122 protein-coding genes, 3 pseudogenes and 3 riboswitches (2 of these 128 only partly in view) are annotated in these 115343 nt (G+C 45.6%); of the genes and pseudogenes, 86 read left to right on the forward strand and 39 right to left on the reverse strand.

The features are described from left to right. From LWH95_RS01120 to LWH95_RS01130, 3 genes are all read left to right on the forward strand, one after another. On the forward strand, positions 1–1712 hold the 3' portion of the coding sequence (locus LWH95_RS01120; RefSeq protein WP_232918789.1) for an assimilatory sulfite reductase (NADPH) flavoprotein subunit. Its footprint begins 94 nt before the window's first position; the window shows 1712 of its 1806 coding nt (coding positions 95–1806); its start codon lies off the left edge, out of view; it ends in the stop codon at positions 1710–1712. 25 nt (positions 1713–1737) lie between these two features. After that, a complete protein-coding gene (gene cysI, locus LWH95_RS01125) occupies positions 1738–3450 on the forward strand; it encodes an assimilatory sulfite reductase (NADPH) hemoprotein subunit (RefSeq protein WP_232918790.1) in 1713 nt (570 codons plus the stop codon). A 257-nt stretch (positions 3451–3707) separates the two neighbouring features. Next, positions 3708–5720: a Na+/H+ antiporter gene (locus LWH95_RS01130; RefSeq protein WP_232918791.1), complete on the forward strand. Its 2013-nt coding sequence runs from the start codon at positions 3708–3710 to the stop codon at positions 5718–5720. Between the two features lie 44 nt (positions 5721–5764). Here LWH95_RS01130 and yvgO read toward each other — a convergent pair whose 3' ends face one another. After that, complete coding sequence (gene yvgO, locus LWH95_RS01135; RefSeq protein WP_232918792.1) at positions 5765–6250, reverse strand: stress response protein YvgO; 486 nt, start codon at positions 6248–6250, stop codon at positions 5765–5767. A 221-nt stretch (positions 6251–6471) separates the two neighbouring features. Here yvgO and pgoN point away from each other — a divergent pair, with 221 nt between their 5' ends. Next, complete coding sequence (gene pgoN, locus LWH95_RS01140) at positions 6472–7302, forward strand: glyoxal/methylglyoxal reductase (RefSeq protein ID WP_133486026.1); 831 nt, start codon at positions 6472–6474, stop codon at positions 7300–7302. A gap of 33 nt (positions 7303–7335) precedes the next feature. On the opposite strand, the gene modB is transcribed toward pgoN, so the two are convergent. Together modB and modA are read right to left on the reverse strand one after the other, a co-directional pair. Beyond that, the gene (gene modB, locus LWH95_RS01145) at positions 7336–8028 is read right to left on the reverse strand and encodes a molybdate ABC transporter permease subunit (protein ID WP_141564874.1); all 693 of its coding nucleotides are present in this window, start codon (positions 8026–8028) and stop codon (positions 7336–7338) included. Next, a complete protein-coding gene (gene modA, locus LWH95_RS01150) occupies positions 8000–8782 on the reverse strand; it encodes a molybdate ABC transporter substrate-binding protein (protein ID WP_003240689.1) in 783 nt (260 codons plus the stop codon). The genes modB and modA overlap by 29 nt, the downstream gene beginning before the upstream one ends. A gap of 110 nt (positions 8783–8892) precedes the next feature. On the opposite strand from modA, the gene LWH95_RS01155 reads away from it, so the two are divergent. After that, a complete protein-coding gene (locus tag LWH95_RS01155; RefSeq protein ID WP_003240691.1) occupies positions 8893–9819 on the forward strand; it encodes a substrate-binding domain-containing protein in 927 nt (308 codons plus the stop codon). 26 nt (positions 9820–9845) lie between these two features. Here the strand turns inward: LWH95_RS01155 and LWH95_RS01160 are convergent, their stop codons facing one another. Together LWH95_RS01160 and LWH95_RS01165 are read right to left on the reverse strand one after the other, a co-directional pair. Next, positions 9846–11699 (reverse strand): LTA synthase family protein, encoded by a 1854-nt coding sequence (locus LWH95_RS01160; protein WP_232918793.1) that lies wholly within the window; start codon positions 11697–11699, stop codon positions 9846–9848. 98 nt (positions 11700–11797) lie between these two features. Then, positions 11798–12280, reverse strand: coding sequence for a metal-dependent hydrolase (locus LWH95_RS01165; RefSeq protein WP_232918794.1), 483 nt, complete (start codon positions 12278–12280; stop codon positions 11798–11800). A 166-nt stretch (positions 12281–12446) separates the two neighbouring features. Here LWH95_RS01165 and sspJ point away from each other — a divergent pair, with 166 nt between their 5' ends. Together sspJ and LWH95_RS01175 are read left to right on the forward strand one after the other, a co-directional pair. Next, positions 12447–12587, forward strand: a complete 141-nt coding sequence (gene sspJ / locus LWH95_RS01170) for a small acid-soluble spore protein SspJ (RefSeq protein WP_003240697.1) — start codon at positions 12447–12449, stop codon at positions 12585–12587. A 118-nt stretch (positions 12588–12705) separates the two neighbouring features. Next, a riboswitch (Lysine riboswitch) is annotated at positions 12706–12885 on the forward strand. 103 nt (positions 12886–12988) lie between these two features. Beyond that, the gene (locus tag LWH95_RS01175; protein ID WP_133486035.1) at positions 12989–14392 is read left to right on the forward strand and encodes an amino acid permease; all 1404 of its coding nucleotides are present in this window, start codon (positions 12989–12991) and stop codon (positions 14390–14392) included. A gap of 330 nt (positions 14393–14722) precedes the next feature. On the opposite strand, the gene LWH95_RS01180 is transcribed toward LWH95_RS01175, so the two are convergent. Continuing rightward, complete coding sequence (locus tag LWH95_RS01180) at positions 14723–15670, reverse strand: iron-hydroxamate ABC transporter substrate-binding protein (RefSeq protein WP_003240717.1); 948 nt, start codon at positions 15668–15670, stop codon at positions 14723–14725. Between the two features lie 203 nt (positions 15671–15873). On the opposite strand from LWH95_RS01180, the gene LWH95_RS01185 reads away from it, so the two are divergent. The 6 genes from LWH95_RS01185 (at position 15874) to LWH95_RS01210 (ending at position 22022) form a co-directional block, all read left to right on the forward strand. After that, on the forward strand, positions 15874–16920 hold the full coding sequence (locus LWH95_RS01185; RefSeq protein WP_060399473.1) for a FecCD family ABC transporter permease: 1047 nt from the start codon (positions 15874–15876) through the stop codon (positions 16918–16920). After that, complete coding sequence (locus LWH95_RS01190) at positions 16920–17936, forward strand: FecCD family ABC transporter permease (protein ID WP_232918795.1); 1017 nt, start codon at positions 16920–16922, stop codon at positions 17934–17936. Before LWH95_RS01185 ends, LWH95_RS01190 begins: the two co-directional genes overlap by 1 nt. A gap of 15 nt (positions 17937–17951) precedes the next feature. Next, positions 17952–18761: an ABC transporter ATP-binding protein gene (locus tag LWH95_RS01195; RefSeq protein WP_003240726.1), complete on the forward strand. Its 810-nt coding sequence runs from the start codon at positions 17952–17954 to the stop codon at positions 18759–18761. 172 nt (positions 18762–18933) lie between these two features. Then, entirely contained in the window at positions 18934–20127 is a 1194-nt protein-coding gene (locus LWH95_RS01200) for an efflux RND transporter periplasmic adaptor subunit (protein ID WP_232918796.1), read from the forward strand. Beyond that, positions 20111–20800 carry an ABC transporter ATP-binding protein gene (locus tag LWH95_RS01205; protein ID WP_133486047.1) on the forward strand — a complete coding sequence of 230 codons (690 nt, stop codon included), beginning with the start codon at positions 20111–20113 and terminating at the stop codon, positions 20798–20800. Before LWH95_RS01200 ends, LWH95_RS01205 begins: the two co-directional genes overlap by 17 nt. Further along, positions 20793–22022 (forward strand): ABC transporter permease, encoded by a 1230-nt coding sequence (locus tag LWH95_RS01210; RefSeq protein WP_060399470.1) that lies wholly within the window; start codon positions 20793–20795, stop codon positions 22020–22022. The genes LWH95_RS01205 and LWH95_RS01210 overlap by 8 nt, the downstream gene beginning before the upstream one ends. A gap of 33 nt (positions 22023–22055) precedes the next feature. Here the strand turns inward: LWH95_RS01210 and LWH95_RS01215 are convergent, their stop codons facing one another. The 3 genes from LWH95_RS01215 to LWH95_RS01225 form a co-directional block, all read right to left on the reverse strand. Further along, complete coding sequence (locus tag LWH95_RS01215; protein ID WP_133486049.1) at positions 22056–22466, reverse strand: regulatory YrvL family protein; 411 nt, start codon at positions 22464–22466, stop codon at positions 22056–22058. 60 nt (positions 22467–22526) lie between these two features. Next, positions 22527–23684, reverse strand: a complete 1158-nt coding sequence (gene oxdC, locus LWH95_RS01220) for an oxalate decarboxylase (protein WP_060399469.1) — start codon at positions 23682–23684, stop codon at positions 22527–22529. Between the two features lie 119 nt (positions 23685–23803). Continuing rightward, entirely contained in the window at positions 23804–23959 is a 156-nt protein-coding gene (locus tag LWH95_RS01225; RefSeq protein WP_003221632.1) for a YvrJ family protein, read from the reverse strand. Between the two features lie 201 nt (positions 23960–24160). Here LWH95_RS01225 and sigO point away from each other — a divergent pair, with 201 nt between their 5' ends. The 5 genes from sigO (at position 24161) to LWH95_RS01250 (ending at position 28482) form a co-directional block, all read left to right on the forward strand. After that, the gene (sigO, locus tag LWH95_RS01230; RefSeq protein ID WP_080030891.1) at positions 24161–24697 is read left to right on the forward strand and encodes an RNA polymerase sigma factor SigO; all 537 of its coding nucleotides are present in this window, start codon (positions 24161–24163) and stop codon (positions 24695–24697) included. Further along, the gene (gene rsoA, locus LWH95_RS01235) at positions 24694–24930 is read left to right on the forward strand and encodes a sigma-O factor regulator RsoA (RefSeq protein WP_019259445.1); all 237 of its coding nucleotides are present in this window, start codon (positions 24694–24696) and stop codon (positions 24928–24930) included. The genes sigO and rsoA overlap by 4 nt, the downstream gene beginning before the upstream one ends. A 152-nt stretch (positions 24931–25082) precedes the next feature. Continuing rightward, positions 25083–25796, forward strand: coding sequence for a two-component system response regulator YvrH (gene yvrH, locus LWH95_RS01240; protein WP_003243545.1), 714 nt, complete (start codon positions 25083–25085; stop codon positions 25794–25796). Then, on the forward strand, positions 25793–27535 hold the full coding sequence (gene yvrG / locus LWH95_RS01245; protein WP_032732256.1) for a two-component system sensor histidine kinase YvrG: 1743 nt from the start codon (positions 25793–25795) through the stop codon (positions 27533–27535). The genes yvrH and yvrG overlap by 4 nt, the downstream gene beginning before the upstream one ends. Positions 27536–27603: 68 nt before the next feature. Further along, entirely contained in the window at positions 27604–28482 is an 879-nt protein-coding gene (locus tag LWH95_RS01250; RefSeq protein WP_133486055.1) for an SMP-30/gluconolactonase/LRE family protein, read from the forward strand. A 37-nt stretch (positions 28483–28519) separates the two neighbouring features. On the opposite strand, the gene LWH95_RS01255 is transcribed toward LWH95_RS01250, so the two are convergent. Further along, positions 28520–29311, reverse strand: a complete 792-nt coding sequence (locus tag LWH95_RS01255) for an SDR family NAD(P)-dependent oxidoreductase (protein WP_232918797.1) — start codon at positions 29309–29311, stop codon at positions 28520–28522. 153 nt (positions 29312–29464) lie between these two features. Then, positions 29465–29604: riboswitch (cobalamin riboswitch) on the forward strand. Positions 29605–29709: 105 nt separating this feature from the next. Between LWH95_RS01255 and LWH95_RS01260 the strand changes: the two genes are divergently transcribed. The 11 genes from LWH95_RS01260 (at position 29710) to liaR (ending at position 39726) form a co-directional block, all read left to right on the forward strand. Next, complete coding sequence (locus tag LWH95_RS01260) at positions 29710–30654, forward strand: ABC transporter substrate-binding protein (protein ID WP_232918798.1); 945 nt, start codon at positions 29710–29712, stop codon at positions 30652–30654. After that, the gene (locus LWH95_RS01265; RefSeq protein ID WP_232918799.1) at positions 30617–31678 is read left to right on the forward strand and encodes a FecCD family ABC transporter permease; all 1062 of its coding nucleotides are present in this window, start codon (positions 30617–30619) and stop codon (positions 31676–31678) included. The genes LWH95_RS01260 and LWH95_RS01265 overlap by 38 nt, the downstream gene beginning before the upstream one ends. After that, entirely contained in the window at positions 31678–33006 is a 1329-nt protein-coding gene (locus LWH95_RS01270) for an ABC transporter ATP-binding protein (RefSeq protein ID WP_232918857.1), read from the forward strand. The genes LWH95_RS01265 and LWH95_RS01270 overlap by 1 nt, the downstream gene beginning before the upstream one ends. A gap of 21 nt (positions 33007–33027) precedes the next feature. After that, positions 33028–33609 (forward strand): cob(I)yrinic acid a,c-diamide adenosyltransferase, encoded by a 582-nt coding sequence (locus LWH95_RS01275; protein ID WP_232918800.1) that lies wholly within the window; start codon positions 33028–33030, stop codon positions 33607–33609. Between the two features lie 175 nt (positions 33610–33784). After that, entirely contained in the window at positions 33785–35053 is a 1269-nt protein-coding gene (locus LWH95_RS01280; RefSeq protein ID WP_060399460.1) for an MFS transporter, read from the forward strand. Positions 35054–35214: 161 nt separating this feature from the next. Beyond that, positions 35215–35595 carry a cell envelope stress-induced membrane anchor protein LiaI gene (gene liaI / locus LWH95_RS01285; protein WP_232918801.1) on the forward strand — a complete coding sequence of 127 codons (381 nt, stop codon included), beginning with the start codon at positions 35215–35217 and terminating at the stop codon, positions 35593–35595. Between the two features lie 26 nt (positions 35596–35621). Continuing rightward, complete coding sequence (gene liaH / locus LWH95_RS01290) at positions 35622–36302, forward strand: stress responsive protein LiaH (RefSeq protein WP_232918802.1); 681 nt, start codon at positions 35622–35624, stop codon at positions 36300–36302. 100 nt (positions 36303–36402) lie between these two features. Beyond that, positions 36403–37275, forward strand: coding sequence for a LiaG family protein (gene liaG, locus LWH95_RS01295; RefSeq protein WP_232918803.1), 873 nt, complete (start codon positions 36403–36405; stop codon positions 37273–37275). Positions 37276–37308: 33 nt separating this feature from the next. After that, positions 37309–38034, forward strand: coding sequence for a LiaRS two-component regulatory system accessory protein LiaF (gene liaF / locus LWH95_RS01300; RefSeq protein WP_003240762.1), 726 nt, complete (start codon positions 37309–37311; stop codon positions 38032–38034). Continuing rightward, positions 38031–39113 (forward strand): two-component system sensor histidine kinase LiaS, encoded by a 1083-nt coding sequence (liaS, locus tag LWH95_RS01305; protein WP_133486071.1) that lies wholly within the window; start codon positions 38031–38033, stop codon positions 39111–39113. The genes liaF and liaS overlap by 4 nt, the downstream gene beginning before the upstream one ends. Continuing rightward, a complete protein-coding gene (liaR, locus tag LWH95_RS01310) occupies positions 39091–39726 on the forward strand; it encodes a two-component system response regulator LiaR (RefSeq protein ID WP_003240766.1) in 636 nt (211 codons plus the stop codon). Before liaS ends, liaR begins: the two co-directional genes overlap by 23 nt. Before the next feature lie 7 nt (positions 39727–39733). Here liaR and LWH95_RS01315 read toward each other — a convergent pair whose 3' ends face one another. From LWH95_RS01315 to gerAA, 3 genes are read right to left on the reverse strand one after another with little or no spacing between them, the layout of a single operon-like run. Beyond that, positions 39734–40855, reverse strand: coding sequence for a Ger(x)C family spore germination protein (locus LWH95_RS01315; RefSeq protein ID WP_133486073.1), 1122 nt, complete (start codon positions 40853–40855; stop codon positions 39734–39736). Next, positions 40852–41949 (reverse strand): spore germination protein, encoded by a 1098-nt coding sequence (locus LWH95_RS01320; protein WP_133486075.1) that lies wholly within the window; start codon positions 41947–41949, stop codon positions 40852–40854. Before LWH95_RS01320 ends, LWH95_RS01315 begins: the two co-directional genes overlap by 4 nt. Then, positions 41918–43366 (reverse strand): spore germination receptor protein GerAA, encoded by a 1449-nt coding sequence (gene gerAA / locus LWH95_RS01325; RefSeq protein WP_003240771.1) that lies wholly within the window; start codon positions 43364–43366, stop codon positions 41918–41920. Before gerAA ends, LWH95_RS01320 begins: the two co-directional genes overlap by 32 nt. A gap of 117 nt (positions 43367–43483) precedes the next feature. Here gerAA and LWH95_RS01330 point away from each other — a divergent pair, with 117 nt between their 5' ends. Beyond that, entirely contained in the window at positions 43484–43669 is a 186-nt protein-coding gene (locus LWH95_RS01330; RefSeq protein WP_003221676.1) for a YvzF family protein, read from the forward strand. A 66-nt stretch (positions 43670–43735) separates the two neighbouring features. After that, positions 43736–45124, forward strand: a complete 1389-nt coding sequence (fumC, locus tag LWH95_RS01335; protein ID WP_003240775.1) for a class II fumarate hydratase — start codon at positions 43736–43738, stop codon at positions 45122–45124. Between the two features lie 39 nt (positions 45125–45163). Here the strand turns inward: fumC and LWH95_RS01340 are convergent, their stop codons facing one another. Then, positions 45164–46039, reverse strand: a complete 876-nt coding sequence (locus tag LWH95_RS01340) for a TetR/AcrR family transcriptional regulator (protein WP_232918804.1) — start codon at positions 46037–46039, stop codon at positions 45164–45166. Between the two features lie 166 nt (positions 46040–46205). On the opposite strand from LWH95_RS01340, the gene spxO reads away from it, so the two are divergent. Then, a complete protein-coding gene (gene spxO, locus LWH95_RS01345; RefSeq protein WP_003221681.1) occupies positions 46206–46370 on the forward strand; it encodes an anti-adapter protein SpxO in 165 nt (54 codons plus the stop codon). A gap of 28 nt (positions 46371–46398) precedes the next feature. On the opposite strand, the gene cssS is transcribed toward spxO, so the two are convergent. Beyond that, positions 46399–47754, reverse strand: coding sequence for a secretion stress-responsive two-component system sensor histidine kinase CssS (gene cssS, locus LWH95_RS01350; protein WP_060399453.1), 1356 nt, complete (start codon positions 47752–47754; stop codon positions 46399–46401). Then, positions 47751–48428 carry a secretion stress-responsive two-component system response regulator CssR gene (gene cssR, locus LWH95_RS01355; RefSeq protein ID WP_232918805.1) on the reverse strand — a complete coding sequence of 226 codons (678 nt, stop codon included), beginning with the start codon at positions 48426–48428 and terminating at the stop codon, positions 47751–47753. Before cssR ends, cssS begins: the two co-directional genes overlap by 4 nt. Positions 48429–48705: 277 nt before the next feature. Between cssR and htrB the strand changes: the two genes are divergently transcribed. Beyond that, positions 48706–50082 (forward strand): serine protease Do-like protein HtrB, encoded by a 1377-nt coding sequence (gene htrB, locus LWH95_RS01360; RefSeq protein ID WP_148982824.1) that lies wholly within the window; start codon positions 48706–48708, stop codon positions 50080–50082. A gap of 43 nt (positions 50083–50125) precedes the next feature. Here htrB and mrgA read toward each other — a convergent pair whose 3' ends face one another. Continuing rightward, on the reverse strand, positions 50126–50587 hold the full coding sequence (mrgA, locus tag LWH95_RS01365; RefSeq protein ID WP_010330029.1) for a metalloregulation DNA-binding stress protein MgrA: 462 nt from the start codon (positions 50585–50587) through the stop codon (positions 50126–50128). A gap of 89 nt (positions 50588–50676) precedes the next feature. Then, positions 50677–51519, reverse strand: coding sequence for an oxidoreductase (locus LWH95_RS01370; RefSeq protein WP_232918858.1), 843 nt, complete (start codon positions 51517–51519; stop codon positions 50677–50679). 133 nt (positions 51520–51652) lie between these two features. Between LWH95_RS01370 and LWH95_RS01375 the strand changes: the two genes are divergently transcribed. The 4 genes and pseudogenes from LWH95_RS01375 to LWH95_RS01390 all read left to right on the forward strand — a co-directional run bounded on the left by LWH95_RS01375 (position 51653) and on the right by LWH95_RS01390 (position 55356). After that, complete coding sequence (locus LWH95_RS01375; RefSeq protein ID WP_232918806.1) at positions 51653–53449, forward strand: M3 family oligoendopeptidase; 1797 nt, start codon at positions 51653–51655, stop codon at positions 53447–53449. A gap of 108 nt (positions 53450–53557) precedes the next feature. Continuing rightward, positions 53558–53995 carry a YusW family protein gene (locus tag LWH95_RS01380; RefSeq protein WP_148982820.1) on the forward strand — a complete coding sequence of 146 codons (438 nt, stop codon included), beginning with the start codon at positions 53558–53560 and terminating at the stop codon, positions 53993–53995. A gap of 217 nt (positions 53996–54212) precedes the next feature. Beyond that, on the forward strand, positions 54213–55040 hold the full coding sequence (locus LWH95_RS01385) for an ABC transporter ATP-binding protein (protein ID WP_075749192.1): 828 nt from the start codon (positions 54213–54215) through the stop codon (positions 55038–55040). A 27-nt stretch (positions 55041–55067) separates the two neighbouring features. Continuing rightward, positions 55068–55356, forward strand: a pseudogene (locus LWH95_RS01390) (YusU family protein). Between the two features lie 20 nt (positions 55357–55376). Here LWH95_RS01390 and LWH95_RS01395 read toward each other — a convergent pair. Further along, positions 55377–56264 carry a LysR family transcriptional regulator gene (locus tag LWH95_RS01395; protein ID WP_232918807.1) on the reverse strand — a complete coding sequence of 296 codons (888 nt, stop codon included), beginning with the start codon at positions 56262–56264 and terminating at the stop codon, positions 55377–55379. Between the two features lie 133 nt (positions 56265–56397). On the opposite strand from LWH95_RS01395, the gene LWH95_RS01400 reads away from it, so the two are divergent. Then, the gene (locus LWH95_RS01400; RefSeq protein ID WP_232918808.1) at positions 56398–57138 is read left to right on the forward strand and encodes an SDR family NAD(P)-dependent oxidoreductase; all 741 of its coding nucleotides are present in this window, start codon (positions 56398–56400) and stop codon (positions 57136–57138) included. A gap of 17 nt (positions 57139–57155) precedes the next feature. Beyond that, positions 57156–57539: a tautomerase family protein gene (locus tag LWH95_RS01405; protein ID WP_003240800.1), complete on the forward strand. Its 384-nt coding sequence runs from the start codon at positions 57156–57158 to the stop codon at positions 57537–57539. A gap of 35 nt (positions 57540–57574) precedes the next feature. On the opposite strand, the gene mdtP is transcribed toward LWH95_RS01405, so the two are convergent. The 4 genes from mdtP to LWH95_RS01425 form a co-directional block, all read right to left on the reverse strand. Continuing rightward, complete coding sequence (gene mdtP / locus LWH95_RS01410; RefSeq protein WP_003240811.1) at positions 57575–59191, reverse strand: multidrug efflux MFS transporter MdtP; 1617 nt, start codon at positions 59189–59191, stop codon at positions 57575–57577. A 1-nt stretch (position 59192) separates the two neighbouring features. Next, complete coding sequence (gene mdtR, locus LWH95_RS01415) at positions 59193–59663, reverse strand: MarR family transcriptional regulator MdtR (RefSeq protein WP_060399445.1); 471 nt, start codon at positions 59661–59663, stop codon at positions 59193–59195. A 158-nt stretch (positions 59664–59821) separates the two neighbouring features. After that, positions 59822–60154 (reverse strand): spore coat protein, encoded by a 333-nt coding sequence (locus LWH95_RS01420; RefSeq protein ID WP_003222766.1) that lies wholly within the window; start codon positions 60152–60154, stop codon positions 59822–59824. A gap of 12 nt (positions 60155–60166) precedes the next feature. Further along, the gene (locus LWH95_RS01425; protein WP_003222768.1) at positions 60167–60412 is read right to left on the reverse strand and encodes a hypothetical protein; all 246 of its coding nucleotides are present in this window, start codon (positions 60410–60412) and stop codon (positions 60167–60169) included. A 92-nt stretch (positions 60413–60504) separates the two neighbouring features. Here LWH95_RS01425 and LWH95_RS01430 point away from each other — a divergent pair, with 92 nt between their 5' ends. After that, complete coding sequence (locus tag LWH95_RS01430; RefSeq protein ID WP_232918809.1) at positions 60505–61413, forward strand: proline dehydrogenase family protein; 909 nt, start codon at positions 60505–60507, stop codon at positions 61411–61413. Between the two features lie 24 nt (positions 61414–61437). Here the strand turns inward: LWH95_RS01430 and LWH95_RS01435 are convergent, their stop codons facing one another. After that, entirely contained in the window at positions 61438–61584 is a 147-nt protein-coding gene (locus LWH95_RS01435; protein WP_003240817.1) for a YuzL family protein, read from the reverse strand. A 173-nt stretch (positions 61585–61757) separates the two neighbouring features. Between LWH95_RS01435 and LWH95_RS01440 the strand changes: the two genes are divergently transcribed. The 19 genes from LWH95_RS01440 (at position 61758) to sufB (ending at position 78556) form a co-directional block, all read left to right on the forward strand. Further along, positions 61758–64127, forward strand: a complete 2370-nt coding sequence (locus LWH95_RS01440) for a 3-hydroxyacyl-CoA dehydrogenase/enoyl-CoA hydratase family protein (RefSeq protein WP_232918810.1) — start codon at positions 61758–61760, stop codon at positions 64125–64127. A gap of 10 nt (positions 64128–64137) precedes the next feature. Further along, a complete protein-coding gene (locus LWH95_RS01445; protein WP_003240821.1) occupies positions 64138–65313 on the forward strand; it encodes an acetyl-CoA C-acetyltransferase in 1176 nt (391 codons plus the stop codon). 14 nt (positions 65314–65327) lie between these two features. After that, positions 65328–67112, forward strand: a complete 1785-nt coding sequence (gene fadE, locus LWH95_RS01450; RefSeq protein WP_232918811.1) for an acyl-CoA dehydrogenase FadE — start codon at positions 65328–65330, stop codon at positions 67110–67112. Positions 67113–67221: 109 nt separating this feature from the next. Next, positions 67222–67578 carry an arsenate reductase family protein gene (locus tag LWH95_RS01455; RefSeq protein WP_003240824.1) on the forward strand — a complete coding sequence of 119 codons (357 nt, stop codon included), beginning with the start codon at positions 67222–67224 and terminating at the stop codon, positions 67576–67578. A gap of 66 nt (positions 67579–67644) precedes the next feature. Continuing rightward, positions 67645–68028: a glycine cleavage system protein GcvH gene (gene gcvH / locus LWH95_RS01460; protein ID WP_003222781.1), complete on the forward strand. Its 384-nt coding sequence runs from the start codon at positions 67645–67647 to the stop codon at positions 68026–68028. A 55-nt stretch (positions 68029–68083) separates the two neighbouring features. Then, positions 68084–68320 (forward strand): YusG family protein, encoded by a 237-nt coding sequence (locus LWH95_RS01465; RefSeq protein WP_003240826.1) that lies wholly within the window; start codon positions 68084–68086, stop codon positions 68318–68320. A 76-nt stretch (positions 68321–68396) separates the two neighbouring features. Further along, the gene (locus LWH95_RS01470) at positions 68397–68759 is read left to right on the forward strand and encodes a toprim domain-containing protein (RefSeq protein WP_029316901.1); all 363 of its coding nucleotides are present in this window, start codon (positions 68397–68399) and stop codon (positions 68757–68759) included. 1 nt (position 68760) lies between these two features. Continuing rightward, positions 68761–69081, forward strand: a complete 321-nt coding sequence (locus LWH95_RS01475; RefSeq protein WP_003222787.1) for a thioredoxin family protein — start codon at positions 68761–68763, stop codon at positions 69079–69081. A gap of 107 nt (positions 69082–69188) precedes the next feature. Next, complete coding sequence (locus LWH95_RS01480) at positions 69189–69533, forward strand: SCP2 sterol-binding domain-containing protein (protein ID WP_003240831.1); 345 nt, start codon at positions 69189–69191, stop codon at positions 69531–69533. Between the two features lie 114 nt (positions 69534–69647). After that, a riboswitch (SAM riboswitch) is annotated at positions 69648–69754 on the forward strand. Between the two features lie 105 nt (positions 69755–69859). After that, positions 69860–70885 carry a methionine ABC transporter ATP-binding protein MetN gene (metN, locus tag LWH95_RS01485; protein ID WP_003240833.1) on the forward strand — a complete coding sequence of 342 codons (1026 nt, stop codon included), beginning with the start codon at positions 69860–69862 and terminating at the stop codon, positions 70883–70885. Beyond that, positions 70878–71546 (forward strand): methionine ABC transporter permease MetP, encoded by a 669-nt coding sequence (gene metP, locus LWH95_RS01490; protein ID WP_003240837.1) that lies wholly within the window; start codon positions 70878–70880, stop codon positions 71544–71546. The genes metN and metP overlap by 8 nt, the downstream gene beginning before the upstream one ends. A 13-nt stretch (positions 71547–71559) precedes the next feature. Further along, on the forward strand, positions 71560–72384 hold the full coding sequence (metQ, locus tag LWH95_RS01495; protein WP_003240839.1) for a methionine ABC transporter substrate-binding lipoprotein MetQ: 825 nt from the start codon (positions 71560–71562) through the stop codon (positions 72382–72384). Between the two features lie 84 nt (positions 72385–72468). Then, positions 72469–72846 (forward strand): carboxymuconolactone decarboxylase family protein, encoded by a 378-nt coding sequence (locus LWH95_RS01500; protein ID WP_003222796.1) that lies wholly within the window; start codon positions 72469–72471, stop codon positions 72844–72846. A 192-nt stretch (positions 72847–73038) separates the two neighbouring features. Next, on the forward strand, positions 73039–73176 hold the full coding sequence (locus tag LWH95_RS01505; protein ID WP_003228600.1) for a hypothetical protein: 138 nt from the start codon (positions 73039–73041) through the stop codon (positions 73174–73176). Positions 73177–73368: 192 nt separating this feature from the next. Next, the gene (gene sufC, locus LWH95_RS01510; RefSeq protein WP_003151872.1) at positions 73369–74154 is read left to right on the forward strand and encodes a Fe-S cluster assembly ATPase SufC; all 786 of its coding nucleotides are present in this window, start codon (positions 73369–73371) and stop codon (positions 74152–74154) included. Positions 74155–74171: 17 nt separating this feature from the next. After that, positions 74172–75485 (forward strand): Fe-S cluster assembly protein SufD, encoded by a 1314-nt coding sequence (gene sufD, locus LWH95_RS01515; protein ID WP_232918812.1) that lies wholly within the window; start codon positions 74172–74174, stop codon positions 75483–75485. Further along, on the forward strand, positions 75485–76705 hold the full coding sequence (gene sufS, locus LWH95_RS01520; protein ID WP_003240852.1) for a cysteine desulfurase SufS: 1221 nt from the start codon (positions 75485–75487) through the stop codon (positions 76703–76705). The genes sufD and sufS overlap by 1 nt, the downstream gene beginning before the upstream one ends. Next, positions 76695–77138, forward strand: a complete 444-nt coding sequence (sufU, locus tag LWH95_RS01525; protein WP_003222809.1) for a Fe-S cluster assembly sulfur transfer protein SufU — start codon at positions 76695–76697, stop codon at positions 77136–77138. The genes sufS and sufU overlap by 11 nt, the downstream gene beginning before the upstream one ends. Positions 77139–77158: 20 nt before the next feature. Next, the gene (gene sufB / locus LWH95_RS01530) at positions 77159–78556 is read left to right on the forward strand and encodes a Fe-S cluster assembly protein SufB (protein WP_003240854.1); all 1398 of its coding nucleotides are present in this window, start codon (positions 77159–77161) and stop codon (positions 78554–78556) included. A gap of 21 nt (positions 78557–78577) precedes the next feature. Here the strand turns inward: sufB and LWH95_RS01535 are convergent, their stop codons facing one another. Beyond that, on the reverse strand, positions 78578–78883 hold the full coding sequence (locus LWH95_RS01535) for a hypothetical protein (protein WP_232918813.1): 306 nt from the start codon (positions 78881–78883) through the stop codon (positions 78578–78580). Positions 78884–79015: 132 nt separating this feature from the next. On the opposite strand from LWH95_RS01535, the gene LWH95_RS01540 reads away from it, so the two are divergent. Next, positions 79016–79294 carry an ArsR/SmtB family transcription factor gene (locus LWH95_RS01540; RefSeq protein WP_060400058.1) on the forward strand — a complete coding sequence of 93 codons (279 nt, stop codon included), beginning with the start codon at positions 79016–79018 and terminating at the stop codon, positions 79292–79294. Positions 79295–79405: 111 nt separating this feature from the next. Beyond that, positions 79406–79789: a VOC family protein gene (locus LWH95_RS01545; protein WP_019259411.1), complete on the forward strand. Its 384-nt coding sequence runs from the start codon at positions 79406–79408 to the stop codon at positions 79787–79789. A gap of 183 nt (positions 79790–79972) precedes the next feature. Here LWH95_RS01545 and LWH95_RS01550 read toward each other — a convergent pair whose 3' ends face one another. Together LWH95_RS01550 and LWH95_RS01555 are read right to left on the reverse strand one after the other, a co-directional pair. Next, the gene (locus LWH95_RS01550; RefSeq protein WP_003222817.1) at positions 79973–80245 is read right to left on the reverse strand and encodes a hypothetical protein; all 273 of its coding nucleotides are present in this window, start codon (positions 80243–80245) and stop codon (positions 79973–79975) included. Beyond that, positions 80245–80394: a hypothetical protein gene (locus LWH95_RS01555; protein WP_003240873.1), complete on the reverse strand. Its 150-nt coding sequence runs from the start codon at positions 80392–80394 to the stop codon at positions 80245–80247. Before LWH95_RS01555 ends, LWH95_RS01550 begins: the two co-directional genes overlap by 1 nt. A gap of 158 nt (positions 80395–80552) precedes the next feature. Between LWH95_RS01555 and LWH95_RS01560 the strand changes: the two genes are divergently transcribed. The 7 genes from LWH95_RS01560 (at position 80553) to frlD (ending at position 87404) form a co-directional block, all read left to right on the forward strand. After that, complete coding sequence (locus LWH95_RS01560) at positions 80553–81677, forward strand: NAD(P)/FAD-dependent oxidoreductase (protein WP_232918814.1); 1125 nt, start codon at positions 80553–80555, stop codon at positions 81675–81677. A gap of 95 nt (positions 81678–81772) precedes the next feature. Then, positions 81773–82147, forward strand: coding sequence for a nucleotide excision repair endonuclease (locus LWH95_RS01565; protein WP_119914248.1), 375 nt, complete (start codon positions 81773–81775; stop codon positions 82145–82147). Positions 82148–82360: 213 nt separating this feature from the next. Further along, positions 82361–83347 carry a fructosamine deglycase FrlB gene (frlB, locus tag LWH95_RS01570; protein ID WP_232918815.1) on the forward strand — a complete coding sequence of 329 codons (987 nt, stop codon included), beginning with the start codon at positions 82361–82363 and terminating at the stop codon, positions 83345–83347. 80 nt (positions 83348–83427) lie between these two features. Continuing rightward, positions 83428–84696 carry an ABC transporter substrate-binding protein gene (locus tag LWH95_RS01575; RefSeq protein WP_232918816.1) on the forward strand — a complete coding sequence of 423 codons (1269 nt, stop codon included), beginning with the start codon at positions 83428–83430 and terminating at the stop codon, positions 84694–84696. 56 nt (positions 84697–84752) lie between these two features. Then, positions 84753–85631 carry a carbohydrate ABC transporter permease gene (locus LWH95_RS01580; RefSeq protein ID WP_003240882.1) on the forward strand — a complete coding sequence of 293 codons (879 nt, stop codon included), beginning with the start codon at positions 84753–84755 and terminating at the stop codon, positions 85629–85631. A gap of 3 nt (positions 85632–85634) precedes the next feature. Beyond that, a complete protein-coding gene (locus LWH95_RS01585; RefSeq protein WP_003240884.1) occupies positions 85635–86537 on the forward strand; it encodes a carbohydrate ABC transporter permease in 903 nt (300 codons plus the stop codon). Between the two features lie 12 nt (positions 86538–86549). Next, positions 86550–87404: a fructosamine kinase FrlD gene (frlD, locus tag LWH95_RS01590; protein WP_225514714.1), complete on the forward strand. Its 855-nt coding sequence runs from the start codon at positions 86550–86552 to the stop codon at positions 87402–87404. Positions 87405–87428: 24 nt separating this feature from the next. Here frlD and frlR read toward each other — a convergent pair whose 3' ends face one another. Next, positions 87429–88157, reverse strand: coding sequence for a transcriptional regulator FrlR (gene frlR / locus LWH95_RS01595; protein ID WP_119914243.1), 729 nt, complete (start codon positions 88155–88157; stop codon positions 87429–87431). Between the two features lie 181 nt (positions 88158–88338). On the opposite strand from frlR, the gene LWH95_RS01600 reads away from it, so the two are divergent. Beyond that, on the forward strand, positions 88339–89442 hold the full coding sequence (locus LWH95_RS01600; RefSeq protein WP_148982805.1) for an ABC transporter ATP-binding protein: 1104 nt from the start codon (positions 88339–88341) through the stop codon (positions 89440–89442). Between the two features lie 31 nt (positions 89443–89473). Here the strand turns inward: LWH95_RS01600 and LWH95_RS01605 are convergent, their stop codons facing one another. Both LWH95_RS01605 and LWH95_RS01610 read right to left on the reverse strand, forming a co-directional pair. Then, positions 89474–90340: an endonuclease I family protein gene (locus tag LWH95_RS01605; RefSeq protein ID WP_232918817.1), complete on the reverse strand. Its 867-nt coding sequence runs from the start codon at positions 90338–90340 to the stop codon at positions 89474–89476. Between the two features lie 137 nt (positions 90341–90477). Continuing rightward, entirely contained in the window at positions 90478–90789 is a 312-nt protein-coding gene (locus LWH95_RS01610) for a glycosyl transferase (RefSeq protein WP_232918818.1), read from the reverse strand. A gap of 282 nt (positions 90790–91071) precedes the next feature. On the opposite strand from LWH95_RS01610, the gene allC reads away from it, so the two are divergent. From allC to pucE, 7 genes are all read left to right on the forward strand, one after another. Continuing rightward, positions 91072–92310, forward strand: coding sequence for an allantoate deiminase (gene allC / locus LWH95_RS01615; protein WP_232918819.1), 1239 nt, complete (start codon positions 91072–91074; stop codon positions 92308–92310). A 16-nt stretch (positions 92311–92326) separates the two neighbouring features. Continuing rightward, complete coding sequence (gene pucG, locus LWH95_RS01620) at positions 92327–93577, forward strand: (S)-ureidoglycine--glyoxylate transaminase (protein ID WP_232918820.1); 1251 nt, start codon at positions 92327–92329, stop codon at positions 93575–93577. A gap of 231 nt (positions 93578–93808) precedes the next feature. Beyond that, positions 93809–94801: an XdhC family protein gene (locus tag LWH95_RS01625; RefSeq protein WP_232918821.1), complete on the forward strand. Its 993-nt coding sequence runs from the start codon at positions 93809–93811 to the stop codon at positions 94799–94801. After that, entirely contained in the window at positions 94798–95415 is a 618-nt protein-coding gene (pucB, locus tag LWH95_RS01630) for a xanthine dehydrogenase accessory protein PucB (RefSeq protein ID WP_232918822.1), read from the forward strand. Before LWH95_RS01625 ends, pucB begins: the two co-directional genes overlap by 4 nt. After that, a complete protein-coding gene (pucC, locus tag LWH95_RS01635; RefSeq protein ID WP_232918823.1) occupies positions 95412–96245 on the forward strand; it encodes a xanthine dehydrogenase subunit C in 834 nt (277 codons plus the stop codon). The genes pucB and pucC overlap by 4 nt, the downstream gene beginning before the upstream one ends. Further along, positions 96246–98483 carry a xanthine dehydrogenase subunit D gene (pucD, locus tag LWH95_RS01640; protein WP_232918824.1) on the forward strand — a complete coding sequence of 746 codons (2238 nt, stop codon included), beginning with the start codon at positions 96246–96248 and terminating at the stop codon, positions 98481–98483. Continuing rightward, positions 98474–98995 carry a xanthine dehydrogenase subunit E gene (pucE, locus tag LWH95_RS01645; RefSeq protein WP_232918825.1) on the forward strand — a complete coding sequence of 174 codons (522 nt, stop codon included), beginning with the start codon at positions 98474–98476 and terminating at the stop codon, positions 98993–98995. Before pucD ends, pucE begins: the two co-directional genes overlap by 10 nt. A gap of 686 nt (positions 98996–99681) precedes the next feature. Here the strand turns inward: pucE and LWH95_RS01650 are convergent. Next, entirely contained in the window at positions 99682–99798 is a 117-nt protein-coding gene (locus LWH95_RS01650; protein WP_003240909.1) for a YjcZ family sporulation protein, read from the reverse strand. Between the two features lie 161 nt (positions 99799–99959). Between LWH95_RS01650 and LWH95_RS21770 the strand changes: the two are divergent. Both LWH95_RS21770 and LWH95_RS01660 read left to right on the forward strand, forming a co-directional pair. Further along, positions 99960–100101: pseudogene (locus tag LWH95_RS21770) on the forward strand (phage terminase small subunit-related protein); the annotation flags it as partial. A 165-nt stretch (positions 100102–100266) separates the two neighbouring features. Then, a complete protein-coding gene (locus LWH95_RS01660) occupies positions 100267–100674 on the forward strand; it encodes a hypothetical protein (RefSeq protein WP_232918826.1) in 408 nt (135 codons plus the stop codon). A gap of 433 nt (positions 100675–101107) precedes the next feature. Here the strand turns inward: LWH95_RS01660 and LWH95_RS01665 are convergent, their stop codons facing one another. Together LWH95_RS01665 and LWH95_RS21775 are read right to left on the reverse strand one after the other, a co-directional pair. Continuing rightward, positions 101108–101206, reverse strand: a complete 99-nt coding sequence (locus LWH95_RS01665; protein ID WP_032732263.1) for a YjcZ family sporulation protein — start codon at positions 101204–101206, stop codon at positions 101108–101110. 349 nt (positions 101207–101555) lie between these two features. Then, a pseudogene (locus LWH95_RS21775) lies at positions 101556–101642 on the reverse strand (hypothetical protein); the annotation flags it as partial. A 211-nt stretch (positions 101643–101853) separates the two neighbouring features. Here LWH95_RS21775 and LWH95_RS01670 point away from each other — a divergent pair. Then, the gene (locus LWH95_RS01670; protein ID WP_032732264.1) at positions 101854–102141 is read left to right on the forward strand and encodes a hypothetical protein; all 288 of its coding nucleotides are present in this window, start codon (positions 101854–101856) and stop codon (positions 102139–102141) included. A 164-nt stretch (positions 102142–102305) separates the two neighbouring features. Here LWH95_RS01670 and uraH read toward each other — a convergent pair whose 3' ends face one another. From uraH to pucR, 5 genes are all read right to left on the reverse strand, one after another. Further along, positions 102306–102659: a hydroxyisourate hydrolase gene (gene uraH, locus LWH95_RS01675; protein WP_232918827.1), complete on the reverse strand. Its 354-nt coding sequence runs from the start codon at positions 102657–102659 to the stop codon at positions 102306–102308. Further along, positions 102659–104143: a factor-independent urate hydroxylase gene (gene pucL / locus LWH95_RS01680; RefSeq protein ID WP_232918828.1), complete on the reverse strand. Its 1485-nt coding sequence runs from the start codon at positions 104141–104143 to the stop codon at positions 102659–102661. The genes uraH and pucL overlap by 1 nt, the downstream gene beginning before the upstream one ends. Before the next feature lie 12 nt (positions 104144–104155). After that, complete coding sequence (gene pucK, locus LWH95_RS01685; protein WP_232918829.1) at positions 104156–105448, reverse strand: uric acid permease PucK; 1293 nt, start codon at positions 105446–105448, stop codon at positions 104156–104158. 6 nt (positions 105449–105454) lie between these two features. Then, on the reverse strand, positions 105455–106789 hold the full coding sequence (pucJ, locus tag LWH95_RS01690; RefSeq protein WP_232918830.1) for a uric acid permease PucJ: 1335 nt from the start codon (positions 106787–106789) through the stop codon (positions 105455–105457). Positions 106790–106935: 146 nt separating this feature from the next. Beyond that, the gene (gene pucR, locus LWH95_RS01695) at positions 106936–108531 is read right to left on the reverse strand and encodes a purine catabolism transcriptional regulator PucR (protein WP_232918831.1); all 1596 of its coding nucleotides are present in this window, start codon (positions 108529–108531) and stop codon (positions 106936–106938) included. Between the two features lie 175 nt (positions 108532–108706). Between pucR and LWH95_RS01700 the strand changes: the two genes are divergently transcribed. From LWH95_RS01700 to yunB, 7 genes are all read left to right on the forward strand, one after another. Continuing rightward, a complete protein-coding gene (locus LWH95_RS01700) occupies positions 108707–110047 on the forward strand; it encodes an allantoinase (protein ID WP_232918832.1) in 1341 nt (446 codons plus the stop codon). A 97-nt stretch (positions 110048–110144) separates the two neighbouring features. Continuing rightward, a complete protein-coding gene (locus LWH95_RS01705; RefSeq protein ID WP_133486142.1) occupies positions 110145–110492 on the forward strand; it encodes a YunG family protein in 348 nt (115 codons plus the stop codon). Between the two features lie 37 nt (positions 110493–110529). Further along, positions 110530–111378, forward strand: a complete 849-nt coding sequence (locus tag LWH95_RS01710; protein WP_029316899.1) for a DUF72 domain-containing protein — start codon at positions 110530–110532, stop codon at positions 111376–111378. 17 nt (positions 111379–111395) lie between these two features. Next, a complete protein-coding gene (locus tag LWH95_RS01715) occupies positions 111396–112217 on the forward strand; it encodes a sulfite exporter TauE/SafE family protein (protein WP_133486144.1) in 822 nt (273 codons plus the stop codon). A gap of 19 nt (positions 112218–112236) precedes the next feature. Continuing rightward, positions 112237–113625, forward strand: a complete 1389-nt coding sequence (locus LWH95_RS01720) for a bifunctional metallophosphatase/5'-nucleotidase (RefSeq protein WP_060399416.1) — start codon at positions 112237–112239, stop codon at positions 113623–113625. Positions 113626–113689: 64 nt separating this feature from the next. Next, the gene (locus LWH95_RS01725) at positions 113690–113995 is read left to right on the forward strand and encodes a YunC family protein (RefSeq protein WP_019259378.1); all 306 of its coding nucleotides are present in this window, start codon (positions 113690–113692) and stop codon (positions 113993–113995) included. A gap of 69 nt (positions 113996–114064) precedes the next feature. Continuing rightward, positions 114065–114832, forward strand: a complete 768-nt coding sequence (gene yunB, locus LWH95_RS01730; protein WP_019259377.1) for a sporulation protein YunB — start codon at positions 114065–114067, stop codon at positions 114830–114832. A gap of 26 nt (positions 114833–114858) precedes the next feature. Here yunB and lytH read toward each other — a convergent pair whose 3' ends face one another. Beyond that, a protein-coding gene (gene lytH, locus LWH95_RS01735) for an L-Ala--D-Glu endopeptidase (protein ID WP_019259376.1) crosses the window boundary here: on the reverse strand, positions 114859–115343 show its 3' portion. The gene runs 496 nt beyond the window's last position; only the last 485 of its 981 coding nucleotides appear in the window; its start codon lies beyond the right edge, outside the window; it ends in the stop codon at positions 114859–114861.

Below are 115343 nucleotides of genomic sequence, written 5' to 3' on the forward strand. Positions count from 1 at the left end.
GGCTAAGCGGATATTTATCCGCGCAATCTGTTTCCGCCCAAGAAACTGCGGGGGCGCCGGCGGCAGCGTCTGTAGCACCGGCCGTTTCAAAGGAAGTAACCGTTCTTTACGGTTCACAGACGGGCAACGCACAGGGGCTTGCAGAAAATGCCGGCAAGCAGCTTGAGCAGCGCGGTTTTCAAGTAACTGTCTCGTCCATGAGCGATTTTAAGCCGAATCAGTTGAAGAAAGTAAATAATCTTTTGATCGTCGTCAGTACGCACGGTGAAGGCGAGCCGCCTGATAACGCGCTGTCGTTTCATGAATTTCTGCATGGAAGACGGGCGCCTAAGCTTGAAGCTCTTCGTTTTTCCGTTTTGGCGCTTGGTGACAGTTCGTACGAATTTTTCTGCCAGACAGGGAAAGAATTTGATCAGCGCTTAGAAGAACTCGGCGGAAAACGGATTTCTCCGCGCGTTGATTGCGATCTTGACTATGATGAGCCGGCAGCGGAATGGCTTGAAAGCGTATTTGGGGGTTTAAGTGAAGCCGGGGGCGGAAGTGCCGCACCTGCGCCAGCAGCATCGCCTCAAACCAGTGAGTCTTCATATTCCAGAACAAACCCGTTTCGGGCTGAAGTGTTAGAAAATTTAAATTTGAACGGTAGAGGATCAAATAAAGAAACACGCCATGTGGAGCTGTCTCTTGAAGGCTCTGGCCTGACTTACGAGCCTGGTGACAGCCTCGGCGTTTATCCGGAAAACGATCCGGAGCTTGTCGAGCTGCTGCTTAAGGAAATGAATTGGGACCCGGAAGAAATTGTGACGCTTAATAAGCAAGGCGATGTCCGCCCGCTGAAAGAAGCGCTGATTTCTTACTATGAGATTACCGTTCTCACAAAACCGCTTCTTGAACAGGCAGCCCAGCTGACAGGCAGCAATGAGCTTAGAGAGCTTTTAGCCCCGGGGAATGAGGGGAATGTAAAAGCGTATATTGAAGGTCGCGATTTGCTTGATCTTATTCGTGATTATGGCCCGTTCAGTGTATCTGCGCAGGAGTTTGTCTCGATTCTGCGAAAAATGCCGGCCCGCCTCTATTCGATCGCGAGCAGTTTATCCGCAAATCCGGATGAAGTGCATTTAACAATCGGTGCAGTCCGCTACGATGCGCACGGCCGTGAACGTAAAGGCGTCTGCTCGATTTTATGCGCGGAGCGTCTGCAGCCGGGAGACACACTGCCGGTATATGTCCAGCACAATCAAAACTTTAAGCTTCCGAAAGATCCTGAAACGCCGATCATCATGGTTGGCCCTGGGACAGGCGTCGCGCCGTTCCGTTCCTTTATGCAGGAGCGCGAGGAGACGGGAGCGGAAGGAAAAGCATGGATGTTCTTTGGCGATCAGCATTTTGTCACGGATTTCCTTTATCAGACAGAGTGGCAGAATTGGCTCAAAGACGGCGTGCTGACAAAAATGGATGTGGCGTTTTCACGTGATACGGAAGAAAAAGTATATGTGCAGCACCGCATGCTTGAACAGAGCGCGGAATTGTTCGAATGGCTTCAAGAAGGCGCGGCTGTTTACATTTGCGGTGATGAAAAGCACATGGCACACGATGTCCATAACACACTCTTAGAAATTATAGAAAAAGAAGGCAATATGACCCGTGAAGAAGCAGAAGTTTATCTTGCCGATATGCAGCAGCAAAAACGTTATCAGCGTGATGTATACTGATTTGACCTGAAAGGAGTTTTTCAACATGGTGACCAAAATCTTAAAAGCACCGGACGGCTCTCCAAGTGACGTCGAGCGCATTAAAGAAGAAAGCGATTATTTGCGTGGCACACTAAAAGAAGTGATGCTCGATCGGATCAGTGCCGGAATTCCGGATGATGACAACCGCCTGATGAAACACCACGGCAGTTATTTGCAGGATGACCGCGACCTCCGCAATGAACGCCAAAAGCAAAAGCTTGAACCGGCATATCAGTTCATGCTGCGCGTGCGTATGCCAGGAGGCGTTTCAACGCCTGAGCAATGGCTTGTCATGGATGACCTTTCTCAGAAATACGGGAACGGCACATTAAAACTGACGACACGTGAAACGTTCCAAATGCACGGGATTCTGAAATGGAACATGAAGAAAACCATTCACACGATCCACTCAGCTCTTTTGGATACGATCGCAGCCTGCGGAGACGTAAACCGCAATGTCATGTGTGCATCGAATCCTTATCAGTCTGAAATCCACTCAGAGGTATACGAGTGGTCTAAAAAATTAAGTGATGATCTGCTGCCGCGGACGAGGGCTTATCATGAAATTTGGCTTGATGAGGAAAGAGTGGCCGGCACGCCGGAAGAAATCGAGCCAATGTACGGACCGCTCTATCTGCCGCGGAAATTTAAAATCGGTATTGCTGTTCCGCCGTCTAATGATATTGACGTCTTTTCACAAGACCTTGGATTCATTGCGATTGTTGAAGATGGCAAACTGATCGGTTTTAACGTGGCCATCGGCGGCGGTATGGGAATGACGCATGGCGACACAGCGACATATCCGCAATTAGCCAAGGTGATCGGGTTCTGCCGTCCTGAGCAACTGTATGACATTGCTGAAAAAACGATTACAATTCAGCGTGATTACGGAAACCGTTCTGTCCGCAAAAATGCGCGATTCAAATACACGGTTGACCGCCTCGGTTTAGAAACCGTAAAAGAAGAATTGGAAAACCGTCTCGGCTGGAGTCTGGAAGAAGCGAAGCCGTATCATTTCGATCATAACGGCGACCGCTACGGCTGGGTAGAAGGCATTAAGGATAAATGGCATTTTACGCTGTTTGTTGAAGGCGGCCGTGTGACGGATTACGATGATTATAAGCTGATGACAGGCTTGCGGGAAATTGCCAAAGTTCATACAGGCGAGTTCCGTCTGACAGCCAATCAGAACTTGATTATCGCGAACGTTTCAAGCGATAAAAAAGATGAAATCAGTGCGTTAATCGAGCAATACGGACTCACTGACGGCAAGCATCATTCAGCGCTCCGCCGCAGCTCTATGGCGTGCGTCGCTCTTCCGACCTGCGGATTGGCAATGGCTGAAGCAGAACGTTACTTGCCGACCCTTTTAGATAAGGTTGAAGAGATCATTGACGAAAACGGCCTTCGTGATCAGGAAATTACCATTCGCATGACAGGGTGTCCGAACGGTTGTGCACGCCATGCGCTCGGTGAGATCGGATTTATCGGAAAGGCGCCGGGCAAATATAATATGTATCTTGGCGCTGCATTTGACGGAAGCCGTTTAAGCAAAATGTACCGTGAAAACATCGGTGAAGAAGACATTTTAAGCGAGCTGCGCGTCCTTCTGTCCTGCTATGCGAAAGAACGCGACGAAGGCGAGCACTTCGGTGACTTTGTCATTCGCGCCGGTATCATTAAAGCAACGACTGACGGCACGAATTTTCATGATTGATAAAGAAAGACGAGAGACAGGGAATAGCTCCCTGTCTCTTTTTATCTGAAATTTGCTCTTCGGCAAAAAAGTTCACTGTGAGCATATCATGAGAAATAATACCCTAAAAAGGGTACTATAAAAGAAGACAAGTGTGGAGGGAACTCCTGCGGAATCACATATCGGATGCAAGGCCATCCTAGCCTAAAGCCTCTTTTAAACAAGCAGCTTCATCGACTCATCATGCACGAACACAACAGACGAAGGAGGTCATGCATTTGGACATATTTTTAGTTGTTCTCGTTTTATTAACGATTATTGCGATATCCAATATCGTGAACCGGTTTATTCCGTTTATTCCAGTGCCTCTGATTCAGGTGGCGCTTGGGATTCTTGCCGCCTCATTTCCACAGGGGCTTCATTTTGAATTAAGTACTGAATTGTTTTTTGTTTTGTTTATCGCGCCTCTTCTATTTAATGATGGGAAGAGAACGCCGCGGGCAGAGCTTTGGAATTTAAGAGCCCCGATTTTATTGCTTGCACTCGGTCTTGTATTTGCGACTGTGATTGTAGGAGGCTACACGATTCACTGGATGATTCCTGCTATTCCGCTGGCAGCGGCTTTCGGACTTGCGGCCATTCTTTCACCGACTGATGTCGTCGCTGTCAGCGCATTATCAGGAAGAGTGAAAATGCCAAAAGGGATTCTTCGCCTGCTTGAAGGGGAAGGGCTGATGAATGATGCATCAGGTCTGGTAGCCTTTAAGTTTGCGATTGCGGCAGCAGTGACTGGTGCATTTTCATTAGCACAAGCGGCTGTCAGCTTTGTCTTTATTTCTCTCGGAGGCTTGCTGTGCGGGGTTGTCATTTCGTTCTTCATTATTCGTTTTCGCCTCTTCCTGCGCCGCCTTGGTATGCAGGATGTCACGATGCATATGCTGATTCAAATTCTGACGCCGTTTGTCATTTATTTGGCAGCGGAAGAAATCGGCGTTTCCGGCATTTTGGCCGTTGTGGCGGGAGGCATTACCCATGCAGTTGAACAGGATCGTCTGGAATCAACGATGATCAAGCTGCAAATCGTCTCCTCAAGTACGTGGAACATTATTTTATTTATTTTGAATGGCCTGGTCTTCGTTATTCTTGGGACGCAGATTCCGGACGTCATTTCTGTCATTTTTAACGACACCGCCATCAGCAACATGAAGGTGATTGGCTATATCCTTGTGATCACATTTACGCTAATGCTCCTCAGATTTCTGTGGGTGCTGTTCTTCTGGAACGGCAAGTGGTTCTTTAATAAGGATCAGAACATCTATAAACCTGGTCTTCGTTCGACGCTGTTAATTTCGATTTCCGGCGTGCGCGGAGCTGTAACACTTGCAGGTTCTTTCTCCATACCGTATTTTCTGGAGGACGGCACGCCGTTTCCGGAAAGAAATCTGATTCTCTTTTTAGCAGCCGGCGTCATTTTATGCACACTTGTCATTGCCACCGTTGTGCTGCCGCTTCTGACTGAAAAAGAAGAAGAGGACGAGGAACGAAATAAGAAGCTGCTGACGGCGAGACGCAAATTGATCAAAACAGCTCTCCAAACGATTAAAGAGGACATGAATGATACAAACAAAACGGCCTCTCTTGCGGTGATAGCTGAATACAATGAGAAAATGAAAAATCTGCGTTTTCAGCAGTATACATCATCTAATCGTATCAAAAAGCATGAGCGAAAAGTCCGTGCGCAAGGGGTTAACGCTGAGCAAGAGGCGCTGGTGAAAATGCTGGAGCGAGGGGACATCCCGGAAGAAACGGCAAACGTGCTGCAAGAACGGTTTAATGAATTAGAAATTTTGTATGCCAACCCATTTAAGGTCGGATTATCAAAAACAAGGCTCAAGCGGCTGATGTATTGGATTTTCTTCGGTGAACATAAAAAGCCGGAGATGTCGATTTTAAATGAAGCGGGATTGATACAGGCAACGAGAGTGAAAACGGCAAAAGCAGCGATAGACTATCTGGAAAAACATAAAACGGAAGAACATAAAGAAGTGTTTTTGTCTGTCATTTCGTTTTATAAACAGTTAATTTTCAGGCTGGAGCACAGCCATCATGAGCTGAAATCAAGCGCTCATTTTGAAAATCAGAAGCTGGAAGTGAAGCTGAAGGCTGTGCAGGCGATCAGAAATGAAATTCAGACGCTCTTTGAGGAGCGGGAAATTTCCCGGGACATCTCCCATGAGCTTCGCCAATACATTAATGATGTGGAAGCCGCCATGCTTGAAGGCGGCGAATAGATGCAGTAAAAAAGCTGGCGCTGAAACGCCAGCTTTTTTCTGTATTAAGGGCGATGGAAATTGACAGTGCTGCCATCCCGGTCGAACCAGCCTCTGAAGGCCCAGTTGATCCAGCCGCCATCACCTTTGTTTGTAAAGGTTCCGTCTTCAAATACCCAAATGCCGTACGTAATGCCGTCGTAAACGGCTGAGCCGTAAAATTGCACACCGTTTAAGTGATCTTCATATTCCTGGCTTAAATTAAATACCATGACGTTATATTTTTGGCCGGAAGCGTAGAAGGAAGACTCCATGAGGTTTTTCACAAATCCATCCCGGTTCTGTGCGGACTTAATGGCATCGGCGATCTGGTTGGCAATTCCAAGCACATCTAGGTTTACATTTAAACCTACCTCAGCGGCAGTTGTTCCGGCTGTTGTTGTCTGCGAGATCTTTGGAGCGGGGTTTTCTTCAGCGGAAGCTAAGGACAAAGGGGCAATTGTCAAAGCGGTACCAAGCGCAAGTGTCATTGGAATACGAATACGTTTCAATGTGGTTCCTCCTTTGTATATTGTGGTTACACTATTCGCATACCCTGCTCACTTTTTTTGTAATCTCAATATTGTTAAAATAGGAAAAAAATAGTGTATCAGTTTGACCGTGCTGTGAAAAAAGAAGCAATAAGAGGCTCTTAAGCGTATTATTGGTATCGGCTGAGAGGAATGTGAGATAATATAGACACTTATATTTCATTGAAAGGGTGGATGTTCAAGTGGCAACAAGTTTAAAAGATACTGTAAAGCTACATAACGGAGTTGAAATGCCGTGGTTCGGTCTTGGTGTTTTTAAAGTAGAAAATGGAAGTGAAGCGACTGAATCTGTGAAAGCGGCAATTAAAAACGGCTACCGCAGCATTGATACAGCAGCTGTCTACAAAAATGAGGAAGGCGTTGGCATCGGAATCAAGGAATCCGGTGTGGCAAGAGAAGAGCTCTTCATTACATCAAAAGTATGGAATGAAGATCAAGGCTACGAAACAACGCTTGCTGCCTTTGAAAAAAGCCTGGAAAGACTTCAGCTTGATTACTTAGATCTATATTTAATCCACTGGCCTGGCAAGGATAAATATAAAGATACTTGGCGCGCGCTTGAAAAGCTGTACAAAGACGGCAAAATCCGCGCGATCGGCGTCAGCAACTTCCAAGTTCATCATTTAGAAGAGCTATTGAAAGATGCTGAAATCAAACCGATGATCAACCAAGTGGAATTTCACCCGCGTTTGACGCAAAAAGAATTAAGAGATTACTGTAAAGCGCAAGGCATCCAGCTTGAAGCATGGTCTCCGCTCATGCAGGGACAGCTTCTGGATAACGAAGTGCTCGCACAGATTGCAGAAAAACACAATAAATCTGTGGCTCAAGTGATTTTGCGTTGGGACCTTCAGCATGAAGTTGTAACAATTCCAAAATCCATCAAAGAACACCGTATTATCGAAAATGCTGATATTTTTGATTTCGAATTGTCTCAAGAAGACATGGACAAAATTGACGCATTAAACAAAGATGAGCGTGTCGGCCCAAATCCCGACGAGCTTCTGTTTTAATGAAAAACTCCCCGTCACGGCACGGGGAGTTTTTTAGTGTGTGTTTTTCTGTTGAATGAAAAACAGCATCAAAAAGGAAATGAAAACGATACAGACGACCCACGCCCAGGCAAGGGCATTGTTGCCGGAATCTAATGCGACATAAATGGCCGTCGGCAGTGTTTGCGTGACACCGGGGATGTTCCCTGCAAACATAAGTGTGGCGCCAAATTCTCCGAGCGCCCGCGCAAGGCTGAGGATGCTTCCGGTCAGCAATGAAGGATAGGCGAGCGGGACGGAAATATGGATAAATACCTGCCAGCTGCTTGCGCCGTCTACCATTGCCGCGCCCTGTATATCGGGATCAATGTCGGCAAATCCGGTTTTGGCGGATTGATACATAAGCGGAAAGGCCACAACAGCCGAGGCAATCACAGCGGCCCACCAGGTGAAAATGACAGGCTGCTGAAAGACCCATTCGATGGCTTGTCCAATGAAACTGTGCTTTCCGAAAATGACGATCAAAATAAAACCGACAACAGTAGGCGGAAGAACGAGCGGAAGCATAAAAAAAGTTTCGAGAGCCGTTTTTCCGAAAAATGATGCCCGCGACATCCACGCTCCAGCCAGTGTTCCGAGAATAATGACAACAATTCCGGCAACTGCCGCCACTTGGAAGGAAAGCACAACAGGTGTGAAAAACTCTGAAGCGCTTATGCTATTCGGCAGTAAAACCATATTTCTCAAATACTTTCATTGCTTCATCAGATTGCAGGTAATCGTAAAATTCCTTCGCTTCCTTACGATGTTTTGTATCTTTTACAATTCCTAACGGATAGACAATCGGGCTGTGTGTATCTGCTTTTGCCTCATCAATGATGTTGACCTTTTTAGAGATCAGTGCATCTGTTTTATAAACAACACCTGCATCCACATTGCCGGTTTCAACATAAGAAAGAACTTGGCGAACGTCTTTTCCGTAAACGATCTTATCCTTCACTTTGTCCCATAGAGACAGCTTTGTCAGTGATTCTTTCCCGTAAGCTCCTGCCGGTACGGATTCCGGCGTTCCGAGGGCGATTTTTTCTGAGTCAGCCAGATTGCTGAAGCTTGTCACAGGTGACTCTCCGTTTTTCGGCACGACCAGTACAATTTCATTGCCGACTAAATCAGTGCTGTCTTTTTTGGCGATATCCCCATCATCCACCAGCTTTTGAAATTTATCCTCAGCAGCTGAGAAGAACAGATCTGCCCCTGCTCCTTGAGAAATTTGTTTTTGCAAGGCGCCGGAAGAGCCAAAGTTATCTTGGATTGTAATGTTTTGATGTTCTTTTTCGTAGTTCTTTTGGATTTCCTCAAGCGCATCCTGTGCACTGGCGGCAGCTGAGATCGTTAACGTTACTTCTTTCTCGCTGTCCGTTGAAGACTGGTTTGCAGAGCAGCCTGCTGCAAGCAGAAAAGCGGTTAAGGCTGCTGTTAGAATGGAATACTTTTTAAACATAATTGCACCCCTTATGATTAGTTATATCTAATTATAACTGATTATGTTTGGTTTATGTGGGTTTTTTTACATTCGATGAAAAGGTATAATGAAGTAGGAGAGTGATGAATATGAATGAAACCTCTTCCTATACGATAGAAGAAGTTGCAGGTCTTCTGAAGGTATCAAAGCTGACCGTTTATGATTTGATTAAAAAAGGCATGATCCCTGCTTACCGTGTCGGCAGGCAGATGCGTGTGGATGAAGAAGATTTAAAGCAATATAAGATGAATATGAGAATGTCTCAGCCCATTGCTATAGCTGAAGAGCCGAAAAAGATGCATGAGGCAGAGCCGGACGGCAGACCGAATGTCATGATCAGCGGACAGGACATTTCGATGGATCTGCTCAGCAAGCATTTGGAGAATATCATTCAGGAGACGCCGCTCCGCAAATACAAAGGAAGCTTAAACAGCCTGATTGATATGTATCAAGGCAAGTGTGACATTGTCAGCCTGCATTTGTACGATGCGGAAACGAGGCAGTATAATGCGCCTTATGTAAAACGGATTTTGTCAGGTGAACCGTTTTGTCTGATCAATGTCGTTCTCCGCAAAGCCGGACTGTATGTTCAAAAAGGGAATCCGAAAAACATTCAAGGCTGGGAAGACTTGAAAAGAACCGATATCCGAGTCATCAACAGGGAAAAGGGTTCGGGCGCAAGAGTGCTCCTTGATGAACAGCTTGGCTTGCTCGGTGTGAATTCGGCTGATGTAAAGGGATACAGCGATATCGTGACCGATCATTACGCTGTCGCTTCACAAGTCTCAAGCGGACAGGCTGACGCGGGAATCGGAGCGCAGCATGCTGCACATATGGGCAGTGTTGATTTTATCCCGCTCATTGATGAACAATATGATATCGTCATTTTGAAAAAACATGAGCAGCTGCTGAAGGCCGTGAAGGAGATCTTGAATTCTGAGGAATACAAGGCGAATCTGTCTCATTTAAACGGCTATCAAACGAAGCTAACCGGCAAAGTGATGTTTGAAACGTAAAAAATCCCTCTGTAAAGAGGGATTTTTTATTCATAAAAACGGAGCAGGTCACCGTTTAAGATTTTATCAGAGAGAGACAGTTCTTCGTTTGCTTTCTCTTTATAAGAAAGGCACGCATCCTGATCTTCCAGCATTTCCCCTGTTTTTTGGCTGTAGCACGTGTTTTTCGTGTATACATAGTCGTTCGTAATAAAACTGCCGTTTCTCAGCACGGCGAATGGGGTGCGGTCGTTGGACAGCAAATCATTGCCAAATTGAATATTGCCTTTTGTATCAACGCCGAGCAGATGCATCAGTGTCGGCCTGACATCGACCTGCCCTCCGGCATCAGAGATGGTTTCTGGCTTTTGATCTGTGATTCCCGGGATATGTATGATAAACGGCACCCGCTGGAGCTGAACATTGTCATACGGCGTGATTTCATTTTTTCCTAAAAACTCAGCCATCGCATCGTTATGGGCTTCTGAAATGCCGTAATGATCTCCCATAAATACAATCATCGAATTTTCGTATAAGCCTTCGTCCTTCAGCTTTTTGATAAAATGCTTCAATGCCTCATCTTCATAGCGCACCGTGGTCACATAGCGGTTTAACAGGTCGCTGCTTGAATCGTATTCATCAATCAGCTGATCCTTCTCATCGATCTCAAACGGAAAATGATTCGTTAACGTGATGAAACTGCTGTAAAACGGCTGCGGCAGGCTTTTCAGCTTGCCGGCGGACTGCTCTAAAAATTCCTTATCCTTTAAGCCCCAGCTTGTCGATGTCCCGGGAGTGACATGGAAATCATCAACATCAAAAAAGCGGTCAATCCCAAATGATTCGTACATCACATCTCGGTTCCAAAATGTTTTATGGTTGGCGTGAAAGACGGCTGAATAATAATCATGTTGCTTCAGCGATTTGTACATTGTATGAAATTGATGGTCGCTTTTCGTGAAAAAGACGGCGCCGCTAAGGGAAGGATACAGTGAGTTAGCGACGATGAATTCTGAATCAGATGTTTTGCCTTGTTCGGTTTGCTGATAGAAATGATCAAAGTAATAGCTTTTTTTGATGAGATCATTCATAAACGGAGTGATTTCTTTTCCATTTACCTTTTCATTCAGAACAAAGCTTTGGGTCGATTCAAGTGTGACAAAAATGACATTGCGCCCCTTTGCCAGCCCGAATTTGTTTGGGTCAGGCTTGCTGTAGTCTGCTTCTGTGTAGTTTTTAATGGTGGTCATGCTGTCTTCATCTGCAAATGCTTTCGCGCTTATATTCACAGTCTGAGAAATCGTATCGTAAATATGGAACTGAAACAGACCGATGCTTTTGACGAGCATTTCCCGGTCAAAGGAATGTGCCAAAAGCTTCGGCTGCTGTACTTCTGCAAGTGCCAGGGTGCATAGAATCATGCCGCAGGAAGCTGCATAGTACCGTTTGACTGTGCGGGGGGCGGCTTTTGTCTGCGGGTGCTTCTCTTTTCTGGCCAGCAGCAGAAGAAAAATCAAATCCGCAAACAGGGCGATAAACAGAGGATTGAACAGTTCTTTTACACTGCTGCCCATATCGCTCATGTTACTGGCCTGAAACAAAACCGGGATGGTAATAAAATCGATATAAAAGCCGTAAAAAATCGTATTGGAGATCAAGATAACAGTCAGAACCAAATTGGCAATCAGCAAAAAGACCCGCTGTTTGTTTTCTTTCAGAAGCAGGCCGATCCCGAATAAAGGAAGGATAAAGCTGAGCGGATTGATCAGCAAAATCAGCTCCTCCAACAGAGTATCGATCTGCAAATCAAAGCCCAGTTTATAAATCACATACGTTTTGATCCACATGAATACGATCGAAAAACATAAAAACCGCTGATTGGGAAAAAAGGTTCCTTTCATCAATATGACTCCTCACGTTTCCTTGATCTCTGCATGAAATGCTTCTTATGTAAAACCTACTAAAAACAGTCCGTTCAGACAAGTGTCAGCACTCACGTTTAAAACATGCGCCCATAAAACAGCATATAAAAATAATAACATGAAGCAATTGTCAGGCCGGCTAACACAAGCTGCTCAGAAAAACTGCCTGTCTTCATATATAATGGGAGCCGTACGCGAATCGTTGAAGGGAATAATAATTTGATTCCATTCACCGTCCAAGCGTCAAGAATCAAGTGGCTCGCCATTCCGATCATCAGCCCGGTTGATATGTTTTTATTTGGAATATATGTGGCTGTGATAAAAAACATGATGAGCAGAAACAGCAGGCTGTGCGTAAAGGTTCTGTGTCCAAAAACAGAGCTGACCGCTTTCGATAAGATAGGAAATCTTCTCCCGATTTTACTTTGTGTGTGGCAGATATCGGGTATTAATGCCCCAACCGCGCCGGACGCAGCCATAAGCACTGGATCAAATCCATAATAATAAGCCGCTGCCGTACAAGAAGCGATGCCTCCCATGATGTGTGTTTTTCCTGTCATTTCTCGCTTCTCCTTTTATCTTTTGCAAAAATCTCTGAATTACAAATATATCAAGAGAATGTATGTTTGATCAACAGGACTTTGGACGATAAAAAATTTCCCGCATAATTTTTTAAGGAAAAAGGCATCTTAAAAATGTACCTATTTTCTAAAAGAGGTGATTCGAATGGGTTTCTTTAATAAAGATAAAGGAAAACGTTCTGATAAAGAAAAAAACGTAATCCAGGGAGCTCTTGAAGATGCCGGTTCAGCTCTAAAAGATGATCCGCTTCAAGAAGCTGTGCAAAAAAAGAAAAATAATCGATAAACCACAATGCGGATAGGGCTTGGCTCTATCCGTATTTTCCATCTGTTCCCTTTGACAGATCACTCTTTCTTTGATAACCTTCTGGAAGTAACTGAATATTTAAATCCTCACTCTTTCTCAGTGAGGTAGAGGTTGCGCGGATGATGAGTCACACATGCCAGGCTGACAGGAGCTGTTAAACATGTGTAAAAGGCATCAGCGCCGAAGTGTGGAGAAAGCCGATCCTTCTCTATGCTGGGACTGTATCTGAATAAGTGCAGGACTGCCGCGTGCTTTTTCGCGGAGGGCTATCCGGAGATCAAGGGTGTGTGTTTCTTTAAGCATGGACTTTTGTTCAGGCTTTTTTTGCGTTTACATGATCTCGGGGTCTGGTCCGTACAAAGAATCATGGAGGTACTGGAATGGAACAGACGAAAAAATGGGGTTTTTGGTTATTAACGGCGTTTGTCGTTGGAAATATGGTTGGATCAGGAATTTTCTCCTTGCCGAGCTCGCTTGCTTCAATCGCGAGTCCGTTTGGCGCCACGTCCGCCTGGCTTTTGACAGGTGCAGGCGTGCTGATGATTGCACTTGTCTTCGGGCACTTGTCCATTCGCAAGCCTGAACTGACAGCGGGGCCGCAAAGTTATGCAAGAGCGCTGTTCTCTGATCCGAAGAAAGGGAACGCTGCCGGTTTCACAATGGTGTGGGGCTACTGGGTGGCGAGCTGGATCAGTAACGTGGCGATCATCACTAGTCTCGCCGGTTACTTGACTTCGTTCTTCCCGATCTTGGTTGATAAACGTGAAATGTTTTCGATCGGCGGGCAAGAGGTGACACTCGGCCAATTGATGACGTTTGCTGTATGTACGATCTTGTTATGGGGAACGCACACGATTCTTGTTGCAAGCATTAACGGTGCAAGTAAATTGAACTTTGTCACAACGCTTTCTAAAGTATTAGGTTTTGTCTTCTTTATCGTTGCCGGATTGTTTGTGTTTCAAACGACATTATTCGATCATTTTTATTTCCCGATTCAAGGAGAAAACGGCACAAGCATTGGAATTGGCGGCCAGGTGCATAACGCCGCGATTTCTACACTGTGGGCGTTTGTCGGAATTGAATCAGCGGTTATCCTGTCCGGCCGTGCGAGCTCTCAGCGTGATGTGAAACGTGCGACAATTACCGGCTTGCTGATTGCCTTGAGCATTTATATTATTGTGACTTTAATTACGATGGGTGTTCTGCCGCATGATAAGCTTGTCGGCTCTGAAAAACCGTTCGTTGATGTGCTTTATGCGATTGTCGGAAACGCGGGAAGCGTCATTATGGCACTCTTGGCGATCCTTTGTTTATTCGGAACGATGCTCGGCTGGATTTTGCTTGGCTCTGAGGTCCCATACCAAGCCGCTAAAGCAGGAGATTTCCCGGCATTATTTGCGAAAACGAATAAAAAAGGAAGTCCGGTTATCGCACTAATTATTACAAACGTTATGTCACAGGTCTTCATTTTCTCGGTTATTTCCCGGACAATAAGTGACGCATTTACATTTTTAACGACAGCGGCAACGCTTGCGTATTTAATTCCGTATTTGGTATCAGCGATCTACAGCTTGAAGCTTGTCATCAAAGGCGAAACGTATGACCAGCTGAAAGGCTCCCGTGTAAAAGACGGATTGATTGCAATATTAGCATGCGCGTACTCAGTGTTTGTTATCGTAACAGGCACAGCGGATTTAACGACATTTATTCTCGGCATCGGTTTATTCTTTGTCGGTTTGATCGTTTATCCATTTGTTTCTAAAAAGTTCCAGAAAGTAAAATAAGCATAACAAAAGACACCTGATTTGCTTTGTCAGGTGTCTTTTTTATAAAAACGCAATCTCTCCTGTTAGTAATCCGATCGTTAAAATAGCTGGCAGGAGAGCTGAAAGCAAAAAACGTTTTTTCAGCCCCTCCAGAAACAGAACAATCACTAAGATAAATGCAAGAAGCACATCAGAAAAAGGGTTTCCGATATAAAGCCCGTTAAAAAAACTGATCGCGATGATGATACAGCTTCATATGAATTGAGTAAGAAAATATCCCATGTGGATCAAAATGAGCCGCTCCTTTTATTGAATGGAAAAAGAGCCGCAGGCAGGCAGCTCTTTTGTTTATTTTGTTAAGCTTTCCGTAATAAACTTCAGCTGGCCCTCCAATGAAATCGGATCTGTGAAATAGAAGCCAATCGGGTCAATCTTATAGACATGGTCATTTTTAACGGCGCTTAGGTTCTTCCAAATGGAGCTGTCAAATACGCCGCCATCGTCACCGCCTGATTGCCATGGGCCTGCGAAAATATAATCCCCGGCGAAGTCAGGGAGCTTCTCTAATGAAATACTTGTATATCCAGGGCCCTGGTCAATGGCTTTTTCCTTTGTCAGCTTTGTAGCCTGCAGGCCGAGATCTTTGTAAATGATGCTTCCGCCTCTTCCGAAATCTTTACCGAATACGTAAATGTCTTTTCCGTTCGTTTGCATAATGGAAATGGTTTTGTCACCGACGGCTTTTTTGATTTTTGTTTTAGCTGCCGCAACTTTTTTATCCCACTCAGCTAGCCATTTTTCGGCTTTATCTTCAGTTCCCGTCATTTTTGCAAATTCTTTCAGCTGTTCGATGTTGTCGAGCTTATCGTATTTTACCGCGACAGTCGGCGCAATTTTTTCAAGCTTTTTCATATCAGCGCCTTGCGTTGTCCAGACGATAATCAGGTCAGGGTTCAAATCAATGACTTTTTCAACGGAAGTGCCGTCTCCGATGTTTGTGACACCGTCGGTTTTTCCTTTGTAGTAAGGGTTTTTAAATACATTCTCAGGCGCACCGACGACGTTGATGCCCAGTGTTTTGAAGTATCCGTAGTAGCCGTCTGCCATGACAACCACTCGTTTAGGGTGCTTAGGAATTTTTACATTTCCGTTTTCAGCCTTGTATGTAAAGGTTTCTTCGTCTTTTGAATCAGAGGAAGAGCCTTTGCTTTCTGAGTTATTCCCGCAGGCTGCCAGCGCTGCGATCAATAGGAGGGCAAAAAACGCTGCTCCGATTTTCTTGTATGTATGGGTCATATCTCATACCTTCTTTCTGAAAGATAGATGATAAAGAGAATCATTATCAATGTGATTATACCATCGCAAGTGCCAGTTGGCACGATATTTTTGCAAATATATTCTCATTTTTATTTAAAACGCTCTATTAAATCAGAGGAAAAAAGTGATATACTGGAACAGCAATTGATAATCATTATCATTGATGAAAGGAAGTACGGCTGTTGAGTCAAAAGAAAAATATACAGACCACATCAGAAGAAATCCAATGGACGTCAAGGTCATTTGGCGCAGTCATGGTCCTTATTGCAGGGATATGCTTGCTATGCCTTGGCGCACTTTTATCCATATCCCTCGGTGCTGCGGATATTCATTTGCGCACTGTGTGGGACGCCATTTTTCATTTTCAGCCGACAGAGACGTCCCACCAAATCATACATGATCTCCGGCTGCCGAGAACGGCTGCGGCCGCGCTTGTCGGGGCTTTATTAGCGGTATCAGGGGCGATTATGCAGGGGATGACGAGAAACCCTTTGGCAGAGCCTTCGATTATGGGCGTTACATCGGGCTCTGCGTTTGCCATTTCGATTGCGTTTGCCTTTTTTCCCGGACTTTCGGCTATGGGGCTTGTGCTATGGTCCTTTGTCGGAGCGGGGCTGGGGGCATCAACGGTAATGGGCATCGGCATGTTTTCAAAAGGCGGACTTACGCCTGTAAAGCTTGCTCTGGCGGGAACAGCAGTTACTTATTTCTTTACGGGCATTTCAACTGCTATCGCAATTCGCTTTGATGTTGCTCAGGATATCAGCTTTTGGTATGCAGGCGGAGTAGCGGGTGTGAAATGGTCAGGTGTCCAGCTTTTGCTTATCGCAGGGGCTGTCGGTTTAACGCTTGCGTTTATCATCGCCCGGTCCGTGACAGTACTAAGTCTTGGTGACGATCTGGCGAAAGGGCTTGGACAATATACATCAGCGGTGAAACTGGTTGGCATGCTTGTCGTTGTGATTTTGACGGGAGCTGCAGTTTCTATTGCCGGCACCATCGCATTCATCGGGCTGATCATTCCGCATATTACCCGGTTTTTGGTCGGTGTGGATTATCGGTGGATCATTCCTTGCTCGGCGGTTCTTGGTGCTGTTTTGCTTGTGTTTGCTGATATTGCAGCAAGACTCGTAAACGCGCCCTTTGAAACGCCTGTCGGCGCGCTGACCTCTCTCATCGGCGTTCCCTTTTTCTTTTATTTGGCACGTCGTGAAAGGAGAGGGCTGTAATGAAAACAAAAACAAAAACAAAAAAACCGCTCTTTGTGATGGCTGTGACCTTTATGCTCATCGTGCTGGTCTTTTTTATCAGTCTGAATTTGGGCGTCATCAAAATTGCACCGCTTAAAACGCTTCAGGTCTTTTTCGGCCAAGGAACGGCGCGTGACGAGCTTGTCTTATTTGAATTCAGGCTGCCCCGGATCATCCTTTCCTTGCTCGTTGGGGCTGGGATCGCTGTTGCCGGAGCCATTTTGCAAAGCGTGTCTCAAAATGATCTGGCAGAGCCCGGTATTCTCGGAATTAACGCCGGCGGCTCACTTGCTGTTGTGCTTTTTATTTACTTTTTTCAAGGATCAGCTTCAGATCTCAGCTTTTTCGGAACATTTATGCTGCCGTTCAGTGCTTTGGCAGGCGCGATCCTCGCCGCGTTTCTCATTTATCTTCTGGCTTGGAAAAAAGGTGTGACTCCGATTCGGCTGATTTTAGTCGGCATTGGCGTGAATGCCGGATTTAACGCCCTGTTGCTGATTTTTCAGCTCAAGATGGACCCTCATGATTTTATGCAAGCAGCGGTTTGGATCTCCGGCTCGATATGGGGGGCGAACTGGAATATGATCTGGGCAATCCTCCCTTGGATTGTGATCTTACTTCCGTTTGCTTTATATAAGGCGCGCTATTTGAACATTTTGCAGCTCGGAGACCAATTAGCGACCGGGCTGGGCACTGCAGTTGAAAGGGAAAGACGGATTCTTCTTCTGGCAGCGGTCACTCTTGCCGCTTCATGCGTGGCAGCTGCAGGGGGCATCGCGTTTCTCGGATTGATCGCGCCCCATGTGGCAAGAAGGCTTACCGGTCCCCGTCATCAGACGCTGATACCGGTCTCCGCCTTCATCGGCGCATTTCTGTTTTTACTCGCTGATACGCTGGCGAGAAATGTATTGGCACCGTCAGAAATTCCGGTCGGACTTGTCATTTCCGTGTTAGGTGCGCCTTACTTTATTTATTTATTGATGAAAGCGAATTAGAGGAGGGGGCCGAATATGAATTCATTATCAACAGATCAGCTTGGAATCGGTTATGGAGACAGGGTAATAGTAGAGGATTTAAATATCTCGATTCCTAAAGGGAAAATTACCACCTTAATTGGCCCGAACGGCTGCGGGAAATCCACGATATTAAAAACAATGTCCAGAATTATGCGTTCACATGCAGGTGCCGTCTATTTAAACGGCAAAGCGATTCATAAAATGTCTACAAAGGACATTGCGAAAGATATGGCGATTCTGCCGCAGACACCTGAAGCGCCGAGCGGTTTAACGGTGTATGAATTGGTGTCGTACGGCAGATTTCCGCATCAATCAGGATTTGGCAGATTAAATGATGAAGATCGCCAAATTATCAAATGGGCGCTTGAAGAAACAGGCATGGCTGAATTCGCTGAACGGCCGATTGAGGCATTGTCAGGCGGACAGCGTCAGCGCGTGTGGATTGCCATGGCGCTTGCGCAAGGGACGGAACTGCTGCTGCTGGATGAACCTACAACGTATCTTGATCTCGCACACCAGCTTGAGATTCTGCAGCTGCTAGACAGACTCAACAAAGAGCAGGGGCGGACGATTTTAATGGTCATTCATGATCTTAACCATGCAGCCCGTTTTTCTCATTATATGATCGCACTCAAAAAAGGCACGGTCATCAAAGAAGGCACTGCACTGGAGGTCATGACTCCGGACATTTTGAAGCGGGTATTTCAGATTGATGCTGAAATCGTGACTGATCCCCGTACAAATAAACCTGTATGTTTGACCTATGACCTGATTAAAAATGAAAAAACGCTTCTTTCAGTGTGAGAAAAATCCCGGTTCTGAGCCGGGATTTTTTATTTTCGGCCGTGAAAAATACCATTTTTTTATTTGGTTTCATCCTTTCAATAAAAAGATTGCAAGTCTTTTTGAATTAATAGATAATATTGGTTAGAATGTTTCGAAAATATTACATTGTTTACAGAAAGAGGAGATCGTTGTGTCCAAAAAGAAAAAATGGCTTATTGGCGGTGCGATATGTGCCGGTGTGCTTGTATTGGCGGGGATCGGCGCCGGCGGTTTTTACTTTTTTACTCACATGAACCAAGTTGCCGTATCAACGGAGCCCTATGCTGAATCAGTAGCGGTATACATGGGAGGAGAATCAGAATCAGGCCAAACGTTTTCTGGAAAGGTTGAACCTGAGAAACAGCAGAAAGTATACATAGATTCAGAAAAAGGCAGCATTAAAAAAACATACGTCAAAGAAGGCGATCAGGTCAAAAAGGGCGATAAGCTTTTTGAGTATGAGGGCGAGGATCATTCTGACGAAGTTGAGCAAGCCAATTTGCAAATTGAAATGACAAACCTTCAAATCAGCCGTTTGCAAAAATCAATAACGGAAACGGAAAAACAGCTGAAAAAGGCCGGAAAAGAAGAGAAATCACAGCTTCAAGATGAGCTTGATCAGGCCAATTTCGATTTGAAAACAAGCCAGCTTGAGCTGAAGCAGCATCAAAAAGAGCTGGCTGCCCTGACAAAAAACAAAGGTTCCAATGTCATGACAAGCAAGCATGACGGGATCGTTCAAAGCGTCAATCAGGATATCGCTGACGGAGCAACAGGTGACCAGGCAGCAGGTCCGTATATCCAGATTGTTTCGACGGGCAAATATCTAGTCAAAAGCCAAATCAACGAGCTGTTAATGGACACAATCAAAAAAGGCAGCAAAGTCAGAGTCACGCTGAAAACAGGCGGTGAAGGCGAGTGGAAAGGAAAGGTCACCTCGATCGGCAAGCTTCCGGCGGGAGCAGGCGAGGGGGAGGAGTCAGAAAGTTTTGCTGAAGAAGAAATGAATCCTCAATCCTCTAACTATCCGTTCACAATTTTATTAGACAGCCATAAGGGCCTTGAAGTCGGCTATCATGTCAACATCGAAGTGATGAGTGATGATGCTGATGCGGACAAGATCAAGCTGCCGACCGACATGGTGATTCAGGATGACGGCGAACCGTATGTGTGGAAAGCCGATGAGAAGCAGAAAGCGGTCAAACAGCCTGTTGAAATCGGTGAGACTGATGAAAATGACATGATAGAAATTAAGAGCGGCCTGACGCCGGAAGATTATGTGATCTATCCTGATCCCGCGGTCAAGGAAGGAAAGCAGGTTACAGTCAATGCTGACACTGAATAATATTTCGAAATCGTACAAGCTGGGAAAAGAAGAAGTTCCAATCTTGAAACATATCAATCTGACTGTCCAGGCGGGTGAGTTTCTGGCTATTATGGGGCCTTCCGGTTCTGGAAAGTCAACGTTAATGAATATCATCGGCTGTTTGGACAGGCCAACCTCCGGAACCTATACGCTTGACCAGATAGATATATTGAAAGGAAAAGACGGTGCCTTAGCCGAAATTCGCAACGAATCAATCGGGTTTGTGTTTCAAACCTTTCATCTGCTGCCGCGTCTTACCGCGCTGCAAAATGTTGAGCTGCCGATGATCTACAATAAAGTGAAGAAAAAAGAGAGAAGGCAAAGAGCTTATGAAGCCCTGGAAAAAGTCGGTTTAATAGACAGGGTCTCTTACAAGCCGCCGAAGCTGTCCGGCGGGCAAAAGCAGCGGGTGGCGATAGCGAGGGCCCTTGTCAATCAGCCGAGGTTTATTTTAGCTGATGAACCGACCGGGGCGCTTGATACCAAATCAAGCGAACAAATTTTATCGCTGTTTTCCGAACTGCATCAGGAAGGCAAGACCATTATTATGATTACCCACGACCCGGACGTCGCCAGAAAAGCTGACAGAACGGTTTTTATCCGGGATGGAGAATTGGTATTAGATGAGAGAGGGGATATCAGCCATGCTTGAACATATTCGAATCTCCTTTCAATCAATTTTCTCTCACAAATTAAGATCGATTCTGACAATGCTCGGTGTCATTATCGGCATAGCGGCAATCATCGCGATTGTTTCGATGCTGAAGGGCCAAAGCGAACAATTAAAGCAAAGCATGATCGGCATGGGAAATAACGCGATCAATGTTGTCTACCAGCCGTCGGGCGGAGAAGAGGAGGGCGGCGGCCCTCAGGTTTCGTATACGTCCGCGCCGCCTGTAGCTGAAGAAACAGTAAAGGCGATCAAATCTGATCCTATGGTCAAAGGATTATCTTTATATTACTTGTCTGAAGGCGCGAGCGTTTTTCATTTAACAAATGTTTCGTACCCTCAAGTGTACGGTGTTGACGGTGATTACTTTGATATGTTCCCAATCCGTATAACCGAGGGGAGAAAGCTGACGGAAAACGATTTAAACAGCACCCGCCAAGTGGTGATGATCAATGAAGCTGCCAGAGATGAACTGTTTCCAGACGGAGACGCTCTGCATAAAAACATTGAGATGAATGGTGTGCCGTTTAAGGTTGCCGGTGTTTTTAAAGAAAAAAATCAGCAGGAAAGCATGTTTGAAGGCGACTACGCAAACCCGGTTTTGTACGTGCCGAAAAAAGTGTGGCCGCTCATTGAAGGCTTTGACGCGCCAACGCAGATTGCCGTGCAGGCCGATTCTTCTGAGCATATCCAAGAAGCCGGCGTAATGGCTGCGGATCTTTTAAACCAAGGACTGTCTGAAGCTGAGCTGGAAAAAGCAGAGTACAGTGTGATGGATCTTCAGGAGATCGCGCAGGAAGTGGAGTCCTTTAATCAGTCATTTGCATTGCTGCTTGGCGGGATCGCCAGTATTTCACTTTTGGTCGGCGGTATCGGCGTCATGAACATCATGCTCGTTTCCGTCACGGAGCGCACGAGGGAAATCGGGATTAAGAAAGCGCTCGGTGCTAAGCGGCGTGTGATTTTATTTCAATTTTTAACCGAGGCTGTCGTGCTGACAAGTATTGGCGGAATACTCGGTGTGCTGGCAGGCTTCGGCATCGCTAAGCTGCTGACAGTCATTTTTCCAATGCCTTTTATTGTCTCCGTTCCGGCTGTTGTCGGAGCACTCATCTTTTCAATGGCAGTCGGCATTATTTTCGGCTTGCTTCCGTCTATTAAGGCATCGAAGCTTCAGCCTGTAGACGCGCTTCGCTATGAATAAAAAGAACGCATTCAGTTGGAATGCGTTCTTTTTTTAGCTGGGAAGAGCCGAGTTGCATTTGTCTAAAATCAGAAAAACAGATGCGACAATCATTTCTTCTGTGGTGGACAGCCAGATGTCGCTGATCAATTGGTCTGTTGTATGAGCAGTCATCCACAAAAACAGCAGCTGTACGATGCCGGTAAGGAGAATGAATAGGCGTTTTCCTGTCTTAAAAAATGTAAAACTATGTATCATCAGGCGTTCAAATGGTTCAAAGCATAACCCGAGAACAAGGAATAACACGGCAAAAAGCAGGACATGAGCTGCTGAGCGGTAGCTCGTTCCCGCTAAAGAAAACAAAGTAAAAATGATTCCAAAATAAGTAAACACCACTGCTGCTGCGGCCAGTATGTACTGTATGGAGAGCCGCAATAAACGTTTTGAAGAAGTTTGTTGTTTCACTGGTTCAGCTCCTTTTTAGTGCTTGCAGAGAACGAGTGCTCTCTGCAAGCTGCAAGTCTATTATTTACTGCATTTCTTTTTCACAACCGGATGTTTCTCCTTCGAAAGGACATCGGTAAAGTCTTTGCCTAAGTCAAGGTGTGCTTGAACAAATTTTTCAGGAAGCATGGCAAGCCATTGGTTTAAAGAGACATCGGCATAATGGTCGTCTTTGAAGATTTCTAAAAAGACAAGCGGTTCATCCCCGATGTTTTCAACGTAATGACCCATTGCAAATGGGACATATCCGACATCACCGGCCTGGTAGTTAAACGTTCTGGCATGGCCGTCAGATGCAAAAACGGTCATTCTTGCTTTGCCGGAGATGTAATATTGCCATTCGTGAGTATTCGGATGCCAATGCAGCTCTCTCATGGCGCCTGGTTCTACCGTCACGAGGGCAGATGCGATTGTTTTAGACACCGTAAAGTTTGTCGAATCCGCAATGTATACTTTTCCTCCCTCTGATTCAATCGGCTCCTGTTCAAGAAGGCGGTAAGTAAACGGGTAAGGCACTTCGCCGTTCGGCCCTTCCACAATGTCATCTTTTAAACTGCCTGGGATTTGGTTTTCAAATATATATTTTTCTTTGCCCGGCAGATTGGCGATTTCTTCTTTTGTCACGCCAAAGTTCGCAGCAATGACTTCTTTAGGGGTGTGCGCAAGCCAGTCTGTCAGCTGGAACGTGCTGTTTTCAGAGAATGATCCATCGTCAAACACGAGCAGGAACTCGGCTCCTTCATCCAGCGCTTGAATGGAGTGCGGCAGACCTGACGGGAAGTACCAAAGATCTCCTTCACCTACATCATCAATAAAGCTGCGCCCTTTTTCATCCACAATTGTGACTCTAGCACTTCCGTAAATCATATAAGCCCATTCTGCTTCTTTATGCCAATGCAGCTCGCGAATGGCACCTGGCTTCAGCCGCATATTTACAGATGCAAGGTTCTCTGAGATCGGCAGCTCCCGTACGGTGACTTCACGGGCATATCCACCTTTTTCTAATCGATTATGAGTATCAGAGAACGAAAATTTCATATTGCTGACGGTTCCATGATCGGTTTCCGGCGGAACGAGCATATCAGGATTTTGCCGGTCTCTTTCAATATTGCGCGGGATTTTCACCGTGGCTCCTTTGTCTCCTCTGATTGGCTGCGGAATGTCGTTTTGTTTTTTCATGTAACTGTCTCCTCCTTAAAAATAAATGTTAAGCAGAAAGAGAAGGTGAAAGGCCTTTCGTTTTCCCTTCTGTCTTGTTAAGTGAAAAAAAACAGTAAAAAGTCAACTTCGATTGAAAATTAATTTTTTGCTTTCTGGTCTTTCAGCTCTGTCATCAGTTCTATCAGCTGATCAAACTTTTTCTCAAATCGGGTCAGCAGGTACATTGCAATCAGCGCAGGAAACCCCAGATTGCCGATCTGTTTTACGACTTCCTCTATAAAAACCTGATCCATTGAAAATACCTCCCTTCTTTTTTTGCAGTCATGTATGTAAGTGAAGGAAATCCAAGAAAACGTAAACTGCAGCCGGAGCATTTGCACAAGCGCTAGTCAGAAAGTAGTAGTTTACTTTTTTTTGCTTTCCTTCATTTAATTTAGTAGGGAGGCGGTTTGATGGACTATCAAGGTCTTTTGCGGTCAAAATGTAAGGAGATAATGAAGCATCCCATCGTGAAGCATTTTTTGAGCAATCCTCAGCATTACCGTTTGTTCAAAAACATAATGGAAAGCCCGAACGAAAAAGATGCAAAATCATTGGACGAGCAATTCAGGCAATTTTATAAGGAGATCCGCATCGTCAAGTATATGAATTCAATGATTCGCATCTTTTCTATTGATTTTGATAAGCGGGTTCGCAAAAACCAAAAACGGTATCCGCTGACGGTTGATCACCCGGAAGCAGGAGAACGCCTTCCTTCCGAAACCGGAAGTGATGCGTTTGAAGCATTTTTAGACCGGCAGGATGATTTGAGCCAGCATGTCCAGGATTATCAGCTTTATCAAGCGATCCAGAAGCTGACTGACAAACAAAAAAGCGTGCTGACAAAAGTCTATCTTCACGGTGCCACGATGCAGGAGATTGCGGATTCATTAGGAGAGTCACGGCAAAACATCTCCAACATTCATAAAAAGGGGCTTGAGAATATCAGAAAGCAGCTAGCGGCGCAAAAAAAGGGGGAAAGTAAGCTGTGAACGGCCAGTTTGAACAAAAGAAACAAAAAGACGACATGTATGACATTGAACATCTGATTGCATGCTTTTCGCCGATGATCAGAAAAAAACTCAGCAATACGTCCTACCAAGAAAGAGAAGATTTGGAGCAGGAGCTGAAGATCAAAATGTTTGAAAAGGCTGATATGCTTTTGTGCCAGGACGTTCCGGGGTTTTGGGAGTTTATTTTGTATATGGTAGACGAGAACTCATAACTTTTATCATCTGAAAATACGAAAAAACGGGAACTTCCATGTTCCCGTTTTCTGTTTGTCATGCCCGGCAGACTTTCCCTATTCAAAAATGTACCAAAAATAAACGATATAATGATAAGATGAAAAAAACAGTGACAGAAAGGAACATAAAAGTGGAAAATGCGTCAATTTTAATCGTAGACGATGAGAAAGCGATTGTGGACATGATCAAACGCGTTCTCGAAAAAGAAGGTTATCGAAATATACTGGATGCGGCAAGCGCAGAAGAAGCAATTCCGGTTGTGAAGGCCAATAAGGTTGATTTGATCGTGCTGGATGTCATGATGGGCGGAATGTCCGGTTTTGAAGCCTGCACGCTGATCCGAGAGTATTCAGACGCTCCGATTTTTTTCCTGACGGCAAGATCATCCGACGCGGACAAATTGTCGGGCTTTGCAGTTGGGGCTGATGACTATATCACAAAACCATTTAATCCGCTGGAATTAGCAGCGCGGATCAGAGCGCACCTCAAGCGCACATATCAGTCGAAAGAAACGAGCTCAAATCAAACCTATACATATGATTATTTTACATTTTCTCCGCAAAATGCCGAGCTGATCGTAGGCGGGGAAGCTGTCGCTTGTTCAGCTCAGCTTTTGCAGTTATTGCAGTATTTTTGTGAACACCCCAATGTGGTGCTTTCCAAAGATCAAATTTATGAAAAAGTTTGGGGCTATCCTTCCTATGGCGACAACAACACCGTTATGGTTCATATCCGCAAGCTTCGGGAAAAAATTGAGCGCGATCCGAGCAATCCGGAGTATATCGTAACCGTTCGCGGTCTCGGCTATCGTTTTATCCCAAATCCTGAAGGCAAGCGGTCATGAGGTTAAGATGGAAGTTTCTGTTTCACTTTTTCGGGCAGATGCTGATTGTGATCCTGCTGCTTACGGTTATGCTTGTTGCTTCGTTTTTCTATTTAGACGCTCGGTTTAGCGATGCGGAATCCAATTCAGGGCTGACAAAGGCAACAACTGACACACTTGAAGCATATCTCGATGTAAACGAAGACGGGTCATGGGAAGTGGATAATTTTCTGAAGAAATCTGTCGATAAACAGCATGGCTGGATGCAAATCATTGATTCGAAAGGGAAAACCGCTTATTCGTACAGCGTGCCGAAAGACGTGCCCGGCACCTATACCAAGAAAGAGCTTTTGTCTATTTATAAAACCAAAAAGCTTCATAACTATAAGCTGAATTACTGGGCCATCAATATTGAAGATAAGTCGTATCTTCTATTGTCCGGCTGGAAATCAAAGAGCGAACAGCTGCTGACTTCCGTTGAAAAGCGCGAACAAAAGATAGATTCTCTAGCACATTATAAGTCCAGTACCATCGACTATATTAAGCGGGAAAAAGGTGCCATTTACCTATTAGACAGCAATGGAAACATTATCCACAGCATCAACAGCACAAAAAGTGAAAGAAAAACGATGAACCAGCTGGAGCTGCTCAAATACAGCTCTAAACCTTGGAACTATAAACGGGAAATTTCCGTTAAGATCCTCAATAAAGACAGATGGATGGTCGCTACGGTGCCGAACCCTGTCTATGTAACCGATCAGGAGTTTAACAAATCATTTCTGAAGGTTGTGCTAAAGGCGATGTTCCTGATTATGGGTGTTCTGTTCCTGTATATCATTTGGATGACTGTTTGGTATATGTTCCGATTCGGGCTGCCGATTTTTCACACGATTAAATGGCTGGTTAATCTATCTAAAGGGAAGCTCGAGGAACCGAAAAACCGGAAAGGCCGTCCTATCAGCAAAAACAAAAAGGGGAAAATCAAACAGCCGTACCGCTTTTTCGGTGAGATTTTTGAATCAATGGATCAGCTGACTGAAACGCTGAGGCGGGATAAAAGAAACAGAGAAAAAATCCAGGCGACAAGGGAAGAATGGATTGCCGGTTTGTCGCATGACTTAAAAACACCGCTTAGCAGCATTTACGGCTACAGCATGATGCTCGAGTCGAAGCAGTATGACTGGTCGCCGGAAGAAGTGAAAGAAATGGGACAGGTTGTCAGAGAAAAATCTGAATACATGTCCAAGCTGATTGAAGACTTAAATTTAACGTATCGGCTGAAAAATGATGCTCTTCCAATTGAGAGAAAGCTCACAAGCCTTATCCCGTTTTTTAAAAATGTCATTGAGGATTTTAAGAAAAATCCATTTTCTGAAGGGTATGATATCTCCTTTGTATCCAAAGAAGAGCATATTGAATTTGCGCTTGATGAAGCGTGGTTCAGGCGCATATTAGAAAACCTGCTGGGGAATGCCGTGAAGCACAACGACAAAGGAACGGAGATTCAGGTCATTCTGGAACAAGCAAAAAATCATATTTCTTTGAAGGTAAAGGATAATGGGAAGGGAATGGATGAAGAAACGATCACCAATTTGTTTAACCGTTACTACAGAGGGACGAACACAAAAGATCCTGCTGCCGGAACGGGCCTCGGGCTTGCGATTGCCAAGGAGCTTGTCCATCTGCATAACGGGACGATTCATGTGAACAGCAGAATAAACATTGGATCGGTCATCACCATCCTTTTCAAAAAACAATAAACATGTGGTTTGGACACCTTTTTGCCGGGAATAACAATATGTAGACTGAAGCTAAAGAGGTGTAGCACATGGATGCAGTATTGGAAGCAGACACTAGGGCAGTCATTGGTGAAGGCCCGTTATGGGATGAAGAAAACGGCCGCTTATATTGGGTTGATATCTTAGGGAGCGAGCTCCACATCTTCGACCCTGAAGAAAAAGTCAACCGGTCGATCAAATTTAAATCCTTTGTGACGGCGCTTGCGAAATACGCAAAGGATGAACTGATTATGACGATGAAGGACGGATTTTACCTGTATCATCTTCAGGATGACAGCCTGGAAAAAATCAAACAGCCGAAGGACATGCATGAGAGCCTGCGTTTTAATGACGCTAAATGTGACCCGTACGGACGGCTTTGGGCGGGGACGACGAGCATGGAAGGCGAACAAAAACAGGCCTCGCTGTACCGTTTGGACCTAGATGGCAGTCTTGCCAAAATCAAAGATCAAGTCTCTACCTCAAACGGTTTGGATTGGGATCGCGAGCGGAATTTGATGTATTACATCGACACGCCGACGCAGGAGATTGTGCGTTACAGCTATGATCCCGAAAGCGGAGATGTCTCAAATCCAGAACCCGTCTATCGTTTTGATCAATCAGACGGATTGCCGGACGGCATGACAATCGACCAAAATGGCATGCTGTGGGTGGCGCTGTTTGGCGGCAGCCGCGTTGTTCACATTGATCCGTTTCAGAAAAAAGAAATCGATTCAATCAGCGTGCCGGCCAAATATGTCACGTGCTGCGCGTTCGGCGGCAGGGACTTAAAAACCCTTTACATTACAACGGCAACGGAACAAATGACAGAAACAGAAAGATACGAGCAGCCTCATGCGGGAGGATTGTTTTCAGCAAAATTGGAAACAGGCGGATACCAGCCGGTTCCATTCGCTGGAGACGTATAAAAAAACGCATCCGAAATACGGATGCGTTTTTTACATATTACAGAGAACGGATAATGCCGCCTTCCACACGCTGTGCCGTGCCGTTGATGGCAGATGCGGCGTCAGACGCGAGGAATACGATCGTGTTAGCAACTTCTTCTGCTGTCGCGTATCGCTGAATAAGAGAAGTCGGCTCATTGACTTTAAAATAGTCCTTAATGAATGTATCTGTATCCTGGCCGGCAGCTTGTGCGGCGCCTTCCATGTAGGATGCCACGCCCTCTGTCCATGTAGGTCCCGGAAGCACTGAGTTTACTGTGACATTCGTACCTTTCGTCATTTCAGCCATCCCTCTTGAAAGGCTGATCAGCGCCGTTTTTGTCATGGAGTATGGAATCATCGTTGGAAGCGGTTTGATGCCTGCTTCACTTGCGATATTTAAAATGCGTCCGCTGTTTTTGGCAAGCATTTTTGGAAGGAAGTGACGGCTTGTCCGAACCGCGCTCATCACGTTCACTTCGAAATATTGATTCCACTCTTCATCTGTTACATCGGCAAAGTCTTTTACTTCGAAGAAACCAAGGTTGTTGACAAGGATATCGATATCACCGATTTCATTTACTTTTTCAATAAAAGCCGTTGCTTCATCTGTTTTTGACAAATCGGCAGCCGCACCGTGCACGGTTCCATATGCAGAAAGCTCTTCAACTGTGCGATCGACAGTCTCTTGTTTGCGTCCGTTGACAATGACAGCCGCACCCTCTTGCAGAAAGCTTTTTGCTGCAGCTTTCCCGATACCTGAAGTTGAGCCGGTGATTAAGACGAGTTTGTCTCTGAGCTGTAAATCCATAAGAATCATTCCTTTTTATTGATGATGGTATTAAGTATACAAGATCAAATTTAGTGTTTACGAGGATTTTGCTCCCATACATATACCGGGGAAAAGTCATTCAGGACGCATATACAAGCCTGTCAGTCATATAGTATAATTACTCCGAAAAAAGGATACGAATGTCAAATAGGTGCCGGTCCGTGAACAACAGCCGGCTTAATAGGGAAACCGGTAAAAGCCGGTGCGGTCCCGCCACTGTAATTGGCTATAGCGCCAAGAGCCAGGATACCTGCCTGTTTGATCAGCACGAAGTCTGCGAGGACAGATGATGTGTAAACAATAGGCTTTTTTGTGTTGTTTACAGCATCTTTACCATCGTAGAGATGCTTTTTTTAGTTCACTTAGGAGGAAAGGTTATGAAGAAACTAGCTGGAATATGGACTGCGCTTCTGCTGGCTGCTGTTGTGATGACAGGCTGCGGAAATGCTGCAAATCAGGAGGATTCCAAGGCAAAACAAAAGACAGAAGCGTTTCCTGTCACCATTGATGATGCGTCAAATCAAGATGTGACAATCAAAAAGGAGCCGAAAAAGATTGTTTCATTAATGCCTAGCAACACAGAAATTACATACGCTCTCGGCCTCGGTGACAAAGTGGTTGGCGTCACCACAAACGATACATATCCAAAGGAAGTCAAAAAGGTTGATAAGGTCGGAGATATGAATGTAAACGTTGAGAAAGTCATTTCTCTCAAGCCGGATCTCGTTCTTGCCCATGAGTCTTCCATGTCAGCGTCAGCGGATGCCATCAAACAGCTGAAGGACGCGGGCATTACCGTGCTGACTGTCAATGATGCACAATCATTTTCCGAGGTGTACAAATCAATCGAAATGATCGGAGAAGCTGCCGGGGCAGAGAAAAAAGCCGATCAGCTCGTGAAAAGCATGAAATCCGATTTGCAGGATATTCAAGAAAAAGCGAAAACCATTTCAAAAGACGAGGAGAAAAGCGTTTTTATCGAGGTTTCTCCTGATCCTGACATTTACACAACCGGAAAAGACACGTTTATGAATGAAATGCTGAATGTCATCCATGCTAAAAACGCAGCAGCGGACCAAACAGGCTGGGTGCAAATGACAGACGAGGCGATCGTAAAACTCAATCCTGATGCTATCGTTACAACGGACGGAGTGAAAGCGAAAGCAGTGGAAAAACGCGATGGCTGGAGCGAAATCGATGCTGTGAAACATCATCGCGTGTATGATGTGGATCCTGATCTTGTGACACGCTCCGGCCCCCGTCTGATCGAAGGGGTCGAAGAACTTGCGGAAAGCATTTACCCGGATACGTTTAAGGAATAATTGTTACGCCGCATATATCATCAGTTTTTCATTTTTAGCCGTGAGCATCATATTAGGAATTTCTTGCGGCAGCCTGCAAATTCCTATACCTGCTATCTTTCGTGTCTTTTGGCATGAAGGCTTTGGCGGCTCTATCGGCTCTGATGACCCGATGTACACCAATATTATGATGAATATCAGACTGCCGAGAGTTGTGCTGGCCGCCCTTGTGGGGGCGGCTCTTTCTATCGCAGGGGCTGCTTTTCAGGGACTGTTGAAAAATCCGCTTGCTGATCCCTACACACTTGGTGTTTCATCCGGTGCTTCAGTCGGAGCGGTTGTGACCCTATTCTTTAGCCTGCAGCTTCCTGTCATCGGAGGGTTTACACTCCCGGTTGTGAGTGTAGCCGCGGCACTTGCCACGATGGCGGCGGTCCTTTCCTTCAGCCGCCTCGTTCATGCTTCAATGTCTGTTTCTACCCTGATTTTGACCGGTGTCATCATTAACTCTTTTTTGGGCGCATTTATTTCTCTTATCATTGCCTTGACAGGCGACAACCTGCTGCCGATTGTGCATTGGCTGCTCGGCAGTGTCTCCATGAGGGGCTGGAGTTATGTTGTTCTGTTTCTCCCGTTTTTTCTTTTGGGAACCGTTTTACTGATCGTCAATGGAAGAGAGCTGAACGTAATGACATATGGAGAAGACAAAGCAAAGCTTCTCGGAGTCAGCGTTCAGCAGAGAAAAATGCTGATTTTGATAGCTGGCTCTCTTTTGACGGGAAGCGCTGTGGCTGTATCCGGCACGATCGGCTTTGTCGGTCTTGTGATTCCGCATATCACAAGGCTTTTGTGGGGAACGGACCATCGGCATTTACTGCCGCTGTCCGCCTTGCTCGGAGCAGGTTTTCTTGTTTTAGCTGATCTGCTTTCCAGAACGATCATTGAGCCGATTGAACTGCCGATTGGGATTATTACGTCCTTGGCGGGGGCACCTGTTTTTGCCCTTATTTTAATTCGGCAGCACCGCGGGGGGAGAAGCTTATGATGAAGGCAGAAGGGCTGTCGGGAGGATACGGAGACAGCCGGCTGATCAACAATGTCAGCTTAACAGTGGAGAAGGGTGAATTTCTCGGTATTCTCGGCCCTAATGGAAGCGGAAAAACCACGCTTTTACACTTGCTGACTGGTACGCTGCCGGCCAAGGAAGGCAGTGTTTATTTGGCTGGCAAACCGCTGGCAGACTATAAACCGAAGGAACTGGCGCAAATCATGGCCGTCCTGCCGCAAAAAACGGATCAAGCCTTTACCTTTACCGTCAAAGAAACTGTAGCCTTCGGCAGATATCCATTCCAAACAGGGCTGTTCAGACAGCAGACTGAAAAGGATGAAGCCATTGTACAGGAAGCAATGGAGCAAACCGGAGTGGCCGCTTTTGCAGGAAAATCGATCCGCGATCTAAGCGGAGGGGAACAGCAGCGGGTGTATTTGGCCCAAGCTTTGGCGCAGCAGCCGCGTATTTTATTTTTGGACGAGCCGACAAATTTTCTCGATTTGGCTTATCAAAAAGAACTGCTTGATCTCATCAAACGCCTGACAAGAGAAAACGGTTTGGCAGCTGTCAGCGTTTTTCATGATTTGAACACCGCGAGCCTGTACTGTGATGAGCTCTTGTTTATGAAAAATGGTACAGCCGGGCCTAAGCAAAAGCCGGAATATGCGGTCACAGAACATCACATAAAGGCCGTGTACGATACAGATGTCACCACCTTGGTCCATCACAGCTCCCCAAAACCGATGATTGCGATACAGCCTGAAAAAGACAGTGTGAAGCAGCAGCCTATCCCGTTTGAATCTTTGCTTCAAACGGGGCATGATGACATTCTTCTGCAAACGGAAATCCCACTTCGTACACTGTCCTCAGCGCCTGTCGGTGCAGGGTTTTCGTGGAGCAGAACGCTGATACATAAACGGCTGCCAGTTCAGTCAGATCCTATAGAAAGGCTTACGGCCTATCTGTCAGAAAACGGTTTTCATCTGCCGGAAACTTGTGCGATGGCTTCGCCGGGAAGGCTTGACCGTTTCATGTATCGAACGTATGAAGATGGAGAGCTATCCATTTTGATATGTGTCATGACCGGCTTTTCGATATGGATTTTGATCAACGGCTATGCGGCAGATCAATGCTTTGTCAGAGCTCTCATGACTGCCGAAGCAGAACGGATGAAAGTGCTGGGAGACGGACGGGCAGAGGGTGATATTCTCATCGCTGCGACACAAACTCAGCAATCTGAAAACACAGAAAAGCGGCTGAATCAATTGATACAGATAGGAACAGCTGAATGTGTAAAAGAGGCTGCAGAGCTGTTTGAATAAGTCTGTAAAGGAGACACATGTATGAAACTATATACAAAAACAGGCGATAAGGGACAAACGAGCTTAGTCGGAGGCAGAACGGACAAGGACAGCCTCCGCGTCGAAAGCTACGGCACGATTGACGAGCTGAACAGCTTTGTTGGGCTTGCTTTGTCAGAGCTTTCCGGGCAGCCCGGCTTTGAAGATTTGACAGCCGAGCTGCTGATCATCCAGCATGAGCTGTTTGACTGCGGAGGCGATCTGGCAATTGTCACAGATAGAAAAGACTACAAACTAAAGGAAGAATCCGTTTCCTTTTTAGAAACGCGCATTGATGCCTATACATCAGAAGCGCCAGAACTGAAGAAATTTATTCTTCCGGGCGGATCGAAGGGCGCTTCGCTTCTCCATGCGGCGCGCACCATTGCTAGGCGGGCGGAACGCCGAGTGGTGGCGCTGATGAAAACGGAGGAGATCCATGAAACAGTGCTTCGTTATTTGAATCGTCTGTCCGACTATTTCTTTGCTGCCGCACGGGTTGTAAACGTGAGAAGCGGCATTGACGATGTAGAATATGAAAGAAGTGCTATTGTGTTTCGGGACCGAAACAGCAGCGAATCATAAAAAGAGAAAATAAAAGCCGGCGTATTCCCTACATGCCGGCTTTTTTGTTTTTCATTCTGTCAATCTCCCATTTTACGACAAAAAATGAACCTTATGAATTATTGACTGAAAAATGGAAAAATGAGATATTGGAACAAATAGATGTAAAAAATAGGCAGTGGGGGGGCTCTGATAGATGGTGAATTTAATTGAAAGTGATAGCATCTGGAAGAGAAATTTCAATTATCTTTTTTTCTCAAGAATAGTCAAGATATCCGGCGATATGTTCGCATTTAATTCAATATTATGGTTTTTAATTTATGACGGCAAAGGTGCGATCGGCACTGCTTTATTGATTGCTGTTACCTTTCTGCCGGAAGCTGTACTGGCACCTGTGACGGGTCCTTTCATGAAACAGAACACGCTGAAATTTTGGATGTACTTTTCAGATCTGACAAGGGCTGCGATTGTCTTGATTATTCCTCTGTGTCATTTTGCGGGCTTTTCTCCGCTGTGGTTTGTCATGACGCTTATGATTGTGCATTCTGCTACGGGCGCCGCCTACAATCCCGCCTCCATAGCTTTGATTCCCCAAATCGTAAATGAAGAGGGCATTCAAAAAGCAAACGCTGTGCTACAATCCTCCGCTCAAATTGTCCGGCTCGGAGCTGTCACGTTATGCGGCGCTTTTCTTACATTTATCAGCCCTTCTTATACAATGCTTATCGCACTTGTTCTCTATTTGGTTTCTGGTTTTCTCGTCCTTTTTATTAAGTACACTGCGGTTGAATCTCAATCAGAGTCTGCTGCCGTTACGCAGAGAGGCACATATATCGGAAGACTGAAACGCGGTTTTACGCTCGTCAGAAGACATCAGATTTTATATCCGCTCGCCATTTATTGTATTTTTATGAATTTCGCGGCTGCCCCTTGGGAAGCGCTCTCAGCCGTTTACGTTGCAGAAGATTTAAACGGCCAGCCGATCGTTTACTCGCTTTTAAAGGCCACCACCGCCGCAGGCGCATTTTTATTGGGATTTGTGCTGGCGAAAGTCAAAGTAAACAGATACGGCCTATTATTTGTAACTGCCGGCATTATTGAAGGATTGGCTTTCTTTATTACCGGTATGAATACCTTTTTGCCGCTCGTCTTTCTCGCTGCGTTTACCTTTGGCGCCGCAGTCAGTGCTGTTAATGTTCCAGAGTACACGATTATCCAGACATCTGTGGATAGTGAGGATCAGCCGCAGGTCTACGCCGTTATACATATGATCTCAAATATTTCCATACCTGCCGGAGCTGTCATTTGCGGGTATGCCGCAAACGCCTTTGGTTCAGGACCTGTGATCGCTGTTGGAGGGGTTGTCGAAATTATTGCGGGTATCGGCATTTTGCTGTTCACAAAGCTGGCTAAAGCAGAACGGTCCGACCTGATCAAAGAAAGGGAAGCAAGTGTTCATCTGTAAAGGGTTTTGAAACGCCATGCCGCGTGCATGGCGTTTTTTTGTGCTTATGGGTCCGGCACAAGATACGACTCCGGTCTTATATAAAAATCAATCTCTGATTCGTTTTGCGCAGATGCTAATTTGTTTAAGATGAAGACAAGGAAAACGAAAGGAGGATCTGCATGAAGATAAACACGAAAACAATAGGCGGATTCTTATTAATTGTATTTGGGATCTCCGTCTTTTTTGGAGGAGGAAGCTTCGGCTTTATAATCCCGCTCGCCATCGGGGGCTTGATGACATACGCAGGAATCAAAAGGTTTGCTGCAGGAAAAACCATCACAGGAATCATCTTGGGCGGTATCGGAGCGATCATGCTCATTTGTTCACTACCGTTTGTCGTCGGAATTGCGCTGGCGGCCGCTATGGTGTATTACGGCTGGAAGCTGATGAAAAACGGATCGGCTGATAACGGTGTGTCATCTTTTGATCCTGAACCGGCTTCAGCTGGCTACCAATCTCACTTTGATGACGAATGGGAAGAATTTTTGAAGAAAAAATAATATCAGCATATTAGGAGGAATCAGGTATGGTATTAAAAAGAATCAGAGATATGTTTGTTGCGTCAGTTCATGAAGGTCTTGATAAAATAGAAAACCCAAAGGTGATGCTGAATCAATATGTACGTGATATGGAAAGTGACATTGCCAAAGCAAAACAAACGATTATAAAACAGCACACGATTGCCTATCAATTCAAGAAAAAATTTGAAGAAGCAGCTGAAGTGGCTGGAAAACGCAAAAATCAGGCACAGCTCGCATTTGACTCAGGCGAAGAAGAACTGGCGAAAAAGGCGCTAACTGAAATGAAGTACTTAGAAGGGAAGGCGGCTGAGCATAAAGCGTCCTATGAACAAGCGAACAGCCAGCTGGCTGAGCTAAAAGAACAGCTGGCTGCACTTGAAACAAAGCTTCAGGACGTAAAGGATAAAAAACAGGCGCTGATTGCCCGCGCAAATGCCGCGAAAGCAAAAGAGCATATGAATATGACATTTGACAAAATTGACAGCGAAAGCGCGTATCGTGAATTTTTGCGTATTGAAAACCGTATTGAGGAAATGGAAATCCGCGCGAATTATTCAAAGTCAGCTGAAGCCGGCACAGAACTCACACGCAAAGAATACGCAGATGATGTGGAAGCGGAGATTGAAAAAATGCGATCGCTCTCACTGCAAAAATCAGACCAGACGTCAAAAGCAGCAAATGAATAAGCGGAACGGGGAAGGATTTGCGGTCAAGTCCTTCCCTTCCGCACGTATCAATTCATAGGCTTTTCCTTTATAATAGAATGAATGAGAAGGATGAAATCGAATGAAAAAAATGCTGGGCAAACTGCTGATCATTGCCGGTATTCTAATGTTTTTCGCCGTCGTGGTAAAAGACGTGTATGCTGCAGGCTTGGGTTTCGTAAGCGGCACAGAAGCTGATTCAGCCAGCGCATCGCCGCGGGACATCGGCAGCGTGGTCATTGATTCGGATAACAAGAATGTCCGGATCATAGCGGAAGAACGAAATGACATATCGGCAGGCATATCAGGAGACTCCGGGAAGTTATTTGTTACTGAAAACAGAAGAAAACTGGAGCTGACCGCAAAGGAAAAAGAATTTCAATTTTTGAATGGGTTTAACCGTTCTTCCCTTGTCGTCCGGCTTCCGTATGATTATAAAGGTGATCTGACGGTGCGAACCTCAAGCGGTGACGTGTCTGTGGCCGGGAATCATCGTCTTGCGCTTTCGGGGCTGAACGCAGTATCTGCGAGCGGAAATATGAGAGTGACGGACGTCCGCCTTCAAGACCTGAAAGTGAAGGGATCATCCGGAGATGTCACCATTTCAAATGCCGTCTCCAAAACAGCTGGCATTGAGTTAGCTTCAGGAGACGCAAAGCTGGCTGATGTATCAGGATCTCTTGATGTGAAGATGACTTCAGGAAACCTTGATGCTGCACTGAAAAAGGTAACGGGCCCTGTATCTGTCACGCTGACAAGCGGCGATGCTGATTTGAGCCTTCCCAAAAACGGCAGCTTTACAGTCAATGCAAAATCAGCGAGCGGGAGCATCAGTTCGCCGTATTCATTTGCTGATACAGCACATAAAGATCATCATCAAATCACAGGCTCGCAAGGAAGCGGCCGGAATCCAATCGATATCAAAACGGACAGCGGGGATCTAGCGATACGGTAGCACTAGGCAGAAGAAAGGAGGCGGACACCAGGAATGACAAAAAAACAGCTTCTTGGATTTATTATTGCTTTATTCGGCATCAGTATGTTTTTGCAAATTATCGGAATAGGCGATCTGCTGTTTTGGCCGCTCTTTTTTCTGATTGCCGGCTATTTCTTAAAAAAATATTCCCGTGATTGGCTCGGTTCCGTCATGTACATCTTTGCCGCATTTCTATTTTTGAAAAACCTATTCAGCATCACCTTTAATTTATTCGGCTATGCGTTTGCCGCATTTCTGATTTACGCCGGCTACAGGCTTGTCAAAGGAAAGCCGATATTTGAACCAAATGAAAAACGGGTCGATCTCAATAAAAAAGAACAGCATGAGCCGCCAAAAGATGTGAAACATCCCGATATGCGCAGCTTTTTTATCGGAGAGCTGCAAATGATGAAGCAGCCGTTTGACCTGAATGATTTAAATATCTCTGGTTTTATCGGTGATATCAAAATCGACTTGTCTAAAGCGATGATTCCCGAGGGAGAAAGTACAATCGTCATTAGCGGAGTCATTGGAAACGTTGATATTTATGTACCATCAGACCTTGAAGTGGCCGTCAGCTCAGCTGTTTTTATCGGTGATATCAATCTGATCGGCTCGAAGAAAAGCGGATTAAGCACGAAGGTATATGCTGCGTCATCCGATTTCAGTGAGTCAAAGCGCCGGGTCAAAGTGTCCGTTTCCTTATTTATCGGTGATGTGGATGTGAAGTACGTATGAGAAAAAAAATGCTTGCGAGCCTCCAGTGGCGCGCCATCCGCATGACAACGGGAATCAGCCTGCTCCTTTTTGCCTGCTTGATTTCCTTTATGATGTTTTACTATCGGCTCGATCCGCTTGTTTTGCTGTCGTCAAGCTGGTTTGGAATTCCATTTATCCTGATATTGCTGCTGATCAGCGTGACGGTCGGTTTTGCCTCAGGGTATATGTACGGCAACCGGCTGAAGACAAGGGTTGATACATTAGTCGAATCGATTTTAACCTTTGAAAACGGCAATTTCGCTTATCGAATACCGCCGCTTGGAGATGATGAAATCGGACTGGCCGCCGATCAGCTGAATGAAATGGCGAAGCGCGTGGAGCTTCAAGTCGCTTCCTTGCAGAAACTTTCCAACGAACGTGCGGAATGGCAGGCGCAAATGAAGAAGTCGGTCATCACAGAAGAACGCCAGCGATTGGCAAGAGATCTTCATGATGCAGTCAGCCAGCAGCTCTTTGCAATATCGATGATGACATCAGCTGTGTTGGAACACGTCAAGGAAGCTGATGATAAAACGGTCAAGCGGATCAAGCTGGTCGAGCATATGGCAGGTGAAGCCCAAAATGAAATGAGGGCGCTGCTGCTCCATTTAAGGCCTGTTACCCTTGAAGGAAAAGGACTGAAAGAGGGGCTTACAGAGCTTTTGGACGAGTTCCGGAAGAAACAGCCGCTTGATATTGAGTGGGATATTCAGGACACGCCCATATCCAAGGGTATGGAAGATCATTTGTTCAGAATCGTTCAGGAGGCCCTTTCAAACGTATTCAGACATTCAAAAGCCTCAAAAGTATCCGTGATTCTGGGTGTAAAGAACAATCAGCTCCGGCTGAAGGTGATTGATAACGGACAAGGCTTTAAAATGGATCAGGTGAAAGCATCTTCATACGGCTTGAACTCTATGAAAGAACGTGCAAGCGAAATCGGCGGGGTCGCCGAAGTGATTTCAGTAGAAGGGAAAGGCACACAAATCGAAGTGAAGGTTCCGATTTTCCCGGAAGAAAAAGGAGAGAACGAACGTGATTCGAGTATTATTGATTGATGATCATGAAATGGTCAGAATGGGGCTCGCGGCTTTTTTGGAGGCGCAGCCCGATATTGAAGTCATCGGCGAAGCGTCTGACGGCAGCGAAGGCGTGCGGCTTGCTGCTGAACTGTCGCCTGATGTCATTTTAATGGATCTTGTTATGGAGGGCATGGATGGCATTGAAGCCACAAAACAAATTTGCCGGGAGCTTCCAGATCCTAAAATTATTGTGCTCACAAGCTTCATTGATGATGACAAAGTATACCCGGTCATTGAAGCGGGCGCGCTCAGCTATCTATTGAAAACCTCAAAAGCTGCAGAAATCGCCGATGCCATCCGCGCCGCAAGCAAGGGAGAGCCAAAGCTGGAATCAAAAGTGGCGGGAAAAGTATTATCCCGGCTGCGCCACTCAGGTGAACACGCGCTCCCGCATGAATCACTTACGAAACGGGAGCTCGAAATTCTCTGCCTGATCGCAGAAGGAAAAACAAACAAAGAAATAGGCGAGGAACTGTTTATCACCATTAAAACAGTCAAAACCCATATCACCAATATTTTATCAAAACTGGATGTCAGTGACCGGACGCAGGCGGCGGTGTATGCACACCGAAATCACCTCGTAAAATAGGCGTCTGCTATTTGTTTGCGCCTTTCGTCCCGAAGTCTCTGACAACCACATTGACCCGGTAGTCTATTTCCGCATTGCTGAAATAATCATCATCCCATTTTCTTGCAATCTTTTTCCACTTTTGAGGATAATGAATTCTGACCTCGTTTCCCAGCCCGGTGACATCTGCTTTGATATCTTTCTGCAGTGTGCCTGTAATAAATGCTGTTACTGTTTTTTGTAATCGTTTTTCGACTGTCTTTTCAATATCTTTGATATATGAATCCTTAAATGAATCTTCATTCGGATTCCAGTCCTCTGATAAACGACCTTCAATATTGCGTGTGACGGTGAATTTGAACTTCCCGTCTTTGTAGTCTGTCTTGATCTTGCGATTGCTGGAGTACACTTCATAAGAAAAAAGATTGCCATTATGCCTCATATCAATGACGCCTCCTTCGACAGTGCCTGTAAATAAGTTGATATTTTGAACCTCAACCGGTGTTAAATTGCGGTTCCATAATTTATTTTTGATGATGGCAGCCCCGTTTATCGCGAGTTTGCCGTTTTCCTTACCGACATGAGGGATGAGGAACGAATCGTCAGAGGTCAAGTGTTCTGAGATCTCCCCCAATGTAACAGGCTCCATCATTCTGATCGTTACCGCATTATTCTCTGTCAGATCGTAAATCACATTAGATGCGGGTTCGCCTTGATCATTCATTTTAAATATATCCTTAGTCCGTCCATCGGTGACAAAGACGTACGAACTCCTCCTTGTCCCGTTGTCTCTGACAAACTGGTTAATGATTGCGTCCATTCCAATCTGATCCGCAATCACGCTCTTGGAAAACAGAATGAGACGCAGATGCTGAGAAAACGTAGGGTTATGCTTTAATGCAGATGTTCTCATCATTTGATGGACAGTTTCACCCTTTGTGATTGCAAGCTGTGTCGGATCAGATGAAGAGCCTTCCTTGGCGCTGATTTTTTTCGGCACGAGAATCTGCTGTGTCAGTTCTAAATTTTTATCATCCGGCTTGTCTAAGCCAACACCGATGATCAGGCTTAATTCCTCAATATTCCGGCTGTCCCAGCATCCGGACAGCAATAGGGTGCATATGAACATACTTAAAATCCGGAATTTCATTTTGCTGAAATCCTCCTTTTGAGAGCTACAATGAAAAAGAGAATGAAGGGAAGCAGAAACAGGCAGATGAAAATGTATCCGAGATAATTGCTGTACATCATGACCTGATTGGAGTCATCCGGCCATAGGGAAAAATAATAGACAGCCGCGCCGATGAGAACCATGCTTTTTTTAGTCGATAATCCAAACGTCTTCTTCAGCCCGTTAGCGGCGAAATATCCATAGATGACGAACGTTGTGAAAAATTGGATGATCCAGACGATCAGTAAAAACGATTCAAATCGTTCAATGAATATGCCTTTGAGTTCAAAGGACTGAAAGAGAGAAATGGTAGGCCAGATCAGTGTTTTTACCTCGGGAGCCGTTAAAGCCCCGACAACGATGATATACGTAAGGATATATAATACAATCGGAATCAAAAATCCTATAGATGCATATCGGAATGTGTATTTCTTTTTCTTCATATGTTCAGGAAGAAACAGCATCACTTCCATTCCTAAAAAAGAGATGGAAACAACAGTTAGCGAGTTCGCAATGGGGCCAAGGCCTTCACCTAATACAGGTCGCAAATTATTGATGTCAAAAATTTTAAAACTGATCCCAAACACAATCAGTAAAATAATAATCGTTACCATTAAATAAAAGGGAAACAGCCGCGAAACATCACTGAGCCCCCCAACGATTAAATAGATGCCACAGCAGATAAACGTTAAAATAATAATCTGAATCGGTGTTCTCTCAAGCAGGAAAAACTTCACCATTTCAGCCATCGCCCTGGTTTCAAAACTGGCCACTCCGATAAAATAGCAGGAGATCAAAAGCCCTATGATGCTGCCAATCCATTTCCCAAGGCCTTCCCGCAAATACTCAAACAGTGAGGGATATTGATGTTTTTTCTGAATGAGCGTGTTTAAATAAATGAAAAAAATGAAAATGACACCTTCTAATATCAGCACAATCCAGCCGTCAGGAGTATTACCCTTGGTGGTCAGCGCTCGGGGCAATGTTAAAAGACCGGCCCCGAGCATTGTATTTGCAACAACAGAAATACCTTGAAAGGTATTAAGTTTCAGTGGAGTCTGTTTTTGGCTCATTTGGATTATTCGCCTCTTTTGGTTTGTTTTTAATTGGTAGACGGATAATGGAATCATCTGTATTTTTCAGGCTGAAGAATCCATTAGGCGAAAAATACGGAGATCCAAAGCTCGTTTGTCTCGTTAGGTGCGTATAAACGACCAGCATAAATAAAATAATCCCGTACAGCCCGAGTATTGCGGCTGAAAACATCGAAATAAAACGCAGCACGCGGAAAGACAGACCCATTCCGTATTGGGGAACGGTAAAGGATGCTAGGGCAATGACACTGACAACGATAACCATAATCGAACTGACAAGGTTGGCTTCTACAGCTGCCTGTCCGATGACAACGCCCCCGACGAGACCAATCGTCTGGCCGAGCGGATTGGGGAGGCGCAGCCCGGCTTCTCTTAGCAGCTCGATTGTCACTTCCATCAGCAAGGCTTCAAATATCGGCGGAAACGGCACGTTTTCCCTGTTTGCCGAAATCGTAACGGCGAGCGCGGTCGGCAGCAGCCCTTGATGGAATGACACAAGTGCAATATAAATCGATGACAAAAACAAGGTGATAAAGATAGAAGCGAAACGCAGCGACCGGATAAGAGATGCTGAAATCCAGCGTTCATAGTAGTCATCCGGGGACTGCATCAGTATGCCGAGAGAAACCGGGACCAGCAGCACAAATGGTGAACTGTCGACCAAAATGGCCACACGGCCGTTAAACAGGGCCGACGATACCTTGTCAGGCCTTTCCGTATTTTGAATCTGCGGAAACGGCGAGTATTTATTATCTTCAATGAGCTCCTCAAGCGTTCCGCTGTCCTGGATATCCTCCAGCTGGACATTTTTAAGCCGCGCCTTCACTTCTTTTATGACGGAATTTTTTGCTTTCCCTTCAATATACATAATGGCCGCCGGCTTCAGCTTGTTTTGGCCGATCATGATTTTTTTTGTGATTAATTTCGGATGAGAGGTTCTTTGTCTGATCAGAGCGAGATTTGTATTGAGATCTTCTACAAACGCGACTTTTGGGCCGCGAACCACTTTTTCAGTTGTCGGCTCTGCCAGGCTTCTTGTTTTTTTCTTTCCTGTAGACAGAATATAGACTTTGTCCAATCCGTTGATAAACACAGCACAATTGCCGCTGAGAATGGACTCGATCGTTTTTTTTACGGTTTCAACGGGTCTTGCGTCAAGCTGGTCAAGGCGTTTTTTGACTTGGTCAAGCGTCAGGGTCTCCTCATCTTTGATTAAGGTTTTAATCGAATCTGAAACCTTCTTCTGATCATTCAGCTCACTAAAATAGAGATAGTAAAAAACAAGCCCGTTGGCGAGCATTTTTTTGTTTTTTACGAGATCATCGTTTTCTTTTAATTTTGGAAGCACCAATGCTAAATTATCGTGTATATATTCCTTAAATTCTGTTTGTTCCAACGAGGTCACCTCTTATTCAAAACCTTAGTAGAGGTTATCTTTTCCTGTTAAAAAAATGATATACTGTGTTACAGTATTTCATGGCAGCAGTTTTTTTATGAAAGCGGAGGAAATGAAGTGGCACAGGTAAGGCTTGCAGGAAAACAAGAAGAAATCGAACAGCTCATCAGATCATTTGAAAAGCATTATGATGTCTCTTATACATCAAAGGAGTACGGCAGGACGAATCCGAAGTACAAATATTCTAAGGATTCCCGCGTATATCTTGAATTAAAATTAAAATCTGCCAAGATCGAAAAATAAAAAGGATTTTTTATATCACTGGCGAATTATGATCTATTGAAGCAACCGTTATGGAGGGATACATAAATGGAATACAGAATTGAACGAGACACCATGGGAGAAGTAAAAGTTCCTGCTGATAAATTTTGGGGCGCCCAAACACAGCGAAGCAAGGAGAACTTTAAGATCGGTTCTGAAAAAATGCCGATGCGAGTTGTGAAGGCGTTTGCAATATTAAAACGAAGCACAGCGCTCGCTAATAAACGCCTCGGCAATCTGGATGCGGAAAAAGCGGAAGCGATTGCAGCGGTTTGTGATGATGTGCTCAAAGGCAAATACGATGACAACTTCCCGCTTGTCGTATGGCAGACCGGAAGCGGCACACAGAGTAACATGAACATGAACGAAGTGGTGGCCAACCGCGCGACTGCTTTATTAAAAGAAAAGAACTCTGATCAAACGATTCATCCAAATGATGACGTGAACCGCAGCCAAAGCTCAAACGACACATTCCCGACTGCGATGCACGTTGCTGCCGTTTTGGCTGTTTACGAGCAGCTTGTGCCGGCGCTTGACCAGCTTCGCAGCACATTGGATGAAAAAGCGAAAGCATACAATGATATTGTCAAAATCGGACGCACCCACCTTCAGGATGCTACGCCTCTGACGCTTGGACAGGAAATCAGCGGATGGGTGTACATGCTGGATCGTTCGAAGGAAATGATTCTAGAAGCGACAGACAAAATGCGCGCGCTTGCAATCGGCGGAACGGCTGTCGGTACGGGAATCAACGCTCACCCAGAGTTTGGAGAGCTTGTCTCAGAAGAGATCACAAAACTGACCGGCCAAACGTTCAGCAGCTCGCCGAATAAATTCCACGCGCTGACAAGCCATGACGAAATTACTTATGCGCATGGCGCATTAAAAGCGCTTGCGGCTGACTTAATGAAAATCGCCAACGATGTCAGATGGCTTGCAAGCGGACCTCGCTGCGGCATCGGGGAGATTGTCATCCCAGAAAATGAGCCGGGCAGCTCCATTATGCCTGGTAAAGTCAATCCGACACAAAGTGAAGCATTGACAATGATCGCAGCGCAAATCATGGGGAACGATGCGACAATCGGCTTTGCAGCGAGTCAGGGTAACTTTGAACTGAACGTGTTTAAGCCTGTGATTATTTACAACTTCCTGCAGTCTGTGCAGCTGCTGAGTGACGGCATGAATTCATTCCATGATAAATGTGCTGTAGGTATTGAGCCAGATAAAGAAACCATCCAGGAAAACCTGTCAAATTCATTAATGCTTGTTACGGCGCTGAATCCGCATATCGGATATGAAAACGCGGCGAAAATCGCCAAGCTTGCCCATAAAGAGGGATTGACGCTGAAAGAAGCGGCATTGAAGCTTGAATTGCTGACAGAGGAGCAATTTAACGAAATGGTTAAACCGGAAGATATGGTAAAACCAAAGGCGTAATAGAAAGAAAAAACGGCTGCTTTTAAAGCAGCCGTTCTTCTAAATATGTTGCTGTTTTAATAGATATTTAAGCTGCTCTGCATCTTTGGCGAGAGCTTCAGACTCCGTCAGGTTATGGATCATTCCTTTTATGATCGCCAGCTTCGGTGTTTTTTTCTTCATTTCTGCTTCAAGTATGTCCAAGCTCTCCGATAATTCAAGAGAGGAGTTTGTGTTTAAGCTGTTAATTTTGTCACGAAGGCTTTTCACAATCGATTCAGTCAGCGGGTCAGGCCGTCCGTGCGTAAGAGGCCCAAATAAAGAGCTTGCCTCTTCCAATGTGATGAAAGGCTTATCGTTTCGTTCAGACATGCCTTTTACCATATCATCAATTCTATTAATAATGATATCAGCTAATTGATCCGGCTTCACAGTGTACCCGAGCAAAATCATGCATTCCAGGTAAATCTGGCTGATGCCCTCTATTAAGAAACAAAGCTCTGCAGTATACGGTTCCGCCTTTTTTCCGTAAATGTTCAGCAGGCTGTCGATATGAAATTGAAGTGAGGACTGGCGGATTTTTTTTGCGCATTGCTCCACTTCCTCTGTGTAAGGCAGAGAGCCTTCCTTCATCTGCATGCTGATAAAATCCTTGTGTTCAAGGATGTTTTCATAGAGCACGGTCAGCTGTTTGCGGTAAGCCGTTCTGGGGCTGTCGCCCTTCGTTTTAAGATTTAAAATTCGGGTAAACGTTTTATCATAATAGTAGTTCAGCATAGAGAGAAGAAGCGCTTCTTTCGAAGGAAAATAAATATAAAAAGCGCCTTTAGATATTTTGCATTCTTTTGCGATTTCCTGTACTGATGTTGAGTTGTATCCTTTTTGGGCAAACAGTTTTAAGGCTGTTTCAATAATCAGCTTTTCTTTTTCCTTCAATGGTTCCACCCTTTCGGAGCCCGGAGGCCTGCAGGATATGACCATATAGTCACACCTTCTGTTATAAAATTAACCTTATTGTAACTTGTTTTTTTATCATGTATTATTTATATTATAAATTGAGATGACCGAACGGTCAAAGCTCAAGCGAAAGGGTGAATCTAGAATGAGAGAATTGGACGAAATGATCAGCCGCTTGCGAAACAGAGGAATCAAAGTGGAGAAAGTCAAATATCCGAAGCAGACCTTGTCAGAGAAAAAATGGGTTCATCAATGCAAACAGCCGCTCAAAACAAATTACAGAGACTTTAACGGCTATTCTTTCACATAAAAAAATAGACTGCAACAACATCTACAGTCTATTTTGGCACTGCTATGCGGTATGTTACACCCGTTTTGTCATTTTCAATTGAGATAGAGGCCTTATGAAGAGTTAAAATTCGTTTTACGATGCTGAGACCAATGCCGAATTCGCCTTTCTTCCCTTTATTAAAAGGCTCATAGAGGCTGGAGAGCATCTCATCTTCAATATGCGGACCGTCATTTTTGATGGTGATCACGATATTCCGATCATCTTGTTTCATGCTGATTTCTATTTTTGTCGCAGCATAGCGGATTTGATTTTCCAGAATATTCTCGAGGAGTTTGTTCCATTGCTCCGGATCGCCAGGCATCAGAATGTCTTCTTCTACATCAATATCCCACGATAATTCTTTCCGCGCCCACTTCAGTCTTTCGATGACTTCTTCTGTCACTTCCACGATACTGAACATGTCGTGCTGCACTTTTTGCTTTGCTAAATAATCCAGCTTTGTTAAATATAATAAATCCTTTATTTTTTTCTCCAGCTTAAGGGCTTCGCCTTCAATGACATCTACTGTATTTTCAAGATCTCCTTTAGGAAAAATCCCGTCTTTAATAGATTGTGTATAACCTCTGATAACCATAACCGGTGTTTTTAAATCGTGAGAGATATTTTGCAATAGGGTTCTTTCTGTTTCGTCCTTTTGCACAAGCTTTTGACGCATCTCCTCGATGGTATGGCCCAATTTGCCGATTTCATCTTTCCGATCCACTTTCACTGGGTCATCCCAGTCCTGTTCGGAAATCCGTTTGACGTGCTTTTCAAATGACACGAGAGGCCTTGATAAATACTTCGCAAGCCAAATGGCTGGAATCCAGCTTAATAAAATGACAACAGCTAAAATAAACAGAAGCTGTCTGAATAGGGTATAGGCCAGATCGTCCCGATAGGAATCAAGCGCGTAGGAGAGCATCATGGCTGATTGTCCATTGACGGAAAGCCCCTTTTTAATGACAAAAAACACTTTCTCTCCATCGACGTCGGCGCTGTACCGTTTCTTTTTGGCCTCCTGCTTATCAGCCAGCTTGTACACCTTATGGATAAACGAAGATGACAGGATTCTCAAATCCTTGTCTGAAGAAGCAGCTTCATTTTCGGGCAGGAGCACGTGCTGCACAGAGCGCACAGTCGTAGGCGCCGTGGCTTCTTCACTGTAATAGCGCCTTTCAATTGAACCCGGCAGGCGGTACTCCGTCAGAACATGCTGCTCATTTTCAATTGTCGTATACGTTTCATTGGTAAAGAAATCGCGCAGCGTGTTTGAAAATAACACTAGCAGTAAAATAGATATCGCTAACAGGATGCCGGATATGACAACCCATATTTGAAACGCGAGCGGCTTGTTTTTCATGATGACATCATCCTGTAGCCGAACCCGTAAATCGTCTCCACCTTCAATTCAGGCATCTTTCTGCGCAGTCTCCGGACGAGGTCATCAACAACCCGGTCTGTGCCGAAGTAGTCATGCCCCCATACTTTTACGAGAATATCCTCTCGAGAGTATGGATGTCCTTTATGATGGATAAATAAAAGCAGCAGATCAAATTCCTTCGACGTCAAATTGATGATATTTCCGTTTTCATCATAGACCTCGCGGGCGTCTTCGGCGACCCGATACGAAGAGACGGCGATTTCATTTTTTTGTACAGGAGGAGCTTCCTTATAAATGAGCTGCAGCAGCTTTTGTACACGTATTATCAGCTCCCGCGGCAGAAACGGCTTTGAAATGTAGTCATTGCTGCCAAGCTCTAAGCCAAGCACTCTGTCAATATCTGCATCTCGGGCGGAAATAAAAATGACCGGCACGTCAGGATCTTTCGCTTTGATTTCTTTTATTAATGTATAGCCGTCGGTATCCGGCAGCATGATATCGAGAATCCAAAGGTGGGGAGACGGCGTCATTTTCTTCCTGGCGTCTTCACCTTTCGTAAAAGATGTAATGTTCCAGCCCTCATTCTCTAAATACTTCGTCAGCAGTTCATTCAGGTTATCCTCATCTTCAACTAGATAAATGGTGTATGACAAGGCTCTTCACATCCTTTCAACGTCATTATAAACTAGTTTTAACATACGGCAGGCAATTTTCATAATTTCACATATTCTTTTCATTTTTATCCCACAATGTTTGTTTATGATATGTATAAGGGAAGAAAGGAAGAGAAAAAGAGCGAGGAAGATGTAGGATGATCAAATATATTCTATTTTGGTGCTTTGCTTTTCTCCTCATCATTGGGACAATTGAACTTGTACATGCGATTAATTTGTAACGATAAATGAAAAACCGTTAAGGGAGTGTAAGAACATGGATTATCGACGTGATGACCAAAACGATCAACATCAAGCAGAATCTTCACATACAGAACATCAGAATACAGAAAACCGGCAGCTGATTGAACATTCTGAACAGAAATTGCTTGACGCGCCTGTTTCGTATGAAGCGGGAAAGCAGGAAACGGCTTCTGCTTTAGAAAGGGAGAAGACAGAAACGGCTGTGAAAAAAGAAAAGAAACGGAGAGCCGCTTGGCTGAGCCCGATTTTAGGCGGAATTATCGGCGGGGGCCTGATGCTCGGCATCGCGCCTTATCTGCCGTCAGACCAAAATCAGGCGACTGAGGCCGTTTCCGCCAATAAACAGGTGCAGTCAGATAATTTTACAACGACACCGATCACTAACGCTTCAAACGTCGCTGATATGGTAGAGGATTTAGAGCCGACGATTGTCGGTATCTCCAACATCCAAACCTCCCAAAATAACACATTCGGCACGGGAGGCGGCTCCAGCTCTGAAAGTGAAAGCGGAACGGGGTCAGGTGTCATTTTCAAGAAAGACAGCAATAAAGCGTATATCATTACAAACAACCATGTTGTTCAAGGCGCGAATAAGCTGACTGTCACGTTATACAACGGAGAAACGGAGACTGCCAAACTTGTCGGCAGCGATACCATAACTGATTTGGCCGTTCTGGAAATCAGCAGCAAGAACGTCAAAAAAGTGGCGAGCTTCGGTGACTCTTCAAAGCTGCGCACGGGCGAAAAGGTAATCGCCATCGGAAACCCGCTCGGACAGCAGTTTTCCGGTACGGTGACACAAGGCATCATCAGCGGATTGAACCGGACAATTGATGTAGATACAACACAAGGAACGGTGGAAATGAACGTGCTGCAAACTGACGCAGCGATCAATCCGGGGAACAGCGGAGGCCCGTTAATTAATGCAAGCGGCCAAGTCATCGGCATCAACAGTTTGAAGGTGAGCGAAAGCGGCGTGGAGTCACTTGGATTTGCGATCCCAAGCAATGATGTAGAGCCGATTGTTGATCAGCTGCTGGAAAACGGGAAGGTAGATCGTCCGTTTTTAGGCGTACAAATGATTGACATGTCACAAGTGCCAGAAACCTATCAGGAAAATACACTCGGCCTATTTGGAGATCAATTGGGCAAAGGTGTTTATGTAAAAGAAGTTCAAGGGAATTCACCAGCAGCAAAAGCCGGTATCAAATCTGAGGATGTCATTGTCAAACTAAACGGTAAAGACGTGGAAAGCAGCGCGGATATCCGCCAGATCCTTTACAAAGACTTGAAAGTCGGAGATAAAACGACAATTCAAGTACTGCGAAACGGAAAAACGAAAACCTTGAACGTGACACTGACCAAGCAGACAGAAAGCAGCACAAGCTAAGCGGTAATCAAAAAGCTGAACCCGAAAAGGGTTCAGCTTTTTTTTATCCTAAGTAAGCGGAAAGCATCCACACTTGTTTTTCAACTTCATCAATTAATCCGACAAACAAGTCCGCTGTCGCATTGTCTTGATTTTCTTCAGCCAGGCCGATCACGAATTTAGATTCGCTGCTGATTTGTTTGTAGTCATTTACCAATGCTTGTACCATTTCTGACGCTGATGTTTCGTTTCCGCTGTCTGTGATAGACGCATGCTCAGTGTATTCTTTCAATGTGGCAACAGGCTGTCCGCCAATCGCGAGCAGGCGCTCAGCGATGGTATCAACCGTTTCAGCCGCATGGTCATACAGTTCTTCAAATTTTTCATGCAATGTAAAGAAATGAGGCCCTTTCACATACCAATGGAAGCGGTGGAGCTTAGAGTATAACAGAAACCAGTTTGATAATTGTGTGTTCATTGAATTCTCAACTAATGTTTGGTTTGTTTTTGCATTTTCAGTTTTCATAAGATAACGTCCTCCTTGTGATCTGTTAATTTAATTATACCACGTATTAATTAAAAATCAATACTAAATTATAATTATTATAATTTAGATCAACTGAAAAGTTTTTTCTTGAGGATAGATTCCCACGCAGACCAAGGAAAAAGCGATCGGAATAACAAGGTGAGCTTGATGCCTTTTCCGATCGGATATCGCAATTTCTTTAAGCGCTGTTTTGTTGCCAATTGATAAATGAGGTCGGCAACCTCTTGGGGATCTCCGCTTTCATCTGCGTTTTTTTCAACGTAGGAAAGGATCTTTTTATAGTATCGATGATAAGCTGAATCGTCAGCGGGCACCGACATATAATTTGATAATGATGTTGACCAGATTGATGTCTTGTATGAGCCCGGCTCGATCAAAGCGGTTTCGATTCCGAACGGAAGCAGTTCCATACGCAGGCTTTCAGAAAAACCCTCCAGTGCATGCTTGGAAGCTGCATAAGGCGACAGCGCAGGGAATCCGGTCAGACCGCTGATGCTGCTCACATTTATAATCTTTGCGCCGCTATGCTTTCTTATGTAAGGCAAAACGGTTTTTGTCACATGAATTAATCCGAAGACATTTGTTTCAAATTGTTGTCTGAAATGTTCCATCGGCACATCCTCGACAAATCCTCCATAAGCCGTTCCGGCGTTGTTCACGAGAATATCGATGGGAGCGTAAGTGCTAACAGCTTTTCCGAATGAAGCGATTGATTGCTCATCGGTGACATCGAGAGCGGTAATGTGAATAGAATCAGACACATTGTGTGCTGCGGCCAATTCCCGAAGCTGTTCAGCTTTCTCAGGCTGTCTTGTTGTGGCAATCACGAAAAATGACTTGGCGAGCTTCACGGCTGCCAGCCGACCAAAGCCTTTTGATGCTCCTGTTACGATGGCAATTTTTTTATTCATCATATACCTCCTATTAAACTGCTACAGCTATTGTACAATCATGAACGGAAAATTACGGCTATCAAAGAATTTTTTATACAATAATTCAGAATTGTTCTATAATAAAATGAAAGAAGGAAAGGGGTTTTGTGTTATGGCGCTGCAAGGGGTAGACCAAAGATGGGATCTTGATTCATTTTTTAAGGGCGGGAGCCAATCAGAAGAATTCAAGGGATATACCGAGAAGCTGTCACAAAGTCTGCGTGCATTTCAAGACATGACTGATGCGTTTCAGGTGCCTGAATCGCCTGAAGATACTGAAGAACTGACGTCTTTGCTTGATTTATTCGAACAGACATCCGTCAAGCTTCAGCAGGCCGGCGCTTATGTCGCTTGCCTTATGGCCCAGAATATCAGTGATCAAAAGGCTAATGAGCATAAATCGCTGATGAATCAGCTTTCTGCTAATTTTCAGTCCTCTCTCGTCACATTGGATCATAAGCTTGTGGACATTGACCAAGACGTGTGGAATACACTGCTTACAAAACCGGGATTACGTGATGTATCGTACATATTAAACGAAAGAAGACAGCGGGTTGCCGAAAAGCTCAGCCCGGGTAAAGAAAAACTGATTGGAAACCTTGCGGTGGACGGGTATCATGCTTGGAGTGACTTATACAATATGGTTGTCGGGAAAATGACGATACAGTATGAGGAAAACGGTGAGAACAAGCAATTGTCTGTTGGCCAGGCTGAAAATGTGATGGCCCATCAAGACCGCGCTGTCAGAAAAACAATATATGAACGCTTGCATCAAGCCTGGGAGAGCAAGCAGGATGTGTTCAGCAGCACACTGAATCATTTAGCAGGATTCCGGCTTGAAACCTATAAAGCGCGCGGCTGGGAGAACGTCCTGAAGGAGCCGCTGCAGATCAACCGGATGAAAAAAGAAACACTGGATACGATGTGGCAGGTCATCGCTGAAAACAAGCAGCCGTTCGTTCAGTATCTGAACCGGAAAGCATCGATGCTCGGCCTTGAAAAGCTCAGCTGGTACGATGTTGAGGCACCGATCGGTTCTGATGGAAAAGCCTATTCATATGATGAAGCCGCAAATGTCATCGTCAGCCAGTTTTCAACGTTTGGCAAAAAACTGTCCTCTTTTACTGAAAAAGCGTTTCGGGACCGCTGGATTGAAGCGGAAGACAGGAGCGGAAAAAGAGTCGGCGGCTTTTGCACGAGCTTTCCGGACAGCGGTGAATCACGGATTTTTATGACGTTTTCGGGAAGTGCCTCAAATGTCTCAACGCTTGCACATGAGCTCGGACACGCGTTCCATCAGGAAGCGATGCTCAACGTCAGGCCGTTAAACCGTTCCTACGCTATGAACGTCGCGGAAACGGCCTCGACGTTTGCAGAAATGATTGTGGCGGACGCGACTGTCCAGCAGGCGCAGACGAAGGAGGAAAAGCTTGTCCTTCTTGAAGATAAAGTGCAAAGAAGCGTTGCGTTCTTCATGAATATCCATGCCAGATTCCTATTCGAAACGAGATTTTACGAAGAACGAAAGCGGGGAGCTGTCCCGGCCGACCGCTTGAATGAGCTAATGGAAGAGGCGCAAAAAGAGGCATATTGCGATGCGTTAGGAGAGTATCATCCACTTTTTTGGGCGTCAAAGCTTCACTTTCATATCACGAGGGTGCCATTTTACAATTTCCCTTATACGTTCGGCTATCTGTTTTCTCTTGGTATTTATGCATTGGCGCTTGAAGAAAAAAATGCGTTCGAAGAGAAGTATATCGCGTTATTGCGCGATACGGCTTCTATGACCGTTGAAGATTTGGCGATGAAGCATTTGGGTGCTGACATCACGAAGCGCGATTTCTGGGAGAATGCCATTAAGCTGGCCGTTCGGGATGCGGAAGCCTTTTTGCAAATGACTGAATCTTAAAGAAAAGCCGTGGCAGTTGCCTCGGCTTCTTTTTCAATTCTCCTCTGAATGAGGATTTCATTCTCTGGATATACCTAAAACAAATGGAATCCTACAGGGGGGAAACATATGCATTTGATCAGAGCAGCCGGGGCTGTTTGTCTCGCAGTGGTTCTGATTGCGGGCTGCCGTCTCAATGAAGATCAGCAGCAGGCAGAAGGAGAAAATACAGCCGTCACCCAGCAGAAGTCCGTTCCTTACAGCAATTTCTCGCTTCGCGTGAGCTATGGGGATGGTGAGCATAATCGTTATGAAAGCATATATACAAAGAACGGGACTCAGGAAACAGCGGAAATACAGGATAAGCTCTCCGGCGTCAAACAGGAGGGAGAAGAAGCATTAGATGAGATGAAAATAATCCTGAGCGAGCTTTCCCTGACAGACCAAATGGCAGAAACAGAAGTGATCCACAGTGTGCTGGCAGCATTTAATCTGGACAGCCATTATGATCATATCGACTTAAAGCTGAAGCTGAAGGACGGCTCAGTCAGAGAAATTAAGAAATAACCTTGTGATAAAAAACCCATAAACGCCAATTATGTCCAAAAAACTAATTGAAAATGATTTTCAAAGTCATTGTTTTCTGCTACAATGAGGGATATATGACCATATCAAATGGCTGAATATCGAATCACTTGCATTGATGACAATTGACTTAAAACGCATGTATATAGAAAACGTGCAATACATAGTGCTGCTAAAAAGCCAGCAAAAAGGAGCGGTTATGGGTATGAGTGCAATTTCTACAGAAACGCTGAGCTTAGGATACGGGGATGCCGTTATTATCGATGAGTTGAATTTAACAATTCCAAAAGGTGAAATCACCGTATTTATTGGCAGCAATGGCTGCGGAAAATCGACACTTTTACGTTCATTAGCGCGTCTGATGAAGCCAAGAGGCGGTTCAGTGCTGCTGGAAGGAAGAGCGATTGCCAAGCTTCCGACGAAGGAAGTCGCAAAAGAGCTCGCCATCCTGCCGCAAGGTCCTTCGGCTCCAGAGGGGCTGACAGTGCATCAGCTGGTCAAGCAAGGGAGATATCCTTACCAAAACTGGCTGAAACAGTGGTCAAAAGAGGATGAGGCAGCAGTTGAGAGAGCGCTTAAAGCAACAAAGCTTGAGGACATGGCTGACCGCGCCGTCGATTCTTTGTCAGGAGGACAGCGCCAGCGGGCTTGGATCGCGATGACGCTTGCGCAGGAAACGGATATCATCCTTTTAGACGAGCCGACGACGTATTTAGACATGACGCACCAAATAGAAATTCTTGATTTGCTGTTTGAGCTGAATGAAAAGGAAGAGCGGACGATTGTTATGGTTCTCCATGACTTAAACTTGGCGTGCCGCTATGCGCATCATCTCGTGGCTATAAAAGATAAACGTATTTATGCTGAAGGCCGTCCTGAAGAGGTCATTACTTGTGATCTTGTGCAAAATGTATTTTCTATGAACTGTCAGGTCACACAGGACCCGCTGTTCGGAACGCCTCTTTGTATCCCTCATGGCAAGGGCAGATGCATTGTCCAGGAAGCGGCTTTCACATCACATGGATAAATAACGCCAGCGGAAGGAGCTTTCACCCTGAGAAAGCTCCTTGCTGTTTTTTTCGAAAGGAAGATGGAAAATGGAACAAAAACTTCAGGAGCAGTTAGATGGATTGCTGGAGAAATATACTGAGCTTCTGCTTGGTGAATCAAACAATGAGCTAAAAGAAGAAGTGAAGCAATGGATTTTGTACACGCATATAGCCAAAAGCATGCCGCCCCTCGCTAAGCATTGGAATGCGACATATCCTGATGCAAAGCAAGGCATTAAAGATATCATTCAGCATATTAAGGAATTAAATGAAGCGCATCGAAACAAACAATAGCTAAAAAAGCAGTCTGCCAATTACAACAGACTGCTTTTTTGTGATGCTGCCGTTTTATCAGGCGCAAAGGAATCCATAAAGGTCCGCAACGCGCTGCTGATAAACGAATCTTTTCGGACAATAAATTCTGTTTTCATCTGTCTGAGGGCTTCAGGCAGCGGGTACAATCGAATCGACCCTTCAGCCTCGTGTTTCTGCACAACCGTTCTCGGCAGCAAAGAAATGCCAAGACCTGCTGTAACCCCGCCGATAATCGCTTCAAGCGTGCCAAATTCCATAATGACCGGCTGTGTGACGCCGACAGAGCGCAGCCATTTTTCAAGTGTCTCTCGATACGAACAGCCTGTGCTGTAAACGAGAATCGGCTTTGTGATGGCTTCCTCTGCATTGGAAACAGAAGCAGCCGAAACAACCACTGGTTCTTCCTCAAATGCAGGATAGGATTCGAGCTCAGGATGATTGCATTCGCATCCGATAAACGCGCCATCCAATTCATAACGAAGAACTTTATCAATGAGAAATTGTGTATGCCCCGTTGTTAAAGACAGCTGTACGTTTGGATGCTCTTCATAATAAGCAGCCAGAAGCTTCGGAAGCCTTACCGCGGCGGTTGTCTGAGTGGAGCCGATCATAAGCGGCCCGCTTGGTTCGACGGAGGATGAGAGCGCTTTAGACGCTTCATCCAGCAGGCCGATAATTTTATTTGCGTAGTCCAGCAGCAGTTTTCCGCTTGCAGATAGTGTCATGCCGCGATTATGGCGCAAAAACAGAATGGTGCCAAGCTCAGCTTCCAATTGTTGAATTCTTGCTGTGACATTCGATTGCACATAGCCAAGCTGCAGGGCGGCTTTCGTAATTGTGCCTTCACGGGCTACCATTTGAAACACACGTAAATCTCCGCTTTCCATTTTGAATTCCTCCGTTCATTTACTATCAATCTGAGTGATATCAAGTATCTTTAACAATCATTATACGTAACATCCAACCTGGATTACAATGGAAACAGCAAGATAATTTAATCAACAACAAGGAGTGGCGGCAATGAATGTAATCAACAAAATAGCTCTCGTAACAGGGGGCGGCACAGGAATCGGAAGAGCTGCCAGCATGGAATTGGCAAAACGCGGAGCGGTTGTTGCGGTGAATTATTCACGTTCGCAATCCGAAGCGGAGGAAACAGCGGAAATGATTAAAAAAGAAGGCGGGCAAGCCTTCGTCATCCAAGCGGATGTATCCAAAAACAGCGAAGTGCAGGACATGGTTCAATCGATTGTGAATACATACGGCACGATTGATGTTTTAGTCAACAACGCCAGCATTACGCAGCATATTCCAATGGATGATCTAGAAGCTGCGACAGAAGACATCTGGGATGAGCTGTACGCTGTCAATGTGAAAGGGATGTTTTTCTGCGCGCGGGCCGTTGTTCCATTCATGAAAAAAAGCAAGGCTGGAGCGATCGTAAATGTCGGCAGTATCGCAGGTTTAACCGGGGCGGGCTCATCTATGCCTTACGCAGTGTCAAAATCGGCGGTGCACGGTTTAACGAAATCATTGGCCCACGCCTTAGCGCCCGAAATCAGAGTGAGCGGTGTAGCACCGGGAGCTGTCGCAACGAGATGGTGGGCTGGCCGGGAAGAAAAAATGAAAAGCATGATCGGCACTTTGCTGTTACAGCGTATTGCTGAACCGGAAGAGGTCGCCAAATTGATCTGTTCACTTGTTGAACAGGAATCACTCACAGGCCAAATCATCACAATTGACAGCGGACAGACGCTGTAAAGAGAGGAGATGCGGGGATGCCATTTGTACAAATTCATTTGCGGGCGGGGAGAAGCGAAGCGTGGCTTAAAAAACTAAGCAGAACCATCCACCAATCGATGATCGAAGAAATCAATGTGCCGGAAGATGACTATTTTCAAGTGATCAGGCAATATGAAAAAAGCGAATTTTTTTATGATCCGTCTTATCTGCAGGTTGAGCGTACTGATGAACTGATATACATTCATTTTACGTTGAAGCATTCAAGAACAACTGAACAGAAAAAAGCGCTTTACCGCTCAATCGCAAGTGGGATTCATTCCGAGCTTGGTGTAAGAAAAGAAGATGTGTTTATCATGCTGGCCGGAAACCAGGATGAGGATTGGTCTTTCGGAAACGGAAGGGCTCAGATGATACAATAAAAAACCCCGCGGATTGGTACCCGCGGGGTTTTCTATTAATGGGAAGGTGATTCAACGGCTTGTGCCGCTTTCTCCTTTACTTGTTCTCCCGTTTTCTTATTCGATAGCTTGATAGGTTTTAAGAACAAGGTAAATACGGCTCCGACTGCGATAAAGATCAGGCCTGTATAAAACACACTGTGGAGCGAATCCATCAACGATGTTTTTAAAATCGGCATAATATGAGATGAGAAAGCCGCAGGGATTTGTTTGATTGCGTCCGGGCTGAACAGTGATTGCAGCAGCCCTTGCGGATTTGTATCAATCATACCCTTTAGCTGGGCGGCAAATGAGCTTGCCTGTGCCGGAAGTGAGTCTAAATATGGCACCAGTTTATCAGTTAATAAACTTCCGGATCTCGCATTCATAACGGCTCCCAGCATGGTAATACCGAATGTTCCACCGATAGAACGGAAGAATTGGCTGGATGAGGTGACAACCCCAAGCTCTTCCTTCGAAAAGCTTTCCTGTAAAGCCAGTGTCAGAATCGGCATAACCAGACCCATTCCCAGACCAATAATCGCCATATACGATGTAGCGACAAGCTTGCTCGTATCAAGATCCAAAGTTGTTAACAGCAGGAATCCTCCGGCCATAACCAGCATGCCTGTAATGATTTGCGGTTTAATGCCAATTTTGTAAACAAGCTGGCCGCCGATAATACTTGTAATAATCATAGAGATCATCATCGGTGTCATAATCGTGCCTGATTCAGACGCGCTTACACCGACAATTCCCTGCATAAAGAAAGGAACAAACGTAATTGCACCAAACATTCCGATACTCATAAAAAAGCCGATCAGGTTTAAAAATGTAAACGTTCTGTTTTTAAATAGATACATTGGCAGGATTGGCTCTTTTGCTTTTGATTCTACGATAATAAAGCTGACAATGCCGATTAGCGCGAGTGCGAATAAACCAAGAATCTGCCATGAATCCCACGCGTAATCTTTCCCGCCAAAGCTTAGGGCGAGAAGAAGGCTGACAACTCCGACAATCATCGTGAAAATACCAGCGATGTCGAAGTTGATTGGACCAGTCTGCTGGCGGCCCTGCAATCCTCTGGCAATAAAAATAACCGCAATAATTCCGACTGGAAGGTTAATATAGAAAACCCATTTCCAGTTTAGCGAGTCTACAATCCAGCCGCCGATTTGCGGCCCAATCACTGAAGCAAGCCCGTAAATTGCGCCAAAGACCCCTTGGAATTTAGCACGCTGTTTTCCTGTGAACAAGTCACCGATAACAATCATCGCCATCGGCATCATGATGCCTCCGCCGATTCCTTGAAGTCCACGGAAGATAATCAATTCTGTCATATTATTGGCCATTCCGCACAAAGCAGAAGCTGCCATAAAAATAATCAAACCTGATACATAGACAATGCGGCGTCCCAATAAATCGGCCAGTTTACCGGCAATTGGAACGATGGTTGTTGATGTTAACAAATATGCAGTTGTCAGCCAGGTCATCATGCTCAAACCGCCCAGATCACCGACAATTTTCGGCATGGCTGTTCCGACAATGGTACCATCAAGAGCTGAAAAAAACATGGCAATAATTAAGCCTGTTATTAATAACGTCCGTTTTGATTGTTTGCCTTCATTACTCATTTCATCCGTTTCCTTCTTTCATATTTTGCTTTTCATCAGTTTCCGCTGCAGCCTGTGCGAGCTTTTTTGTAATATGCGCCGCCTGAAGCATTTCCTCCTCTGTCAAGAAGGAAAGGTACCGTGCCATAATGGCCTTTCTGCCTGCCAAAACCTCCTCGAACTTTCTGTCTCCTTCATCAGTAAGACTGATATCTATCACTCGTCTGTCTTTTGTGTTGTGTGTTCTGGCGATGAGATTTTTTTGTTCAAGGCGATCTGCCATTAACGTCACCGCGCTTGGCTTGACCTCCATACGCTCGGCAATTTCAGAAATTTTGAGGCTGCCGTGTTTCTTTAAGCTGGCCAGCACAAACAGCTGCGCTGGGGTGACACCTTGTTTCTCCATGCTTTCCAGCATTTCAGGCTGTATCTTTTGAAAGAGCGCCTGAAGCGATAATTGAATATCGGACATTAACTGATCCGCACTCTTCATATTCATTTCCCCTCTGTTACATACACTGTATATATATTTTGATAACAAAATAGTTAATGCTTATTAAATATAAATAAGCGTAAATGAAAAGTCAACTGATTTTACACAAAAAAAGGATAGATGTCCGAAAGAACATCGTATCCCTTTTACTGATAGTGTTATTGCTGGTATGGAGACTGCTGCTGAATGGTCTGCTGGAACTTTTGATAGGACTGCTGCAGCTTCTGGGCATCCTCCGCTTCAACAGAATACCATCCATATTGGAACATGAGGTCATACAGTTTTCTTTGCGCTTTTTGTGACTCATCAAAAATGGATTGAATATCCTGATAAAGAGACTCGTGGCTGAATTCGTGCAAGGCTGTGCAATAAGCTGTTGTCATGTATTTTTCTGTTGTCAGCAGTTCGTTGACGAAATCTCTGTCATTCATCTCCGAAGTTGTCGGTACAGGTGTCTGCGGGTTGCTGATTTTCTGATTTTGCTGATTCATTCTGGCGCCTCCTTATTGGATGTAGCCGGACTGCTGCTGGCCTGGCTGCAGATGCTTTAATATTCTTTGATAGTGATCATGATGCATGTGTCCGACGCGGTCGAGTTCTTGTTTTAACGATTGATCCTGGCACTGCTGCGCCATGAAATGCGCTTTTTTCATAGCGAGCAAATTCCAGTTCAGCATGTCATTCAGATACAAATGATCCTTTGTCGAAATAACGGAAGGCGGCATTTGAGATTGCTGCTGATTATCCATTGTGATCCTCCTTTGGTTTCTGTTCATTTTATAGTTTCCTTCAGACTGGGAGTTATATACAGGTTTTTAAGTTGACGGCGGGAGGGAGTCGGATGTTGAGACATGTGTTTTTATTCTTATCTCAAAATAAAACACTTACCAAGTTCGCAAAAACATACGGAACGCGGCTTGGAGCACGAAGGTTTGTCGCAGGGGATACAATTGAATCGGCGGTTAAGACCGTCAAAAGACTAAACAGATCCGGTTTGTGTGCAACAATTGATTATTTAGGCGAGTATGCCGCTTCGGAAAAAGAAGCGAATCAAGTCGCAGAGGAATGCAAAAAAGCCATTCAAGCTATTGCTGAACACCAATTGGACTCAGAACTTTCATTAAAGCTGACATCAATCGGGCTCGATCTTTCAGAAGAACTTGCCCTTTCTCATTTGCGTGCTATTCTATCTGCTGCGAAGCAATATGGTGTTGCTGTGACCATTGATATGGAAGACTATTCTCATTATGAACAGACACTTGCCATTTACAGGCAATGCAAACAGGAATTTGAGATGCTCGGCACGGTGATTCAGGCATATCTGTACCGGGCGGCAGAAGATATCAGACATATGCGCGATCTAAAGCCAATTCTCAGGCTCGTGAAAGGCGCTTATAAAGAATCTGCGGCTGTAGCGTTTCCTGACAAAAAAGGAACAGACCTTCATTTTCAAAGCTTAATAAAGCTGCAGCTGTTAAGTGGGAACTACACGGCTGTCGCCACACATGACGATGATATCATTGCGTTTACGAAACAGCTCGTTGCTGAACATCATATCCCAGCGTCACAATTTGAGTTTCAAATGCTGTACGGCATCAGGCCGGAGCGGCAGAAGGAACTTGCCAAGGAAGGGTACAGAATGCGTGTGTATGTCCCATATGGAACGGACTGGTTCAGCTACTTTATGAGAAGAATTGCCGAACGGCCCGCCAATGCAGCGTTTGTGTTAAAAGGAATCTTGAAAAAGTGAAAGCAGCCGCGAGAAGCAGCTGCGTCATGATTGTTCCATGTTATGTTTTTTATACTGCTGATTTTGACTTGTCCGTTTTCCGCCGCCGTAATGCTGGGTCGGACCGGCGTCTCCTTTTACGCTAGCCGCGCTGACTGCCGCTGAAGACGGATTTTTTTTCTCTCGCACCATTCCCTTCACCTCCGGGCTTAAGTTGCCCGTCTTTTATACGCTTCATTCAAAAAATAACAAATTAGCTATTGAAGTCGAACCGGAAATCTTTTAAGATGAAAGAAGAAACGGGTTTCATTTTTTTTGGTCAAAAAATGAATGACTATTCATTCAATGTTCAAGGGGGATGTCTCATGCACAAACACATTCGGAAGGCAGCCGTTTTAGGATCGGGGGTAATGGGTTCCGGGATTGCAGCGCATTTGGCTAACATCGGAATTCCTGTCCTGCTGCTAGATATTGTGCCGAACGATTTGACAAAGGAAGAGGAAAAAAGGGGGCTGACGAAGGACAGTCCGGAGGTGCGCAGCAGGCTGAGCCGGCAGGCAGTGAAAAAACTGCTGAAACAAAAGCCGGCTCCCCTTACATCAGCAAAAAATACCTCCTATATCACTCCAGGCAATTTGGAGGATGATGCAACAAAGCTGAAAGAAGCAGATTGGATTATTGAGGTCGTTGTCGAAAACCTAGAGGTCAAAAAGCAAATTTTCGCTCTTGTGGATGAACATCGAAAGCCTGGAAGCATTGTTTCAAGCAACACATCCGGCATATCAGTGCAAGAAATGGCAGAAGGCAGATCGGATGATTTTAAAACCCATTTTCTCGGAACACACTTTTTTAATCCCGCCCGCTATTTAAAGCTGCTGGAGATCATTCCGATTAAGGAAACGGACCCTGATATTTTAAAGTTTATGGCATCCTTCGGTGAAAATGTCCTCGGTAAAGGCGTTGTTACAGCAAAGGACACACCGAACTTTATCGCAAACCGCATCGGAACGTACGGGCTTCTCGTTACAGTCCAAGAAATGCTGAAAGGCGGCTATCAGGTCGGGGAGGTTGATTCAATCACAGGCCCGCTGATCGGAAGACCGAAAAGCGCGACCTTCAGAACGCTTGATGTTGTCGGGCTCGATACATTCGCCCACGTCGCTCGAAATGTGTATGACAAAGCGGATGGTGACGAGAAAGAAGTGTTCCGCCTGCCAGGCTTCATGAACGATATGCTGCAGAAAGGGTGGATCGGAAGCAAGGCCGGCCAAGGCTTTTATAAAAAAGAAGGAAAAACGATTTATGAGCTTGATCCAGTGTCGCTTACTTACGGCGAGCGGACAAAAATGAAAACAGCCTCACTTGAAGCAGCAAAACAGGCAAAAGGGACAAAAGCCAAAATGAAAGCGCTTATTTACTCGGACGACAGGGCAGGCAGGCTGCTGTGGAATATTACATCTCAAACCCTTCTTTACTCAGCCGAACTGCTTGGGGAAATTGCTGATGATATTCATGCGATTGACCAAGCTATGAAGTGGGGTTTTGGCTGGGAGCTGGGCCCATTTGAAATGTGGGATGTCATAGGCCTCAAGCGATCGGCGGAAAAGCTTGAACAGCTTGGAGCAGATATGCCTGGCTGGATCAAAGACATGCTGGACAAAGGAAATGAAACCTTCTACATCAAAGAGAACGGAACGGTATTTTATTATGACCGCGGCGAATACAGAGCCGTGAAAGAAAACAAAAAACGGATTCATTTACAAGCGCTCAAGGAAACAAACGGCGTGATTGCGAAAAACAGCGGAGCAAGCCTGATCGAACTTGGAGATGATGTGGCCCTTCTTGAATTTCATTCGAAAAGCAATGCGATCGGCCTCGATATCATACAAATGATCAACAAAGCGTTAGAGGAAACAGAGCGGAACTACAAAGGGCTTGTCATCGGGAATCAAGGAAAAAATTTCTGCGTCGGTGCGAATCTTGGCATGATCCTAATGGAAGTCCAAGATGACAACTATTTGGAAGTTGATTTCGTGATACGCCGTTTCCAGGAGACGATGATGAAGATCAAATACAGTGCGAAACCGGTTGTCGCCGCTCCATTTGGCATGACGCTCGGCGGAGGAACGGAAGTGTGCCTGCCGGCGGCGCGCATTCAAGCAGCAAGCGAAGCCTATATGGGACTTGTGGAATCCGGTGTCGGCCTCATCCCTGGCGGAGGAGGAAACAAAGAGCTGTACATCAACCATCTTCACCGCGGTCTTGATCCGATGAATGCGGCAATGAAAACATTTGAAACGATTGCGATGGCGAAAGTGTCCGCTTCCGCCCAAGAGGCTCGAGAGATGAACATCTTAAAAGAAACAGATCACATCAGTATAAATCAGGACCACCTGCTGTATGATGCAAAGCAGCTTGCCGCATCTTTATACGACACCGGCTGGCGGCCGCCAGTAAAGAAAAAGGTCAAGGTGGCGGGCGAAACCGGTTATGCGGCACTCTTGCTTGGCGCCGAGCAAATGAAACTGTCCGGCTATATATCTGATCATGATTTCAAGATCGCGAAAAAACTCGCTTATGTCATTGCCGGCGGAAAAGTGCCGTTCGGTACTGAGGTTGATGAAGAGTGTTTATTGGAGATCGAGAGAGAGGCGTTTTTGAGTTTGGCTGGAGAGGCGAAATCTCAAGCGAGAATGCAGCATATGCTTGTGAAAGGTAAACCTTTACGGAATTAGGAGGGAGCTTATGAAAGAGGCAGTCATTGTGTCAGGTGCAAGAACACCGGTTGGGAAAGCAAAAAAAGGATCGCTGGCCACCGTTCGCCCGGATGATTTGGGAGCGATTTGCGTAAAAGAAACACTGAAACGGGCAGGCGGCTACGAAGGCAATATTGACGACTTGATTATCGGCTGTGCGACACCTGAAGCAGAACAGGGGCTTAATATGGCGAGAAATATCGGCGCGCTCGCTGGCCTGCCGTACACGGTCCCGGCGATTACAGTCAATCGCTACTGCTCTTCAGGTCTTCAGTCCATCGCATATGCGGCAGAAAAGATTATGCTCGGCGCCTACGATACAGCGATCGCGGGCGGAGCAGAATCCATGTCGCAGGTTCCGATGATGGGGCATGTGACCCGTCCGAACCTCGCATTGGCAGAAAAGGCGCCGGAATATTACATGAGCATGGGCCACACGGCCGAGCAGGTCGCGAAAAAATACGGCGTCTCCCGCGAGGATCAGGATGCGTTTGCTGTTCGCAGCCACCAGAACGCGGCCAAAGCCCTTGCAGAGGGAAAATTTAAAGATGAGATTGTACCCGTCGAAGTGACGGTGACAGAAATCGGAGACAACCATAAGCCGCAGGAAAAACAGTTTGTGTTTTCACAGGATGAAGGCGTTCGCCCGCAAACGACAGCCGACATCTTAGCGACATTGCGCCCGGCTTTTTCCGTTGACGGAACGGTTACTGCGGGCAACTCCTCGCAGACGAGTGACGGAGCGGCGGCTGTCATGCTGATGGACCGGGAAAAGGCTGATGCGCTAGGCTTAGCCCCGCTTGTGAAATTCCGCTCCTTTGCCGTAGGCGGCGTACCGCCGGAAGTGATGGGCATCGGTCCGGTGGAAGCCATTCCGCGTGCCTTAAAACTTGCCGGGCTTCAGCTGCAGGACATCGGCTTATTTGAACTGAACGAAGCTTTTGCATCACAGGCCATTCAAGTCATCAGGGAGCTGGGAATTGATGAAGAAAAAGTGAATGTCAACGGGGGCGCAATCGCACTTGGACACCCGCTTGGCTGTACGGGTACAAAGCTTACACTCTCATTGATTCATGAAATGAAACGGAGAAACGAGCAATTTGGAGTCGTCACAATGTGTATCGGCGGCGGGATGGGAGCGGCCGGTGTATTTGAATTATGCTAAAGGGGGAAAAACAAATGGCAAAAAAAGCGGCTGAAGTACAAAAAGGCGGCGGTTTCTTAATCGAGGATGTCACATACGACCAAATGTATACACCGGAGGATTTCACTGACGAGCATAAAATGATTGCGAAAACAACAGAGGATTACATTGAGCAAGATGTTCTCCCTCATATAGATGATATCGAAAACCATCAGTTCGAGCATTCCGTCAGGCTGCTGAAGAAAGCGGGCGAACTGGGACTGCTTGGCGCCGATGTGCCGGAGGAATATGGAGGACTCGGTCTTGATAAAATCAGCTCGGCACTCATCACTGAAAAATTTTCGCGTGCGGGAAGCTTTTCGCTTTCTTATGGGGCGCATGTCGGCATCGGTTCCTTGCCGATCGTCTTTTTCGGATCAGAAGAACAAAAGAAAAAATATTTGCCCGGGCTCGCTTCAGGCGAAAAGATCGCAGCTTATGCATTGACTGAGCCGGGCTCTGGCTCTGATGCGCTTGGAGCAAAAACAACAGCCGTGCTGAATGAAGCGGGAACCCATTACGTATTAACCGGGGAAAAACAGTGGATTACCAACTCTGCCTTTGCTGATGTATTTGTCGTTTACGCTAAGGTGGACGGCGAAAAGTTCTCGGCCTTTATTGTAGAAAAAGATTTCCCGGGAGTATCCACGGGTCCGGAAGAAAAGAAAATGGGGATCAAAGGATCATCGACAAGAACCCTCATTCTGGATCAAGCTGAAGTCCCAAAAGAAAACCTGCTTGGAGAAATCGGCAAAGGGCATATCATCGCCTTTAATATTTTAAATATCGGCCGCTACAAGCTGGCGGTTGGCACAATCGGCGCGTCTAAGCGGGTAATCGAGCTCTCTGCGGCATACGCAAATCAGCGCCGCCAATTTAAAACGCCGATTGCAGCCTTTTCGCTGACACAGGAAAAAATGGCGACAATGGCATCGAGGCTGTACGCAATGGAAAGCTCTGTGTACAGAACCGTCGGGCTGTTTGAAGACAATATGAGCCAGTTTACAGCCGAAGATCTCAAGGACGGACGGCAAATTGCCAAGTCAATTGCTGAATATGCCATCGAATGCTCTCTGAATAAGGTATTCGGCTCTGAAACGCTTGATTATATCGTTGATGAAGGTGTGCAGATTCATGGAGGCTACGGTTTTATGCAGGAGTACGAAGTAGAAAGAGCCTATAGGGATTCAAGGATCAATCGGATTTTTGAAGGCACAAACGAAATCAACCGGTTGATCGTGCCAAGCACCTTCCTGAAAAAAGCGCTCAAAGGCGAGCTCCCTCTATTTGAAAAAGCACAATCACTGCAGGAAGAACTCATGATGCTTATGCCTGAGGAGCCTGGCAGCGGCGTTTTAGAGCAGGAGAAATATATCGTCAAGCAAGCCAAAAAAATCGCGCTATTCGCCGCCGGCCTTGCTGCGCAAAAATACGGAAAAGCCATCGATCGCGAACAAGAAATTCTCGTAAACGTCGCGGATATCGTCAGCAATGTGTACGCAATGGAATCAGCCGTGCTCAGAACGGAAAAGGCCATTGCCGCACAAGGTGCAGAAAAAGCAGTGCAAAAGGTGCTGTATACGGAAATTTTCGTTCAGGAAGCCTTTAACGAAATTGAAGCGCACGCGAAGGAGTCCCTCATCGCAATGGAAGAAGGAGATTCACTCCGCATGATGCTTTCCGCTCTGCGCAAGCTGACGCGCGTAACGCCTAAAAACGTCATTCAGAAAAAGCGCGAAGCGGCAGTGGGCATTTTTGAAGCTGAAAAATATATTGTCTGATTGCCCAAGAGCTCCGCATGTGCGGAGCTTTTTTTAAGAAGCACCGTTTTAGGTTTTTAAAACAAACTGTGTTAAAATAACCTCGATTATTTTATTGAGGGGGAAGAAGATGTCGTTAACTTTTTACTGGTACCCTAAATGCGGAACGTGCCGCAAAGCAAAGAAATGGCTTGAAGAGCATGGGAAAGAAATAAACGAAATACATATTGCAGAGCAGCCTCCAAGCAAAGAAGAACTAAAAGCGATTTATGAAAAAAGCGGGCTGGATCTCAAGAAATTTTTCAACACGAGCGGCATGAAATACCGCGAGCTGAATCTCAAGGAAAAGCTGTATCATATGTCGGAGGATGAACAGCTTGAACTGCTGGCTTCAGACGGAATGCTGATCAAACGCCCGCTTACAACAGACGGCGAAAAAGTGACAGTTGGTTTTAAAGAAGAGCAATTTGAAGAAAACTGGGCTTAATGTAAATTTTTTTCGAAAAGTGTGGTATCTTCTTATTGTAGTGCTGTAAAAAATGGAGGGATTCAATTGAGCATACCTAAAGATTTGCGTTACTCAGGAGAACACGAGTGGGTAAAAGTTGAAGGAGAAAAAGCCAGAATCGGGATTACGCATTTTGCCCAGTCCGAGCTAGGCGACATCGTGTTTGTCGAACTTCCTGAAGTTGGCGCTGAAATCAAAGCGGACGAGCCATTCGGCAGTGTTGAATCTGTTAAAACGGTATCTGAGCTTTATGCACCGATTAACGGAACTGTTGTAGAAGTAAACGAAGATCTTGATGACAGTCCGGAATTCGTTAACGAATCTCCGTACGAAAAAGCATGGATGATCGTCGTTGAGCCGTCTGACGCTTCTGAAATTGAAAAACTGATGACAGCAGAGCAATACGAAGAGATGACACAAGAAGACTAAAACAGGATAGCTGTAAAGGCAATTGGACACGCTAACGTTATGGGAGGTGTCCAATATGGCTTTCAGCAAACAAAAGCTCGATGTTACCAATGATGTGACAGGCCGCTTTCAAAATGGCCGGCTCTCGTTATATCATGATAATGAGATGATCGGCCAAATGACAAGCATGGATGAATATGAGCTAAAATCCGGTTATTCCTTTGAAAATGAGAAATTTTATAAGACAGCCGATGTGGTCTCGGGAAACGACGAAAAATATGTGGATTGTGACTACGAAAACGGCTGGTGTTAATGTGGCGGTGAATTTCACTGCCTTCTTTTACAATCTGAACGTTTCAAATTTGACGCGGCAGGTGAAGAAGATGAAGATGGAAGAGCTGGAAAAGGTTATGATTGTCGAAGGGAAATCAGATAAAGAGAAAATCGAAAGCGTCCTGAATGAACCAGTGCGCATTATCTGCACAAACGGAACAATCAGCCAGCTGAAGCTTGAGGAATTGGCTGACGAGCTTTACGATAAAGACGTCTACATATTAGTTGATGCTGATGAATCAGGCGAGAAATTGAGAAAACAGCTGAAAAGAGAATTTAACGAAGCCTGCCATTTGCATATCGACAGAGCCTATAAGGAAGTGGCGGCTGCGCCCAGACACCATGTCGCCGCTGTATTGCTGCGCGCGAATTTGAATGTCCATACTATTTTTCTTGAAAGAAAGTCCCGAGGTGTATAGCATGAAAGAACTCCAAGAACACGAGCTTGAGCACATTGCTGATGATGTGTATCTCCTATATTTATATACTCCGTTTTGCGGCACCTGCCAGCTCGCAAGCAAAATGCTCACAGTGGTGAAAGAAATGCTGCCCGATGTCGCCTTCTATAAAAACAATGTCAATTACTCTCCGACATTCGCAAAAGCGTATCAAATTGAAAGTGTCCCTTGTTTTCTGCTGTTCAAAGGCGGAAAAGTGGTCGAAAGAGGATATGCGTTTCATTCCGTTTCTTATTTATATGAGCTGATCAAACAAAAATCATCTTCCGCATCCCATTTATGACATATTTCTCAGCATATTTCAATGAAATTGTCGTTCGTTTTATAAAGGGGTTCTTGCGCCAGAAAGAGAAATGTGTATGTATGACCAACAAATAGGAGGTTGTACATATGGAGAAAGCGGAAGTTTTAGAAGATGAGTATCAGCATCTGTTTTTAAAACCCCTTTTGAACGCTTCAACATTGCTCATTACCTTCCAAGGAGAAACAGAAGCCTTAACCGTCTCAATAAACGAACAGGGAGAAATGAAAAAAATTTCTCCGCCCCAAACGTCCAACCTGACCTTTTACGGAAACCAAGCAGAAATCATTCATTTATTGCACGGAGACATTTCCCTTCAGCACCTGATCCAGAGCGGAAGACTAAAAGTGAAGGGGTCATTCAGAGCCCTGTTAAAACTAGAAGCCATTCTCTGGCTGACAAATGGATTTTTTCAGAGGATTTTGAAAAATTAAAAAATAGGAAATTATTATAATAGTAAAAGTTGACATCATTTATTTTATTGACATTTAATCATTCGCCATGCTATTCTACATTAAGAATTTCCGGACGAAAAAGACTATATATTTCTCTTATCAAGAGAGGTGGAGGGAAGTGCCCTATGAAGCCCGGCAACCATCAACGCTGTTGAAATGGTGCCAATTCACACGAAGCGTTCAGCTTTGAAAGATGAGAGAAAGGCATTTTCTATAAGCCTTTCTGCTCAAGTGTGCAGAAAGGCTTTTCTTTTGCAGAAAAATCCGGAAGATTTCTTAGAATAGTGTTAAGGCAGGTGATTGCTTTGATCAATCTTCAAAATGTTTCAAAAGTTTATAAGTCGAAACATGGAGATGTCAATGCTGTCCAAAATGTCTCGCTTTCCATTAAAAAAGGTGAGATTTTTGGAATTATAGGATATAGCGGAGCTGGTAAAAGTTCCTTAATCCGTCTGCTGAACGGCCTTGAGAAACCAACCTCAGGAACCGTGGAAGTGGCGGGAACCAAGATTAATGAAGTAAACGGACGCGGTTTAAGAAAAGCACGCCATGAAATCAGTATGATTTTCCAGCATTTCAATTTGCTTTGGTCGCGGACCGTCAGAGATAATATCATGTTTCCTTTAGAAATTGCCGGGGTGAAAAAGAGCGAGCGGATCAAGCGCGCCAATGAACTGATTAAACTGGTAGGTTTAGAAGGAAAAGAAAAATCTTACCCGTCTCAGCTGAGCGGCGGGCAAAAGCAGCGTGTCGGGATCGCCAGAGCGCTTGCAAACAATCCGAAGGTACTCCTTTGTGATGAAGCGACATCAGCATTAGATCCGCAGACGACAGATTCAATTTTGGATTTGTTGTCCGATATTAATGAAAGACTCGGTTTGACGATTGTGCTGATCACACACGAAATGCATGTGATCCGCAAAATCTGCAACAGAGTCGCTGTCATGGAAAACGGAAAGGTTGTTGAAGAAGGCGAAGTTCTCGATGTCTTCAAAAATCCGAAGGAAGAAATGACAAAACGATTTGTTCAGCAGGTGACAGAACCGGAAGAAACGAAAGAAACGCTTCAGCACCTTCTTGATGAAACAGCATCAGGAAAAACGGTTCAGCTCACATTTGTCGGCGATTCAGCTGAACAGCCTCTGATTACAGAGATGATTAGAAACTTTAATATCAGTGTTAATATTCTGCAAGGGAAAATCTCGCAGACGAAGGATGGGGCGTACGGTTCACTGTTCATCCACATTGACGGAGACGAGGAAGAAGTACACAACGTGATCCGGTTTATTAATGACAAACAGGTGAAAGCAGAGGTGATCACGAATGTTTGAAAAATACTTCCCGAACGTTGATTTAACTGAATTGTGGAACGCGACATATGAAACACTTTATATGACGCTGATCTCTTTACTGTTTGCCTTTGTCATCGGGGTGATCCTCGGTTTGCTGCTCTTCCTGACAAGCAAAGGGAGCCTTTGGCAGAATAAAGCAGTCAACTCTGTAATTGCGGCCATTGTCAACATATTCAGATCGATTCCGTTCCTCATTTTAATTATTTTATTGCTAGGGTTTACGAAGTTTTTAGTCGGCACCATCTTAGGGCCAAATGCCGCATTGCCGGCCTTGGTTATCGGCTCTGCACCGTTTTACGCGCGTCTTGCTGAAATCGCGCTTCGCGAGGTGGATAAGGGTGTTATTGAAGCCGCTAAATCAATGGGCGCTAAAACGTCTACAATTATTTTCAAAGTGCTGCTTCCGGAGTCGATGCCGGCTCTGATTTCTGGTATTACGGTTACGGCCATCGCATTGATCGGCTCAACGGCAATTGCCGGTGCCATCGGTTCAGGAGGCCTTGGAAACCTTGCGTACGTAGAAGGCTATCAGTCTAATAATACTGATGTTACCTTCGTTGCTACTGTGTTTATTTTAATCATCGTATTTATTATTCAAATCATCGGTGATGTCATAACAAATATTATAGACAAACGATAAGGGAGGATTTACATTGAAAAAGCTATTTTTGGGTGCATTATTGCTTGTATTTGCAGGAGTTATGGCTGCCTGCGGTTCGAATAACGGCGCTGAATCCGGCAAGAAAGAAATTGTCGTTGCGGCAACAAAAACACCGCATGCGGAAATTTTAAAAGAAGCTGAACCACTGCTGAAAGAAAAAGGCTACACGCTGAAAGTGAAAGTGCTTAGTGATTACAAGATGTACAACAAAGCTTTATCTGATAAAGAAGTGGATGCGAACTACTTCCAGCACATTCCTTACCTTGAGCAAGAAATGAAAGAAAACACAGATTACAAACTTGTGAATGCCGGTGCTGTTCACTTAGAGCCATTCGGTATTTACTCTAAAAAATACAAATCATTAAAAGATCTTCCAGACGGTGCGACAATTATCCTGACAAACAACGTTGCTGAACAAGGCCGTATGCTTGCAATGCTTGAAAACGCAGGATTAATCACACTTGATTCTAAAGTGGAAGCAGTTGACGCAACTTTGAAAGACATTAAGAAAAACCCGAAAAACCTTGAGTTCAAAAAAGTAGCGCCTGAATTAACGGCAAAAGCATATGATAACAAAGAAGGAGACGCGGTCTTCATCAATGTAAACTATGCGATCCAAAATAAATTAAATCCTAAAAAAGACGCGATTGAAGTAGAATCAACGAAAAACAACCCATACGCTAACATCGTCGCAGTAAGAAAAGGCGAAGAAGATTCTGCAAAAATCAAAGCGCTGATGGAAGTTCTTCACTCTAAAGAGATCAAAGACTTCATCGACAAAAAATACGACGGAGCTGTGCTTCCTGTATCTGAATAAGACTGCAACCCCGGATGAGAAATCCGGGGTTTTTTTCGGGTATTTTCCTAAAAGCTGTTCATAATAAAAAAGAATGTTAAACAGATGGAGGGATTTTCTTTGAATCAAGACAGAGGAAGCATGCAGGACGCGCTAAAACAGTATAAATTAGGTTTAGGCACATTTGAACAAAAGATGCCGCTGATGGGAAGAAAGTTTAACGAGTTTACTGAACAATGCTTTGCCGGCAATTCTCTGACTGAAAGAGAAAAACAGCTGATCGCCCTCGGAATCGCCATCAATGCCCAGGATGAATATTGCATGATCTATCACACAAAAGGCTGTCTTGATGAGGGAGCGACAGAAGAAAACATTCTCGAAGCCGTTAGTGTTGCAGCGGCATTTGGAGGCGGCGCGGCTCTAAGCCAAGGCGTGACAGTCGTCCAGCAGTGCATAGAGGAATTCGGAAACACCACTCATTAAGAGAAGGAATATTCCGAAAAACCATTCTCATTTGATCTAAAAGGATGCTTTCGTCTCATCTGCCGCTATTTCGAGCCATATCCTTTTTGCGGCATCCATCTCAGCGCTGATACAATTGAAGCAAATATATGAAGGGATTGATTCATTATTTGCAGCAGCCAGGACAGACTGGACCTCGATTATACGTCAGAAATGGAAAAAGCGATGCAGCTGTCTCACGGAATTGGATACGAGGAATACGGACGCCGGCTGGAAACAAGAATGAAAGTAGAGCGGCAGAGAGAGCTTGATTATGAAAAAAGCAAGCGAATTTCTGCGGGAGCTTATTGAGAAAATCAATCTTTAAAAAAGGGTGGGAATCCACTCTTTTTCTTTTTCAATCGCTTTAATAAAGTGCCGATCTTTGTTAAACTTGAGGAATGTGCAAGACACGATAAAAAGTTGTATTTACTTTTCATTTGTTATAAAATTAGAATGAGAATAAATTGAGAATAATGATTATATATTTTTGGAGGTATAGATATGGCTGCTTCAACATTAACGATCAAAGATCTTCACGTTGAAATCGAAGGGAAAGAGATCTTAAAGGGTGTAAACCTTGAAATAAAAGGCGGAGAGTTCCACGCAGTAATGGGACCGAACGGAACTGGTAAATCCACTCTGTCAGCTGCTATTATGGGGCATCCTAAATATGAAGTAACAAAAGGCAGCATCACGCTTGACGGCAAAGATGTACTGGAGATGGAAGTGGACGAGCGTGCGCAGGCAGGTTTATTCCTTGCGATGCAGTACCCAAGTGAAATCAGCGGTGTGACAAATGCCGACTTCCTTCGTTCAGCAATCAATGCGCGCAGAGAAGAAGGCGATGAAATTTCTCTTATGAAATTTATCCGCAAAATGGACGAAAACATGGAGTTTCTTGAAATGGACCCTGAAATGGCTCAGCGTTACCTTAACGAAGGCTTCTCAGGCGGGGAGAAAAAACGCAACGAAATCCTTCAATTAATGATGATTGAACCGAAAATCGCCATCCTTGATGAAATCGACTCAGGTCTTGATATTGATGCTCTGAAAGTTGTATCTAAAGGGATCAACAAAATGCGCAGCGAAAACTTCGGCTGCCTGATGATCACTCACTATCAGCGCCTGTTAAACTACATCACTCCGGATGTTGTTCACGTTATGATGCAAGGCCGCGTTGTAAAATCCGGCGGTGCAGAACTTGCACAGCGTCTTGAAGCAGAAGGTTATGACTGGATCAAACAAGAACTTGGCATTGAAGACGAAACTGTAGGCCAAGAAGCGTAAGCGTTAGGGGGATTAATATGACACTAGGTACAAAACTATCCGTAGATCAGGAGTATCTCAAAAGCTTTTCCGAAAAGCATCAAGAACCTGCCTGGCTGAAAAACCTGCGCTTACAGGCTCTTGAACAAGCTGAGGATCTGCCGATGCCGAAGCCTGACAAAACAAAAATCACAAACTGGAACTTCACGAACTTCACGAAGCATACAGTTGATAACGAACCGCTTTCTTCATTAGAAGATTTGACTGATGAAGTAAAAGCTCTGATCGATGTTGAAAACGAAGATAAAACATTATACGTACAGCGTGACCAGACGCCGGCATACCTTTCTCTTTCACAAGAATTGAAAGACAAAGGCGTCATCTTCACTGATATTCTGACTGCCGCACGCGAGCATAGCGACTTGGTGGAGAAATACTTTATGAAGGACGGCGTGAAGGTTGACGAGCATAAATTAACTGCACTTCACGCAGCTCTTGTTAACGGAGGAGCATTCCTTTATGTTCCGAAAAATGTTCAAGTGGAGACGCCGGTTCAGGCTGTTTATGTCCACGAAAGCAACGATACAGCTCTATTCAACCACGTGCTGATTGTGGCTGAAGACCACAGCTCTGTAACATATGTTGAAAACTACATCAGCACTGTAAACCCTAAAGACGCTGTGTTCAATATTATCAGTGAGGTCATCACAGGTGATAATGCCAGCGTGACATACGGTGCGGTGGATACTCTGTCTAGCGGTGTGACAACATATGTTAACCGCCGAGGTGCTGCGCGCGGACGCGACAGCAAAATCGAGTGGGCTCTCGGCCTGATGAACGACGGCGACACGATTTCCGAAAACACAACAAACCTTTACGGTGACGGCACATACGGCGATACGAAAACGGTTGTTGTCGGAAGAGGAGAGCAAACAGAAAACTTTACAACACAAATCATTCATTTTGGTAAAGCTTCAGAAGGATATATCTTGAAGCACGGTGTGATGAAGGATTCCGCTTCTTCTATCTTTAACGGGATCGGCAAAATCGAACATGGCGCTTCTAAAGCGAATGCGGAGCAAGAATCACGTGTGCTGATGCTCAGCGAAAAAGCACGCGGAGACGCAAACCCTATTCTTTTAATTGACGAAGACGATGTAACTGCAGGACATGCGGCATCTGTCGGCCGTGTGGACCCTATTCAGCTTTACTACCTGATGAGCCGCGGTATTGCGAAAGAAGAAGCAGAACGCTTAGTCATCTACGGATTCCTTGCACCGGTAGTAAATGAACTTCCGATTGAAGGCGTTAAGAAACAATTAGTTTCTGTTATCGAAAGGAAAGTGAAGTAATGAATATCACAGATATTCGTGAACAGTTCCCGATCCTTCATCAGCAAGTGAACGGACATGATCTCGTTTATCTCGACAGCGCGGCGACTTCCCAGAAGCCGCGTGCTGTCATTGAAACACTGGATAAGTATTATAACCAATACAATTCCAATGTTCACCGGGGCGTCCATACACTTGGAACCAGAGCGACAGACGGTTATGAAGGTGCGCGTGAAAAAGTCCGCAAGTTTATTAACGCGAAGTCAATGGCTGAGATTATTTTCACAAAAGGCACGACCACATCACTGAATATGGTGGCGTTAAGCTATGCGCGCGCCAACCTGAAACCGGGTGATGAAGTGGTCATCACCTATATGGAGCATCATGCGAATATCATTCCGTGGCAGCAGGCTGTAAAAGCGACTGGCGCCACATTAAAATATATTCCGCTGCAGGAAGACGGAACGATTTCTTTAGAAGACGTCAGAGAAACGGTCACAAGCAACACAAAAATTGTTGCAGTGTCTCATGTATCTAACGTCCTCGGCACGATCAACCCGATTAAAGAAATGGCGAAAATCGCTCATGACAATGGGGCTGTTATTGTGGTGGACGGTGCGCAAAGCACGCCTCACATGAAAATTGACGTGCAGGATCTCGATTGCGACTTCTTTGCGCTTTCTTCCCATAAAATGTGCGGCCCTACCGGTATTGGTGTGCTGTACGGAAAGAAAGCCCTGCTGGAAAACATGGAGCCTGCCGAATTCGGCGGTGAAATGATCGACTTTGTCGGGCTTTATGAATCAACTTGGAAAGAGCTTCCGTGGAAATTCGAAGCGGGTACGCCGATTATTGCAGGAGCAATCGGCCTCGGTGCCGCCATTGATTTTCTCGAAGAAATCGGTCTTGATGAGATTTCCCGCCACGAACACAAGCTTGCAGCTTATGCGCTTGAACGCTTCCGCCAGCTTGACGGCGTGACGGTTTACGGACCTGAAGAGCGTGCCGGGCTTGTTACATTTAACCTTGATGATGTTCATCCGCACGATGTGGCGACTGTACTTGATGCGGAGGGAATTGCAGTCAGAGCCGGCCATCATTGTGCGCAGCCGCTGATGAAATGGCTGGATGTAACTGCTACTGCAAGAGCAAGCTTTTATCTGTATAATACAGAGGAAGAGATTGATAAGCTTGTGGAAGCTCTTCAAAAGACAAAGGAGTATTTTACAAATGTCTTTTAATGCAAATTTAGATACATTGTACAGACAGGTGATTATGGATCATTACAAAAACCCGCGCAACAAAGGGGTTTTGAATGACAGCATCGTCGTGGATATGAACAATCCGACATGCGGCGACCGAATCAGACTGACAATGAAGCTTGACGGAGACATCGTGGAAGATGCGAAATTTGAAGGGGAAGGTTGTTCCATTTCAATGGCATCCGCTTCGATGATGACTCAGGCGATTAAAGGGAAAGATATTGAAACAGCCCTTTCCATGTCTAAGATTTTCTCGGATATGATGCAAGGGAAAGAATATGATGATTCTATAGATCTCGGGGATATTGAAGCCCTTCAAGGCGTTTCAAAATTCCCGGCCCGTATCAAATGTGCAACCCTGTCATGGAAAGCACTTGAAAAAGGAGTCGCAAAAGAAGAAGGCGGCAATTAAAAGGATTGGAGTGAAAATGGATGGCTAAAAAAATGCCTGATATTGGTGAATACAAGTATGGTTTTCACGACAAGGACGTTTCCATTTTCCGTTCAGAGCGCGGATTGACAAAAGAAATCGTAGAAGAAATTTCTCGCATGAAAGAAGAGCCTCAATGGATGCTTGATTTCCGCTTGAAATCACTTGAGCATTTCTACAACATGCCGATGCCTCAATGGGGCGGAGATTTAAACTCACTGAACTTTGACGAAATTACGTACTACGTAAAACCGTCTGAGCGTTCAGAGCGTTCTTGGGATGAAGTTCCTGACGAAATTAAGCAAACATTCGACAAGCTCGGTATTCCAGAAGCTGAACAAAAATACCTTGCGGGTGTTTCTGCTCAGTACGAATCTGAGGTTGTATACCACAACATGAAAGAAGATCTTGAAGCGCAAGGCATCGTCTTTAAAGACACTGACAGCGCGCTGAAAGAAAATGAAGATATTTTCCGTGAGCACTGGGCAAAAGTGATCCCGCCGACTGATAACAAGTTTGCGGCGCTTAACTCAGCTGTTTGGTCAGGCGGATCTTTCATCTACGTTCCTAAAGGCGTGAAGGTTGAAACACCGCTTCAAGCTTACTTCCGTATCAACTCTGAAAACATGGGTCAGTTCGAGCGTACGCTGATCATCGTTGACGAAGAAGCAAGCGTTCATTATGTTGAAGGCTGTACTGCGCCTGTTTACACAACAAACTCTCTTCACAGTGCGGTTGTTGAGATCATCGTGAAAAAAGGCGGCTACTGCCGTTATACAACGATCCAAAACTGGGCGAACAACGTTTACAACCTTGTAACGAAGCGTACGATCTGTGAAGAAAACGCAACAATGGAATGGATCGACGGCAACATCGGTTCTAAACTGACAATGAAATATCCGGCTTGTATCCTAAAAGGCGAAGGCGCGCGGGGTATGACGCTTTCTATCGCTCTTGCGGGTAAAGGCCAGCATCAGGATGCGGGTGCGAAAATGATTCACCTTGCACCAAACACATCATCCACAATCGTATCAAAGTCGATTTCAAAACAAGGCGGAAAAGTAACGTACCGCGGAATCGTCCACTTCGGACGCAAAGCGGAAGGCGCCCGTTCTAACATCGAGTGCGATACGCTCATTATGGATAACAAATCAACGTCAGACACAATTCCTTACAATGAAATCTTAAATGATAACATTTCATTGGAGCACGAAGCGAAAGTGTCTAAAGTATCTGAAGAGCAGCTCTTCTACTTGATGAGCCGCGGTATTTCCGAAGAAGAAGCAACTGAAATGATCGTAATGGGCTTCATCGAGCCATTCACAAAAGAGCTTCCGATGGAATACGCAGTTGAAATGAACCGTTTAATCAAGTTCGAGATGGAAGGTTCTATTGGTTAATGATGAAAACACCTTGGTTTATCAAGGGTTTAAGGGATTATTATAAATTTTAAAATTGTCGGCCTGCCGATTTCGTGTGTAGGAGGCGAACTTTTGAAGTTCGCCTCCTTTTATTTTTTTAGTGATATCAAAATAAGTATCCGCTGTTGTGTTGATGCTTTTATGTCCTAGTCGATTAGATACATATTTCAGACTTGCGCCAGGTTCACGCAGTTTTTGCTTTTTCTTTTTTGTCAAAAGCCTGTTCTTGTTGTGATAATGACACATTATGCCGTCTCTTTTGTCCTTTTTAATAATTTCAATCGGGGCAATATATCCTGCTTGCACAAGTAATCTTTTCTATAAGGTTCAAACTACTATTATGTGACTTTAACGGCTGCATGATTCAGTTCCTATATCACGCAACCATACAGTTGCTTATTCTTGACATGCAACCATATAGTTGCTTATACTCAATATATGAATTGGGACAAAGACACTATATTCAAAGCACTCGGCGATTCGACTCGGCGGCTTATATTAGATGAACTATCCGAACGCAACGAGCTGACGTTGTATGAACTTACGATACGTCTCATTACGAAGCACGGCCTTTCCATTACGCGGCAGGCGATAGCTAAACATCTTTCTGTACTGGAAGATGCAGGGCTCGTAAAGTCAAAACGAAAGGGAAAATATCGAGTACTTATATTCAACAACGAACCACTTAAAAATTTGCTGAAAGGATGGATAGAGTAATTTTATAAAATCGGAAAAGGATGTCTGACAAATGTGCGGGTTGTTTTGCTGGCAGCCAGACTGTTAGCACAGTACCGTGCGTCATAAATAATCAAAGGAGGCAAAAACAGTATGAAAATCATTGTGACCAGTATATTCGTACAAGATCAAGACAAGGCACTGGAGTTTTATACAGAAAAACTGGGGTTTGTAAAAAAGGAGGACGTTCCCATGGGGAAATTCAGGTGGATAACGCTTGTTTCTCAAGATGATCAAGACGGAACCGAGCTTTTACTTGAACCGAATGAACATCCTGCCGCCAAGGAGTATCAAAAGAAGATATTCTCCGAAGGCTTCCCAGCAACAATGTTTGGCGTTGCAGATATTCAAAAAGAGTACAAACGATTAATGGAAAAAGGCGTGAACTTTACTATGGAACCGACAAAAATGGGCCAAGTCACAATAGCTGTCTTCGACGATACTTGCGGTAATCTTATTCAAATTGTACAGAAGTAACCAATGCATGAATTAACCATATTTCTGTTTATTGGTGAAATCTAATCAAAAATTATAGCTGTATTATTCACGATTAATTAAGGTTCATTCGGTTAATTCTTTCATAAAAAAGGACGTGGCTGGTTTTCAGTCGCGTCCTTTTTGTATGCAGGAGAAAAACCGCTGGCCGGGGGCCGCGGTTTCTTACTCTTCGATCTCCTGATTGATGATTTGTTTTACAGATGTATTGCTGTTATGTTCCCTGTTCATCTCTTGTAAACGAGTATAGGCTGTGTCGAATTCCTCTTTTGACATCTGCTTTGCGGCTAATGCAGAGCATAAAATGGCAAAGGCGATCGGCATTGTATCAATGTGGATATCGATATGGACCTCTGAGTTGCCGCTGTTTTCGATCATAGATCCATTGTTAGGCATCTCTTGAGTATGTCTGTTGATAGGAATGATATTCTCGTTCATTACTCTTCTCCGTCTTGAGACTGTGCCTGTGCCTGATCCTGATCTGTATTCACGTTGACTACGACTTTTGCATTGCCGCTGTTTTCAACTTTAGCAACTGATACATTGCGCTTTTGGTTTTCTTCATTTTCATGACGATTTTCGCTCATGGTATCATCCTTTCTCTATTGATAGTGACAGGATATTCGATAGGAGAGTGAAGAGATTGGACGAACTTCGCGGTTTTTCCACATTAGGGCAAAAGGTCGAAGGAAAGCACTCTATTTGGTAAAATGAATAGACATTATAATAGAAAAGGTGTTTGCATATGAAATCTTACATCATCGTCGGTGGCGGCATACTAGGTGCGTCGACGGCTTATCATCTCGCAAAATCAGGAGCTCGAGTTACTGTCATTGATCGGAACGAACCTGGACAAGCGACTGATGCGGCGGCGGGGATCGTCTGTCCTTGGCTCTCTCAGCGCCGCAATCAGGATTGGTATCAGCTTGCTAAGGGCGGGGCGCGATACTATGCGGATTTAATCAATCAGTTGGAAGAGGACGGAGAAACGGATACAGGATATAAACGTGTCGGTGCGATCAGCATTCATACTGATCCGTCAAAGCTCGATAAGATGGAGGAAAGGGCATATAAGAGACGGGAGGATGCGCCGGAAATCGGCGACATTACCCGCTTGTCTGCAAGTGAAACGAAAAAACTGTTTCCGATTTTAGCTGATGGTTATGAATCGGTTCATATCAGCGGTGCCGCCCGGGTGAATGGAAGAGCGCTGTGCCGGTCGCTTTTAAGCGCTGCAGAGAAACGAGGCGCAAAGATCATCAAAGGAAATGCGTCCTTGCTTTTTGAAAACGGCACGGTTACCGGCGTGCAAACAGACACACAGCAGTTTGCGGCTGACGCGGTGATTGTGACGGCGGGGGCATGGGCCAATGAGGTCATGAAGCCTCTTGGCATTCATTTTCAAGTGTCCTTTCAGAAAGCGCAGATTATGCATTTTGAAATGACAGAAACGGATACAGGATCTTGGCCGGTTGTGATGCCGCCGAACGATCAGTACATTCTTTCGTTTGATAACGGCAGAATAGTAGCTGGAGCCACACATGAAAACGATGCTGACCTCAATGATTTGCGTGTGACGGCCGGAGGCCAGCACGAAGTATTGAGCAAAGCGCTAGCCGCAGCTCCGGGACTTGCTGATGCCGCTGCCATTGAAACAAGAGTGGGCTTCAGGCCGTTTACACCTGGGTTTCTCCCGGTTGTGGGCGCTGTACCGGACGTTCAAGGCCTTTTTGCCGCTAACGGTTTAGGCGCCTCGGGATTAACAATGGGGCCATTCTTGGGGTCAGAGCTCGCAAAACTAGTTCTCGGAAAGCAGACAGAAATAAACCTTAGCCCTTATGATCCAGCCGGAGCGTTGCATAATAAGTAAAAGCATAACAAACAAATATAATAAAGCTGTTCTGGCTTTTCTTTTCTGTCTGTGTTAGCATTTATCTTTAATGAAAAAGAGGACGTGAACTAATTTTGATAAAAATTGATATACCCGCACCGAATGTCACCATCACTGAACGACAGCAGTCAGCTAATGATAACGAGCCGAAAATAAAGGCGATTTACGGATTCATTGATTTTCACCAGATACCAAGGGATAAAGGCGGCATCTTCATGTTTTACAACATTCATGACGAGCTGCTGTTTGTCGGTAAAGCTAGAAAGTTAAGACAGAGAATTAAGAAGCATTTTGAAGACACTGTCTCACCGATCAAACATCACAGAGACGAAGTATATAAAATTGAAGTATGTGTAGTCGATGATCCAATGGAAAGAGACATTTACGAAACATATATCATCAATACACAGCACTCGAAGTACAATATAGACAAGGCATTTTTTAAATAAGACGTCAGTCTGCGGATTGAATAACGAAGCCAGAACTTATGTTAAGTTCTGGCTTTTGATTTGGACACTTTCCGTATGTAGACCCTTGTCTATCGTCTAAGTGAATTATTGAGAAATTTCAGAAAATAATATTGACAATCATAGCTGTGGACTTTAATATAACAATATATAATGTTATATAACGTTATATAATAAAAATGAGGAGTGAAGGATTTGAGTCAAGCCACAGCAAAAGTAAATCGTGAGGTTCAAGCTTTCTTGCAGGATTTGAAAGGGAAAACCATTGACCATGTATTCTTTGTCGCATGCGGAGGCTCTTCGGCCATTATGTATCCGAGTAAGTATGTGTTTGACAGGGAGTCAAAATCAATGAACTCCGACCTTTACAGCTCTAACGAATTTATTCAGCGCAACCCTGTTCAGCTTGGTGAAAAGTCTCTTGTTATTTTGTGCTCGCATTCGGGAAATACTCCTGAAACAGTCAAAGCTGCTGCGTTTGCGAGGGGCAAAGGCGCACTTACGATTGCGATGACGTATAAACCGGAGTCTCCTTTAGCACAGGAAGCGCAATATGTTGCCCAGTACGATTGGGGTGATGAGGCGCTTGCAATGAATACGAACTATGGCGTTCTGTATCAAATCGTTTTTGGCACCCTGCAAGTATTAGAAAACAATACGAAATTTGAACAAGCAATTGAAGGTTTAGATCAATTGCAGGCTGTGTATGATGAAGCCCTTAAGCAGGAAGCTGACAATGCACAGCAATTTGCAAAAGCTCATGAAAAAGAAAGCATTATTTATACAATGGCAAGCGGTGCAAACTACGGTGTCGCTTACTCCTACAGCATCTGCATTCTCATGGAAATGCAATGGATTCATTCCCACGCCATTCATGCCGGAGAATATTTTCACGGACCGTTTGAGATTATTGATGAATCCGTGCCGTTTATCATCCTGCTCGGTTTAGATGAAACTAGACCTCTTGAAGAGCGGGCGCTTACCTTCTCGAAAAAGTATGGCAAAAAGCTCACTGTGCTTGATGCTGCATCTTACGATTTCACTGCGATTGACAATTCAGTTAAAGGCTACCTTGCTCCGCTCGTTCTCAACCGTGTGCTGAGAAGCTATGCGGACGAGCTGGCAGAGGCGAGAAATCATCCTTTATCTCATAGAAGATACATGTGGAAAGTTGAGTATTGATCTGAAAATGAGGAACCATTATGCATTAGACTATAATGTTATATAACATTATAGTCTAATGTCCAGAGGAGGCCAACCCTTTGAAGAAAATGTTGTTGTTCTTGATCATTGCAGCTGTCAGTATGCTCACCATTGCGGGCTGTTCAAGCCAAAGCAGTTCAGCGGACGGAAAGGTGACATTGAAATTTTTCCACAGATGGCCGAAGGAGCCGGAAAAAAGTTATTTTGAAGAGGTTGTAAAAGAATTTGAAAAAGATCACCCGGATATCGACATTCAAATTGAAGCCGTTTTGAATGACTCCTATAAAGACAAAATTAAGGTTATGCTGGGAACCACCAGCCCTCCTGACATTTACTTCTCTTGGAGTGACGAGTTTGCTTTTAAATTCATCAGAGGCAATAAGGCACTTGATCTCTCGTCCTACTACAAAAATGATACAGATTGGTCATCACAGATCGTTCAATCACAAATTACACCATTTACTTATGAAAGCAAGCAATATGGCGTACCGTGGCAAATGGACGCTAAATCATTCTTCTATAATAAAGACATTTTTCAAAAGCTGAACCTTGATCCCCCGAAGACATGGGATGAATTAATCGATGTGTCAAAGAAGCTCAAAGAAAAGGGCTATACACCGATCAGCTTCGGAACAAAGGCGACTTGGACAATCTCGCACTATATCGGCACGCTCAATCAGCGGATGGTCGATGAAAAAACACGACAAAAGGATTATAACGCCAAAACGGGTGAATTTACTGATGAAGGCTATGTGAAAGCACTTGAAAAGCTTCAGGAGCTGATGCCTTACTTCAATAAACATGTAAACTCCGTCGACCACGAGTATGTGAGACAGCAATTTAAGAGCGGAAAGTCGGCGATGATATATGCGGAAACAGCGGAAATCAAGCTGGTTGAACCGGTGAATCTGGGGATGTTCCCATTTCCTGAAATCAGCGGGCAAAAAGGATCTTCAGAGGCGTTAACGGGAGCGCCGGAAGGGTTCATGATTTCCTCAAAAACAAAACATCCGAAGGAAGCGATGGAATTTTTGCAGTTTCTGACGTCGAAAAAAATGGGTGATAAGCTCGTCAAAGATGTCGGGAAGTACAGTGCGGTGCAAGGAACGGCTACTGAAGAAAATTCTACAGCCATTCAGCGTGAAGCGGTTCAGCAAATTGTTGATGCCGAATCAATGGTTCCGTGGTTTGATATGGATGTTGATGTTGAAATCGCAGACGCGTACCTAACGGGCGTCCAGCAAATGCTTGGCGGCGACATGACACCGGAGCAGGTGATGAAAGCCGTTCAAAAAGCAGCGAAGCAAGTGAGGGCGTCAGCTGAATAAATCAAAGAAAAGGTGAGCTTTGCACCTTTTCTTTTTATAAAGGAGATGAGATATCCTTGGTCAATCAGAATAAAATAATCCCCTATTTGTTTTTGGTGCCCGCTCTCGTTTTTTTACTTTTTGTTTATATCCCGATTTTTGAGAATGTCTTCCTCAGCCTGTTTCAATGGAGCTCTTTTTCTCCGGAAAAAACGTTTATCGGCTTAAAAAACTATGTTGAATTATTTCATGATCCTGTCTTTTATCAGGCACTTACCAATAATGTGCTTTACGCAGTGATCTCTATTGTATGCCAGGTATTTGGCGGGTTGATTTTGGCGGCGGTGCTTGAGGATAAGCTGGTCAGAAAATGGTCGCCGTTTTTTCGCACCGTTTTCTTTTTGCCGGTTGTCATCTCCATGACGGTGATCGCGCTTTTGTTTGATTTTATTTACAACCCTGAGACGGGGCTTTTGAATCAGCTGCTACAGGCAATCGGTCTTGATCAGCTGACGAGGGCTTGGCTCGGTGATGACAGCACGGCTATGCTATCTGTCATTTTTGTGTCTCAATGGCAATCTGTCGGTTATATTGCGATGCTGTACATTGTGTCAATTCAAAAAATACCGGATGAACTGTATGAAGCGGCCCGGCTTGACGGTGCGGGGAAAATTCAGCAGTTTTTTCATATTACCGTTCCCCAGACGAAAGAGATGTCTTTTGTTGCGGTGGTCATGACGCTGACCGGCGCCTTTACGGTATTTAATGAACCGTACATATTGACAGGCGGCGGGCCGGGAAACGCTTCAGAAGTGTTAAGCACGTTTTTATATAAAAGCGCCTTTACAAAGGATATGATGGGCTATGCGTCAGCGATTGCCACCGTTGTGTTAATCATTACGCTCGCATTGTCGCTCATGCAAATGAAGTTCTTTAAAACCGGAAAGGAGGATTAACAGATGCTGCCTCAGAAGAAGACAGATTCGTTCAGATTGGAGCCAGTGCCTGACCGGCACATTGAGATGAAAAGAAAACCGAGACGAAAATGGTACATCGGAGAAACGTCTGTGTGGGTTTTTCTGTTTCTTTATCTTATTGCGATCGCCTATCCGCTGTTATGGATGGTCATGAGCGCCTTTAAAAGCTCGGACGATATCTTTGAGCACAGCTGGTCGCTGCCGTCTTCGTGGCATCCGGAAAACTTTGTGTCCGCCTGGAATCAGGGGATTTCTTCTTATTTTATGAACAGTGTTATCGTCACAGCGCTGACGTGTGTGATCACTGTCTTTATCAGTGCATGGGCGGCGTACGGCCTTTCCCGGTTTGAGTTTAAGGGAAAAGGATTCTTTTTGGTGCTTTGTCTTGGCGGTTTGATGCTGACGCCGCAGGTCAGTCTTGTGCCGCTGTATTCTATTATTCAGTCGCTGGGCCTTTACAATACGTATTGGGCGTTAATCTTGCCGTATGCGGCTTACCGGATTCCATTCACCATCATTTTGATCCGCTCTTATTTTCTTTCTATTTCCAAAGAATTGGAGGAGGCGGCTTATTTAGATGGGTGTACGAGTTTCGGAGTATTTTTCAGAATTTTCTTACCAATGAGTGTGCCGATTTTGGTGACATCCGGCATTTTAACGGCTTACCATACGTGGAATGAGTTCATGTTTGCGATTATTTTCATAGATGATGAGAATTTGCGGACCATTCCAGCCGGGCTGATGCAGTTCAGAGACGCATTACAGACAGATTGGGGCGTCCTGCTGGCGGGATTAACGATTTCAGCCGCGCCGATTATTATTCTATTTTTATTTATGCAGAAATATTTTGTCCGCGGGATTGCGAGCGGAAGTGTAAAAGGATAAGGAGGAAGCATAATGAAATTGATTGCGGTTGGAGATAACGTTGTAGATTACTATCAGGATCAAGAAACGTTCTACCCGGGAGGAAATGCCTTAAACGTCGCGGTGCTTGCCAAACGGCTCGGGCATGAGGCTTCCTATATCGGAATCGTCGGCAATGACGAAGCAGCGGCACATCTTTTGAACGTACTGAAATTGGAGAAGGTCAATGCGGATTATATCCGCCAGGCGCACGGAGAAAACGGGATGGCGATTGTCACCCTTGATGAGCAGGGGGACCGTATTTTTGTCAGATCAAATAAAGGCGGCATTCAGTCCCGGCTCCGTCTGGTGTTCCAGGAGAAAGATCTAGCCTTTATCAGCGGGCATGATCTGTTGCATACCAGTGTGTACAGCCGACTTGAGAACGATCTTCCGCAGCTGTGCGGACTGATCCCGGTTTCTTTTGATTTTTCAACCAATCGGGAGGATGATTATTTGAGGAAGGTCTGTCCTTATGTGACGTATGCGTTTTTTTCAGGAAGCGATCTGAGTGAGTCGGAGTGCGGTGAGCTTGCGAAAACAGCTCATGGGTATGGAGCCAAATTCGTTTGTCTGACCCGCGGGGGGCAAGGAGCAATCCTGTCTGCGGGAGACCGAATCTATCATCAGCCGATTGTGGAAACTGATATAATAGATACACTTGGAGCCGGAGATTCATTTATAGCAGGCTTTTTGACAGCCTTTTGCGAGAAGCAGGACATAACGCGCGCTTTGCGCCAAGCGGCCGAAACGGCTGCGAAAACATGCGGCGTATACGGGGCATTCGGCTACGGCCATCCTTTTCGCTTGGAGGACGGGGGAAGCAGTGAAAAAACGAGAATACTATAAGCAGTGTCTCGTTTTTTATGCCTGTTATGTGTAAGGGCTGTTGATCGTAAAAGTGACACGGTTTGTGTGCATCAAAAACAGTGAGCAGTAGATTGGCTGGTTGTTTGATGTAAAAGCCGTTTTATCAATTTCAAATAGTGCATCCCCGATATCGCAATCCAGGTATTTGCTTTCCTCCTGCTGGGCATATACAACATTTAATAGCTTCGTATTGTGGGTGGGAACAACTTGGTATTGCTGTTTCAAAATATCATGCATGGATACGCCGTCAGCAATAAAGGTATCAATGCCGGGAAACAAATCCAGCGGATAATGCGTCACTTCAAAGGAGAGCGGCTGATCATCGTTGTATAAAATTCGTTTTAATTCAACGACAGGGCTCTCGGGATGGATTTGAAGCTTTTCGGCGATGGGTTTTGACGCTGGAATGATCTCATGGGACAGCACCTGATGCTTCGGTTTTTTGCCGGTTGATTCCATAAATTCCGAGTAGCCGTTTACTGCGATCAGCTCTCGCTTTAATTTAGGGCTTTTAACGAACGTTCCCTTCCCCTGCTGCCTGATCAGATAGCCTTCTTCGACTAAATCAAGAATGGCTTTCCTGACAGTAATGCGGCTGACATTATACTTGCTGCAAAGCTCGTTTTCGGTAGGCAGCTTGGTGGTTGGGGAATACACGCCCTTTTTGATGTCATCAGTGATGATTTGTTTTAGCTGAATGTATAAAGGTGTAGAACTTCCGTTGTTTAACAAGGGGTAGCCTCCTTTTAACCTATTATTCATATTATAATGTATTATGACGTTATAATACAAATTTACATTTTTTATTTTAGAAATATAGCAAAAATAGGAATCGATTACTCTAAAAATAACAGAAAGACCAAGTTGTTTCCAGTGACGAAATAATGGATCAAAAGATAGGGGGACATTTCTGATGGCTTCATTAACATTTGAGCATGTCAAAAAATCATATCATTCACAATTAACGGTGAAGGACTTTGATTTAAATGTAAAGGATAAGGAGCTTTTGGTGCTGGTGGGGCCGTCAGGATGCGGAAAATCGACAACGCTGCGGATGGTGGCGGGACTGGAAAGCATCTCTGAAGGAAACCTTCTTATTGATGGGGAGCGGGTCAATGATCTTCCGCCGAAAGAACGTGATATTGCGATGGTATTCCAAAACTATGCGCTTTATCCGCATATGACGGTTTTTGATAATATGGCGTTCGGATTAAAGCTTAGAAAGATGTCGAAACAGGAAATTGCCGAGCGGGTTCATGCGGCAGCTAGAATTTTAGAGATTGAACATTTGCTGAAGAGAAAACCAAAAGCGCTCTCTGGCGGGCAGCGGCAAAGGGTGGCGCTTGGCAGATCGATTGTGAGGGAGCCGAAGGTCTTTTTAATGGACGAGCCGCTTTCCAATTTGGATGCGAAGCTGAGAGTGACGATGCGGACAGAAATCAGCAAGCTGCACCAGCGTTTGGAGGCAACCATCATTTATGTCACGCATGACCAGACCGAAGCGATGACAATGGGCGATCGGATTGTCGTGATGAATGAAGGGGAAATCCAGCAAGTGGCGAAACCTCATGACATTTATCATTACCCGGCGAATCTGTTTGTCGCAGGCTTCATCGGCTCCCCGGGAATGAACTTTCTGAAAGGCGTCATTGAAGAGCAGCATGGCGAGCTGTTTTTCACAAACCCTTCAATCCGGCTTCATATTCCTGAAGGAAAAGCGAAGAGCCTTAAGGAAAAAGGATACGCCGGAGAACAGATGATTGCCGGCGTCCGGCCGGAGCATATGACACAATTGATGGGAAATGATCAGCTGTTTGATTCAGTGTTTAAAGCGAGGGTGGAAGTGAATGAAAATCTGGGATCGGAGCTGATTGTGCATGTCATGGCTGGGGACGAGCGGCTTACGGTCCGCCTGGACGGAAACACGCGAATCGCCGCAGGCGATTCGATCCAGCTGTCAGTGAAAATGGATCACGTCGTCTTTTTTGATGCGGAGACGGAAGAGGCTGTGTATTAGGAAAGGTGCTCCTTAAAAGGAGCACCTTTTCTTACGGCCAAATGTCGTCCGCCCATTCAGGGTGGTCGATAAATGGATTGCGATTGTGCTGATATTTTTCATAAATGATTTCATTTCTTTTTCGCTCACGGTCATCAACCGGGTCCTGCCTATTCCATTCGAGCAGGGCAGATTGTTTTCCGTGGTAAGGGGCTGAGCCGTTGCCTGTTTTATCATTAAGCTCAAGATCAGGGTAGCCGTCATCACCTTCGTAACGGACAGCCATGTAAAACAGCATGCGGGCGACATCGCCCTTCACATTATCACGGGGCTCCCATGAATCTCCGTCATAATAATTTCCGGGCGCTTTCGCATATTCAGTGCCGCCGTTGTCAAAATCCATATTTCCTCTGGCGCTGTTGACTTGAACATCAGCCGGGCGCAAATGGTGAATGTCGGTGCCAGGCCCCATGCTTGTACCAAAATCGCCATGGGATTTTGCCCAGACGTGCTCGCGGTTCCAATCGCCGACATTGCCGCCGTTCAGGTTTTTCGACCGCGATTCATTCGTATAGAGCAGGATGACGTTATTCGGGTTTGCCGGATCTTCATCGGTTTCTTTCAGCGCGTTCCATACTTCGCTGTAGGACAGCATCGTGTGTCCGCTGATGATGCGGTGCAGGGTGCTTTTTAGCGATTCTCCAGTTTTTCCTTCAGTCCCTTCATAATAGGTATCTGTGTCAGCGTAGGGTGCAGCGGGAGCGGTTAATGAGAGTAGGTCCCCGGTTCCTGAAGGGGAAGACGCCAATCGGTCGTTCAGGCTCAATGCGGTTTGCGCGCTTGCTGAGGCGGCGGGCGCAAACCATCCGGAAATCAGTAATACACAGACGAGCGGCAGAAACCTTGCTTTTTTTGTCATCACTTGCCCTCCTTTTATCAGATCATGTCTATTATCTAAAATTGAAATAAAGGATAGAAGTGTCATTTTGTATATTTTTCATTAAAATTGTAAATTAGTCCCTTTGGAGGAGGCGGATATCCACTGTTCCAATAACTTTAGGCCCCGTTTTTGCTCCGGCTTGTTGCATATTTCGGTGGAAGCGCGTCGCTGCTGTGAAGAAATGCCGGTAGGCCGCTTTCCGCGAGTAAAAGAGACGCAGGAATGGTGGCGAGAAAAGAGCGCCTGCCGGTATACGGCCCGGCAAAATCGACGGCATGTCCGCCGATGTGTGGCGGCAGTTGAAGCACCGAGGAATACGCCCGCATTGCTTCGGTGATGCCCAGCAATTCGTCCGGCGATTCTGTTTTGATCCGTTCCGCGATCAGAAACGCTGCGATCTGCACATCGCTTGCCTCGCCAGAAAACATCGCTTCTCCCGCAAGTTTAGCTTGTTCCTATGAAAGGTGTTTTGACCCCTTTTTCCTCTTGCTGTTTCTTTAATCCACTGCTGCATATTGGCTCTCTCCCTTACTGTGTTTTCTTTTGACTTTACATGAGAATAGCCCTGAGAGGTAGGGTGTTTTCTGGCTGCTTGATGCCGGATAGATACTGTGACTAAAAAATAAACGTTTTTTTGGTTAATCTGCCAATGAACTATCGTGTTCCTCCTTCTATAATGAAGTCACCATAACGGCCAGAGGGGGGAGTACATGGAAAAGCAGAAGCTTTCAGTAAAAAGCGGCATCGCAGATTATATCGAATGGCTCGCCCAATACGGCGCATCCGCTGACGACGGTGTGACGAGGCTTTTGTATACAAAAGAATGGATGGACGCGCAGATCGCCGTGAAGACGGAAATGTCAGCATTCGGACTTGAAACAAGATTCGACGATGTCGGCAATGTGTTTGGAAGGCTTTCGGGCACCCAGTCTCCGGATGAAGTAATTGTAACCGGTTCACATATCGATACTGTCATCAATGGGGGAAAGTATGACGGCGCCTATGGCGTCCTTGCGGCAATGCTCGCGCTAAAGCAGCTCAAAGAAACGTACGGAGTACCGAAAAAAACACTCGAAGCGGTGTCCTTATGTGAGGAGGAGGGCAGCCGTTTTCCAATGACCTATTGGGGATCAGGGAATATGACGGGCGTTTTTTCATTACAGGATGGAGTAGAACCGAAAGACGAAACAGGCGTCTCTCTGCAATCAGCGATGTATGAGTGCGGTTTTGGCAAAGGTGTGTATCAGGCTCCGTACAGGACAGATATCAGCGCCTTTGTCGAGCTTCATATAGAACAGGGACAGACATTGGAAATGTCAGGTCGGGATCTTGGCATTGTGACAAGTATTGCGGGGCAGAGGCGATATCTCGTCACGCTGGAGGGGGAATGCAACCACGCGGGAACAACCTCCATGAAATGGCGCAAAGACCCGCTCGCAGCCAGCAGCCATATTATTCATGAACTGCTGCTGCGGTCGGAAGAGCAGCCGGATGAGCTCCGTCTGACTTGCGGAAAAATAACTGCAGAGCCCAATGTAGCCAATGTGATACCGGGACGCGTGCAGTTTTCAATTGATATTCGCCATCAGCATCAGCACGTGCTGGAGCAATTTCATGAAGACATGGCTGCTTTGATCAACGGCATTTGCCATCAAAAAGGGATTCGCGCTGTAATTGATGAATATATGCGGATAGAGCCTGTACCGATGGACGAAAGGCTGAAGGCTGCGGCTCTGGAAACAGCGGCAGAAAACGGCATCAGGTGTGAAGAAATGGTGAGCGGAGCAGGGCATGACGCGCAAATGATCGGAAGGCGCCATCCTGCTTGTATGCTGTTTGTGCCAAGCCGCGACGGCATCAGCCACTCACCGAAGGAATATACCTCAGCCAGACAGCTTGAGATCGGCGTCCGCGCATTGACTGATTTATTATACAAACTGGCTTACTGATAAAGGAGGAATGGCTGTGTCAGGCAGAAAAGAGTTATGTACACCGTTAAGAACGATTATGACACCGGGTCCTGTTGAGGTTGATCCGCGTGTATTAAGAGTGATGAGCACCCCGGTTGTCGGCCAATTTGATCCGGCGTTTACGGATATCATGAATGAAACGATGGAGATGCTTCGGGAGGTATTTCAAACGAAAAACCGCTGGGCATACCCGATTGATGGCACTTCACGGGCGGGTATCGAAGCGGTGCTGGCGAGTGTGATTGAGCCGGGAGATGATGTGCTCATTCCGATTTATGGGCGCTTCGGTTATTTGCTGACTGAAATTGCCGAGCGGTACGGGGCGAATGTTCATACGCTTGAGTGCGAGTGGGGAACGGTTTTTGACCCGGAAGACATCATACGGGAAATGAAAAAAGTGAAACCGAAAATCGTGGCGATGGTGCATGGGGAAACATCGACAGGTCGGATTCACCCCCTGAAAGCCATCGGCGAAGCCTGCCGCGCCCAGGAAGCATTGTTTATCGTCGATGCAGTCGCGACGATCGGCGGGTGTGAGGTAAAGGTGGATGAATGGAACATTGACGCGGCCATCGGCGGCACGCAAAAATGCTTGTCTGTTCCATCGGGAATGGCGCCGATTACATATAATGAGCGGGTGGCGGATGTGATTGCGGCCCGCAAAAAGGTGGAGCGCGGGATTGCGACACAAGCTGACAGGACAACACTTTCAGGAAATCGGCCGATCACAAGCAATTATTTTGATTTGAGCCAGCTTGAGGATTATTGGAGCGAAAGACGGCTCAATCATCATACAGAAGCGACGACGATGCTGTACGCCTTGCGTGAGGGTGTCAGACTGGTGCTTGAAGAAGGTCTTGAAGCCCGTTTTGAGCGCCATCGCTACCATGAGACCGCATTAGCAGCAGGGATTAAGGCGATGGGGCTGAGGCTGTTTGGAGATGACGGCTGCAAAATGCCTGTTGTCACCTGTGTAGAAATCCCTGATGGCATTGACGGCGAGTCTGTCCGCCACATGCTGCTGGCGCAATTCGGCCTCGAAATCGCCAGCTCATTCGGCCCGCTGGCGGGGAAGATCTGGAGAATCGGCACGATGGGCTACAGCTGCAGAAAAGAAAACGTATTGTTCGTGCTTGCCGGTTTAGAGGCTGTGCTTCTCAGACATGGCGCAGGAATCGAAGCAGGAAAAGCGCTCCAGGCAGCGCTTGATGTGTATAAAAACGCCGGCCGCCAGGCTGCGGTATAAAGAAAAGCTTGCGGGAACTCCGCAAGCTTTTTTAGCTATACGATTTCGCTTTTTCTCCAATCTGTTTTTCTTCGTTTGACTCTTTTTACAAATCCTCTTTCCCTGTGTTGCATTTTCTGACGAAGCATGAGTCATTTTTCCTTCCATCATCTATTCTTTATACAAGTTACCTATAAAACCACGCTGAACTAGTTGTTTCTAACAGCGATTGGTTGAGAGGAGGATGCAGCATTGGGAAATTTGCACATGATATTAGATGCGCTCCTGGAAGATCAGGATGAGGCTGTGCTGGCGACAATTGTTCAAGTTGAGGGCTCCGCGTATCGAAAAGCAGGCGCCTCTATGCTCTTTAAGAAAAATGGGGAACGGGTCGGTCTGCTGAGCGGCGGATGTGTGGAAGAAGATTTATTCCAAAGAATTAGTGAGATGGCCGATCAGCCGACGTCAGCGCTGATTTCCTATGACATGCGGGCGGAGGACGATCTTTCCTGGGGCATGGGGGCCGGGTGCAACGGCATGATTCATATTCATGCGGAGCGAATCACTCAGGAAAGAAGACGGCACTATGAAATCGTGAGGGACTGCCTTCATTCAGGCAAAGCTGTAACAGCCGTTAAACAGATTAAATCCTCCCGTTATTTATTTCTGTCCGAGAAAGGGTGTTTTGGGAACTGGCCGGACGCGCCTCTGCAGGATATTCAACGTATCGCTTCTACGCTTCATTTACCGTATTTTGATCCATCAACCAACATGTTTATTCAGCGAATTGAACCGAAGCCGCGTCTCATTCTGTTCGGAGCGGGACCGGATATTGTGCCGCTCGCCAATTTGGCGGCTGATACAGGGTTTTCTGTTATCGTGACAGATTGGCGTCCCGCTTATTGCACATCCTCCCTTTTTCCAAAAGCGGATCAGCTGATCACCGCTTTTCCGGAACAAATGCTCAGTGAATTTCAGTTTTTTCCGCAGGATGCAGCTGTTGTGGCAACCCACCATTTTCAGCATGATCAAGCGATCGTCGACTGCTTATTTTCTCAACATCTTCATTATATCGGATTGTTGGGTTCGGCAAACCGTACCAAACGGCTGCTGAACGGAAAACAGCCGCCGGCTCACTTTTACAGTCCGGTCGGGCTGAAAATCGGTGCGGAAGGCCCCGAGGAAATTGCCGTCAGCGTTGTCGCGGAAATCATTCAAACAAGAAAACGGCTGGCGGTTGTATGAGAAGCCCCTATATTATCGGAGTGTTTCTCGCTGCCGGCAAAAGCAAAAGAATGGGCCAAAACAAGCTGGCTTTGCCGCTAAAAGGAGAAACCATCGGATCGCTTTCTTTGAAAACAGCTCTTCTGTCCCGCCTAGATCATGTACTGATTGTCGAGAGAACAGAACATGCTTCCCTTGAGTGGATGGGAGCGCCTTATCACGCTCCGCCTTTTCGAAACCGCTGGACCCTGCACGTTTGTCAAGACGCAGAAAAGGGTCAAGGGCATTCAGTCAGCAGCGGGGTGAGAAAAGCAGAAAGCATGGGAGCAGACGGCGTTGTCATTTTGTTAGCCGACCAGCCGCAGCTTTCCGTCAATCATCTCAATGCCCTTGTGGCAATCGCTCCTGAGTCATTTGCCGTGTCATCATTTTTAGGCGCGTTCACCCCGCCAATCTATTTCTCATCGGCTTGTTTTCCTTATGTAAAGGAGTTAAAGGGAGATGAGGGGGCTCGCAGGCTCCTGAACAGCGGACAGCTTGGAACAGGGGCTGTTTTGGAGGCGAAGGAAAGCGCAGAGTTGAAAGATATTGATACACCGGAGGAATACGACATGGTAAGGAGGGCGATGGTTTGAACGGCCAAGTGACAAAAGCAAGGATGAATATTCAATTATGGAGGCCGGCAGCGCTTGATGAGGCCTATTCGCTTTTGGAGCAGCATGCCCCGGATGTGTGTGTCGCATCGGGAAGCACGCTGCTTCAGCTTCAGTGGGACAAAGGGATTCTTCCGAAACAGCATCTCATCAGTCTTGAAGGAATTGAAGAGATGAGAGGGATCAGCGCCAGTGACACCCACCTCTCGATCGGGGCACTCACAACGCTGAGTGAATGCAGAAAGAACCCTTTGATTAAGAGTGCGCTCGGTTGTTTCAGCGACGCTGCTTCCGCTGTCGCCGCACCCGGAATTCGTAGCCGGGCCACGATTGGCGGCAACATAGCGAGTAAAATCGGGGATTTGATTCCGCTCTTACTTGTGCTAGATGCTGAGCTTATCGTATATCAAAAGGAGCTGATCAGGATGCCGCTTGGCGATTGGCTCATAGATGAAGACTTTGAAACTGCCATCGTCACGCGTGTCAACATTCCGCATGCAAAGGGAGAGCGTGTGTTTTACCGCAAGCTTGGGAGGCGCCAGGCTTTTACAGGAGCTGTTGCTGTTGCAGCTGGACGTTTTTTAAAAGACGGCGGCATTCGCCTCGCCGCTGGCCATGCTGATATCACACCGGAAAGATTAGTGGAAAGCGAAGCGAAGTGGATGGTGTCAGGGTGGGATCCTCACGAGATGTACGAAACGCTTATCAATGAGCTACCGTTTTCAGCAGATGCTTTTATGTCAGCGCCATACAGAAAAAAAGCCGTGGCCAACGTCATTATGGCAGAGCTGATGGCTGAGGGAGGAGAATAAATGATCGTCAACAAACCGTCAGGAGTGAGGCCGGATGGAAGAAGAAAGGTCACAGGGGAACTGAAATATATGACCGATCTCAGCTTTCCCGGAATGCTGTATGGCAAAGTGCTGAGAAGCGCTTATCCTCATGCGGAGATCGTGTCGATTTGCACCATGAAAGCGGAAGAAATGGTAGGTGTGCGGGCAGTCGTTACTCATGAAGACGTTCCCGGTTTAAACCGCTTTGGCATTGTCATCCCTGATCAGCCGGTTTTATGTGAGGACAGGGTGCGGTATGTCGGGGATGCGATCGCCGCAGTTGCTGCGGAAACGGAGGAAATCGCGGAAGCGGCGCTGGAGCTGATTCGCGTTGAGTATAAAGAGCTGGAGGTCATTGATTCACCGGAAAAAGCGATTCGGCCTGACGCGCATAGACTGCACGAGGACGGGAACATCCTTCACCGTGCGTTTTTTTCACACGGCGATGTGGAAGAAGGGTTTCGAGCATGTGACATAGTCCTCGAAGAAACCTACGTGCTGCCGCGTCAGATGCATACGTATATGGAAACAGAAGGAGGCGTAGCTGTTCCGGAAGACGATGGGGGCTTTACGATGTATGCAGGAACACAGCACGGCTATAAAGACCGTTTCCAGCTTTCCCGTATGTTTGACATTCCTGAAGAGAAGATCAGGGTTGTGTCGAGTCCGATGGGCGGCTCGTTCGGCGGAAAGGATGAGCTGAATATCCAGCCGTATGCTGCGCTTTTGGCCTTGAAAAGCGGACTTCCTGTCAAAATTCATCAGACCAGAAAGGAATCTGTACGCTCTGGCATTAAGCGCCACCCGATGAAGATTACGATCAAAACAGGTGCAGATCAGGCAGGGAAAATTTTGGCTCATGATGTGAAAATTGTGGCGGACACAGGCGCTTACGCTACGCTTGGACCGGCTGTTCTTGATTTTTCTGTCGAGCATGCCGCGGGTCCGTACCGTATTCCAAATATCCGGACGGAAGGGATCTCTGTGTTTACGAACAACGGGGTTGCGGGAGAATTCCGGGGCTTTGGCGGCAATCAAATCACATTTGCACTCGAAACCCATCTTGATCGTCTCAGTGATATGCTCGGCATCGATCCGTTGGAGCTGAGAAGAAAAAATATCAGACAACCGTATGACTTGGGGCCGCTTGAGCATCGGATTGCACCGACTGACGGAGCGGCGCAGGTGTTGAATGCCATTTCTGAATCTCCCATTCTCACAAGAAAACGCAAGAACTCCGGGTATATACGGAGAGGCACGGGAGCGGCAATTACGATGCACGGCGGCGGGCTGGGTTATGGCCGAATGGATGCGGCAGGAGGCCGTTTGTCCCTTTCGAGTGATGGCAAAATCACAGCTTCGTTCGGATTTGAAGAATGCGGACAGGGGATTCTAGCGGCGATTGAACATATTGTCATGGATGAGCTGGGCTGTGCGGCAGAGGATATATCCATTGTCATTGGGGATACCGCAAAAGTGCCGAAGTCAGGCTCCTCCACAGCATCCCGCGGCACAAGCATGGTGTGGCACGCGATCCAGCGTTTGAAGAAGCCGTTTCTATCTCAACTAAAAAAACGGGCGGCAGAATGGAGCGGCTGTTCAGCGGAAAACCTTATTTTCGGTGCAGCGGGCTTGCGTGATCAAAACACAAAGAAACTCGTGGTGACGTATAGAGAGCTGGCTGAAAAAGGCCCTTTGGCAGCGGAAACGGCATTCGATTTTCCGACAACACCTGATCCTGTAGTCGGCGGCCATTTTCTCTACTCATTTGGAGCGGCTGCTGTTGGGGTGGAGGTTGATCTATTAACAGGCGATGTCAGAGTGATAGATTGTGAGCACGCCATTGCGGCAGGTCCGGTTGTCAGTCCGCAGGGCTATCGGGGGCAAATTGAAGGCGGCGCTGCCATGGCACTCGGCTATACGCTAATGGAGGAAGCTAAAATGACGGACAGCCGTTACGCGGCGGAAAATCTCGACCAGTATGTCATTCCTGGTGTGAAGGATGTTCCCGATATGAAGCTGACCGCGATAGAAGAGCTGTTGGAAGGGGATTTCTACGGCCCGCGAGGTGTTGGCGAAATTGGAACGATCGCCATCACCCCGGCGATTGTAAAGGCTGTACATGATGCGGTCGGCTGCTGGATGAATAAGCTGCCAATTTCAAGAGAAGAGCTTCTGACCGCGATAGACAGAAAGGGGCTGAAGCAATGGACGTAAAAGAAGCCGGGCTATTTCCTGTAAAAAAGGAAAAATTTCGAATGACCGTGAATGGGCAGGAGCGGGAGGTTTCAGCCGTTGCCACGGCACGTCTGATTGACCTGCTGCGAACAGAATTTCAACTTACCGGGACAAAGGTGTCCTGCGGAATCGGCCGTTGCGGAGCATGTTCCATCTTAATTGACGGAAAGCTGGCCAATGCATGTATGACCATGGCTTATCAAGTGGACGGCCATTCCATTACAACCATCGAGGGAATTCAAAAAGAAGAACTGGATATCTGCCAAACTGCTTTCCTGGAAGAAGGCGGCTTTCAATGCGGCTACTGCACCCCAGGAATGATAATTGCGCTTAAAGCACTCTTTGAGGAAAAAACGCATCTGTCTGATGAAGACATAGAAGAAGGGCTGGCGGGGAATTTGTGCCGGTGTACCGGGTATGGAGGGATTATGCGGTCTGCATGCAGGATTAGAAAAGAGCTGAACGATGGAAAAAGGGAGTCCGGTTTTTAAAAGCTGCTTATTAGTTTTCGAAATTATAATATAATGAAAGAGCAGCCGGATGATCCATCGCTGGTGCCCTTGCTGAAGCATTGTGGACGATTAAACTATCATTAGTTAATTGCGTCAACCATTAATATGCCTTGGAGAAATGCATAAACGAGGTGTTAATTACTAAATGAATCGTATATTAGTTTCAATTGCTATAATCATATTCATAATTGAATATTTTATAGCTCCACTCACACATTTAGACACAGGAAAGTACGGTACGTTTATTGGTTTGATTTTATTAAGTATTGTGGTTCTAAGATTAGATGATGTGAAAAGGAGAAAAGGGCAGGGGTAAACCTGTTCTTTTTTTGTTTTTGAGTTAATAAAACCTAGAAGAGAATAAGAACTATTCGTATGTTGAAGACATTTCCTGTAAGACCGCAGCTGCTTACAAAGCATCTTATGTTTATCATTTGTTTAGAATGTGGTTTGTGAATCAACTTAACAGAAAACCAAACACAATATACTTTTCATATTGGTTCAAATTGTCTTCAAAACCTTCTAAAGCGGAGGATCTTTTTTTATGTCTCAAAAACGATGTTTATATTTCCTTAGTTCAGAAACTTTGTCAGCAAATCACATAGCAAAACGCCATAAACATTTCTTATGGCGTCTAGCCCGAACTGGGAGGTGCTTATAACATACTAAATTGGAACGCCTTCTGGATAGCCTCCAAAGAAAGATGCTCCAACAATGATTAATAGAATGAATAGCACCACGATCAAAGCGAAGGAGCTGCCATATCCATTTGAGTAACCCATATTGCCACCTCCTTTAATGAGGATAGTATAAGATATGGCAAAGGATAATTTTCGACATAGATTGAAGTCTAAAAAAGAAAAAATGAATATTTTGTTTAAAGTCTTAATAGAAAATGCAAATCAAAAACTATTAAAACAAACTCAAATATGGGTGGTGACATGTGACAAGACCGGGAGATCCACGCAGAGACGAAGCCTTCAGTTTATGGGAAGAGAGCGGGAGGAACCGAGAAGTTAAAAGACATTTCCGAAGAATTAGGCGTAACAAGCAGCACTGTTCGCAAATGGAAAGCAAACAATAAATAGGAAGAAAACTTATTAATACAGGATTACACTGTGAAATAATCATGATCGATATCTTTAGTTTCCCTTTTGTGTCAAAAATATGAAATTATCACCTTATGGAAGGATTTGTAAATCAGGGCGAGTAATAATACAAAGACTTTAATTTTAAGGAGGAGATTTAATATGAAAAAGTCATTAGTATCAATGTGTTTTGTTTTGATGTTAATCTTTACTGCTATGGGAAGTGCATCAGCCTATGAATTTAAAGGTATACTTCCTCTTAATGACAAAGTAAGTGGATCTTTTGCTGCTGCTAAAGAAGGAGATGAGTGGCAATTCCATCCGGGATCAGCTACAAAAGTAAAATTTTATTTGTCCAAAAGTAGTAACACAACCCCTTTAAAAGTTAGTATTTACAAAGAAGATATAAACACTGGAAAAGTAACTCTTGTGAATTCTTATGATTCCTCAGAATTATCGAAGCACACTATTGCAGTCAGTAAAAGCTATACTTATAGTATAAGGGTTGCTGGATATAGCACTGCAAAAACTGGTGGCTCATACACATTGGAAAATTCCGTAATAGAATGAATAAAAGGGAGCATAGCTCCCTTTTATTCTAAGTATCCAAACGTATTTAGATTTTTGACAAATTCAAAGGGAAGAATGCGTGTATGAATTTTAAGAAGAAGGTATGTCTTATTCTGGGTTTGTCAGTCGTTTTAGTATGTAGTTTCGGAACAAACTTAACAGAAAACCAAACTCAAAACGCATTTCATATTGCTTCAGATCGTCTTCAAATCTGAAGAACGATTACTCCTATAACCCCTCTATACGGAGGGTCTTTTTTTATGTCTTCAGCTCAACAGAAACGATTGAATCGAATACGATGTTTATATATCCCTGGTTCAAAAACTATGTCAGATATGATTAGTTAATCACGAGCATAACGCCATAAAAACTTCTTATGGCGTCAGCCGAACTAGGAGGTGCTACTACGGCGGAGGTTAGGCAAGAGTAAAAATTAATAACCACCAAAGAAAGAAGTACCAACAATGATTAACAAAATGAATAGCACCACGATCAAAGCGAAGGAGCTACCATAACCATTTGAATAACCCATATTGCCACCTCCTTTAGTGAGGATAGTATAGGATATGGCAAACGATAATTTTCGACATAGATTTAAGTCTAAATAAGAAAAAATGAATGTTTTGTCTAAAGGCTTAATAGAAATGCATAATTAAAAACTATTAAAAAACAAAATCAAGATAAATGGAACAGAATCTGAAAAGTAACGTTACTAACCCGTTGGTGCATCTAAAAGGAATAAAACGCAAAAGGAAATAAGGGGAACAAAAGAGAGAAAGGATTCGGTCGGGCAACCAAAACGCTAAAGGGAAAATAGAGGTGGTGCAGCTCCAAAAGGAAATCAATCTTATTTAATTTCATGGACGATATTTGGTCTTCGGGAGCGGCGGAAGCTGAAAGGCGGAGCGGAGTTTATCCCTGCTCTTTTGGTCATGTTCCATGAATAAGGTGTCTTGCTGCAGGATTTCGAACCAGCGACTTTATTTCCTTCAATGTTATTACCCTAGGCTATCCCTGCCTCTACGAGTATGATTGGGAAGAAATTATGGGACGAAACATGACACCTATAGGCGGAGGTTTCGGAGAAAGTTTTTAAAAAAGTTATTTTCACACAATCGCAATAAATGGAATATAAAGTAAACGAAAGGCGAATTCATTATAAGAAAGAGGTAATTTTTTATGTATCCAAATTATTATTACCCATATACGGGTGAAAGTCGTGCTTTTGAAGGTTTGGTCGGTACGTTTATATCGATTCCAGGTAATCTAACTTTGCCTAATGGTCAAGTGCTGGCTGCAGGCACAAGGGTGTTTATACACAGATCCAGTTTTACTCAAGCTGGCCAAGAACTTGTTACAATCGTCTTTCCTTTAGGAGTTGGCGGTAATTGTGTTGCTGGTTCCGCTCAAGTTTCGGCTTCTCAACTAGGAGCCGGCCCACAGGGAGGAGTTCAGTTTCTTAGATAAATCTATATATTAATAAAAAGTGTCATCTTTTAGGATGATGCTTTTTTGAAACTCGGAGATCATGTTAGATGAATATAAAAAGTTAACCCAGAAGTTTTTTAGGTTCCAACTTAACTCCTGAACATCATCTAAGCCCGCCTCACCGGCGGGCTTCCTCATTTTTCTTAACTCCCCCTATACACCTGATAACCAAACGGCGACAGCAAAAGCGGGATATGATAATCAGTATCTGGGTCTGCAAGCTGAAAACGGACGGTGACAATGGTTAAAAACGGCTGGCCGGCCGTAATCGCTTTTTTTCTCGCAAAATAGTCTCCTGCATGGAACTCCATCACATATTCCCCGGACACCAGCTCTTCACCAGCCAGCAGCGGAGCATCGACTCGGCCGTCATCGTTGGTGAATGCCTCTTTGACAAGGCTGCTGCTGCCTTCGCCCAGCCGCTTCAATTCAATTTTTACGTTCGCTGCGGGTTTGCCGCAGGTTAAATCCAAGATATGGGTTGTCAGCTTTCCCATTATGCCTTCAGGCTCCCTAAGGCTTCATCGGTTTTCCGTTTTTCTTTCTCGGCGTCCTCTCTTGTCACGGTAAAGCGCTGGAAACCAAATGGCGGGCGCGGTTCGGTGTAGACTTTACCTTTTGAGCCCGGGATCTCTTCGACGACCGTATCCCATGTGTGATTTTGAGATTGGAAGCTGACATCGGTGAGCTGCGGGAATCTCATTAATATTCTGCAGCCGATATGATAGATTAAGTTTTGGATTGAAGGGGTTTCGAGCTCGTGAAAAACGGTGCTCGCTAAGTCTCGGACTTGTTCAGCCGCAACATAGCGGGCAGGATCGGAAGCATATGCGTCATTTGTGTTTTCATAATGCCAGCCGATGTTTAAATGGACAAACAGCGGGCGGTTGCCGTCTTCCGGGAGTGTTGTATATTCGTCCCGGATAAAGCCGACGAAGGAGTTGCCGCTCACCTTGACGAGCTGAAGATCTATGATTTCGCTGTACTGCTCTGTAATCGTTATTGTATCCCCGGTTCGTTCCGCTTTCAGCACAGACCGAGCGCGTTCATTGCGCGATCTTCTGAAGACGAGGTGGCTGATGCCGAGCTCTTGCTCTTCGTAAGCAGGCATCGCCTCAAACGGAATGTCTTCGCCGGTCAGAGTGATCGTGCCCATATGAGAATAGGTGTCTAAAAATCGGTGAGCCACATAGTGTAAGAATCCCTCGGCTGTCGTTCCTTCATAGGAAGCGAGATGGCGCTGAATAAAGTTTTTCATTGAGTCTGTAGCTACGACGAGTGTATTATCTCCATCTGTAAATGATGGCAAGAAGGCATCTCCGCCAATTTCACATGTCACATCAACGCCGACAACGGTATTGTCTCTCCCGGTAAAAGATGACTCTGGGATTTGCTTCACTCCTGTGAGCGGCTTTAAAAACGTTCTGTATGCAAATACATTGCCTTTGCCGTAAGACATGGTTCTATTCATTTGCGTCTCTCCTTTTTCAGTTATGATGTCCGCTAGACGAAAGCGGGCGATGCAGTAAATTTCTTCTAGAGCCCGCTGGAACTCCGTTTCCCGTTCGTTCTTCAGCCTTGCCAGCAGGGTTTGGTGAATGTCCTGCTTCGTCTTTCCCTTTACCGCTAAAATGAAAGGAAAGCCGAAGCGTTCATAATAGTGTTCATTCAGCTTGAGAAATTCTTCGTATTCCTGCTGTTCAAGCGTGCTGAGCCCCGCGTTTTGCTGCTCTCTTACCGAGGAAGCGCTCATTGTTTTCTTTGTTCCGAGACGAGGGTGCTTATTGATTAAATCAAGCTGTGTCTGGCGATCAGCGGCTTTTACAATGCCGGCCATTTTGTGGTGAAGGTCGGAAAGGGAAGAAAATGGCCGCAATGTCGCGGCTTTCTCCGCAATCCATGAAGAGTGTTCAAAAATAGATCCAAGCGTGTCTGTCAGTGTCTGTGTGCCCATTTGATTCAGGTCATCCATTGTGAACATTGGCATCTTCCTTTACGTTTTCATTTCAGCGCCATCCGGCTGTTTGGTTTGAAAAAAAGCGTGCAGTGCAATTGCCGTCAAACTGCCGATCACAATTCCGCTTCCTGCCAAGACTGAGGCGGCGCCCGGAAGAGACGAAAACAACGCGGGAACTGTTGTGGCGCCGAGCCCTAAGCTGACGGAAGAGGCGATGATCAGCAGATTGCCCTGCGAATCGAAGTCAACGCTGGATAGCATTTTGATCCCGTAAGAAATGACCATGCCGAACATGACAATCATCGCGCCGCCGAGAACTGGGTTTGGAATCACTGTTGTCAATGCTGCGGCTTTCGGAACCAGTCCGATCGCCATCAGCATAATTCCTGTAATCGCGATGACGTTGACACTTTTCATTTTTGAAAGCTGAACGATACCGACATTTTGCGAGAAGGCGGTATAGGGAAACGCGTTAAATAAGCCGCCCAGCACAATCGCAAGGCCTTCCGCCCGGTAGCCCTTTTCCAGATCCCTCTCTGACAGCCTGCGGTTTGTGATATCAGCGAGCGCAAAGTAAACACCTGTCGATTCAACAAGGCTTACAATGGCAACGAGGAGCATCGTGACAACAGCCGGCAGCTCGAAGGTCGGCGGGCCGAAATAAAACAGAGACGGAACATGAAGCCAGGACGCCTCCATGACGTCAGAAAAATCGACTTTTCCCATGAAGAATGCGGCCGCCGTTCCTGCGATAAGGCCGAGCAAAATCGCGATGGAGCGGATAAAGCCTTTAAAGAAATAAAACATCAATAAGATAAAAGCTGTGACCCCAAACCCGAGGAGCACGTTGTCCAGTGTGCCGAAGTCTTTGCTTCCTTCACCCCCGGCCAGGTTATTCATTGCTGTTGGAATCAGGCTGATGCCGATGATCATGACGACTGAGCCGGTCACGACAGGCGGAAAAAAACGGACAAGCTTTCCGAAAAAGCCCGCAGCTAAGACGACAATCAGCCCTGCGGCGATAATGGCTCCATATATCGCTGAGACACCATATGTGCTGCCAATGGAAATCATCGGGCCGACTGCGGTAAACGTACATCCGAGCACAACGGGGAGGCCGATGCCGAAGTACCGGTTTTTCCACAGCTGCAAAAGAGTCGCCGTCCCGCACATGAACAAATCGATCGCAATTAAATACGTCAGCTGCCCTGCATTCAGCCCGATCGTCGCTCCAACGATCAGCGGAACGAGAATCGCTCCGGCATACATGGCAAGCATATGCTGAAATCCGAGCATCATTAGCTGAAAGGAATTGTACTGTTCCTTCATGTCTTTTTACACCTCTTTTTCTAATGCAAGTGTATGGTCTAATACCGGAAGTTCTGTTTTCTGCGCTGTTGTTTCTTTTTTTCCGCGCAAGCTGAAAAATAGATTCAAAAAGATGGCGGTCAGGCTTCCGGTGATGGTGCCGTCACTGACCAGAATCCGGATTGGAGCGGGGAATTCAGCGAAAATCCCGGGCACCGTGCTGGCGCCGATGCCGAGTGCGATTGAGCATGCGATGGTCAGGAGGTGATATTGATTTGTGAGATCCGCTGTGCTGAGCATTTTGACGCCGGACGCTATCACCATGCCGAACATGACAACGGTCGCGCCTCCAAGCACAGCTGCAGGAACAGCTGAAGCAAGGGCGGCAATCTTCGGAATCAGTCCGAGACAGACAAGGATACAGCCTGCGGTAACGACGACATTTCTCGTTTTCACTTTCGTCAGCTGCAATAAGCCGGCGTTTTGCGCAAAGGTGTTATAGGGAAAGGCGTTGAACAGCCCGCCGATGAGAATGGCGATTCCCTCCGCCCGATAGCCTTTGACAAGATCTTTTTCGGTTAAAGGTCTGCCGCATATCTTTCCGATCGCGTAGAAAACGCCGGTTGATTCTACAATAATGACGATTCCAACGATCAGCATCGTTAAGATCGGACCGATTTCAAATGAAGGGGCTCCGAAGTAAAATGGCTTCGGAATTTGAAAGAACGGGGCTTCGGCGACAGCAGAAAAGCTGACTTTGCCCATGATGGCTGCTGCCGCTGTCCCGGCAGCGATTCCGATCAGAACGGACAGCGTTCGGGCGAATCCTTTGAGAAAGCGGTTGAGGACTAGGATCAGCATAAGGACGCCGACAGAGAGAAGAAGGTTTTCGAGCGAACCGTATTCGGGATTGGCGCTGCCGCCAGCCATATTTTTCACACCTGTCGGAACAAGAGAAAGGCCGATCAAGGTGACAACGGTTCCTGTTACGACAGGAGGGAATAACACGGTCAGCTTGCCGAAAAAACGCGCAAACAAAAAGGTAAACACACCAGCCGCGATGATTGAACCGTAAATCGCGTGAATGCCGTAATTCGCGCCAATTGCAATCATCGGGGTGACGGCTACAAATGAACTGCCAAGCATGACGGGAAGCCCGATGCCGATGTATGCTCCGCGCAAGGTTTGCAAAAGCGTCGCGACGCCGCACGTTAACAGGTCAATCGCCAATAGGTAAGACAGCTGTTCAGATGTTACATTCAGCGCCCTGCCGACAAGCAGGGGCACCAAAATCGCACCTGCATACATAGCCAGCACATGCTGAAGGCCAAGAGTAAACACCGCAAACGATCTTTGTTTCACTATAGCCCCTCCTTTTAAATGTGAACTTTAGTAACATGATAGCGTGCCGATTGTCGGGTGTCATTGGATACAGTAGCCGAAAAAGACAGGTGTTATTGCTGAAAGTGACGAAAAACGATTCGGTTTGTAAGAGAATGTGACAAACGTTAGCTGATCAGCCGCTGCATCCGTAAGGCAAGCCGTAAACGCATCGTCGTCTCAGGATCTTTTAAGCTTTTGCCGAGCAGCTCCTCACATTTTTCAAGGCGGTAGATGACAGTATTACGATGAACATATAGACGCTTTGCCGTCTCGGAAATTTGGCAGTGTGTCTCTAAATAGACGGACAGTGTATGAAGGAGGCTTTGATCCTCCTGCTGTTTTTCAGCGAGGCTTTGAAGCGTGGAGTTGTAAAATTTCTTCAAATCCTCAACCGGGAGCAGGCGAAGAAGCTCAGGGACATCTTTGGCGTGATACACCTGAATAAACTCCGTGCTTCTTGACAAATGCCCCGATTGCAGAGCATCAGAAGCCTCTGTGAACGCGTCGGGAACATCAATGAGCTTTTGGCATATATTGCTGATCCCAAAGGACACGGTCCGTTTAAATTGGGCTCTCACCTGTGATTGGAACTGCTCTAAAAAGCTGATCACCGAGGCGTGCATTTCACTCCAGCTGTCTGTTGCTTCGATCAGAATAATGCCGACGTTTCCTTTAATAAAGAGGTGGGGCGGAAACGGGAAGGCCGATAATTCGCCTTCAAGAAATTCGAATACGCTGTCGGAGGCGAGCTGATTTTCTGTAAAGCTGATTGATTCGTCATTACGGTCAAGTTTTCCGGCAATGCACATGTATTTTTGATCCCAGCGCAGCTTGAATTCTTTCGCCCGGTTTTTAATTTCATCATCTGAAGAAAATGACCGCTCAATAAAATTGCTGAAAAACTCATTGCGCGCCCGCCGGCTAAATTGCTTCAGCGCATTTTCCTTCAGCAGTTCAAAGGAAATCACGTTGGCCGCTTGTTCAATCGTGAGAATCAACCCTTTGTCGCCGGCCTGCACCATGTCCGGTATCAGCAGGTAGCCGCAGTTTTTTTCGTGATTATAAATCGGAAGGACAGAATACGTTTTTTGATCCGAGATCGTAGAGAAACAAGTGAAAAACGGCCCGGATACGGTATTCAGGGTGCCTTTCAGCTTTTCGGTCTCAACTGAAATCTGATGGGACGCAGAGAGCATTTTGGCATGCTGGTCAAGAAGCAGCACGGGAAGCTGAAGGAGGTCTGACACCTTTTTGAGGAGAGATTGCAGCCCCTTGCCGCTCATAATGTGGTTTGTGAATTTTTTGTGCGCGTAAATGGCTTGCTGCAGCTCGTTAGAACGCATATCGAGAATGTGGCTGAGTGTTGCATTCACAATATCGCCAAGGCGGATGTGTTCCGGGAGCTCGATGATCGGAAACGCGTATGAATCAGCCAGTTCGATGATTTCTTTCGGGATATCCTCCAGATAACGCTTTGTTTTAATGCCGAGGCCCGCGCAGCCGCGTTTTGCCATTTGCCGAATCAGTTCAGATAACTGGTGGGGGGTATCCTTCAGGTGATACGCGGTAGTGACGAGCAATTCGTTCTTATGCAGAAAGTCTGCGATATCCGGAGCGTCCATCATATTGACATGCTGAACCTCTCTTTCTCCTCCTGCTTTTCCCGCGACTAAATTGGCGTTTTCATAAGCCGGTATTTTCATCACATCAAAAATATTCATAGAGCACTCTCCTTTTCTATAAAAAACATTGGTTAAGATGAATAATTTTCAATAGGAATTCTAGCGGTTTTGCTGATGTAATACGATCATAGTAGCAGTAAACTGTTGAAAATAGAACTGATTGTGTTACATAAACTGACATGAAAAATCGTTATCCTAACATGGAGGGATCAATATGGCTTACGATTTGGTGATAAAAGGTGCGAAGACAGTTACGCCAGATGGCGTTAAAGAAGCTGATATTGCAGTTCAAAACGGTGTCATTGCCGAGATTGGTTCAGACATTGAAGCAAGCGGGGCAGCAATGATCCAGGCAGATAGAAAATACGTGTTTCCTGGTGCGATAGACTGCCATGTTCATTTCAATGAACCGGGCAGAGAGGATTGGGAGGGGATTGAAACAGGTTCGCAGATGATGGCAGCAGGCGGATGCACCACCTATTTTGATATGCCGCTCAATTGCATTCCATCAACTGTGACGGCAGAACATCTTCTCGCAAAAGCTGAACTTGGCAGGCAAAAATCAGTCGTGGATTTTGCGCTATGGGGCGGCCTTGTGCCCGGCCATATCGAGGACATCCGCCCAATGGCTGAAGCGGGAGCGATCGGGTTTAAAGCGTTTTTATCAAAATCAGGCACAGACGAGTTCCGCTCTGTTGACGAAAGGACCTTGCTCAAAGGCATGACAGAAATCGCCGCTGCAGGAAAAATCCTCGCTCTTCACGCTGAGAGCGACGCGATCACAAGCTATTTGCAGATGGTCTTGGCCAATAAAGGAAAAGTGGATGCGGATGCGTACGCCGCCTCCCGCCCGGAGGAAGCCGAAGCTGAAGCGGTGTATCGCACGATTCAGTATGCGAAGGTGACAGGCTGTCCGGTCCATTTTGTCCATATCAGCACGGCGAAAGCGGTCCGGCTGATCAGAGAGGCGAAACAGGAAGGGCTTGATGTTTCGGTCGAAACATGCCCGCATTATGTCTTGTTCAGCCATGACGATTTACGGGAAAAAGGCTCTGTCGCAAAATGCGCGCCTCCGCTCCGAGCGCCTCGATCAAAGGAGGCGTTGATCGAGGCGCTCATGGCGGGGCACATTGACATGGTCTCCTCCGATCATTCCCCTTGCCGTCCGTCCTTGAAGCGGGAGGACAATCTGTTTTTATCATGGGGCGGAATCAGCGGCGGGCAGTTCACTTTATTAGGAATGCTGGAACTGGCGCTTGAGCATCAGATTCCGTTTGAAAACATCGCTGAATGGACAGCGGCGGCCCCTGCAAAACGATTCGGCCTTCAGCAAAAAGGACGGCTTGAAGCGGGGTGTGATGCCGATTTTGTGCTTGTCAGCATGGAGCCGTACACTGTCACAAAAGAATCGATGTTTGCAAAGCATAAGCATAGCATTTACGAAGGCCATACATTTCCCTGCCGCATTTCGGCCACTTACAGCAAAGGACTGTGCGTGTACAGTGATGGGGAAAAAGTCAGCGGAATTGACGGAGCGTTGGTCGTTCCTTCGTAAACCCGGCGATATTTACCGCCGGGTTTTTTGATTTCCGCTGTTCTTGTTTTTAAAATTCAATCAACGTGGTATCTTTTTTAAAAGGGAGGCGGAGGCAATGGAACATGTCAAATACATACTGAAGCAATCATGGTCGCGCCATACGAGTTCTAAATGGACGGAAGAATGCCCGTCATGCGGCCAATGCGGTGTGACGGCATTGGTGATTCAGGATCATTTCGGCGGAGCCATTTTCAAAACAAAAGTCGGTGAGAGCTGGCATTTTTATAACAGCATCAATGGCGTGATGTACGATTTTACGAGTGAACAGTTTCAGGCGCCTATTGAATATCAGCATATTCCTTCCTCAAGAGAAGAGGCGTTTTTAGATACGAATGAGGAACAATACCAGCAACTCCGTTCAGCATTTTCCCGCCATATGAACAGCATTTCCGAGGAAACCTGAAAACACGTGTGATAAACTGGGAGAGAGGTGAATGATTGTGATTTATATCGGACTGACGGGATGGGGGGATCATGACAGCATCTATCCGCCGAAAACGGCCAGCCAGAAAAAATTGCAGGCCTATTCCTCCCATTTTCCGATCGTTGAATTAGACGCGAGCTTTTACGCGATTCAGCCGGCGCGCAATAATGAAAAGTGGGTGAAGGAAACGCCGGAAACCTTCCAATTTATCGTGAAAGCGTATCAGGGCATGACGGGGCATCAGCGCGGCGAAATTCCCTTTGACTCAAAAGAGGAGATGTTTGAAGCGTTTAAGGTGTCTTTAACGCCATATTTACATAGCAATAAGCTTGCCATGGTGCTGTTTCAATTTCCGCCGTGGTTTGACTGCAAGAAGGAGAATGTCGCCTATTTGAGGTGGTGCAAGCATCAAATGGGAGATATCCCTTGTGCGCTTGAATTCAGAAACCGCTCCTGGTTCTCGCCGCCATTTTATGAGCAGACGCTTTCATTTATGAAAGCGGAAGGCTGGATTCACAGTGTTTGTGATGAACCGCAAATCGGAGAAGGCAGCGTTCCGACTGTTTTGCGCGCCACCGATGAAAACAAAACGCTCGTCAGGTTTCACGGACGCAACAAGCAGGGCTGGATGAAGCCTGATGGCGGGAAAAACTGGCGGGAGGTCAGGTACTTATATCGCTACAACCAACAGGAGCTGGAGGATTGGAAAAAGCACCTGGATGAATTGCAGCAGCAATGTAAGGATGTTTTTGTCCTGTTCAATAACAATTCCGGCGGAGACGCCGCGGATAACGGCAAGCAAATGCTTGAACTGCTTGATATCGAGTACAGCGGACTTGCTCCGAGACAGCTCGATTTATTTTAGAAAAGAGGTTTTGATTGATGTCGTTTGTGATTTTGGCCGTACTGGGATTAATCGCAGGTACGGTGGGAAGTCTGATTGGGCTTGGCGGCGGAATTGTCATCGTGCCGTCTCTGATGTTTTTAAGCACAGTGACGCCGCTGTTTCAGGATGTGACGCCGCAGGTCGCGATTGGAACTTCGCTTTTGGTCATTATTTTTACGGGTCTTTCTTCAACTTTGGCTTATATTAAATATAAAACCGTTGATTATAAGAGCGGTCTCATTTTCTTTATTGGCTCAGGTCCCGGCAGCATTATCGGGGCTTACGTGTCAAAGCTGTTCAATTCAAACTCGTTTTCCGTATGGTTTGGCATTTTTATGATTCTTATTTCATTATCCTTAATGCTGAAAGCGAAAGCCCGGCCGATCAACAAAGCGCACAAAGGGATTATTCGGATATTTCAGGATGATGCCGGTGAGCCTTATACGTACTCATATCAGGCTCCTATTGGCATTGCGATTGCCTTTGTTGTCGGCTTTTTAGGCGGGCTTTTCGGAATAGGCGGCGGTTCGCTGATGGTTCCGGCGATGATGCTGTTATTCCTGTTCCCCCCAAAGGTTGCGGTGGCAACGTCCATGTTTATTATTTTCCTGTCCTCTATGACAGGGTCTGTTTCACATGTTATTTCCGGGCACGTCAATTGGCTGTATGCCCTAGCGCTGGTGCCCGGCGCTTGGTTCGGCGGAAAGCTTGGCGCCGCCATCAATAGGAAAATGCAGACGAAAACGATCGTTATGATCATGCGGATCGTACTGATCTTGATCGGCTGCCAGCTCATTTATGAAGGCATTTTCAGCTGAACGATTAGGGAGAGATAATATGAAGGAGAAGCTCCGCTTATATCATACAAATGATTTGCACAGCCATTTTGAAAACTGGCCGAAAATTGTAGATTATATCGAGCAGAAAAGAAAAGAGCATCAGTCAGACAGCGAAGAGACGCTCGTTTTTGATATTGGCGATCATCTTGATCGTTTTCAATTCGTGACAGAGGCGACATTCGGAAAAGCGAATGTTGATCTCTTAAACCGTCTTCACATTGATGGAGCGGCGATCGGCAATAACGAAGGGATTACGCTTCCGCATGAAGAGCTCGCCGCACTATATGATCATGCTGAATTTCCCGTTATCGTCTCCAATCTGTATGACAAAACAGGAAACCGTCCGTCCTGGGCGGTTCCTTACCATATCAAATCATTGAAAAACGGTATGTCCATTGCTTTCTTAGGCGTAACTGTGCCTTATTATCCCGTTTATGACAAGCTGGGATGGACGGTAACTGATGCTCTTGAAAGCATAAAGGAAACCATTCAGGAAGTGAAAGGGCAGGCTGATATCATCGTTTTGCTGTCGCATTTAGGCATTCTTGATGATCAGGCAGTGGCTGAAGCGGTACCTGAGATTGATGTGATCCTCGAATCGCACACCCATCATTTGCTTGAAGATGGACAAGTAGTAAACGGTGTATTGCTTGCCAGCGCAGAGAAATACGGGCATTATGTCGGCTGTGTAGAAATCACGGTGGACAGTGTACAGCGAAGCATCATCAGCAAAACAGCGTCTGTGCAGAACATGGCGGAATGGCCAGGAGAATCCGCCGAAACTAAAGCGTTTCTTAATGAGAAAGAACGTGAAGCCGAGGAGAAGCTGTCCGATGCCGTTGCGGAGCTTGCACAAGATGCTGAGGTGAAGTGGTTTGAAGAATCAGAGCTGCCTTTGCTTCTGGCGTACGCGTTAAAGGAATGGTGCGGGACGGACATCAGTATGGTGAATTCCGGTGTCATTCTCGGTCCGCTGAAAGCGGGTCCAGTGACGAAGCTGGATCTGCACCGCATCTGTCCTCACCCGATTAACCCGGTGGCTGTCCGCCTGACGGGAGAAGAACTCAAAGAGACCATTGTCCATGCCGCTTCAGAACAAATGGAGCAGCTCCGGATCAAAGGGCTTGGCTTCCGCGGAGAAGTGATGGGAAAAATGGTGTACGCTGGTGTTGATGTAGAAACGAAACGCCTGGATGACGGAATCACGCATGTCACACGGATCACGCTGAACGGGGAAGAGATTGAAAAACATAAACAATACTCTGTTGCGGTTCTCGACATGTTTACGCTCGGCAGGATGTTTCCGATCATCCGCGACGCCGCAGAAAAAGAATATTTTATGCCTGAATTTTTGCGGGATCTGCTCGCTTGGAAGCTCGCGCAATAAGGCAGTCAGCCCACAACAAGCTGTGCCCTTCATCATAAAGTGATGATTGAAGGGAGTGGTTGACGTGGTAAATTTGACACCAATCATGATAGAAGGACAGCCTTTTACAGCTGTGACAGTGAAGCTTCCAAAAACGAATTTTATGGCCGTCACAAATGATCACGGATACATTATGTGCGGCGCGCTTGATGTGGCGCTGCTGAATGAAAAATTAAAGGAGCGGGGCATTGTGGCGGGGCGCGCAGTTGGTGTACGAACAATTGACCAGCTGTTAGACGCACCTTTAGAATCCGTCACGCATGCCGCGGAAGATCTCGGCATCCATGCCGGCATGAGCGGAAGAGAAGCGCTTTTAAAAATGGTGAAATAAAAATTTGGCCCGGCTATTACTATGTCCCCTCTTACAAGCATACATTGTGATATGTAAGGGGGGATTTTCTTGCCAAGATATCGCGGCCCTTTTCGCAAGAGAGGACCTTTGCCTTTCCGTTACGTGCTGCTCTTGTCAGTTGTCTTTTTTATCCTGTCAACAACAGTTAGCCTTTGGATGATCAATGGCTCGATTAAACCTGTTTTAATGAGCATCGGCGAGATGGAAACGAAGCGTGTGGCGACAGAGGTGATCCAGGATTCAATTGAGGATTATATGTCTGACAGTGAGAATATGAAAGATATGTTTCAAATGAATTCTGATGAAAACGGAAACTTAACGACAATCGATTTTAATACACAGGTTGTAAACAGTGTGAAAACAAAAGTGACAAAGCAGCTTCAGGCTCATCTGAAAGAGATGGAAACCCACACCGGACACAGCGGCGCCAGTGAAAATATTATGATCAACATTCCGCTGGGGCAGGTAACCGGCAACAGCCTCCTCGGAAACCTCGGCCCGAAAATCCCGGTCCGGTTCAATTTAATCGGTGACGCTTTTACAGATGTCAAAACCAAAATCAAGCCGTATGGCATAAATAATGCACTTATTGATATCAGCATCTTTGTTGAAATTAAAGTGAAGGTCATTATTCCGTTCGCAAGCAAAACCGCTGTCGTCACAAATAATGTGCCTGTATCGATTAAAGCAGTGCAGGGCGAAGTGCCGCAGTTTTATAACGGAAGCGGCGCCTCGGGAGTCACGCCTTCTGTCCAGCTTCCAAGCAGCAAAGAAGAGGACAGTGCCGAATCGAAAAATGAAAAAAGCAGCAAATAGCCGCCTGTCGAAGAGGCGGCTTTTTGTTATTTCTTTTTTCTGTATTCATACCGCTCCCACGCTCTCAAATGCGGGTATGGATCAAACGACCATTCGGTTTTTCCGTTATCTTTGTACATGCCGTAGTGAAGATGCGGCGGGAATTTCCCAGCGGTTCCCGGCGGGCCGTATCCTGAGCTGCCGACTGATCCGATCACTTGCCCGGGCTCAACAATTTGTCCGGTTTTAATCCCTTTGGCAAACCCATTAAGATGGGCAAAATAATGATACGTATTGTTAATGTCTCTAATGCCGATTCTCCATCCTCCGAAGCGGTTCCAGCCCTTCATTTCAACTACCCCGTAACAGGTGGATCTGACAGGAAGGCCGTAATGGGCAAAGATATCCGTGCCTTCATGAATCCGTCTCCCCCCGAAGCCCCGGGCATCTCCCCACGTGCTGCGATAGCTGTAATCGGTTCTGATCGGAAGCGGAAACGCATGCTCGCCTAGATCAATATGGCCGTAGGCTT

It is taken from the genome of Bacillus sp. G16 (assembly GCF_021282335.1).
In the GTDB taxonomy this organism is placed as follows: Bacteria; Bacillota; Bacilli; order Bacillales; family Bacillaceae; genus Bacillus; species Bacillus inaquosorum.

Excerpts from the sequence above, each read along its gene's own strand:
- cysI (WP_232918790.1), top strand. The coding sequence starts at position 1,738 with ATGGTGACCAAAATCTTAAAAGCACCGGACGGCTCTCCAAGTGACGTC.
- modA (WP_003240689.1), bottom strand. The coding sequence starts at position 8,782 with ATGTTTAAAAAGTATTCCATTCTAACAGCAGCCTTAACCGCTTTTCTG.
- LWH95_RS01155 (WP_003240691.1), top strand. The coding sequence starts at position 8,893 with ATGAATGAAACCTCTTCCTATACGATAGAAGAAGTTGCAGGTCTTCTG.
- LWH95_RS01160 (WP_232918793.1), bottom strand. The coding sequence starts at position 11,699 with ATGAAAGGAACCTTTTTTCCCAATCAGCGGTTTTTATGTTTTTCGATC.
- LWH95_RS01165 (WP_232918794.1), bottom strand. The coding sequence starts at position 12,280 with ATGACAGGAAAAACACACATCATGGGAGGCATCGCTTCTTGTACGGCA.
- sspJ (WP_003240697.1), top strand. The coding sequence starts at position 12,447 with ATGGGTTTCTTTAATAAAGATAAAGGAAAACGTTCTGATAAAGAAAAA.
- LWH95_RS01175 (WP_133486035.1), top strand. The coding sequence starts at position 12,989 with ATGGAACAGACGAAAAAATGGGGTTTTTGGTTATTAACGGCGTTTGTC.
- LWH95_RS01180 (WP_003240717.1), bottom strand. The coding sequence starts at position 15,670 with ATGACCCATACATACAAGAAAATCGGAGCAGCGTTTTTTGCCCTCCTA.
- LWH95_RS01190 (WP_232918795.1), top strand. The coding sequence starts at position 16,920 with ATGAAAACAAAAACAAAAACAAAAAAACCGCTCTTTGTGATGGCTGTG.
- LWH95_RS01195 (WP_003240726.1), top strand. The coding sequence starts at position 17,952 with ATGAATTCATTATCAACAGATCAGCTTGGAATCGGTTATGGAGACAGG.
- LWH95_RS01205 (WP_133486047.1), top strand. The coding sequence starts at position 20,111 with ATGCTGACACTGAATAATATTTCGAAATCGTACAAGCTGGGAAAAGAA.
- LWH95_RS01210 (WP_060399470.1), top strand. The coding sequence starts at position 20,793 with ATGCTTGAACATATTCGAATCTCCTTTCAATCAATTTTCTCTCACAAA.
- oxdC (WP_060399469.1), bottom strand. The coding sequence starts at position 23,684 with ATGAAAAAACAAAACGACATTCCGCAGCCAATCAGAGGAGACAAAGGA.
- LWH95_RS01225 (WP_003221632.1), bottom strand. The coding sequence starts at position 23,959 with ATGGATCAGGTTTTTATAGAGGAAGTCGTAAAACAGATCGGCAATCTG.
- sigO (WP_080030891.1), top strand. The coding sequence starts at position 24,161 with ATGAAGCATCCCATCGTGAAGCATTTTTTGAGCAATCCTCAGCATTAC.
- yvrG (WP_032732256.1), top strand. The coding sequence starts at position 25,793 with ATGAGGTTAAGATGGAAGTTTCTGTTTCACTTTTTCGGGCAGATGCTG.
- LWH95_RS01250 (WP_133486055.1), top strand. The coding sequence starts at position 27,604 with ATGGATGCAGTATTGGAAGCAGACACTAGGGCAGTCATTGGTGAAGGC.
- LWH95_RS01255 (WP_232918797.1), bottom strand. The coding sequence starts at position 29,311 with ATGGATTTACAGCTCAGAGACAAACTCGTCTTAATCACCGGCTCAACT.
- LWH95_RS01260 (WP_232918798.1), top strand. The coding sequence starts at position 29,710 with ATGAAGAAACTAGCTGGAATATGGACTGCGCTTCTGCTGGCTGCTGTT.
- LWH95_RS01270 (WP_232918857.1), top strand. The coding sequence starts at position 31,678 with ATGAAGGCAGAAGGGCTGTCGGGAGGATACGGAGACAGCCGGCTGATC.
- LWH95_RS01275 (WP_232918800.1), top strand. The coding sequence starts at position 33,028 with ATGAAACTATATACAAAAACAGGCGATAAGGGACAAACGAGCTTAGTC.
- LWH95_RS01280 (WP_060399460.1), top strand. The coding sequence starts at position 33,785 with ATGGTGAATTTAATTGAAAGTGATAGCATCTGGAAGAGAAATTTCAAT.
- liaI (WP_232918801.1), top strand. The coding sequence starts at position 35,215 with ATGAAGATAAACACGAAAACAATAGGCGGATTCTTATTAATTGTATTT.
- liaH (WP_232918802.1), top strand. The coding sequence starts at position 35,622 with ATGGTATTAAAAAGAATCAGAGATATGTTTGTTGCGTCAGTTCATGAA.
- liaG (WP_232918803.1), top strand. The coding sequence starts at position 36,403 with ATGAAAAAAATGCTGGGCAAACTGCTGATCATTGCCGGTATTCTAATG.
- liaF (WP_003240762.1), top strand. The coding sequence starts at position 37,309 with ATGACAAAAAAACAGCTTCTTGGATTTATTATTGCTTTATTCGGCATC.
- liaS (WP_133486071.1), top strand. The coding sequence starts at position 38,031 with ATGAGAAAAAAAATGCTTGCGAGCCTCCAGTGGCGCGCCATCCGCATG.
- LWH95_RS01315 (WP_133486073.1), bottom strand. The coding sequence starts at position 40,855 with ATGAAATTCCGGATTTTAAGTATGTTCATATGCACCCTATTGCTGTCC.
- LWH95_RS01320 (WP_133486075.1), bottom strand. The coding sequence starts at position 41,949 with ATGAGCCAAAAACAGACTCCACTGAAACTTAATACCTTTCAAGGTATT.
- fumC (WP_003240775.1), top strand. The coding sequence starts at position 43,736 with ATGGAATACAGAATTGAACGAGACACCATGGGAGAAGTAAAAGTTCCT.
- spxO (WP_003221681.1), top strand. The coding sequence starts at position 46,206 with ATGAGAGAATTGGACGAAATGATCAGCCGCTTGCGAAACAGAGGAATC.
- cssS (WP_060399453.1), bottom strand. The coding sequence starts at position 47,754 with ATGAAAAACAAGCCGCTCGCGTTTCAAATATGGGTTGTCATATCCGGC.
- htrB (WP_148982824.1), top strand. The coding sequence starts at position 48,706 with ATGGATTATCGACGTGATGACCAAAACGATCAACATCAAGCAGAATCT.
- mrgA (WP_010330029.1), bottom strand. The coding sequence starts at position 50,587 with ATGAAAACTGAAAATGCAAAAACAAACCAAACATTAGTTGAGAATTCA.
- LWH95_RS01370 (WP_232918858.1), bottom strand. The coding sequence starts at position 51,519 with ATGAATAAAAAAATTGCCATCGTAACAGGAGCATCAAAAGGCTTTGGT.
- LWH95_RS01375 (WP_232918806.1), top strand. The coding sequence starts at position 51,653 with ATGGCGCTGCAAGGGGTAGACCAAAGATGGGATCTTGATTCATTTTTT.
- LWH95_RS01380 (WP_148982820.1), top strand. The coding sequence starts at position 53,558 with ATGCATTTGATCAGAGCAGCCGGGGCTGTTTGTCTCGCAGTGGTTCTG.
- LWH95_RS01385 (WP_075749192.1), top strand. The coding sequence starts at position 54,213 with ATGGGTATGAGTGCAATTTCTACAGAAACGCTGAGCTTAGGATACGGG.
- LWH95_RS01395 (WP_232918807.1), bottom strand. The coding sequence starts at position 56,264 with ATGGAAAGCGGAGATTTACGTGTGTTTCAAATGGTAGCCCGTGAAGGC.
- LWH95_RS01400 (WP_232918808.1), top strand. The coding sequence starts at position 56,398 with ATGAATGTAATCAACAAAATAGCTCTCGTAACAGGGGGCGGCACAGGA.
- LWH95_RS01405 (WP_003240800.1), top strand. The coding sequence starts at position 57,156 with ATGCCATTTGTACAAATTCATTTGCGGGCGGGGAGAAGCGAAGCGTGG.
- mdtP (WP_003240811.1), bottom strand. The coding sequence starts at position 59,191 with ATGAGTAATGAAGGCAAACAATCAAAACGGACGTTATTAATAACAGGC.
- mdtR (WP_060399445.1), bottom strand. The coding sequence starts at position 59,663 with ATGAAGAGTGCGGATCAGTTAATGTCCGATATTCAATTATCGCTTCAG.
- LWH95_RS01420 (WP_003222766.1), bottom strand. The coding sequence starts at position 60,154 with ATGAATCAGCAAAATCAGAAAATCAGCAACCCGCAGACACCTGTACCG.
- LWH95_RS01425 (WP_003222768.1), bottom strand. The coding sequence starts at position 60,412 with ATGGATAATCAGCAGCAATCTCAAATGCCGCCTTCCGTTATTTCGACA.
- LWH95_RS01430 (WP_232918809.1), top strand. The coding sequence starts at position 60,505 with ATGTTGAGACATGTGTTTTTATTCTTATCTCAAAATAAAACACTTACC.
- LWH95_RS01435 (WP_003240817.1), bottom strand. The coding sequence starts at position 61,584 with ATGGTGCGAGAGAAAAAAAATCCGTCTTCAGCGGCAGTCAGCGCGGCT.
- LWH95_RS01440 (WP_232918810.1), top strand. The coding sequence starts at position 61,758 with ATGCACAAACACATTCGGAAGGCAGCCGTTTTAGGATCGGGGGTAATG.
- LWH95_RS01445 (WP_003240821.1), top strand. The coding sequence starts at position 64,138 with ATGAAAGAGGCAGTCATTGTGTCAGGTGCAAGAACACCGGTTGGGAAA.
- fadE (WP_232918811.1), top strand. The coding sequence starts at position 65,328 with ATGGCAAAAAAAGCGGCTGAAGTACAAAAAGGCGGCGGTTTCTTAATC.
- LWH95_RS01455 (WP_003240824.1), top strand. The coding sequence starts at position 67,222 with ATGTCGTTAACTTTTTACTGGTACCCTAAATGCGGAACGTGCCGCAAA.
- LWH95_RS01465 (WP_003240826.1), top strand. The coding sequence starts at position 68,084 with ATGGCTTTCAGCAAACAAAAGCTCGATGTTACCAATGATGTGACAGGC.
- LWH95_RS01470 (WP_029316901.1), top strand. The coding sequence starts at position 68,397 with ATGGAAGAGCTGGAAAAGGTTATGATTGTCGAAGGGAAATCAGATAAA.
- LWH95_RS01475 (WP_003222787.1), top strand. The coding sequence starts at position 68,761 with ATGAAAGAACTCCAAGAACACGAGCTTGAGCACATTGCTGATGATGTG.
- LWH95_RS01480 (WP_003240831.1), top strand. The coding sequence starts at position 69,189 with ATGGAGAAAGCGGAAGTTTTAGAAGATGAGTATCAGCATCTGTTTTTA.
- metP (WP_003240837.1), top strand. The coding sequence starts at position 70,878 with ATGTTTGAAAAATACTTCCCGAACGTTGATTTAACTGAATTGTGGAAC.
- LWH95_RS01500 (WP_003222796.1), top strand. The coding sequence starts at position 72,469 with ATGGAGGGATTTTCTTTGAATCAAGACAGAGGAAGCATGCAGGACGCG.
- LWH95_RS01505 (WP_003228600.1), top strand. The coding sequence starts at position 73,039 with ATGGAAAAAGCGATGCAGCTGTCTCACGGAATTGGATACGAGGAATAC.
- sufC (WP_003151872.1), top strand. The coding sequence starts at position 73,369 with ATGGCTGCTTCAACATTAACGATCAAAGATCTTCACGTTGAAATCGAA.
- sufD (WP_232918812.1), top strand. The coding sequence starts at position 74,172 with ATGACACTAGGTACAAAACTATCCGTAGATCAGGAGTATCTCAAAAGC.
- sufS (WP_003240852.1), top strand. The coding sequence starts at position 75,485 with ATGAATATCACAGATATTCGTGAACAGTTCCCGATCCTTCATCAGCAA.
- sufU (WP_003222809.1), top strand. The coding sequence starts at position 76,695 with ATGTCTTTTAATGCAAATTTAGATACATTGTACAGACAGGTGATTATG.
- sufB (WP_003240854.1), top strand. The coding sequence starts at position 77,159 with ATGGCTAAAAAAATGCCTGATATTGGTGAATACAAGTATGGTTTTCAC.
- LWH95_RS01540 (WP_060400058.1), top strand. The coding sequence starts at position 79,016 with ATGAATTGGGACAAAGACACTATATTCAAAGCACTCGGCGATTCGACT.
- LWH95_RS01545 (WP_019259411.1), top strand. The coding sequence starts at position 79,406 with ATGAAAATCATTGTGACCAGTATATTCGTACAAGATCAAGACAAGGCA.
- LWH95_RS01550 (WP_003222817.1), bottom strand. The coding sequence starts at position 80,245 with ATGAACGAGAATATCATTCCTATCAACAGACATACTCAAGAGATGCCT.
- LWH95_RS01555 (WP_003240873.1), bottom strand. The coding sequence starts at position 80,394 with ATGAGCGAAAATCGTCATGAAAATGAAGAAAACCAAAAGCGCAATGTA.
- LWH95_RS01560 (WP_232918814.1), top strand. The coding sequence starts at position 80,553 with ATGAAATCTTACATCATCGTCGGTGGCGGCATACTAGGTGCGTCGACG.
- LWH95_RS01585 (WP_003240884.1), top strand. The coding sequence starts at position 85,635 with ATGCTGCCTCAGAAGAAGACAGATTCGTTCAGATTGGAGCCAGTGCCT.
- frlD (WP_225514714.1), top strand. The coding sequence starts at position 86,550 with ATGAAATTGATTGCGGTTGGAGATAACGTTGTAGATTACTATCAGGAT.
- LWH95_RS01600 (WP_148982805.1), top strand. The coding sequence starts at position 88,339 with ATGGCTTCATTAACATTTGAGCATGTCAAAAAATCATATCATTCACAA.
- LWH95_RS01605 (WP_232918817.1), bottom strand. The coding sequence starts at position 90,340 with ATGACAAAAAAAGCAAGGTTTCTGCCGCTCGTCTGTGTATTACTGATT.
- LWH95_RS01610 (WP_232918818.1), bottom strand. The coding sequence starts at position 90,789 with ATGTTTTCTGGCGAGGCAAGCGATGTGCAGATCGCAGCGTTTCTGATC.
- allC (WP_232918819.1), top strand. The coding sequence starts at position 91,072 with ATGGAAAAGCAGAAGCTTTCAGTAAAAAGCGGCATCGCAGATTATATC.
- pucB (WP_232918822.1), top strand. The coding sequence starts at position 94,798 with ATGAGAAGCCCCTATATTATCGGAGTGTTTCTCGCTGCCGGCAAAAGC.
- pucD (WP_232918824.1), top strand. The coding sequence starts at position 96,246 with ATGATCGTCAACAAACCGTCAGGAGTGAGGCCGGATGGAAGAAGAAAG.
- pucE (WP_232918825.1), top strand. The coding sequence starts at position 98,474 with ATGGACGTAAAAGAAGCCGGGCTATTTCCTGTAAAAAAGGAAAAATTT.
- LWH95_RS01650 (WP_003240909.1), bottom strand. The coding sequence starts at position 99,798 with ATGGGTTACTCAAATGGATATGGCAGCTCCTTCGCTTTGATCGTGGTG.
- LWH95_RS01660 (WP_232918826.1), top strand. The coding sequence starts at position 100,267 with ATGAAAAAGTCATTAGTATCAATGTGTTTTGTTTTGATGTTAATCTTT.
- LWH95_RS01665 (WP_032732263.1), bottom strand. The coding sequence starts at position 101,206 with ATGGGTTATTCAAATGGTTATGGTAGCTCCTTCGCTTTGATCGTGGTG.
- LWH95_RS01670 (WP_032732264.1), top strand. The coding sequence starts at position 101,854 with ATGTATCCAAATTATTATTACCCATATACGGGTGAAAGTCGTGCTTTT.
- uraH (WP_232918827.1), bottom strand. The coding sequence starts at position 102,659 with ATGGGAAAGCTGACAACCCATATCTTGGATTTAACCTGCGGCAAACCC.
- pucL (WP_232918828.1), bottom strand. The coding sequence starts at position 104,143 with ATGTTCACAATGGATGACCTGAATCAAATGGGCACACAGACACTGACA.
- pucK (WP_232918829.1), bottom strand. The coding sequence starts at position 105,448 with ATGAAGGAACAGTACAATTCCTTTCAGCTAATGATGCTCGGATTTCAG.
- pucR (WP_232918831.1), bottom strand. The coding sequence starts at position 108,531 with ATGAATATTTTTGATGTGATGAAAATACCGGCTTATGAAAACGCCAAT.
- LWH95_RS01700 (WP_232918832.1), top strand. The coding sequence starts at position 108,707 with ATGGCTTACGATTTGGTGATAAAAGGTGCGAAGACAGTTACGCCAGAT.
- LWH95_RS01705 (WP_133486142.1), top strand. The coding sequence starts at position 110,145 with ATGGAACATGTCAAATACATACTGAAGCAATCATGGTCGCGCCATACG.
- LWH95_RS01715 (WP_133486144.1), top strand. The coding sequence starts at position 111,396 with ATGTCGTTTGTGATTTTGGCCGTACTGGGATTAATCGCAGGTACGGTG.
- LWH95_RS01720 (WP_060399416.1), top strand. The coding sequence starts at position 112,237 with ATGAAGGAGAAGCTCCGCTTATATCATACAAATGATTTGCACAGCCAT.